This is a genomic window from Streptomyces sp. NPDC001100 (assembly GCF_053598575.1).
On the sequence record NZ_JBSFKO010000005.1, the window covers coordinates 1 to 114,233 of the forward strand.

General features: G+C 70.5%; 105 protein-coding genes and 2 riboswitches (1 of these 107 running past the window's edge). Of the genes, 69 read left to right on the top strand and 36 right to left on the bottom strand.

Annotated elements, in window-relative coordinates:
- The 3 genes from ACWDEW_RS08265 to ACWDEW_RS08275 form a co-directional block, all read left to right on the top strand.
- The coding region (locus ACWDEW_RS08265) for a cbb3-type cytochrome c oxidase subunit I (protein WP_450510764.1) at window positions 1-467 on the top strand (467 nt) is incomplete at its 5' end.
- Complete coding sequence (locus tag ACWDEW_RS08270; protein WP_450510765.1) at window positions 464-862, top strand: cytochrome c oxidase subunit 4; 399 nt, start codon at window positions 464-466, stop codon at window positions 860-862. The genes ACWDEW_RS08265 and ACWDEW_RS08270, both read left to right, overlap by 4 nt.
- A gap of 129 nt (window positions 863-991) precedes the next feature.
- A complete protein-coding gene (locus tag ACWDEW_RS08275) occupies window positions 992-2,257 on the top strand; it encodes an Ig-like domain-containing protein (RefSeq protein WP_450510767.1) in 1,266 nt (421 codons plus the stop codon).
- 116 nt (window positions 2,258-2,373) lie between these two features.
- Here the strand turns inward: ACWDEW_RS08275 and ACWDEW_RS08280 are convergent, their stop codons facing one another.
- Window positions 2,374-2,775: a response regulator transcription factor gene (locus ACWDEW_RS08280; RefSeq protein WP_381241976.1), complete on the bottom strand. Its 402-nt coding sequence runs from the start codon at window positions 2,773-2,775 to the stop codon at window positions 2,374-2,376.
- A 178-nt stretch (window positions 2,776-2,953) separates the two neighbouring features.
- On the opposite strand from ACWDEW_RS08280, the gene ctaE reads away from it, so the two are divergent.
- From ctaE to ACWDEW_RS08315, 7 genes are all read left to right on the top strand, one after another.
- Window positions 2,954-3,574, top strand: coding sequence for an aa3-type cytochrome oxidase subunit III (gene ctaE / locus ACWDEW_RS08285; protein WP_019067823.1), 621 nt, complete (start codon window positions 2,954-2,956; stop codon window positions 3,572-3,574).
- Between the two features lie 80 nt (window positions 3,575-3,654).
- The gene (gene qcrC, locus ACWDEW_RS08290; RefSeq protein WP_450510770.1) at window positions 3,655-4,464 is read left to right on the top strand and encodes a cytochrome bc1 complex diheme cytochrome c subunit; all 810 of its coding nucleotides are present in this window, start codon (window positions 3,655-3,657) and stop codon (window positions 4,462-4,464) included.
- Window positions 4,461-5,516, top strand: a complete 1,056-nt coding sequence (qcrA, locus tag ACWDEW_RS08295; protein ID WP_450510772.1) for a cytochrome bc1 complex Rieske iron-sulfur subunit — start codon at window positions 4,461-4,463, stop codon at window positions 5,514-5,516. Before qcrC ends, qcrA begins: the two co-directional genes overlap by 4 nt.
- Window positions 5,513-7,144, top strand: a complete 1,632-nt coding sequence (gene qcrB / locus ACWDEW_RS08300) for a cytochrome bc1 complex cytochrome b subunit (RefSeq protein WP_450510774.1) — start codon at window positions 5,513-5,515, stop codon at window positions 7,142-7,144. Before qcrA ends, qcrB begins: the two co-directional genes overlap by 4 nt.
- Before the next feature lie 134 nt (window positions 7,145-7,278).
- Window positions 7,279-8,343 (top strand): anthranilate phosphoribosyltransferase, encoded by a 1,065-nt coding sequence (gene trpD / locus ACWDEW_RS08305; protein WP_450510776.1) that lies wholly within the window; start codon window positions 7,279-7,281, stop codon window positions 8,341-8,343.
- Between the two features lie 80 nt (window positions 8,344-8,423).
- Window positions 8,424-8,540: riboswitch (SAM riboswitch) on the top strand.
- A 165-nt stretch (window positions 8,541-8,705) separates the two neighbouring features.
- The gene (locus ACWDEW_RS08310) at window positions 8,706-10,067 is read left to right on the top strand and encodes an aminotransferase class V-fold PLP-dependent enzyme (RefSeq protein WP_450510778.1); all 1,362 of its coding nucleotides are present in this window, start codon (window positions 8,706-8,708) and stop codon (window positions 10,065-10,067) included.
- A 10-nt stretch (window positions 10,068-10,077) separates the two neighbouring features.
- Complete coding sequence (locus tag ACWDEW_RS08315; protein ID WP_450510780.1) at window positions 10,078-10,797, top strand: hypothetical protein; 720 nt, start codon at window positions 10,078-10,080, stop codon at window positions 10,795-10,797.
- Here ACWDEW_RS08315 and ACWDEW_RS08320 read toward each other — a convergent pair.
- A complete protein-coding gene (locus ACWDEW_RS08320; RefSeq protein WP_019062383.1) occupies window positions 10,794-11,075 on the bottom strand; it encodes an Lrp/AsnC family transcriptional regulator in 282 nt (93 codons plus the stop codon). The two genes, ACWDEW_RS08315 and ACWDEW_RS08320, sit on opposite strands and share 4 nt — an antisense overlap.
- Complete coding sequence (locus ACWDEW_RS08325) at window positions 11,072-11,857, bottom strand: rhomboid family intramembrane serine protease (protein WP_450510782.1); 786 nt, start codon at window positions 11,855-11,857, stop codon at window positions 11,072-11,074. The genes ACWDEW_RS08320 and ACWDEW_RS08325 overlap by 4 nt, the downstream gene beginning before the upstream one ends.
- 161 nt (window positions 11,858-12,018) lie before the next feature.
- On the opposite strand from ACWDEW_RS08325, the gene ACWDEW_RS08330 reads away from it, so the two are divergent.
- From ACWDEW_RS08330 to ACWDEW_RS08350, 5 genes are all read left to right on the top strand, one after another.
- Window positions 12,019-12,258, top strand: coding sequence for a hypothetical protein (locus tag ACWDEW_RS08330; RefSeq protein WP_019067815.1), 240 nt, complete (start codon window positions 12,019-12,021; stop codon window positions 12,256-12,258).
- 37 nt (window positions 12,259-12,295) lie between these two features.
- Window positions 12,296-13,639 carry an NYN domain-containing protein gene (locus ACWDEW_RS08335; RefSeq protein WP_450510784.1) on the top strand — a complete coding sequence of 448 codons (1,344 nt, stop codon included), beginning with the start codon at window positions 12,296-12,298 and terminating at the stop codon, window positions 13,637-13,639.
- 210 nt (window positions 13,640-13,849) lie between these two features.
- Complete coding sequence (locus ACWDEW_RS08340) at window positions 13,850-14,884, top strand: NlpC/P60 family protein (RefSeq protein ID WP_450510785.1); 1,035 nt, start codon at window positions 13,850-13,852, stop codon at window positions 14,882-14,884.
- A 220-nt stretch (window positions 14,885-15,104) separates the two neighbouring features.
- On the top strand, window positions 15,105-16,127 hold the full coding sequence (locus ACWDEW_RS08345) for an NlpC/P60 family protein (RefSeq protein ID WP_450510787.1): 1,023 nt from the start codon (window positions 15,105-15,107) through the stop codon (window positions 16,125-16,127).
- 30 nt (window positions 16,128-16,157) lie between these two features.
- Window positions 16,158-17,348, top strand: a complete 1,191-nt coding sequence (locus tag ACWDEW_RS08350; RefSeq protein WP_450510789.1) for a hypothetical protein — start codon at window positions 16,158-16,160, stop codon at window positions 17,346-17,348.
- Here the strand turns inward: ACWDEW_RS08350 and ACWDEW_RS08355 are convergent.
- Window positions 17,336-17,866 (bottom strand): PadR family transcriptional regulator, encoded by a 531-nt coding sequence (locus ACWDEW_RS08355; RefSeq protein ID WP_450510791.1) that lies wholly within the window; start codon window positions 17,864-17,866, stop codon window positions 17,336-17,338. The genes ACWDEW_RS08350 and ACWDEW_RS08355 overlap by 13 nt on opposite strands.
- 89 nt (window positions 17,867-17,955) lie before the next feature.
- On the opposite strand from ACWDEW_RS08355, the gene ACWDEW_RS08360 reads away from it, so the two are divergent.
- Window positions 17,956-19,701 (top strand): MATE family efflux transporter, encoded by a 1,746-nt coding sequence (locus ACWDEW_RS08360; RefSeq protein WP_450510793.1) that lies wholly within the window; start codon window positions 17,956-17,958, stop codon window positions 19,699-19,701.
- 74 nt (window positions 19,702-19,775) lie between these two features.
- Here ACWDEW_RS08360 and ACWDEW_RS08365 read toward each other — a convergent pair whose 3' ends face one another.
- The gene (locus tag ACWDEW_RS08365) at window positions 19,776-21,011 is read right to left on the bottom strand and encodes a glycosyltransferase 87 family protein (protein ID WP_450511371.1); all 1,236 of its coding nucleotides are present in this window, start codon (window positions 21,009-21,011) and stop codon (window positions 19,776-19,778) included.
- Window positions 21,012-21,134: 123 nt separating this feature from the next.
- On the opposite strand from ACWDEW_RS08365, the gene ACWDEW_RS08370 reads away from it, so the two are divergent.
- Both ACWDEW_RS08370 and ACWDEW_RS08375 read left to right on the top strand, forming a co-directional pair.
- A complete protein-coding gene (locus ACWDEW_RS08370) occupies window positions 21,135-22,277 on the top strand; it encodes a glycosyltransferase family 4 protein (RefSeq protein ID WP_450510794.1) in 1,143 nt (380 codons plus the stop codon).
- 89 nt (window positions 22,278-22,366) lie between these two features.
- Window positions 22,367-23,998 (top strand): GMC oxidoreductase, encoded by a 1,632-nt coding sequence (locus ACWDEW_RS08375; RefSeq protein ID WP_450510796.1) that lies wholly within the window; start codon window positions 22,367-22,369, stop codon window positions 23,996-23,998.
- Between the two features lie 13 nt (window positions 23,999-24,011).
- On the opposite strand, the gene ACWDEW_RS08380 is transcribed toward ACWDEW_RS08375, so the two are convergent.
- Window positions 24,012-25,808 (bottom strand): AMP-dependent synthetase/ligase, encoded by a 1,797-nt coding sequence (locus tag ACWDEW_RS08380; RefSeq protein WP_450510798.1) that lies wholly within the window; start codon window positions 25,806-25,808, stop codon window positions 24,012-24,014.
- 338 nt (window positions 25,809-26,146) lie between these two features.
- Here ACWDEW_RS08380 and ACWDEW_RS08385 point away from each other — a divergent pair, with 338 nt between their 5' ends.
- From ACWDEW_RS08385 to ACWDEW_RS08410, 6 genes are all read left to right on the top strand, one after another.
- Window positions 26,147-26,902: a metallophosphoesterase family protein gene (locus ACWDEW_RS08385; RefSeq protein ID WP_450511373.1), complete on the top strand. Its 756-nt coding sequence runs from the start codon at window positions 26,147-26,149 to the stop codon at window positions 26,900-26,902.
- A 136-nt stretch (window positions 26,903-27,038) separates the two neighbouring features.
- Window positions 27,039-27,482, top strand: coding sequence for an SRPBCC family protein (locus ACWDEW_RS08390; protein WP_450510800.1), 444 nt, complete (start codon window positions 27,039-27,041; stop codon window positions 27,480-27,482).
- A gap of 182 nt (window positions 27,483-27,664) precedes the next feature.
- The gene (locus ACWDEW_RS08395) at window positions 27,665-28,834 is read left to right on the top strand and encodes an ArsA family ATPase (RefSeq protein ID WP_450510802.1); all 1,170 of its coding nucleotides are present in this window, start codon (window positions 27,665-27,667) and stop codon (window positions 28,832-28,834) included.
- A gap of 81 nt (window positions 28,835-28,915) precedes the next feature.
- A complete protein-coding gene (locus ACWDEW_RS08400; protein ID WP_450510804.1) occupies window positions 28,916-29,401 on the top strand; it encodes a DUF5304 family protein in 486 nt (161 codons plus the stop codon).
- Between the two features lie 138 nt (window positions 29,402-29,539).
- Window positions 29,540-30,493, top strand: coding sequence for an ROK family glucokinase (locus ACWDEW_RS08405; RefSeq protein ID WP_450510805.1), 954 nt, complete (start codon window positions 29,540-29,542; stop codon window positions 30,491-30,493).
- Window positions 30,494-30,647: 154 nt separating this feature from the next.
- The gene (locus ACWDEW_RS08410; protein ID WP_450510807.1) at window positions 30,648-31,394 is read left to right on the top strand and encodes an endonuclease/exonuclease/phosphatase family protein; all 747 of its coding nucleotides are present in this window, start codon (window positions 30,648-30,650) and stop codon (window positions 31,392-31,394) included.
- A gap of 184 nt (window positions 31,395-31,578) precedes the next feature.
- On the opposite strand, the gene ACWDEW_RS08415 is transcribed toward ACWDEW_RS08410, so the two are convergent.
- Both ACWDEW_RS08415 and ACWDEW_RS08420 read right to left on the bottom strand, forming a co-directional pair.
- Window positions 31,579-32,178, bottom strand: coding sequence for a hypothetical protein (locus ACWDEW_RS08415; RefSeq protein WP_450510809.1), 600 nt, complete (start codon window positions 32,176-32,178; stop codon window positions 31,579-31,581).
- Entirely contained in the window at window positions 32,171-32,983 is an 813-nt protein-coding gene (locus ACWDEW_RS08420; RefSeq protein WP_450511375.1) for an alpha/beta hydrolase, read from the bottom strand. Before ACWDEW_RS08420 ends, ACWDEW_RS08415 begins: the two co-directional genes overlap by 8 nt.
- A 199-nt stretch (window positions 32,984-33,182) precedes the next feature.
- Between ACWDEW_RS08420 and ACWDEW_RS08425 the strand changes: the two genes are divergently transcribed.
- From ACWDEW_RS08425 to ACWDEW_RS08445, 5 genes are all read left to right on the top strand, one after another.
- Complete coding sequence (locus tag ACWDEW_RS08425) at window positions 33,183-33,932, top strand: lysophospholipid acyltransferase family protein (RefSeq protein WP_450511377.1); 750 nt, start codon at window positions 33,183-33,185, stop codon at window positions 33,930-33,932.
- A 31-nt stretch (window positions 33,933-33,963) separates the two neighbouring features.
- Window positions 33,964-35,184, top strand: a complete 1,221-nt coding sequence (macS, locus tag ACWDEW_RS08430; protein WP_450510811.1) for a MacS family sensor histidine kinase — start codon at window positions 33,964-33,966, stop codon at window positions 35,182-35,184.
- Window positions 35,181-35,858 (top strand): response regulator, encoded by a 678-nt coding sequence (locus ACWDEW_RS08435; protein WP_450510813.1) that lies wholly within the window; start codon window positions 35,181-35,183, stop codon window positions 35,856-35,858. Before macS ends, ACWDEW_RS08435 begins: the two co-directional genes overlap by 4 nt.
- Window positions 35,859-35,979: 121 nt before the next feature.
- The gene (locus ACWDEW_RS08440) at window positions 35,980-37,008 is read left to right on the top strand and encodes a 6-phosphofructokinase (RefSeq protein WP_450510815.1); all 1,029 of its coding nucleotides are present in this window, start codon (window positions 35,980-35,982) and stop codon (window positions 37,006-37,008) included.
- A 71-nt stretch (window positions 37,009-37,079) separates the two neighbouring features.
- Window positions 37,080-38,075: a 2-hydroxyacid dehydrogenase gene (locus ACWDEW_RS08445; protein ID WP_450510817.1), complete on the top strand. Its 996-nt coding sequence runs from the start codon at window positions 37,080-37,082 to the stop codon at window positions 38,073-38,075.
- Here the strand turns inward: ACWDEW_RS08445 and ACWDEW_RS08450 are convergent.
- Both ACWDEW_RS08450 and ACWDEW_RS08455 read right to left on the bottom strand, forming a co-directional pair.
- Window positions 38,027-39,907 carry an anthranilate synthase family protein gene (locus ACWDEW_RS08450; RefSeq protein WP_450510819.1) on the bottom strand — a complete coding sequence of 627 codons (1,881 nt, stop codon included), beginning with the start codon at window positions 39,905-39,907 and terminating at the stop codon, window positions 38,027-38,029. The two genes, ACWDEW_RS08445 and ACWDEW_RS08450, sit on opposite strands and share 49 nt — an antisense overlap.
- 93 nt (window positions 39,908-40,000) lie before the next feature.
- A complete protein-coding gene (locus ACWDEW_RS08455) occupies window positions 40,001-40,090 on the bottom strand; it encodes a trp operon leader peptide (RefSeq protein ID WP_450510821.1) in 90 nt (29 codons plus the stop codon).
- A gap of 63 nt (window positions 40,091-40,153) precedes the next feature.
- On the opposite strand from ACWDEW_RS08455, the gene ACWDEW_RS08460 reads away from it, so the two are divergent.
- Window positions 40,154-41,506 carry a class II 3-deoxy-7-phosphoheptulonate synthase gene (locus ACWDEW_RS08460; protein WP_450510822.1) on the top strand — a complete coding sequence of 451 codons (1,353 nt, stop codon included), beginning with the start codon at window positions 40,154-40,156 and terminating at the stop codon, window positions 41,504-41,506.
- A gap of 152 nt (window positions 41,507-41,658) precedes the next feature.
- Entirely contained in the window at window positions 41,659-41,892 is a 234-nt protein-coding gene (locus ACWDEW_RS08465) for a (2Fe-2S)-binding protein (RefSeq protein ID WP_381242025.1), read from the top strand.
- A gap of 6 nt (window positions 41,893-41,898) precedes the next feature.
- On the opposite strand, the gene bfr is transcribed toward ACWDEW_RS08465, so the two are convergent.
- Entirely contained in the window at window positions 41,899-42,375 is a 477-nt protein-coding gene (gene bfr, locus ACWDEW_RS08470) for a bacterioferritin (RefSeq protein ID WP_019067787.1), read from the bottom strand.
- A 157-nt stretch (window positions 42,376-42,532) separates the two neighbouring features.
- On the opposite strand from bfr, the gene ACWDEW_RS08475 reads away from it, so the two are divergent.
- Complete coding sequence (locus ACWDEW_RS08475; protein WP_450510824.1) at window positions 42,533-43,147, top strand: sulfite oxidase-like oxidoreductase; 615 nt, start codon at window positions 42,533-42,535, stop codon at window positions 43,145-43,147.
- Between the two features lie 12 nt (window positions 43,148-43,159).
- Here ACWDEW_RS08475 and ACWDEW_RS08480 read toward each other — a convergent pair whose 3' ends face one another.
- The 5 genes from ACWDEW_RS08480 to thiO all read right to left on the bottom strand — a co-directional run bounded on the left by ACWDEW_RS08480 (window position 43,160) and on the right by thiO (window position 48,420).
- Window positions 43,160-44,044, bottom strand: coding sequence for a deoxyribonuclease IV (locus tag ACWDEW_RS08480; RefSeq protein ID WP_450510826.1), 885 nt, complete (start codon window positions 44,042-44,044; stop codon window positions 43,160-43,162).
- Between the two features lie 34 nt (window positions 44,045-44,078).
- Window positions 44,079-46,013, bottom strand: coding sequence for a Stk1 family PASTA domain-containing Ser/Thr kinase (gene pknB / locus ACWDEW_RS08485; RefSeq protein ID WP_450510828.1), 1,935 nt, complete (start codon window positions 46,011-46,013; stop codon window positions 44,079-44,081).
- A 239-nt stretch (window positions 46,014-46,252) separates the two neighbouring features.
- Window positions 46,253-47,047 carry a thiazole synthase gene (locus ACWDEW_RS08490; protein WP_450510830.1) on the bottom strand — a complete coding sequence of 265 codons (795 nt, stop codon included), beginning with the start codon at window positions 47,045-47,047 and terminating at the stop codon, window positions 46,253-46,255.
- A gap of 3 nt (window positions 47,048-47,050) precedes the next feature.
- Complete coding sequence (gene thiS / locus ACWDEW_RS08495; protein WP_450510832.1) at window positions 47,051-47,251, bottom strand: sulfur carrier protein ThiS; 201 nt, start codon at window positions 47,249-47,251, stop codon at window positions 47,051-47,053.
- The gene (gene thiO, locus ACWDEW_RS08500) at window positions 47,248-48,420 is read right to left on the bottom strand and encodes a glycine oxidase ThiO (protein ID WP_450510834.1); all 1,173 of its coding nucleotides are present in this window, start codon (window positions 48,418-48,420) and stop codon (window positions 47,248-47,250) included. Before thiO ends, thiS begins: the two co-directional genes overlap by 4 nt.
- Window positions 48,418-48,529: riboswitch (TPP riboswitch) on the bottom strand. It overlaps the preceding gene by 3 nt.
- Before the next feature lie 52 nt (window positions 48,530-48,581).
- On the opposite strand from thiO, the gene ACWDEW_RS08505 reads away from it, so the two are divergent.
- From ACWDEW_RS08505 to ACWDEW_RS08530, 6 genes are all read left to right on the top strand, one after another.
- Window positions 48,582-48,935 (top strand): hypothetical protein, encoded by a 354-nt coding sequence (locus ACWDEW_RS08505; RefSeq protein ID WP_450510836.1) that lies wholly within the window; start codon window positions 48,582-48,584, stop codon window positions 48,933-48,935.
- 28 nt (window positions 48,936-48,963) lie between these two features.
- Complete coding sequence (locus ACWDEW_RS08510) at window positions 48,964-50,193, top strand: NAD(P)/FAD-dependent oxidoreductase (RefSeq protein ID WP_450510838.1); 1,230 nt, start codon at window positions 48,964-48,966, stop codon at window positions 50,191-50,193.
- Between the two features lie 64 nt (window positions 50,194-50,257).
- Complete coding sequence (locus ACWDEW_RS08515; RefSeq protein WP_019067778.1) at window positions 50,258-50,629, top strand: Rv2175c family DNA-binding protein; 372 nt, start codon at window positions 50,258-50,260, stop codon at window positions 50,627-50,629.
- A 117-nt stretch (window positions 50,630-50,746) separates the two neighbouring features.
- The gene (gene thiE, locus ACWDEW_RS08520; protein WP_450510840.1) at window positions 50,747-51,403 is read left to right on the top strand and encodes a thiamine phosphate synthase; all 657 of its coding nucleotides are present in this window, start codon (window positions 50,747-50,749) and stop codon (window positions 51,401-51,403) included.
- A gap of 110 nt (window positions 51,404-51,513) precedes the next feature.
- Complete coding sequence (metF, locus tag ACWDEW_RS08525; protein ID WP_362982953.1) at window positions 51,514-52,437, top strand: methylenetetrahydrofolate reductase [NAD(P)H]; 924 nt, start codon at window positions 51,514-51,516, stop codon at window positions 52,435-52,437.
- Between the two features lie 56 nt (window positions 52,438-52,493).
- Window positions 52,494-53,498: an SCO2102 family sporulation regulator gene (locus ACWDEW_RS08530; RefSeq protein WP_450510842.1), complete on the top strand. Its 1,005-nt coding sequence runs from the start codon at window positions 52,494-52,496 to the stop codon at window positions 53,496-53,498.
- Window positions 53,499-53,501: 3 nt separating this feature from the next.
- Here the strand turns inward: ACWDEW_RS08530 and ACWDEW_RS08535 are convergent, their stop codons facing one another.
- From ACWDEW_RS08535 to ACWDEW_RS08555, 5 genes are all read right to left on the bottom strand, one after another.
- Window positions 53,502-55,013 (bottom strand): phytoene desaturase family protein, encoded by a 1,512-nt coding sequence (locus ACWDEW_RS08535; RefSeq protein WP_450510844.1) that lies wholly within the window; start codon window positions 55,011-55,013, stop codon window positions 53,502-53,504.
- A 45-nt stretch (window positions 55,014-55,058) separates the two neighbouring features.
- Window positions 55,059-55,685: a DUF4126 domain-containing protein gene (locus ACWDEW_RS08540; RefSeq protein ID WP_450510846.1), complete on the bottom strand. Its 627-nt coding sequence runs from the start codon at window positions 55,683-55,685 to the stop codon at window positions 55,059-55,061.
- Window positions 55,686-56,052: 367 nt separating this feature from the next.
- Window positions 56,053-56,682, bottom strand: coding sequence for a TetR/AcrR family transcriptional regulator (locus ACWDEW_RS08545; RefSeq protein WP_450510848.1), 630 nt, complete (start codon window positions 56,680-56,682; stop codon window positions 56,053-56,055).
- Window positions 56,683-56,744: 62 nt separating this feature from the next.
- Window positions 56,745-58,829: a YhgE/Pip family protein gene (locus ACWDEW_RS08550; RefSeq protein ID WP_450510850.1), complete on the bottom strand. Its 2,085-nt coding sequence runs from the start codon at window positions 58,827-58,829 to the stop codon at window positions 56,745-56,747.
- Complete coding sequence (locus tag ACWDEW_RS08555; protein ID WP_450510852.1) at window positions 58,801-59,493, bottom strand: ATP-binding cassette domain-containing protein; 693 nt, start codon at window positions 59,491-59,493, stop codon at window positions 58,801-58,803. The genes ACWDEW_RS08550 and ACWDEW_RS08555 overlap by 29 nt, the downstream gene beginning before the upstream one ends.
- Before the next feature lie 169 nt (window positions 59,494-59,662).
- Here ACWDEW_RS08555 and ACWDEW_RS08560 point away from each other — a divergent pair, with 169 nt between their 5' ends.
- The 3 genes from ACWDEW_RS08560 to ACWDEW_RS08570 all read left to right on the top strand — a co-directional run bounded on the left by ACWDEW_RS08560 (window position 59,663) and on the right by ACWDEW_RS08570 (window position 61,807).
- Window positions 59,663-60,202, top strand: a complete 540-nt coding sequence (locus ACWDEW_RS08560; protein WP_450510854.1) for an SAV_6107 family HEPN domain-containing protein — start codon at window positions 59,663-59,665, stop codon at window positions 60,200-60,202.
- Between the two features lie 161 nt (window positions 60,203-60,363).
- The gene (locus tag ACWDEW_RS08565) at window positions 60,364-61,134 is read left to right on the top strand and encodes a methyltransferase (RefSeq protein WP_450510856.1); all 771 of its coding nucleotides are present in this window, start codon (window positions 60,364-60,366) and stop codon (window positions 61,132-61,134) included.
- Between the two features lie 277 nt (window positions 61,135-61,411).
- The gene (locus ACWDEW_RS08570) at window positions 61,412-61,807 is read left to right on the top strand and encodes a DUF3040 domain-containing protein (protein WP_019067767.1); all 396 of its coding nucleotides are present in this window, start codon (window positions 61,412-61,414) and stop codon (window positions 61,805-61,807) included.
- A 126-nt stretch (window positions 61,808-61,933) separates the two neighbouring features.
- Here ACWDEW_RS08570 and ACWDEW_RS08575 read toward each other — a convergent pair whose 3' ends face one another.
- From ACWDEW_RS08575 to ACWDEW_RS08590, 4 genes are all read right to left on the bottom strand, one after another.
- Entirely contained in the window at window positions 61,934-64,315 is a 2,382-nt protein-coding gene (locus tag ACWDEW_RS08575; protein ID WP_450510858.1) for a transglutaminase TgpA family protein, read from the bottom strand.
- A complete protein-coding gene (locus ACWDEW_RS08580; protein ID WP_450510860.1) occupies window positions 64,312-65,676 on the bottom strand; it encodes a DUF58 domain-containing protein in 1,365 nt (454 codons plus the stop codon). Before ACWDEW_RS08580 ends, ACWDEW_RS08575 begins: the two co-directional genes overlap by 4 nt.
- On the bottom strand, window positions 65,676-66,713 hold the full coding sequence (locus ACWDEW_RS08585) for an AAA family ATPase (protein WP_450510862.1): 1,038 nt from the start codon (window positions 66,711-66,713) through the stop codon (window positions 65,676-65,678). The genes ACWDEW_RS08580 and ACWDEW_RS08585 overlap by 1 nt, the downstream gene beginning before the upstream one ends.
- Window positions 66,714-66,949: 236 nt before the next feature.
- The gene (locus ACWDEW_RS08590) at window positions 66,950-67,498 is read right to left on the bottom strand and encodes a beta-class carbonic anhydrase (protein WP_450510864.1); all 549 of its coding nucleotides are present in this window, start codon (window positions 67,496-67,498) and stop codon (window positions 66,950-66,952) included.
- 416 nt (window positions 67,499-67,914) lie between these two features.
- On the opposite strand from ACWDEW_RS08590, the gene rsmH reads away from it, so the two are divergent.
- From rsmH to ACWDEW_RS08670, 16 genes are all read left to right on the top strand, one after another.
- Window positions 67,915-68,871: a 16S rRNA (cytosine(1402)-N(4))-methyltransferase RsmH gene (gene rsmH / locus ACWDEW_RS08595; RefSeq protein ID WP_450510866.1), complete on the top strand. Its 957-nt coding sequence runs from the start codon at window positions 67,915-67,917 to the stop codon at window positions 68,869-68,871.
- A gap of 30 nt (window positions 68,872-68,901) precedes the next feature.
- Entirely contained in the window at window positions 68,902-69,471 is a 570-nt protein-coding gene (locus ACWDEW_RS08600; RefSeq protein WP_450510868.1) for a septum formation initiator family protein, read from the top strand.
- Between the two features lie 5 nt (window positions 69,472-69,476).
- Window positions 69,477-71,447, top strand: coding sequence for a peptidoglycan D,D-transpeptidase FtsI family protein (locus ACWDEW_RS08605; RefSeq protein ID WP_450510870.1), 1,971 nt, complete (start codon window positions 69,477-69,479; stop codon window positions 71,445-71,447).
- Between the two features lie 161 nt (window positions 71,448-71,608).
- On the top strand, window positions 71,609-73,129 hold the full coding sequence (locus ACWDEW_RS08610) for a UDP-N-acetylmuramoyl-L-alanyl-D-glutamate--2,6-diaminopimelate ligase (protein WP_450510872.1): 1,521 nt from the start codon (window positions 71,609-71,611) through the stop codon (window positions 73,127-73,129).
- A 4-nt stretch (window positions 73,130-73,133) separates the two neighbouring features.
- Entirely contained in the window at window positions 73,134-74,540 is a 1,407-nt protein-coding gene (locus ACWDEW_RS08615) for a UDP-N-acetylmuramoyl-tripeptide--D-alanyl-D-alanine ligase (protein ID WP_450510874.1), read from the top strand.
- On the top strand, window positions 74,537-75,610 hold the full coding sequence (gene mraY / locus ACWDEW_RS08620) for a phospho-N-acetylmuramoyl-pentapeptide-transferase (RefSeq protein ID WP_381242069.1): 1,074 nt from the start codon (window positions 74,537-74,539) through the stop codon (window positions 75,608-75,610). The genes ACWDEW_RS08615 and mraY overlap by 4 nt, the downstream gene beginning before the upstream one ends.
- Window positions 75,592-77,025, top strand: a complete 1,434-nt coding sequence (murD, locus tag ACWDEW_RS08625) for a UDP-N-acetylmuramoyl-L-alanine--D-glutamate ligase (protein ID WP_450510876.1) — start codon at window positions 75,592-75,594, stop codon at window positions 77,023-77,025. The genes mraY and murD overlap by 19 nt, the downstream gene beginning before the upstream one ends.
- Before the next feature lie 21 nt (window positions 77,026-77,046).
- Window positions 77,047-78,414 carry a putative lipid II flippase FtsW gene (gene ftsW, locus ACWDEW_RS08630; RefSeq protein ID WP_450510878.1) on the top strand — a complete coding sequence of 456 codons (1,368 nt, stop codon included), beginning with the start codon at window positions 77,047-77,049 and terminating at the stop codon, window positions 78,412-78,414.
- A gap of 6 nt (window positions 78,415-78,420) precedes the next feature.
- A complete protein-coding gene (gene murG, locus ACWDEW_RS08635) occupies window positions 78,421-79,512 on the top strand; it encodes an undecaprenyldiphospho-muramoylpentapeptide beta-N-acetylglucosaminyltransferase (RefSeq protein ID WP_019067754.1) in 1,092 nt (363 codons plus the stop codon).
- 25 nt (window positions 79,513-79,537) lie between these two features.
- On the top strand, window positions 79,538-80,332 hold the full coding sequence (locus ACWDEW_RS08640) for a cell division protein FtsQ/DivIB (protein WP_450510880.1): 795 nt from the start codon (window positions 79,538-79,540) through the stop codon (window positions 80,330-80,332).
- Window positions 80,333-80,608: 276 nt separating this feature from the next.
- Complete coding sequence (gene ftsZ, locus ACWDEW_RS08645) at window positions 80,609-81,799, top strand: cell division protein FtsZ (protein WP_450510882.1); 1,191 nt, start codon at window positions 80,609-80,611, stop codon at window positions 81,797-81,799.
- Window positions 81,796-82,524, top strand: coding sequence for a peptidoglycan editing factor PgeF (gene pgeF / locus ACWDEW_RS08650; protein WP_450510884.1), 729 nt, complete (start codon window positions 81,796-81,798; stop codon window positions 82,522-82,524). Before ftsZ ends, pgeF begins: the two co-directional genes overlap by 4 nt.
- A 6-nt stretch (window positions 82,525-82,530) precedes the next feature.
- Window positions 82,531-83,250 carry a YggS family pyridoxal phosphate-dependent enzyme gene (locus ACWDEW_RS08655; protein WP_362982930.1) on the top strand — a complete coding sequence of 240 codons (720 nt, stop codon included), beginning with the start codon at window positions 82,531-82,533 and terminating at the stop codon, window positions 83,248-83,250.
- Between the two features lie 128 nt (window positions 83,251-83,378).
- A complete protein-coding gene (locus ACWDEW_RS08660) occupies window positions 83,379-84,020 on the top strand; it encodes a cell division protein SepF (protein ID WP_026178397.1) in 642 nt (213 codons plus the stop codon).
- Between the two features lie 50 nt (window positions 84,021-84,070).
- On the top strand, window positions 84,071-84,361 hold the full coding sequence (locus ACWDEW_RS08665; RefSeq protein ID WP_019067748.1) for a YggT family protein: 291 nt from the start codon (window positions 84,071-84,073) through the stop codon (window positions 84,359-84,361).
- A 52-nt stretch (window positions 84,362-84,413) separates the two neighbouring features.
- A complete protein-coding gene (locus ACWDEW_RS08670) occupies window positions 84,414-85,649 on the top strand; it encodes a DivIVA domain-containing protein (RefSeq protein WP_019067747.1) in 1,236 nt (411 codons plus the stop codon).
- Window positions 85,650-85,845: 196 nt separating this feature from the next.
- Here ACWDEW_RS08670 and ileS read toward each other — a convergent pair whose 3' ends face one another.
- Window positions 85,846-88,983 (bottom strand): isoleucine--tRNA ligase, encoded by a 3,138-nt coding sequence (gene ileS, locus ACWDEW_RS08675; protein WP_450510887.1) that lies wholly within the window; start codon window positions 88,981-88,983, stop codon window positions 85,846-85,848.
- A gap of 617 nt (window positions 88,984-89,600) precedes the next feature.
- Here ileS and ACWDEW_RS08680 point away from each other — a divergent pair.
- The 6 genes from ACWDEW_RS08680 to ACWDEW_RS08705 all read left to right on the top strand — a co-directional run bounded on the left by ACWDEW_RS08680 (window position 89,601) and on the right by ACWDEW_RS08705 (window position 95,233).
- Window positions 89,601-90,545, top strand: coding sequence for a TraR/DksA family transcriptional regulator (locus tag ACWDEW_RS08680; RefSeq protein WP_450510889.1), 945 nt, complete (start codon window positions 89,601-89,603; stop codon window positions 90,543-90,545).
- Window positions 90,546-90,659: 114 nt separating this feature from the next.
- Window positions 90,660-91,235 (top strand): signal peptidase II, encoded by a 576-nt coding sequence (gene lspA / locus ACWDEW_RS08685; RefSeq protein ID WP_450510891.1) that lies wholly within the window; start codon window positions 90,660-90,662, stop codon window positions 91,233-91,235.
- 73 nt (window positions 91,236-91,308) lie between these two features.
- Complete coding sequence (locus ACWDEW_RS08690; RefSeq protein WP_450510893.1) at window positions 91,309-92,253, top strand: RluA family pseudouridine synthase; 945 nt, start codon at window positions 91,309-91,311, stop codon at window positions 92,251-92,253.
- A complete protein-coding gene (locus ACWDEW_RS08695) occupies window positions 92,250-92,720 on the top strand; it encodes a GNAT family N-acetyltransferase (protein ID WP_450510895.1) in 471 nt (156 codons plus the stop codon). Before ACWDEW_RS08690 ends, ACWDEW_RS08695 begins: the two co-directional genes overlap by 4 nt.
- Window positions 92,721-92,833: 113 nt before the next feature.
- Complete coding sequence (locus ACWDEW_RS08700) at window positions 92,834-94,420, top strand: Na+/H+ antiporter (RefSeq protein ID WP_450510897.1); 1,587 nt, start codon at window positions 92,834-92,836, stop codon at window positions 94,418-94,420.
- A gap of 72 nt (window positions 94,421-94,492) precedes the next feature.
- Window positions 94,493-95,233 carry an SDR family NAD(P)-dependent oxidoreductase gene (locus tag ACWDEW_RS08705; RefSeq protein ID WP_450510899.1) on the top strand — a complete coding sequence of 247 codons (741 nt, stop codon included), beginning with the start codon at window positions 94,493-94,495 and terminating at the stop codon, window positions 95,231-95,233.
- Window positions 95,234-95,257: 24 nt separating this feature from the next.
- On the opposite strand, the gene ACWDEW_RS08710 is transcribed toward ACWDEW_RS08705, so the two are convergent.
- Entirely contained in the window at window positions 95,258-96,427 is a 1,170-nt protein-coding gene (locus ACWDEW_RS08710) for a mechanosensitive ion channel family protein (protein WP_450510901.1), read from the bottom strand.
- A gap of 29 nt (window positions 96,428-96,456) precedes the next feature.
- Here ACWDEW_RS08710 and ACWDEW_RS08715 point away from each other — a divergent pair, with 29 nt between their 5' ends.
- A complete protein-coding gene (locus ACWDEW_RS08715; RefSeq protein ID WP_450510903.1) occupies window positions 96,457-97,026 on the top strand; it encodes a dienelactone hydrolase family protein in 570 nt (189 codons plus the stop codon).
- Here the strand turns inward: ACWDEW_RS08715 and ACWDEW_RS08720 are convergent, their stop codons facing one another.
- The 4 genes from ACWDEW_RS08720 to ACWDEW_RS08735 all read right to left on the bottom strand — a co-directional run bounded on the left by ACWDEW_RS08720 (window position 97,027) and on the right by ACWDEW_RS08735 (window position 101,768).
- The gene (locus ACWDEW_RS08720; RefSeq protein ID WP_450510905.1) at window positions 97,027-98,688 is read right to left on the bottom strand and encodes an alkaline phosphatase D family protein; all 1,662 of its coding nucleotides are present in this window, start codon (window positions 98,686-98,688) and stop codon (window positions 97,027-97,029) included.
- 80 nt (window positions 98,689-98,768) lie between these two features.
- A complete protein-coding gene (locus tag ACWDEW_RS08725; protein ID WP_450510907.1) occupies window positions 98,769-99,587 on the bottom strand; it encodes a DsbA family protein in 819 nt (272 codons plus the stop codon).
- Between the two features lie 97 nt (window positions 99,588-99,684).
- Window positions 99,685-100,374 carry a hypothetical protein gene (locus ACWDEW_RS08730; RefSeq protein ID WP_450510909.1) on the bottom strand — a complete coding sequence of 230 codons (690 nt, stop codon included), beginning with the start codon at window positions 100,372-100,374 and terminating at the stop codon, window positions 99,685-99,687.
- Between the two features lie 68 nt (window positions 100,375-100,442).
- A complete protein-coding gene (locus ACWDEW_RS08735) occupies window positions 100,443-101,768 on the bottom strand; it encodes a DUF2252 domain-containing protein (protein WP_450510911.1) in 1,326 nt (441 codons plus the stop codon).
- Window positions 101,769-101,955: 187 nt separating this feature from the next.
- Here ACWDEW_RS08735 and dnaE point away from each other — a divergent pair, with 187 nt between their 5' ends.
- The gene (gene dnaE / locus ACWDEW_RS08740; RefSeq protein ID WP_450510912.1) at window positions 101,956-105,495 is read left to right on the top strand and encodes a DNA polymerase III subunit alpha; all 3,540 of its coding nucleotides are present in this window, start codon (window positions 101,956-101,958) and stop codon (window positions 105,493-105,495) included.
- 83 nt (window positions 105,496-105,578) lie between these two features.
- On the opposite strand, the gene ACWDEW_RS08745 is transcribed toward dnaE, so the two are convergent.
- Window positions 105,579-105,746, bottom strand: a complete 168-nt coding sequence (locus tag ACWDEW_RS08745; RefSeq protein ID WP_362979898.1) for a hypothetical protein — start codon at window positions 105,744-105,746, stop codon at window positions 105,579-105,581.
- Between the two features lie 224 nt (window positions 105,747-105,970).
- On the opposite strand from ACWDEW_RS08745, the gene ACWDEW_RS08750 reads away from it, so the two are divergent.
- From ACWDEW_RS08750 to ACWDEW_RS08765, 4 genes are all read left to right on the top strand, one after another.
- Window positions 105,971-107,191, top strand: coding sequence for an NYN domain-containing protein (locus ACWDEW_RS08750; protein ID WP_450510914.1), 1,221 nt, complete (start codon window positions 105,971-105,973; stop codon window positions 107,189-107,191).
- Between the two features lie 123 nt (window positions 107,192-107,314).
- On the top strand, window positions 107,315-108,286 hold the full coding sequence (locus ACWDEW_RS08755; RefSeq protein WP_450511379.1) for an ABC transporter ATP-binding protein: 972 nt from the start codon (window positions 107,315-107,317) through the stop codon (window positions 108,284-108,286).
- Window positions 108,287-108,350: 64 nt separating this feature from the next.
- Window positions 108,351-109,178 carry an ABC transporter permease gene (locus tag ACWDEW_RS08760; RefSeq protein ID WP_450510915.1) on the top strand — a complete coding sequence of 276 codons (828 nt, stop codon included), beginning with the start codon at window positions 108,351-108,353 and terminating at the stop codon, window positions 109,176-109,178.
- A gap of 34 nt (window positions 109,179-109,212) precedes the next feature.
- On the top strand, window positions 109,213-109,920 hold the full coding sequence (locus ACWDEW_RS08765; RefSeq protein WP_450510917.1) for a DUF2567 domain-containing protein: 708 nt from the start codon (window positions 109,213-109,215) through the stop codon (window positions 109,918-109,920).
- Window positions 109,921-110,223: 303 nt separating this feature from the next.
- Here ACWDEW_RS08765 and ybaK read toward each other — a convergent pair whose 3' ends face one another.
- From ybaK to ACWDEW_RS08785, 4 genes are all read right to left on the bottom strand, one after another.
- Window positions 110,224-110,733, bottom strand: a complete 510-nt coding sequence (gene ybaK, locus ACWDEW_RS08770) for a Cys-tRNA(Pro) deacylase (RefSeq protein ID WP_450510919.1) — start codon at window positions 110,731-110,733, stop codon at window positions 110,224-110,226.
- A gap of 7 nt (window positions 110,734-110,740) precedes the next feature.
- Window positions 110,741-111,484 carry an LON peptidase substrate-binding domain-containing protein gene (locus ACWDEW_RS08775; protein ID WP_431249940.1) on the bottom strand — a complete coding sequence of 248 codons (744 nt, stop codon included), beginning with the start codon at window positions 111,482-111,484 and terminating at the stop codon, window positions 110,741-110,743.
- Window positions 111,485-111,495: 11 nt separating this feature from the next.
- Entirely contained in the window at window positions 111,496-112,629 is a 1,134-nt protein-coding gene (locus ACWDEW_RS08780) for a hypothetical protein (protein ID WP_450510922.1), read from the bottom strand.
- Between the two features lie 128 nt (window positions 112,630-112,757).
- Window positions 112,758-114,233: the 3' portion of an oxidoreductase gene (locus ACWDEW_RS08785; RefSeq protein WP_450510924.1), read on the bottom strand. The gene runs 102 nt beyond the window's last position; the window shows 1,476 of its 1,578 coding nt (coding positions 103-1,578); the start codon falls outside the window, past its right edge; it ends in the stop codon at window positions 112,758-112,760.

Consider the following 114,233-nt stretch of genomic DNA (forward strand, 5'->3'; position numbering starts at 1 on the left):
AGATGACCGGCAAGATGCTCGACGAGCGCCTCGGCAAGATCACCTTCTGGACGCTGTTCATCGGCTTCCACGGCACCTTCCTGGTCCAGCACTGGCTGGGTGCCGAGGGCATGCCCCGTCGTTACGCGGACTACCTCGCGGCCGACGGCTTCACCGCCCTGAACACGATCTCGACGATCAGCTCGTTCCTGCTCGGCCTGTCGATCCTGCCGTTCCTCTACAACGTGTGGAAGACGGCCAAGTACGGCAAGAAGGTCGAGGTCGACGACCCGTGGGGCTACGGCCGTTCGCTCGAATGGGCGACGTCCTGCCCGCCGCCGCGGCACAACTTCCTCACCCTGCCCCGGATCCGCAGCGAATCCCCGGCGTTCGACCTGCACCACCCGGAGATCGCCGCTCTCGACCAGCTCGAGAACGCGCACCACGCTGACAAGGCCCTCGCCGGCGGCAAGGAGGCGGGCAAGTGAAGGTCCAGGGCTGGATGTTCATGTGGCTGAGCGTCTTCGTGCTCGCCATGGCGGTCGTGTACGGCCTCTGGTCCAAGGAGGCGGCCGGTACCACGGCCCTCTTCATGGCCTTCGGCCTCTGCGTCATGATCGGCTTCTACCTGGGCTTCACCGCCCGGCGGGTCGACACCCTGGCGCAGGACAACAAGGAGGCCGACGTCGCGGACGAGGCCGGCGAGGTGGGCTTCTTCAGCCCGCACAGCTGGCAGCCCCTCGCCCTCGGCATCGGCGGCGCGCTGGCCTTCCTCGGCGTGGCCATCGGCTGGTGGCTGCTGTACTTCTCGGCGCCGCTCATCATGATCGGTCTGTTCGGCTGGGTCTTCGAGTACTACCGCGGTGAGAACCGCACGCAGTAGCACACGCCGAACGCACACGAGCCCGGACACTCCGTCAGGAGGTCCGGGCTCGTGCTTTTGCCGCACAGCCGGTCCCTCGTCCGAGTGACCCACCGCGCCGCCGCTGACGAACCTTCATAGCCTCGGCTCATGAACCACTCTCCGCGCATCCGCACCGTCGTCAGCTGCACCCTGCTGGTGATCTCCCTCGGCGCGGGCGTCACCGCCTGCGGGTCCGGCGGCGGCAACCCGCTGTCGGACAAGCCGTACGACGCGGCGGGGCAGATCTCCTTCAACGGCCCGTCCGGCAAGGGCAAGAAGGCCGACCCCGACAAGCCCCTGGAGGTCACCGCTTCCGGTGACGACGGGCGGATCACGGACGTCACGGCCACGGACGCCGCGGGTCGCTATGTCACGGGCGAACTCAACGCCGACGGCACCCGCTGGCGCAGCACCTCCCCGCTGGCCGCCAACGCCCACTACACGGTGCGGGTGAGCACGGAGGACGAGGACGGCGCCCCCGGCCGCAAGGTCCTCACCTTCGACACCACCAAGCCGACCACCAAGAAGAGTCTGACCGTGAAGTTCGGTCCGGACGCCGGCACCTACGGCGTCGGCCAGCCGGTCACCGCCCAGCTGAACAAGCCCGTCAAGGACAAGGCGCAGCGGGCCATCGTGGAACGCGCCCTCAGGGTGGACTCCACGCCCGCCGTGGAGGGCGCCTGGCACTGGGTGGACGACAAGGAACTCCACTACCGCCCCAAGGAGTACTGGCCCGCCCACGCCACCATCCAGGTCCACAGCGACCTCGACGGCGTGAAGATCAGCGACCGCCTGTGGGGCGGCAGGTCCAAGGGGCTCAAGCTCACCACCGGCGACAAGATCGTCGCCGTGACGGACGCCGCGTCCCACGAGATGACGGTCTACAAGAACGGCGAGGAGATCAACGAGATCCCCGTCACCACCGGCAAGCCCGGCTTCGAGACCCGGAACGGCGTCAAGGTCGTCCTGGGCAAGGAGTACTTCGTACGGATGCGCGGTACCACCGTCGGCATCTCCGAGGGCTCCTCGGACTCGTACGACCTCCCCGTGTACTACGCCACCCGCGTCACCTGGAGCGGCGAGTACGTCCACGCCGCCCCCTGGTCCGTCGGCTCCCAGGGCTCCGAGAACGTCAGCCACGGCTGCACCGGCATGAGCACCAGCAACGCCGAGTGGTTCTTCGACACCATCCACGAGGGCGACGTCGTCAAGGTCGTCAACTCCAACGGCGACGACATGGAACCCTTCGGCAACGGCTTCGGCGACTGGAACCTGGGCTGGAAGAAGTGGCGGGGCGGCAGCGCACTGGTCGGCGGAACGCCTGATGGCCCGAGGCCCGAGGACGCGGCGAGACTCCGCCCCGAGTCAGTGTGACCCACCCAGGGGCGACCCACCTAGGGGCGCGGGGCTGTGACATTCGCGGCTCCGCCGCGTGGGCGCGACCAGCCACAACGGACCCGCAGTCGCCCATTGCCTCGCGCCCCACCCCACTAGGCGCTCAACGCCCGCTTCTCCCGCAGCAAAGAGGCCAGCGAGGCAGCGAACTCAACAGGGTCCACCGGCAACGTCACAGCGGCGTCCGCACGGCTCCACGTGGCAAGCCACGCATCCTGGGGCCGCCCGATCAGGACAAGCACAGGCGGGCAGTTGAAGATCTCGTCCTTCACCTGACGGCACAGCCCCATGCCACCCATCGGCGCGGACTCCCCGTCGAAGACGCAGACATCGATTCCACCCCGGTCCAGCTCCTTCACGACCGCGGCCTGCGTCGCGCACTCCAGGAACTCGACCAACGGCGCATCCGGAGCAGGCCTGCGCCCCGCCGCCAGCCGGACTTGCTCGCGGGTGTTGGAGTCGTCGCTGTAGACGAGCACCGTGGCAGTCGGCTGCATTGTTCCTCCGCGTCGTTGGTAGGGAACCCCAGGTACCGATGCGGCGGATGCTACTCCCTTGAACACCCCGTCAACACCTGTTGGAACACCCCTGCGATGGGCCATACGGGCAGTACACACGGTGCGAACACTCCGAACGGCACCCCCCGGAGTGAGGGCGGGATAAGCGACCGACATAATGTCGGTCGTGGCGACAGCAACGACAGTAGAAACCGGGCACGCGCACCCGTCGGTCAACCGGCCGAACCTCACCAGCGTCGGAACCATCATCTGGCTGAGTTCCGAGCTGATGTTCTTCGCGGCCCTCTTTGCGATGTACTTCACCCTGCGATCGGTGACCGGTCCGGATCACTGGAAGGAGATGGCGAGCCATCTCAACCTTCCGTTCTCCGCGACCAACACCACGATCCTGGTGCTCTCCTCCCTCACCTGCCAGCTCGGCGTGTTCGCCGCCGAGCGCGGGGACGTGAAGAAGCTCAGGGGCTGGTTCATCATCACGTTCGTGATGGGTGCGATCTTCATCGGCGGTCAGATCTTCGAGTACACGGAGCTGGTGAAGAAGGACGGCCTGTCGCTGTCCTCCGACCCGTACGGCTCGGTGTTCTATCTGACCACCGGCTTCCACGGCATGCACGTGACGGGTGGCCTCATCGCCTTCCTGTTCGTCCTCGGCCGCACCTACGCGGCGAAGAGGTTCACCCACGAACAGGCGACCGCGGCCATCGTCGTGTCCTACTACTGGCACTTCGTCGATGTCGTCTGGATCGGCCTCTTCGCCACGATCTACTTGATCAAGTAGTCGGGCCCGATCCCGCGCGCAGCCAAGAAGCGCACATTCCAGAAGCATCGACGCAGAAGATCCTGACACCGGGGTAATCCGTGAAAAAGCTCTCCACACGACGACGCCATCCGCTGGCGGCGGTCGTCGTACTACTCCTCGCGCTGGCGGCAGCCGGGGGGGCCTTCAGCCTGCTCGCGCCCGCGGGCAAGGCGCAGGCCGACGAGTCGGCTCAGTCCCTCTCCATCGACGAGGGCAAGAAGCTCTTCGCCGTCGGTTGCGCCAGCTGCCACGGCACCGGCGGTCAGGGCTCCTCCGACGGGCCGAGCCTCGTGGGCGTCGGCGCCGCGGCGGTCGACTTCCAGGTGGGCACCGGCCGTATGCCGGCCCAGCAGCCGGGCGCCCAGATCCCGGCCAAGAAGGTCATCTACTCCCAGGCCGAGATCGACCAGCTCGCGGCGTACATCGCCTCGCTGGGCGCCGGCCCGGTCATCCCGACGAAGAACGAGTACGGGCCGGAGGGGTCGGACATCGCCAAGGGCGGCGAGCTGTTCCGCACCAACTGCGCCCAGTGCCACAACTTCACCGGCAAGGGCGGCGCGCTGACGCACGGCAAGTTCGCGCCGAGCCTCGAAGGCGTTGCCCCCAAGCACATCTACGAGGCCATGCAGACCGGCCCGCAGAACATGCCTTCCTTCCCCGACACCACGCTGTCGTCGAAGAACAAGAAGGACATCATCGCGTATCTCAACGCGGTCAACGGCGACAACACCGAGAGCCCCGGCGGTCTTGAGCTGGGTGGTCTCGGTCCGGTCAGTGAGGGTCTCTTCGCCTGGATCTTCGGTCTGGGCGCGCTGATCGCGGTAGCCGTCTGGGTCGCCGCTCGGACCGCAAAGGCCAAGAAGTCATGAGTAGCCAAGACATTCCAGAAGAGAACCTGCCCGCTGAGCAGGACGCGCACGGCGCGGTGTCGGTCGCGGACGAGCAGAACCCGTTCGCCGACCCGGGACTGCCGCCGCACGAGCACCGGGTGCAGGACATCGACGAGCGGGCCGCCAAGCGGTCCGAGCGCGTCGTCGCCTTCCTGTTCACGGTCTCGATGCTCGCCACCGTCGGCTTCATCGCCTCGTACGTGGCGATCCCGCACGACAAGGCGATCTTCGTCTTCCCGATCGGTCACATCAACGCGCTCAACTTCGCGCTGGGTCTGACCCTCGGTACGGCGCTCTTCACCATCGGTGCGGGCGCGGTCCACTGGGCCCGCACCCTGATGTCCGACGTGGAGATCGCCGACGAGCGGCACGCGATCGAGGCGCCCCCCGAGGTCAAGGCCAAGGTTCTGGCCGACTTCAAGCAGGGTGCCAAGGAGTCCGCGCTCGGCCGTCGCAAGCTGATCCGCAACACGATGTTCGGCGCGCTGGCCCTGTTCCCGCTCTCCGGCGTCATGCTGCTGCGCGACCTGGGCCCGCTGCCGGGGACGAAGCTCCGCCACACGCTGTGGTCCAAGGGCAAGCTGCTCGTCAACATGAACACGAACCTGCCGCTGCGTCCCTCGGACGTGGCCGTCGGCTCGCTCACCTTCGCCAAGCCCGAGGGCCTGGAGGAGACCGACGAGGAGTTCCAGACCGAGATCGCCAAGTCTGCGCTGATGATCGTCCGGCTCCAGCCGGAGAACATCAAGGACAAGCGCGAGCTGGAGTGGGCGCACGAGGGCATCGTCGCCTTCTCGAAGATCTGCACCCACGTGGGCTGCCCGATCTCCCTGTACGAGCAGCAGACGCACCACGTGCTGTGCCCGTGCCACCAGTCCACCTTCGACCTCTCCGACGGTGCCCGAGTGATCTTCGGCCCGGCCGGTCACGCCCTGCCGCAGCTGCGCATCGGCGTGAGCGACGAGGGTTACCTCGAAGCGCTCGGCGACTTCGAGGAGCCCGTCGGTCCTGCATTCTGGGAGCGCGGATGAGCACCAACGAGAACAATGAGCGGCGCGACAAAGCACCGGCCGGCGAGCGTGTCGCCGACTGGGCGGACGGACGCCTCGGGATCTACTCCCTGGCCAAGTCCAACATGCGCAAGATCTTCCCCGACCACTGGTCGTTCATGCTGGGCGAGGTCTGCCTCTACAGCTTCATCATCATCATCCTCACGGGTGTGTATCTGACGCTGTTCTTCCACCCGTCGATGAACGAGGTGACGTACCACGGCAGCTATGTCCCCCTCCAGGGGCAGCTGATGTCGGAGGCGTTCAACTCGACGATGCACATCTCCTTCGATGTGCGCGGCGGTCTGCTGATCCGTCAGATCCACCACTGGGCGGCGCTGATCTTCCTCGCCGCCATGTTCGTGCACATGATGCGCGTGTTCTTCACGGGTGCGTTCCGCAAGCCGCGTGAGGTCAACTGGCTGTTCGGCTTCCTGCTGTTCGTCCTGGGTATGTTCACCGGCTTCACCGGTTACTCGCTCCCGGACGACCTGCTCTCCGGCACCGGTGTCCGCTTCATGGAGGGCGCGGTCCTGTCCGTGCCGATCGTGGGCACGTACCTGTCGTTCTTCCTCTTCGGCGGAGAGTTCCCGGGCGGCGACTTCGTCGCGCGGTTCTACTCGATCCACATCCTGCTGCTGCCGGGCATCATGCTCGGCCTGGTGGTCGGCCACCTGATCCTGGTCTTCTACCACAAGCACACGCAGTTCGCGGGTCCCGGAAAGACGAACAACAACGTCGTCGGCATGCCGCTGCTGCCGGTCTACATGGCCAAGGCCGGAGGCTTCTTCTTCCTGGTCTTCGGTGTCATCGCGGCCGTCGCGGCGATCGCCTCGATCAACCCGATCTGGGCCATGGGTCCCTACCGTCCGGACATGGTGTCCACGGGCGCCCAGCCCGACTGGTACATGGGCTTCTCCGAGGGCCTGATCCGTGTCATGCCGGGCTGGGAGATCAACTTCTGGGGCCACACGCTCGTCCTGGGTGTGTTCATCCCGCTGGTGGTCTTCCCGCTGGTCCTGGTCGCGATCGCGGTCTACCCGTTCATCGAGTCCTGGGTCACCGGCGACAAGCGCGAGCACCACATCCTGGACCGCCCGCGCAACGTCCCGACCCGTACGGCCTTCGGTGCCGCGTGGATCTCGTGGTACTTCGTCCTGCTCGTCGGTGGCGGCAACGACATCTGGGCCACGCACTTCCACCTGTCGATCAACTCGATCACCTGGTTCGTGCGCGTCGGCTTCTTCGTCGTGCCGGTCCTGGTCTTCCTCGCCACCAAGCGGGTCTGCCTCGGCCTCCAGCGCCGCGACAAGGACAAGGTGCTGCACGGCCGCGAGTCCGGCATCATCAAGCGCCTGCCGCACGGTGAGTTCGTCGAGATCCACGAGCCGCTCAGCCAGGACGCGCTGCACACGCTCACCGCGCACGAGCAGTACGTGCCGGCCGCGATCGGCGCGACGGTCGACGAGAACGGTGTCGAGCGCAAGGTCAAGGGCACCGAGAAGCTGCGCGCCAAGCTGAGCGAGGCGTACTACGGCGAGGAGTCCCAGATCGCCAAGCCCACCGTCGAGGAGTACAAGGAGATCACGAGCGGCCACGGCCACCACTGATCGCTGAGGCGTCGCCACGCCGCAGTCGAAGGGCCCCGTCCGAACACCGGACGGGGCCCTTCGCCGTGTCCCGCGCTGGATAGGGTGGGGGCACATCGTTGAACCATTTTTCTACGACACCCAGGAGCGGCCGTATGAGCGCTGTGACCCCCGCTGGAGGCGACACCGCGGCGGCCCGTTCCTGGCCCGACGTACTGAGCTCGCTGCTGGCCGGACAGGACCTGGACTCCGCCGACACGGCGTGGGCGATGGACCGCATCATGAGCGGTGAGGCCGCGGACGCGCAGATCGCGGGCTTCCTGGTGGCGCTGCGGGCCAAGGGCGAGACGGTCGAGGAGATCACCGGTCTCGTCGAGACGATGTACGCGCACGCGAAGCCGCTGGACATCCCGGGGCCGGCGGTCGACATCGTCGGTACGGGCGGCGACCGGGCCAAGACGGTCAACATCTCGACGATGTCCGCGATCGTGATCGCCGGTACGGGTGCGAAGGTCGTCAAGCACGGCAACCGGGCCGCGTCCTCGGCGAGCGGCTCCTCCGACGTGCTGGAGAAGCTGGGCATCAATCTGAACCTGCCGACCGAGCAGGTGGCGCGGGTGGCGGCGGAGGCCGGGATCACCTTCTGTTTCGCGGCCAAGTTCCACCCCGCGATGCGGTTCGCCGGCGCGGTCCGCGGAGCCCTGGGGATTCCGACCGCGTTCAACCTGCTGGGCCCGCTCACCAACCCGGCCCGCGTCACCACCTCGGCGGTCGGCTGCTTCGACACCCGCATGGCCGGGCTCATCGCCGGCGTGCTCGCCGAACGCGGTTCGTCCGCGCTGGTGTTCCGCGGCGACGACGGCCTCGACGAGCTGACGACCACCGCCACCTCCCGGGTGTGGATCGTCCGCGAGGGCAAGGTCACCGAGGAGTCCTTCGACCCCCGGGACGTCGGCCTCGAACTGGTCCCCATCGAGGCTCTGCGCGGCGCCGACCCCGACTACAACGCGGGCGTCGCCCGCCGCCTCCTGGACGGCGAGCCGGGACCGGTGCGGGACGCCGTACTCCTGAACTCGGCGGCCGCCCTGGTGGCGCTGGAGCGGGGTGACGGGCCGCTGGCGGACCGGATCAGGGCCGGGATGGAGAAGGCCGCGGAGTCGATCGACTCCGGGGCCGCCAAGCGCACTCTGGAGCGCTGGGCGGCGGCCACCAACGCGTAGCCGTTCGTACGGGGGTCGTCGTCCCGCGATCCGGACACGGGTTGCGGGGCGGCGATCACCTCACGTAAGTTTTCTGACCAGGTCATGAGTGACAGTCATGAGGCCCCGGCCGACTGTCCGGCAACCCTCCGTCCGTGGCGGGGTGCCCCGGGTGAAGACCAGGCCGTGGGCAGCGAGGTCCGCGGCAAGCGCGGGCCCCTCGAAAGACACCAGGGGTCCTGGTCATCGAGGGAGTCCTCTGTGAGCAAGCGAATGCGATAGGGCGCCGAGCCCCGCCTCCGCACACCCCCTTTCACCCCCTCCGTGCTTGAGCCCTGCGCGCTCGCACGGCGGAACCGCCTTGCCTCTCACAGGAGTTCGCCATGTCTGTCGCCACCGCTGCCGCCGCCCAGACCATTTGTGCCCAGCTGCCCGTTCTCGGCCGGGATGTCACCGTCCCGCTCGTCACGGGCGGCGAGGTCACCTACGCGGCGCTCGACTACGCGGCCAGCGCACCCGCCCTGCAGCGCGTCTGGGACGACGTGGCGGCCTACGCCCCGTACTACGGCAGCGTGCACCGCGGCGCCGGCTACCTCTCCCAGCTGTCGACGGACCTCTTCGAGAACGCGCGGAAGACCGTCGCCGAGTTCCTCGACTGCCGCCCCGACGACCAGCTGGTCTTCACCCGCTCGACCACGGACTCCCTCAACCTCCTCGCCGCCGCCCTGCCCGCCGACTGCCAGGTCTTCGTCTTCGAGACCGAGCACCACGCCTCGCTGCTGCCGTGGAAGGACGCCCGGGTCACCTACCTCAACGCCCCGCGCACCCCGCGCCAGGCCGTCGAGACGCTGGAGCAGGCCCTCGCCGACCTCGACCCCCACGGTCCGGCCCTCGTCTGCGTCACCGGCGCCTCGAACGTCACCGGCGAACTGTGGCCGGTCCGCGAACTGGCCGCCGCCGCGCACGCCCACGGCGCCCGGATCGTCCTGGACGCCGCCCAGCTCGCCCCGCACCACCCGGTGTCCGTCCAGGACCTCGACGTCGACTGGATCGCCTTCTCCGGCCACAAGCTCTACGCCCCCTTCGGCTCCGGCGTCCTCGCCGGCCGCGCCGACTGGCTCCGGGCAGCCGATCCCTACCTCGCCGGCGGCGGCGCCAGCCGCAAGGTAACTCGGCGTGAGGACGGGGGAGTTGACGTGGAGTGGCACGACAGCGCGGCCCGGCACGAGGCCGGCTCCCCGAACGTCATCGGCGCCTACTCCATCGCGTCGGCCTGCAGGGCGCTCACCGAGGCCGGCTTCGACACGCTGGTCGCGCGCGAGCAGTACCTGATCGAGAAGGTGCGGGCGGGCCTGGCCGAGGTCCCCGCGGTCCGCGTTCTGTCGCTCTTCGGCGACGACGCCCCGCGCGTCGGCGTCATCTCCTTCGTCGTCGACGGCTGGAACAGCTCGCACTTCGCCGCCGCCCTCTCCGCCGAGTACGGCATCGGCGTCCGCGACGGCCTCTTCTGCGCCCACCCGCTGGTGCGCACCCTGCTCGGCAGCGACCCGGGGACCCAGGGCGAGTGCGGTGCCCCGGAGGCCGCCCCGGGCGAGAAGTCCCTCAACGCGATCCGCGTGAGCTTCGGCGCGGGCACCCCGGACGAGCACGTCGAGCGCTTCGTGACGGCCGTACGGGAGCTCGTGACCGACGGCGCGAAGTGGAACTACCGTACGCAGGACGGCCGTTGCGTGCCTGCCGTGTGACCATCCAGGGGTGGGGATTCCATCCGCGGTGAGTGGAGCGGCGGCGGCCGAGGGGCTGGGCGAGCCACTGGGCGAGGCGGTCGTACGGCGTGCGCCGCGTCTGCTCGGCGGGAAGCGGGTCCATCTGTACGAGGAGGGGCTCGTTCTCGCGCACGGTGCGCGGGTCCGGCGCTGGGCGGACGTGACGCGCTGGCGTTCCACCGTCGACGTGATCGTCACGAGCAACGAGAAGGGCGACAGGGCCTGGTACACCCTGGCCCACCGGCATCTCCTGCGGTTCGGCGACGGGACGGAACAGGGCTTCCTGCTCGACGAGCGGCGGACCGAGCTGGGGCCGATGGTCGTCGAGCCCTTCGAGAACCCGCGGATCCGGTCCGCCGCCGAGCACGTCCGCAAGCGCGTGGCCGAGGCCCAGGCACCGGGACTGCTCGACCGGATCGGGGCGGGCCGGCAGGTCACCTTCGGCCCGCTCACGGCGGACACCCGCGGGCTGTTCCTGCCGGGCGGCCTGCTGGCCCACCGCTGGGCCGAGATGCGGGAGCCGTACTCCGCCGTCGACCTGCCGGACTTTCCCGTGCCGGCGTCCTGGTGGCTGCGGCCCCGGGACGCCCGGCTCGTGCTACTGGGCAAGGACGGACATGGCGAACCGCACCGCACCGAGCTGCCGGCCTGGGAGGTCGTGAACTGGGCCGCGCTGGTCGCCCTGTCGAAGCGGCTGGGCGCCCGCTAGGAGTCCAGCCCGATCGCGAACGCCGCCTCCAGGTCGTGCTGGGAGTACGTCCGGAACGCCACGTGCGTGTCCGTGCCCTCGACGCCCGGAATCTTGCTGATCCGGCCCGGGATGACCTCGGCCAGATCCTCGTGCTGCCGGACCCGCACCATCGCGATCAGGTCGTAGGTACCGGTGACGGAGAAGACCTCGCTCACGGATTCGAGCGCGGCGATCGACTCGGCGATCTCCGGAATCCGGTCCACGCTGGTCTTGATGAGGACGATCGCGGTGATCACGGCTGGTTCTCTCCCTCGGGGACCGTTGCTGGGGCGGCCCTCACTCTAGTCGCCCTGCCGTCGCCCACCACCGCCCTTCCGAGGCCGCCCTTCGGGCCCTTCCTCTTTCCGAATCTGACCCACGCGTAACCGAAGCCCAGCGTGAAGCCGACCAGGTGGGCGAGGTACGCCACCCCCGGCCCCTGCGCGGCCTGGCCCGCCGCCAGCCACTGGAGGGCCGCCCAGAACGGAAGTACGACCCACGCGGGGAAGCGCAGCGGCAGAAAGAAGAGGAAGGGGAGGAGGCTCGTCACGCGGGCCCGGGGGAAGAGGTACAGGAACGCCCCGAGGACCGCCGAGATCGCCCCGGACGCGCCGACCAGGGACTGTGCGGAGCCGGCGTTGGCCAGCGCGTAGCCCAGCAGCGCCAGATAGCCGCAGACCGCGTAGAACAGGATGAACTCGACTCGGCCCAGCCGTTCCTCGGTCATCGCTCCGAAGACGTAGAGGAAGAGCATGTTGCCGAGGAGGTGGATCCAGCTGCCGTGGACGAAGAGGGCCGTGACGGGGGTGAGGGCCTCGCGGGCGGGGTGCGCGAACAGGTCGGCCGGTACCACTCCCCAGCGGTGGAAGTACGCCCGCTGGGCGACGAGCAGCGCGTCCCCGGTGCCGTAGGACGGGACGAAGCCCGAGGCCGGCCCGAGGACGAAGATCAGGCAGCACAGGGCGATCAGGGCGTATGTCATGGGTGCCGTGGTGTTCCGGAGGGCTCTGACGGCCGCTGTTGCCCAGGTGCTGATCATGGATACAGAGCATGGCGTAACGGGACGTACCGGGGCGGGGTGCCTCGCCGCTGTGGACGGCCGAGCGGCGAGTACCCGCCAGGCCGTAGGGTTACGAGCCACACTCGCCGGGGAAACCGGCGATCACGGAAACTGGAACAAGAAGGAAGCGGACAGCCACGATGACGGTACCCCTGCCGACCGCCTCGACGCGGTGGCGCTGCACCCTCTGCGGCAACCTCACGCGCTTCGACGTGACGCGTTCGTCGAAGGTCGTGGAGTACCTCCACCTGGACCTGGCGGGTGAGCCGAAGGTGGAGGAGCGCGAGGTGGTCAGTGAGACCATCGAGTCGGTGCGCTGCCGCTGGTGCAACGCCGTGGATCAGGTGGAACTCGTGGACAGGCCGGGCGCCGGCTCCTGAGAGGGAGCGGCCCCGCACACGTATTGGGGTGTGAGGGATGGTGGAGAACTCAGGCGGGGGGCCGGGCGACGGCGCCGCCGAGGTGCTCGACCGCCCGCTGCCCGACGGCGTGCGGAGAAGGGTCGTGCAGATCGTCTCCGACGGGTTCGGCGGCCTCACCGTCTCCGAACTGCCCGCGCAGCTACGACAGTACGCCCGCTTCGCCCCCAACCGGCGCGCCAAGTTCGCCGGCAACGCCATGGCCGCCGCGCTGGAGACCGATCCGCTGTTCCGGCAGCGTATCGGGGAGAAGCTGAGAGAGGCCCAGCCGGAGCTCACCGGCGCCCTCGACTCCGGCTCGCCGCCCCCGGCCGCGGATCCGCTCGACGTGGCGGCCGCGGCCTATGTTCTGCGCCCCACCGGCTGGGTCAAGCTGGTGACCGCCGCCGGCGAGGAGGCGCTGCGCGCCGACGCCGAGCGCGCCGACGAGGAGAGCCGGGCCGAACTGGAGCGGCTGCGCGAGGAGTTGGCGCAGGCGCGGGACGCCACCCGGGCCGAGACCGAGCGGCTGCGCACCGAGCTGGACGCGGCGAAGAAGGAAGCGGAATCGCTGCACCGCAAGCTGCGTTCCGCGCACAGCGACATCAAGCGCGGCGAGGCCGCCCTGCGCAAGCTGCGGGCCGAGACGGACGCCGCGCGCGCCGAGGGGCAGACCCAGCTGTCCGCCGCGGAGAGCGAGGGCCGGCGCCTCAAGGCGCGGCTCAGTGAGGCCGAGGCGTCACTGGAGGCCACCCGCAAGGCGGCACGCGAGGGGCGCAGCGTCGAGGACATGCGGGTACGGCTGCTGCTCGACACCGTGCTGGAGGCGACCCAGGGGCTGCGCCGTGAGCTGGCGCTGCCGCCCGTCTCCGTACGGCCCGCCGAGACCGTCGACGCGGTCGAACCGGGACGAATGACCCCCAAAGACATCGCGGCACGGGCGCTGTCCGAGAACGACCCCGCGATCCTCGACCAGTTGCTCGCGCTGCCGCAGGCCCATCTGGTCGTCGACGGCTACAACGTCACCAAGACCGGCTATCCCCAAATGCCCCTGGAGAAGCAGCGGTTGAGGCTGCTGGGGCAGCTCTCCCAGCTGGCCGCGCAGACCGGCGCCGAGGTCACCTGTGTCTTCGACGGGGCCGAGCTGGCCGCGCCGGTGCTGCTCGCGCCGCCGCGCGGAGTGCGGGTGCTGTTCTCCAAACCGGGCGTCACTGCCGACGAGTTGATCCGCCAGCTGGTGCGGGCGGAGCCGCCGGGGCGGCCGGTCATCGTGGCGTCGACCGACCGTGAGGTGGCCGACGGCATCGCGAAGGCGGGCGCTCGGCCCGTCGCTTCTGCGGTACTCCTCAAGCGACTGTCGTGAAGGTCAACGTACAGGTTTAATGCCGGAATTGACCGATCGGTCACGCAACGTAGCGTCAATCAGCCATCACTGCATGTTGGTTATGTGCAAAGAATGCTTTGAGTGACGGCATTTTTTAGTGTGAGGATTTGAACTGATCACAGGAACGTCACTAGGGTCATGCCTCGAACCTCCGAACGGGTGATCACTCAATAGAAGGAGCTCGACTCCGTGGCGTCCCATCGTCGACCGAAGCAGCCGAGCCGCACGCGTGTCACCGTGCTGACCACCGCAGCCGCTGCCGCCGTTGCCTTCAGCGCTCAGGCCGCCAATGCCGCGCCGAGCGAGAAGCCCAACAAGGACGAGGTCAAGTCGAAGGTCGACGCCCTCTACGAGCAGGCCGAGCAGGCCACCGAGAAGCTCGACGGGGCCCAGGAGAAGCAGGAGAAGCTCCAGAAGGAGATCTCCACCATCCAGGACAACGTGGCCCGCGGTCAGGAGGAGCTCAACAAGCTCCGGGACGGCCTCGGCACGATGGCCAGCGCCCAGTACCGCACCGGCGGCATCGACCCGTCGATCCAGCTGTTCCTGTCCTCGGACCCGAGCGACTACCTCGACAAGGCGTCCACCATGGACCAGTTGAGCGCTCAGCAGGTCGAGGCGCTCACGAAGATCCAGAGCAAGCAGCGCGAACTCGCCCAGGAGCGCGCGGAGGCGAGCACCAAGCTCAAGGACCTCTCCGCCACCCGCACCGAGCTCAAGAAGAAGAAGGACGAGGTCAAGGCCAAGCTGGCCTCGGCCCAGAAGCTGCTCAACACCCTGACGGCGGCGGAGAAGGAAGCCCTCGCCAAGGAGCAGGCCAACGCCGCCAGCCGTTCCACCTCCCGCGTGAACCTCGGCAACACCGGTTCCGCCTCCGGCCGCGCCGCCTCGGCCTTCGCCGCCGCCCAGTCCGTGATCGGCTCCCCGTACGTGTACGGCGCCTCCGGCCCCTCCTCCTTCGACTGCTCCGGCCTCACCTCCTGGGCCTACGCGCAGGCGGGCGTCTCCATCCCCCGCACCTCCGAGGCGCAGGCCAACGCCGGCACCCGGATCTACAGCGAGAGCGACCTCAAGGTCGGCGACCTGGTCATCTTCTACGGCGACTACCACCACGTCGGCCTCTACGCGGGCAACGGCCAGGTGCTGCACGCCCCGCACACCGGTGCCGTGGTGCGCTACGAGTCGATCTCCAACATGCCCTTCCAGTTCGGCGTCCGGATCTGATCCGGTCCGTATCCGGTCGTTCCGCACCGCCCGAACGGGCGAATTACGACACTCCAGGCTGACCCCGCGCCCCGCCCATGACCTGCGTCATAGGCGGGGCGTCACGTTGTGTGCCCGCGGAGGTCTTTGGCCCGCACCCCTCCACAGAGCTACTGTCTGGCGCGTTTCCCCGCATCGGGGGAGCGGTCCGTGTCCGCCAGCGGAAGGAGTGCGGCTTCCCGTGGGATCCCGTCGTCGCCAAGCACCGTCCGGGTTCGACCGAGGCGCCAGTGCCGCGGTCTGTGTGATGTCCGCCGCCGCCGCGGCGCTCGGAGCCCTTCCGGCCACGTCCGCCGTGGCCGCGCCGCACGACGACGCCCGGGCCGAGGTGGACCGGCTCTACCAGGAGGCCGAGAAGGCGACCCAGGCCTACGACAAGGCCGACGAGCGCGCCGGGCAGCTGCACCGGCAGGTCAGCGACGCCCAGGACCGGATCGCCCGGCAGCAGCAGCGCATCAACACCATGCGGGACGCGCTGGGTTCACTCGCCGGCGCCCAGTACCGCTCCGGCGGCATCGACCCCACCGTCGCGCTGCTGTTCTCCGACGACCCGGCCGACTATCTCGACAAGGCCTCCGTCCTCGACCGCATCACCACCGAGCAGGCGGGCGAGCTCAAGGACCTCCAGGACGCCATGCGCGAACTCGCGCAGGAGCGCAGCGAGGCCACCGGCCACCTCGCCGAACTGGAGCGCAGCCGCAAGGCCGTCGCCGGCCACAAGAAGACCGTCGAGAGCAAGCTCGCCAAGGCCCGGCAGATCCTCAACGGGATGCCGCTCGCCGACCGCGCCGCCTTCGACCGGGCCTCCCGCTCCTCCCGCGTGGACATCCCCGACCTCGGCGCCGGCGTTCCGTCCTCGGGCCGCGCCGCAGCCGCCGTGGCCGCCGCCCAGTCCGCACTCGGCAAGCCCTACGTCTGGGGCGCCACGGGCCCCAGCGGCTTCGACTGCTCCGGCCTGATGCAGTGGTCGTACGCCCGGGCGGGCGTCCACCTCCCGCGCACCTCGCAGGAGCAGCGCTACGCCGGCCACCAGATCCCGCTCTCCCAGGCGCAGCCCGGCGATCTGGTCGTCTACCGCTCCGACGCCAGCCATGTCGCGATGTACGTGGGCAACGGCCAGGTCATCCACGCCCCCTACCCGGGCGCGCCGGTGCGCTACGACCCGGTCGGCATGATGCCCGTCTCGTCGGTCACGAGGGTCTGAACCGGCGCGAAAGGGTCGTACGATCGGGAAGTGACTGGTCGTAGGCGGGCGTCGCGCTCCGGAGTGCTCGCACTGTGTCTGCTGTTCGGCTCGCTGGTGGCGTGCGGCGGGCAGCCGGCGCCGGACAGTGCGAACGCGGCGGTGCAGCGGCTGCTGGACACCCGGGCGGCGGCCGTCCTGCACCACGACGAGACGGCGTACACCCGCACCGGCGCGCGCACCGCCTACGAGAACCTGAGCGCCGTACCGCTGGCGTCCTGGTCCTACCGGCTGACCTCGCTGCACCGCACCGGCGCCACCGCGACCGCCGACGCCGACCTCAGCTACCGCGTCCGGGGCTACGACACCTCACCCGTCACCGTCGGCCGGGCGCTCACGCTCCGCCTGACCGCCGACGGGCAGTGGTACGTCGACTCCGACAAGCCCGCGAAGAAGTCGGGCCAGCAGCTGTGGGACCAGGGCAAGGTGAGCGTCGTCAGGGGCCCGCACAGCCTCGTCATGGGGGTCGGGCAGTCTGCCGCGGGCCTGCGCGAGTACCGCACGCTCGCGGACCACGCCGTACCGGCCGTGTCGGGCGCCTGGGGCACCGACTGGACCCGGCACGTCGTCGTGCTCGTCCCCGACTCCCTGGACGGCATGGCGGGCCTCCTGGGCGCACCCGCCGCGTCCTACCGGGGCATCGCGGCGGTGACGACGGGGGAGGCGGGCGGTTCGGGCGACGCCCCGGCGGACCGGATCATCGTCAACCCGGAGGCGTACGCCATGCTGGGCTCGGTCGGCAAGCAGGTGGTGCTGACCCATGAGACGACCCATGTGGCCACCCGCGCCCACACCACCTCCGCGACCCCGCTCTGGCTGTCGGAGGGCTACGCTGACTGGATCGGCTACCGGGGCACAGGCCGCACCCCGGTCCAGGCCGCACCCGAGCTCTACCGCGCGGTCGAGGACGGCAACCTTCCGATCGCCCTCCCCGCCGACAAGGACTTCGGCTTCAGCGGCGAGGCCGGCGAACTGGCCCAGGCCTACGAGGGCGGCTGGCTGGCCTGCCGGATGATCGAGGACCGGTGGGGAGTGATCCAACTGGGCAAGTTCTACCGGGCAGTTGGCGCCCACAAGAAGCGGGTCGGGGCGGTGGAGGACGCGATGAAGAAGGTTCTCGGAGTGAGCCTGGACGACTTCACCGCGCAGTGGCGGGACTATCTCAAGACTCAACTCGCCTGATCCAGTTGGGCGATGGCCTCGGTGAGCCACTCCCGCTCGGCCGCGCCCGTCGCCCGCGCGACCCGCAACATGCCCTGCCGGAACAGGTCTTGGGCCTCCTCCGCCCGCACCGGCTCACCGTCCCGGTAGAAGAAACTCGCCGGGGTCTCCAGGAACTCCAGCCGACGGCGCAGCACGGCCGCCTGCTCCTCCCGGTCGGGCAGGTGTCGTAGGAAGGCCAGGACCGTGTTGAAGCGGACGTGGTCGGTGATCTCGGTCTGCGTGGGGTGGCGGAGGCGTTCCAGGAGGTCGGCGCGGCCCGTTTCGGTGAGGGACAGGACCCGGCGCGGGGCCGCGCTCGTGCCGTCCTCCGTGTGCTGGTCGAGCTTGCCCGCGGTGACCAGGCGGGCGATCGCCGGGTAGAGCGCGCCGTCGCTGACCGGGCGGACATGGCCGCTGAGCGCCTTGATGCGTTCCTTCAACTCGTAGCCGTGCAGCGGTTGTTCGGCGAGGAAGCCGAGGATCGACAGCTCCAGCATGTTTCTCCTTGCGGACGCGGTGAGCCCATGCTACCTCTTATCGAGCTACCTCGAATAGAGGTAGCTCGTATCGAGGGGGTCCGGTCGCCGTGAACAGTCATCGCAAGCAGCTCATATCGCTCGCCCACCCCGTCTACCTCTCGCTCCTCGCCTCCGTCGCCGCCGGGATCATCAACACCGTCTGGGTCGCCCGGCTCGGCGGCCCGGCCGTCGCCGCGGTGGCCGTCGCGACCGGGACCGAGAACGTGCTGCTGGGCATCGCCCTGGTCTTCGCCTCCGGGACGACCGTGCTGGTCGCCCACGCGAGGGGAGCCCGCGACCCGGCGGCGCTGCGCTCGGCGGTCCGCGGCGGCTGGGCCCTGTGCGCACTGGTCACCCCGGCGGTCGTCACGGCCGGCTTCCTGCTCCGCGCCCCTCTCTCCCGCCTGCTCCTGGGCGGCGCCGGGCCCGAACTCCCGCTCGCCGTCGCCTACTTCACGATCTCCCTGCCGGGCATCGCCGTCTTCTACGCCCAGCAACTCGTCGACGGCATCCTCAAGGGCGCCGGCGACACGAGAACCCCGATGCGCCTGGCCCTCCTGGCCAACGGCCTGATCCTGGTCTGCGACCCCTTCCTCATCCACCTCTACGGCGTCCGGGGCGCCGCCGCCTCGACCGTGCTGTGCCGGGTGCTCGCGCTGGGGGTGGGACTGCGCGCCCTGCGCCGCAACGCCGTGTTGCGAGCGGGGGCCGCCCCCGCCGAGCCCGGCCTCGCCGAGTCCGCTCCCGCCGGACCTGCCTCCGAAGAGCCCACTTCCGGCGAGTCCGCTTCCGCCGAACCGGTTTGCGACGAGTCCGCTGTCGTCGAGTTCGGTTCTGCGGAGGCTGTCTTCTCTCGGCCCGCATCCGCAGAGTGTGCTTCCGCCGATGCGGCTTCCGGTGGGTTCGCTGTGGTCGAGCCCGGTCCTGGGGAGGCTGTCTTCTCTCGGCCCGCATCCGTAGTGTCTGCTTCCGCCGATGCGGCTTCCGGCGAGCTCGGCCCTCCGGAGGCCGGCCTCGCTCGACCCGCACCCGGCGAGTCCGCATCTGCTCAGCCCGTACCCGCTCGGCCCGCCCCCGGAGAGCCGGTGCCCGCCGAACCCCTCTCCGCCGCCCTGCGCCGCACGTTCGCCACCGGTCTGCCCATGTCCGCCGACTTCACCGTGCGGCAGGGCGGTGCGCTGGTGCTGGTCGCGATCGTGGCGCGGATCGGGGTGTCGGCGGTGGCCGCGTACGCCATCGGCTACAAGGTCCTGTACGTCGCGACGATGGCCTTCTACTCCGTGCGGCAGGCCGCCTCCATCCACACCGCGCACCTGCGGGGGATGGGCGAGGACGCGAGGCGGGAGATCGGGCGGCAGGCGATGCTCGTGTCCGGCACGGTCGGCGTGGCGGCGGCCGTCCTGCTCTGCGGCACCGCCCCCTGGATCATGGCCGCCTTCGGCACCGGGCCCCAAGTCGCCCACGAGGGCGCCCTGTTCCTGCGCTGCGTCGGCCCCTACCTGCTGCTGATGGCCTGCTTCATCGCGCTCGGCGGGGTCTTCGAGGGCAGCGGGGGAGCACCGGCGCTGCTCCGGGTCACCGTGCTCGGCACGGCGGTCCAACTCCCGCTTGCGTACGGCCTGTCGGGGCTCGGACTGCCCGGTGTGTGTCTGGCGATGGCGCTCTCGATAGGCGTGCAGTGCACGGCGGTGGCGGTGCTGTTCCGGCGGGGCGGTGCCCGTTCGGCGGACCGGGTTGCCGGGAAGGACGGGCGCCCCCTCGACGCCGACGGGCAGGGGGCGGTGTGTGCGGCTGCACGGCGGGGGAGCACGTGACCTCGGCCCTCGGAGGACGATGCGATGGGGGAGTGCGTGTCGCCCGCCGCGTGACCGGCAGGACGGGCCCTGCGTCAGGAGGAGGCCGAGGTCGTCTTCGAGCGGGTGGCCTGACTCGGGAGCGGGGGTACGTCCGCCCAGGTGACCGACGCCCGCCACAGTTCGCGGGCGGCGGTGAGCGCCGCCGCGATCAGGAGGCCGTTGCGGAGGAGCAGGAGGACGATGCCGAGGTTGTCGCTGGCCACCACGTCGGCGAACCAGACCGGGAACTCCAGGACCGTCACGAAGGCCGCCGCCAGCACCAGACCGACCGGGAGCTTCATGCGGCTGGCCCGGAAGCAGGAGCAGACGGCCGCGAGGCCGATCAGCCAGACGACGTACTGCGGGCTGATCACCCGGCTGGTGACCGTGAACATCAGCACCGCCACGAAGGCCGCGTCCGCGAGGGTGTGCGGGAGGAAGCGGGCCGCCATCAGGCGCCACAGCATCAGCCAGCCGAAGGCGATCGCGGTGAGGCCGAGGGCGGCCGTGCTGACCCAGTTGACGTAGGGGCCGACGAACTCGACCGAGCCGTAGTTCAGGAGCACCTGGCCCTGCCAGCCGAAGTGCCGGGCCACATGGAAGACCAGGGAGCCCAGCGACTCCACCTCCGTGCCCCGCGCGCGCTGGAAGGTCAGGAAGGCGAACGCGCCCGGCATCGACACCGCGAAGACCGAGGCGACCACCACGACCGTCACCGCCGCCGCGCCCCACGCCCGGCGCCTGACCGCGCCCAGCAGGAGCAGCGCCGGCCACACCTTCAGCAGGGCGCCGAAGCCCACCAGGGCGCCCATCACCCGCGGGTGCCGCGCACCGGCGAGCAGCGCGGCCACGGCGACGGCGGTGACCAGCACGTCGTAGCGCGCGTACACGGTCGGGCCGAGGAGCGGGACGCCCGCCACCCACACCCAGGCACCGCGGAGCGTCCGGCCCGGGCGCAGGCCCGTGTACAGGAGCAGGGCCAGGACCGCGAGGTCGGCGAGGCAGGCGAGGACGAAGAACGCCGACGCGTAGTCGAGGAAGCCCAGCAGGGCGGGGGAGAGGATCGGGAGGGCGGCGGCGGGCGGGTACTGCCAGGTGACGTCGTCCAGCGGGAAGCTGCCGTGCCGCAGGGTCTCGTACCAGCCCTGGTAGATCACCGACACATCGCTGGTGACGTCCGGGCCGGGGAACACGAACACCTTGAAGACGAACAGCAGCAGAACGATCCGGGTCAGGCCCCAGGACCCCAGCAGCGCTGCCAGCCGCCGTCTCGCGCCCGCGATCTCCACCTGAGCCCCTGTTCCGTGCCGTGCCTGCCGGGTGAGGGCCACATGTTCTCCCGAGCCGCTGTGCGATGGCCATGAAGCGCGGCCGTGCCGAGCTGTGAACCCACCCCGGGTAAGGTCGGCCGCGTGCGCAAGACCCTGATCGTGACCAATGACTTTCCGCCCCGGCCCGGGGGCATCCAGGCCTTCCTGCACAACATGGCGCTGCGCCTCGATCCCGAGCGGCTCGTCGTCTACGCCTCGACCTGGAAGCGCGGCCGGGAGGGCGCCGAGGCGACCGCCGCCTTCGACGCCGAGCAGCCCTTCACGGTCGTACGGGACAAGACGACCATGCTGCTGCCGACGCCCGCCGCGACCCGCACAGCCGTCGGGCTGCTGCGTGAACACGCGTGTACGGCGGTGTGGTTCGGGGCGGCTGCACCGCTCGGGCTGATGGCGCCGGCGTTGCGGAAGGCCGGTGCCGAGCGGCTGGTGGCCACCACGCACGGGCACGAGGCCGGGTGGGCGCAGCTGCCCGCCGCGCGTCAACTCCTGCACCGCATCGGGGAGTCGACGGACACGATCACCTACCTCGGGGAGTACACGCGCTCGCGGATCGCCGCTGCGCTGAGTCCGGAGGCGGCGGCGCGGATGGTCCAACTGCCGCCGGGGGTCGACGAGAAGGTCTTCCATCCGGGGTCGGGCGGTGCCGAGGTGCGGGCGCGGCTCGGGCTCACCGACCGGCCCGTCGTCGTGTGCGTCTCGCGACTCGTGCCGCGCAAGGGGCAGGACACGCTGATCCTCGCCATGCCGCGCATCCTGGCCCGGCAGCCCGACACCGTGCTGCTGATCGTGGGCGGCGGACCGTACGAGAAGGATCTGCGGCGGCTCGTGCGGGAGACGGGCGTCGGCGACTCCGTGCGTTTCACGGGGGCCGTGCCCTGGGCCGAACTGCCCGCGCACTACGGCGCCGGTGACGTCTTCGCGATGCCCTGCCGGACCCGGCGCGGCGGGCTCGACGTCGAGGGGCTCGGCATCGTCTACCTGGAGGCGTCCGCCACCGGGCTGCCCGTCGTCGCAGGCGACTCCGGCGGAGCGCCCGACGCGGTGCTGGACGGCGAGACCGGATGGGTGGTGCGCGGCGGGTCCCCGGAGGAGGCCGCCGACCGGATCGTGGCACTGCTCGGGGACCCGGAGCTGCGCCGCACCATGGGGGAGCGGGGCCGGAGCTGGGTCGAGGAGAAGTGGCGCTGGGATCTACTCGCGGAGAGGCTCCGGGCACTGCTGTAGCAGCCGTCTGTCAAAAGCTGCGCCAAAGGTCCGATCCATACTGCGCAGTACCTCTAGGCGGAACCGAATAATCCGCACATGCTGCGCGCATGACAGCAAAACTGACGCAGCATCAGCTGACGAGACGTCAAATACTGGGCATGATCGCCCTCCAGACCGCCGCAGCGGCCGGTCTCACCCGAATCGGCCTCCAGTCGGCGCAGGCGGTCGCACCCGCGGCCGTCGAAACCGCCCCCGCGATCGTCGTCGGCTCCGGCTACGGCGGCGCGGTCGCCGCCCTCCGCCTCGGCCAGGCCGGCATCACCACCCTCGTCCTGGAGATGGGCAGGCTCTGGAACACCCCAGGCTCCGACGGCAAGATCTTCTGCAACACCGCCAACCCGGACCAGCGGTCGATGTGGTTCAAGACCCGCACCGAGGCCCCGCTCGCGAGCTTCCTCTGGCTGGACGTCGTCAACAAGGACATCACCCCGTACCCGGGCGTCCTGGACCGTGTGCACTACGACAGCATGTCCGTGTACGTGGGACGCGGTGTCGGCGGGGGCTCGCTGGTCAACGGAGGCATGGCGGTCACCCCGCGCCAGTCGTACTTCACCGAGCAGTTCCCCACCGTGGACGCCACCGCGATGTACAGCACGTACTTCCCGCGCGCCCGCACCATGCTCGGCGTCAACACCGTCGACCCGACCTGGTTCGAGTCGACCGAGTGGTACCAGTTCACCCGCACCTCGCGGAAGGCCGCCACGAACACCGGTCTGACGACCACCTTCGTGCCCAACGTCTACGACTTCGGGTACATGCAGCAGGAAGCGGCCGGCACCGCCACCAAGTCGGCGCTCGCCCAGGAGGTCATCTACGGCAACAACTACGGCAAGAAGAGCCTCGACAAGACCTACCTCGCCTCGGCACTCGGCACCGGCAAGGTCACCATCCACACCATGGAGAAGGTGAAGGCCGTCACGCGGGCCGCTGACGGGTCGTACCTGCTGACCGTCGACCGGATCGACAACACCGGCGCGGTCGTCGAGACCAAGCAGTACAGCTGTACCTATCTGTTCCTCGGCGGCGGCAGTCTCGGCACCACCGAACTCCTCGTCCGCGCCCGGGACACCGGCACGCTGCCCGCGCTGGACGCCACGGTCGGGGCGGGCTGGGGACCCAACGGCAACACCATGGTGGGCCGCGCCAACCACATCTGGGACACCACCGGCGCCAACCAGGCGACCATGCCGGTCATGGGCATCGACGACTGGTCCAACACCGACAACCCGGTCTTCGCGGAGATCGCGCCGCTGCCGATCGGGTTCGAGACCTGGGTGAGCCTCTATCTGGCGATCACCAAGAACCCCCAACGGGCCTCGTTCACCTACGACTCGGCGAGCGGCACGGTGAAGCTGGGCTGGACCGCGGCCCAGAGCGCGGTCTCGGTCGCCATGGCGAAGAAGCTGTTCGACCGGATCAACTCGGCCAACGCGACGGTCTACCGCTCCGACCTGTTCGGCACGCCCAGCAAGACCTTCGCGGACGACTTCTGCTACCACCCGCTGGGCGGCTGCGTGTTGGGCAAGGCGACCGACAACTACGGCCGGGTGAAGGGGTATTCGAAGCTGTACATCACGGACGGTTCGCTGGTGCCCGGCAACATCGGCGTGAACCCGTTCGTCACGATCACCGCGCTCGCCGAGCGCACGATGGAACGGGTCCTCGCCGAGGACACCTGACCCAACTGGCCCTCTACTTCTGGTAGATGGCCTCGATCTCGTCCGCGTAGTCCCTCGCCACCACATTCCGCTTGAGCTTCAGGGACGGCGTCAGGTGGCCCGACTCCTCCGTGAACTGGGAGGACAGAATGCGGAACTTCCGCACCGATTCCGCCTTCGACACCGCGGCGTTGCCGTCGTCGACGGCGTCCTGGATCGCCTGCAACAGATCCGGGTCGTCGCGCAGCGACGCCGCGGTGGAACCCACCGGCTTGCCGTGCTCGGCCGCCCAGCGGCCCAGGAACTCGTCGTCGATGGTGACCAGCGCGCCCACGAAGGGCCGCCCGTCCCCGACGACCATGCACTCCGCGACCAGCGCGTGCGCGCGGATGCGGTCCTCGATCACGGCCGGGGCGACGTTCTTGCCGCCCGCGGTGACGATGATCTCCTTCTTGCGGCCGGTGATCCTGAGGTAGCCGTCCTCGTCGAGGGTGCCGATGTCCCCGGTGTGGAACCAGCCGTCCGCGAGCGCCTCGGCCGTGGCGGCCTCGTTGTTCCAGTACCCCTTGAACAGGTGCTCGCCGTGCAGCAGCACCTCGCCGTCGTCCGCGATGCGCACGACGGAGCCGGGCAGCGGCTGCCCGACGGTACCGATCTTCGTACGGTCCCACGGGTTGAAGGCCGTGGCGGCACAGGACTCGGTCAGCCCGTACCCCTCAAGAACGGTGAAGCCGATCCCGCGGAAGAAGTGCCCGAGTCGCTCACCCAGCGGAGCGCCCCCGGAGATCGCGTACTCGCCCCGCCCGCCGAGCACCGCGCGCAGCTTGCTGTAGACGAGCTTGTCGAAGGTCCTGTACTTGATCTTCAGACCGAGGGACGGCCCCGACGGCGTGTCCAGCGCGCGGCTGTACGCGATCGCGGTGTCGGCCGCCTTGTCGAAGATCTTGCCCTTGCCGTCCGCCTGCGCCTTGGCGCGCGCCGAGTTGTAGACCTTCTCGAAGACGCGCGGCACACCGAGGATCAACGTCGGCCGGAACGAGGCGAGTTCGTCGGTGAGGTTCTTGATGTCCGGGACCAGGCCCAGCTTGATCGGCGCCATCATGGGCGCGATCTGCACCAGCCGTCCGAAGACGTGCGCGAGCGGCAGGAACAGCAGCACCGAGCACTCTCCGGTGCGGAACAGCGGGCGCAGCCGCTCCACGATGTTGCCGCACTCGGCGAAGAAGCTGCGGTGGGTGAGCACACAGCCCTTGGGGCGACCCGTAGTACCCGAGGTGTACACGATGGTCGCCGGGTCGTCGGCCTTCGCCTGCGAGCTGCGCTCCTCGACGGTCGCGTCCGAGACGCCCTTGCCCGCCCGGCCCAGCTCGTCGACGGCGCCGGCGTCGATCTGCCAGACGTGCTTGAGCGCGGGCAGCTGCGCCCGCACCGACTCGACGGCGGCGGCGTGCCCGTCCTGCTCCACGATCACGGCGGTGGCGCCCGAGTCGGAGAGGATCCACTGCACCTGCTCCGGCGAGCTGGTCTCGTACACCGGCACGGTGATCCCGCCCGCACACCAGATCGCGAAGTCGAGCAGCGTCCACTCGTAGCGGGTGCGGGACATCAGCCCGACCCGGTCGCCGGGCTGGACGCCGGAGGCGATGAGCCCCTTGGCGGCGGCGTGCACCTCGGCGAGGAAGACCGTGGCGGTCACGTCCTGCCAGCCGCCGTTCGCCTTGCGGGCGATGACGGCGACATCTGGGTGCTGCGCGGCGTTTCTGCGGACGATGTCGGTCAGGTTGCCGTCCGCAGGGACCTCGTACAAAGCCGGAAGGCTGAACTCGCGCAAGACTGCTGCTCCTCATAGGGCGCCGGCGCCACGACGTTGTGTGATGCGACGGTCAGGTCCAAGGCTCGGGCAGGTGCGTCAGGACCGGATGATTGAAATCCTGAGCACGACTGGACTGCCCGGACGTTACCCGCCGGTATGGCTCCTACGACAGGGGGGTCCGGCGAGATGTTCGCTGCGTCACACAGATGGGTGTTTCCTCGCGCACAGTAGTCCACCCCTTTCTTGACTGGCCAGTAACGGCAAGCGAGGCCGCCACTGTTCACGTTTGCCGCACACGCCTACGCTTGATCGTCATGGCACCCACACCATCCGGTAACTCCCGGACGCGCGTACATGTGGTCAGCGACGTGCACGGCAACGCCCGTGACCTGGCCGAAGCCGGCGAGGGTGCCGACGCCCTGATCTGCCTGGGCGACCTGGTCCTCTTCCTCGACTACGCCGACCACGCGCGCGGGATCTTCCCCGAACTGTTCGGCGAGGCGAACGCCGACCGCCTGGTCGAGCTGCGCACCGCCCGCCGCTTCGAGGAGGCCCGCGAACTCGGCGCCCGCCTCTGGAGCACGGTCGGCGGCGACCGCGCGGCCCTCATCGAGAAGGCGGTCCGCAAGCAGTACGCGGAGATGTTCGCCGCGTTCCCCATCCCGACGTACGCCACCTACGGCAACGTCGACATGCCGACCCTGTGGCCCGAGTACGCCGAACCCGGAACCACCGTGCTCGACGGCGAACGCGTGGAGATCGGCGGCTGGACGTTCGGCTTCGTCGGCGGCGGCCTGCGCACCCCCATGCGCACCCCGTACGAGATCAGCGACGAGGAGTACGCCGCCAAGATCGAGGCCGTCGGCGAGGTCGACATCCTGTGCACCCACATCCCGCCCGAGGTCCCCGAGTTGGTCTACGACACCGTCGCGCGCCGTTTCGAGCGCGGCAGCCGGGCTCTCCTGGACGCCATCCGCCGCACCAGACCCCGCTATTCACTGTTCGGCCACGTCCATCAGCCGCTGGTGCGCAGGATGCGGATCGGGGCGACCGAGTGCGTGAACGTCGGCCACTTCGCGGGGAGCGGCAAGCCCTGGGCGCTGGAATGGTGACTCCCTTGCCGACCGCCCCTGAAGTCCGCAGGTAGGGGGTGCGGTAAGGGGGTTGGCGGGGAGGTAGCCTTCACGCTGCACGCACAAGCGCACGACGACGACGCCCTGCCGGTCCGCATCTGGAGGAGCCACAGCGATGGCGGAACACACCAGTTCGAGCATCACGATCGAGGCGGCACCGGCCGACGTCATGGAGGTGATCGCCGACTTCGCCCGCTACCCGGACTGGACCGGCGAGGTGAAGGAGGCGGACGTCCTCAAGACCGACGAGCGGGGCCGCGCCGAACAGGTCCGGCTCGTCATGGACGCCGGCGCGATCAAGGACGACCAGGTCCTCGCCTACACCTGGACCGGCGACAACGAGGTCTCCTGGACCCTCGTCAAGTCCCAGATGCTGCGCTCACTGGACGGTTCGTACATCCTCAAGCCCAAGGGCGCGGGAGCCACCGAGGTCACGTACCTGCTGACCGTGGACGTCAAGATCCCCATGCTGGGCATGATCAAGCGCAAGGCCGAGAAGGTCATCATCGACCGGGCGCTGGCGGGGCTGAAGAAGCGGGTGGAGTCGGGGGAGAAGTAGGGGGCTTCCCTTCGCAGTGCGGGTCGGCGTCATCCAGCCCGTCCGGCGCCTTTTCGACACAGGCCGCCGATACCGGCCCGTCCGGCTTTTGAGGACGAGGCCCCTTCAGGGCCGACGGGGGTCCCGGGGCGGAGCCCCCGGCAACGGCGCCCACCCCCACCGACCGACTACCGTTCACAAACATGCGCACCCTCCTGATCACCGGCCCAGGCGGCAGCGGCCGCAGCACCATCGCCGCCGCCACCGCACAAGCCGCCGCAGGCGCCCGCACCCGGACACTGCTCCTGGGGGCAGACCGGGCCGACACCCTCGGCGCGGCCCTGGGCGTGCCGACAGGAGCGGCCCCCGTACACGTCAGCGAACACCTCACCGCCTGGCGCCCCGACGCCACGGAGTCGTTCCGCACGGACCTCACCGCCTTCCAGACCCGGGCCTCCTCCGCCCTCGAACTCCTGGGCGCGGCACGGCTGGACCCGGAGGAACTCACCCCCCTCCCCGGCGCCGAGGAACTGGCCCTGCTCCGCGCCCTGCGCGACGCGGCCCTGTCGGAGGCCTACGACCTGCTCGTGGTCGACCTCCCGCCCACCCCCCAGGCCCTCGCCCTCCTCGCCCTCCCCGAGGAACTCCGCCGCTACCTCCGCCGCCTCCTCCCCGCGGAGCGCCAGGCGGCCCGCGCCCTGCGCCCGGTCCTCGGCCGCCTCGCCGGCGTCCCGATGCCCTCGGAGTGGCTCTACGACACGGCGGGCCGCTGGGACGTGGAACTGGCCGCGGTCGAGGCGGTCCTCGCCGACCGCGACACCTCCGTACGCCTGGTCGCCGAACCCGGCCCGGCCGGCGCCGACGCCGTCCGCGCGGCCGGTCTCGCCCTCGCCCTGCGCGGCCTGCGCCCGGACGCGCTGGTCGCCAACCGGGTGCTGCCCGAGTCCGTCGAGGACACCTGGCTCGCCGCCCTGGGCGTCCAGCAGCGCAAGACCCTGGACGAGTGGCAGGGCACGTACGACTGCTGTCCCGTCCGCCACCTCGGCCACGACCCGCGCGGCACCGACGACCTCGCCGCCCTCGCCGTGCCCGGTGTCAACCAGACAGGCTCCACGGTCGGGTGGCCCGTGACCGACGAGCTCGCCGAGGACGGCGTCCTGGTCTGGCACATCCCGCTGCCCGGCGCGATACGGGACGAGCTGGACCTCGTCCGCCGCGGCGACGAACTGGTCGTCACCGTCGGGCAGTTCCGCCGTATCGTCCCCCTGCCCTCGGCCCTGCGCCGCTGCACCGTGGCCGGCGCGGCACTCCGCGAGGGCGAGCTGCGTATCCGCTTCACGCCCGACCCGGGTCTGTGGCCGCAGGGAAGGTGAGCATTGGTGCGTGCGGAGACGTGAAGCACGTACGCCCATTCGGGTAACGTCGTAGAGACGAACCGTAGTCAGGAGTCCGTCATGAGCGAAGAGCTCCCCCCGTACGACGCCGGCAAGGAAGAGGCGCTCGACGAGGTGCGGGCGACCGACGCCGACGCCTGGGCGACGGCGGCCGCCGAAGACCTCGCGGCGGAGAAGGCCCGCCGCCGCACCCAGTACGGCCCGCCCCCGGGCTCGGCCGCCGAGGAACTGCGCAAGCTCGTCGACACCGTCGCGGACAAGCTGTCCGGCCTCCAGTCCCCGCTGCTCGGCCAGGTCGCGGGACCGGCCGCCCAGCAGGTGGTGAAGCAGGTCGTCCAGCAGGCCAAGGCCGCCGTCGAGCCCGTCATCGAACGCAACCCGGACGTCTTCGACCACCTCGCGGCGGCCGGCGGCGAACTCCTCGCCGCCTACCGCTCCGCCGTCCAGGCCCAGGAACAGCGCTGGACGGCCCGCGACAGCGAACTGAAGAAACTGCGCGACCCCGGCGACGACTCCGGCCCCGGGGAGCGCATCGACCTCGACTAGCCAGTCCCGAGGGTCCGCCGCCGCCGTCCCGTCCGCACGGTGGTGACGGTCCCGTCCTCAGGACCGACGTCGCGAATCCGACGTCGGCCCCTCGGGTACGGTGGGCCGTAGCGGGGCTCGACCGAAACTGAGGGATTCATGGGACTCACCATCGGCGTCGACATCGGCGGCACCAAGATCGCGGCCGGCGTGGTCGATGAGGAAGGCAACATCCTGTCGACCCACCAGGTGCCCACCCCGGGCACGCCCGAGGGCATCGTCGACGCCATCGCCGCCGCCGTCGACGGAGCGCGCGCCGGGCACGAGATCGTGGGCGTGGGCATCGGCGCGGCAGGGTACGTCAACCGCCAGCGCTCCACGGTCTACTTCGCGCCGAACATCGACTGGCGCCAGGAGCCGCTGAAGGACAAGGTCGAGGCCCGCGTGGGCCTCCCCGTCGTCGTGGAGAACGACGCGAACGCCGCGGCCTGGGGCGAGTACAAGTTCGGCGCCGGCAAGGGCCACCGCAACGTCATCTGCATCACCCTCGGCACCGGCCTCGGCGGCGGCATCATCATCGGCAACAAGCTGCGCCGCGGACACTTCGGGGTGGCCGCCGAGTTCGGCCACATCCGCATGGTCCCGGACGGCCTGCTGTGCGGGTGCGGCTCGCAGGGCTGCTGGGAGCAGTACGCCTCCGGCCGCGCCCTCGTCCGCTACGCCAAGCAGCGCGCCAACGCCACCCCCGAGGCCGCCGAGGTGCTGCTCGGCCTCGGCGACGGCACCCCGGAGGGCATCGAGGGCAAGCACATCTCCATGGCCGCCCGGCAGGGCGACCCGGTCGCCGTCGACTCCTACCGCGAACTGGCCCGCTGGGCCGGCGCCGGTCTCGCCGACCTGGCCTCCCTCTTCGATCCCTCCGCGTTCATCGTCGGCGGCGGCCTCTCGGACGAGGGCGAACTCGTCCTCGACCCGATCCGCAAGTCCTACAAGCGCTGGCTGGTGGGCGGCAACTGGCGCCCGGTGGCCGACGTGATCGCCGCCCAGCTGGGCAACAAGGCGGGCATGGTCGGCGCCGCGGACCTGGCGAGGGAGCCGGACCCGATCATGTGAGGCGCGCTGCTCTCAGGGGCGCGCGGCGGTAGCCGATGTGCGGCTACCGCCGCGTGCGCGCGACCAGCCACATCCGACCGGCAGTCGCCCACGAACCTCACGTCGCCGGACATTGGGCGCGCGGTCCTCTCCATCCCCGCGTAAATTGATCCACATGGCGCCGCTCCCCAACTCCCGCACCGAATCCGACGGTTCCGCGATCGTCCGCGTCCTGAGCTACAACATCCGCTCGATGCGCGACGACACCGCCGCCCTGGCCCGGGTGATCAGGGCCTGCGCCCCGGACCTCGTCCTGATCCAGGAAGCCCCCCGCTTCTTCCGCTGGCGCAAGAAGCTCGCCCGCCTGGCCTCCGCGTCCGACCTGGTCGTCCTCTCCGGCGGAGGCACCGCCGCGGGCCCGGCCCTGCTCTGTTCCCTCCGCGCCACGGTCGAACGCACCGAGGACGTACTCCTCCCGCTCACCCCCGGCGAACACCGCCGCGGCTTCGCAACCGCGATCGTCCGCTTCGGCGCCGCCCGGCTCGGCGTCCTCAGCTGTCACCTGAGCCTCCGTGACGACGAGCGCTACGACCAGGGCGGCATGCTGCTCGACCGGCTGGCCGGTCTGGGCGTGGACCACGCGATCGCGGGCGGCGACCTCAACGACCGACCAGGCGGCCGGACGTTCACCCGGCTGGCCAAGGACCTCCAGGACTGCTGGGCCACCTCACCCTGGGGCAAGGAGTACACCTGGACCCCCGGCAACCCCTTCCAGCGTATCGACGCGATCTTCGCGACACCGGGCGTCGAGGTACTGGGCTGCGGGGTGCCGCTGGGGCTGCCGGGGGTGGAGGAGGCCGACATCAGGAGGGCGACGGATCACTTCCCCGTGCTGGCCGCGGTGCGCGTGCCCGCGCCCTGAACCACAGCCGCCGGGCGGAGTCCGGCGCAGCCGCCCGAAGCCCCTGAGGCCCACCGGGCCGAGCAGTGCGGGGGCGTTGAGAGGCACTGCCTGAGGGCGGCCACGGACCACTTCCCGGTCCTGGCCTGCCGCAGAATCCCCGCACACGTGCCCGCGAGCCGGCCGCCCGCGGAATCCCCGCGCGTCAGACGACGGCCCCGCGCCCGGGGTCGTCCCCCTCCTCGTCGTCCGTCCGCATCCGCATCACCAGCGTGCCGAAGCCGCCCAGGAAGCCGCCGATGCCGACGGTCGCGAGCCACCAGGTCATGTCCCAGCCGAGCAGCACCGCGAGCAGCAGCAGGATCGGGCCGCCGATCACCCCGAGCCAGGCGAACTTGGCCGTCGTGTCGGCGGCCGGCAGCGGAGGCGGCTCCGGCGGCACGAAGTGGCCCTCGTCGTCCTCGTCGAAGTCCTCCTCGGAGGCGTCCGGCGCGCTGTAGTCACGGGGACCTCCGACACCGGGCGCGAAGGAGACGGAGCTGCCCAGCGGCTTGGCGGGCGGCGGCTCCTCCGTGCCTTCGTCCTTGCCGTTGGGGGACTGCTCCTTGGCCCTGGGCTGCTCGTCGTTCTTCTCGGGGTCGAGCAGCGCCAGGTCCTCGATCGACTTGAACGGCTTGGCGCCCGGCGGATCCTTGGGCTCGTCGCCGTATCCGGCGACGATCGCGGCCCACGCGGCCTCCTCGTCGAACGGGACGCCCTGCTCGTCCGGTTCGAGGCCCTCGCGGTCGGAGTCGTGCTCAGCCACCTGTGGCCGTCCCTTCCTGCTCGCTCACCCGGCCCGTGTCGGACGCCTGCTTGCCGACACTGGGTGCGAGCCGGCCGATGAACGTGAAGCTCTCCTCGAAAATCCGGTCCGCGTCGTGGTCCAACGTCGCGACGTGGTAGCTCTGTTCCAGCAGGATTTCCGTCACGTCGGCCGAGGAAACGCGACTGAGGACACGGGCCGAGTCGGCCGGCGGCACCACATGGTCCTGGGGGCTGTGCAACAGCAGGAGCGGCTGGGTGACCTGCGGGAGCTCGCGGTCGACCAGCCGGAAGAAATTGCGCAGCGAGTGCGCGGAGTGCAGCGGCACCTTGTCGTAGCCGACCTCCTCGCTGCCCTCCTTCGCGATGTCGCTGGCGATACCCGGCGCCGTACGCACCAGGTGGCGGGCGACCGGAAGGGCGTACGCGGCGAGGCCGTGCACCTTGATACCGGGGTTGACGACCACGACGCCGCTGATCGCGTCGCCGTGCTTGGCGGCCAGCCGCAGGGCCAGCGCGCCGCCCATGGACAGGCCCGCGACGAAGACCTGCGAGCAGCTCTCGCGCAGGGCGCGCAGCTCGCGGTCCACCTCCGCGTACCAGTCCTGCCAGCCGGTGAGCTGCATGTCCTCCCAGCGGGTGCCGTGCCCGGGCAGCAGCGGCAGCGACACGGTGAGGCCGCGCTCGGCCAGATACTCCGCCCAGGGGCGCAGCGACTGCGGGGAACCGGTGAAGCCGTGGCAGAGGAGAACTCCGACCTCCCCGCCCTCGTGGCGGTACGGCTCGGCTCCGGGGAGGACCGGCACCTTCGGTCTCCTGTTCATGAGAGGGGCGTGTTCATGTTCATGAAGAAGGGTGTGCGTCAGTGAGGCGTGAACGAGTCCAGGTGCGGTTAACCGTACGCGACCGCACTGACACCGACCAGGGCCGTCGGGTCCTTTGACAGCGCTCCGGGTTAAGGTCTGATCGACGAGCACAGGAGGCACTCGGTTGTTGTACGGCACGATGAAGGTCGCCATCGGTGGGCCGCTGAAGGTCGCCTTCCGGCCGTGGGTGGAGGGCCTGGAGAACATTCCGGCGGAGGGTGCCGCCATCCTGGCGAGCAATCACCTCTCGTTCTCGGACTCGTTCTTCCTGCCCGCGGTCCTCGACCGCAAGGTGACCTTCATCGCGAAGGCCGAGTACTTCACGACGCCCGGGGTGAAGGGCAAGCTGACGGCCGCGTTCTTCAAGGGCGCCGGCCAGCTTCCGGTGGACCGCTCGGGTGCGCGCGGGGCGGGCGAGGCCGCGATCAAGGCCGGGCTCGACGTTCTGGAGCGCGGTGAACTGTTCGGTATCTATCCGGAGGGCACGCGCTCCCCGGACGGCCGTCTGTACCGAGGCAAGCCCGGTGGCCTCGCGCGCGTGGCGCTCGCCAGCGGCGCCCCGGTGATCCCGGTCGCGATGATCGACACGGAGAAGATCCAGCCGCCCGGCAAGGTCGTGCCGAAGCTGATGCGCCCGGGCATCCGGATCGGCAGGCCGCTCGACTTCAGCCGGTACAACGGCATGGAGCACGACCGTTTCGTGCTGCGCGCCGTGACCGACGAGGTCATGTACGAAATCATGAAGCTCTCCGGCCAGGAGTACGTCGACATCTACGCGACCGCCGCCAAGCGGCAGATCGCGGAGGCGGCGAAGGCCGAGAAGGAAGCGGACAAGGCCACCAAGGCCGCGCTCGCACAAGCGGAGAAGGAACAGACCGGGTCCTCGTAGCGGGGGCAGTCTGTTGTCGGGGGTGGGGGAGTTGGCCAAGCGCGAGCGTGTCATCAGGATGTCCGTCGAGCAGCCGCTGTGGCGTGCCCTGAGCGGTTACCGGGTGCTGACCATGCTGTACGCGGTCGGACTGTTCGCCTCCGAGTACGACCAGTTCGACCGTCCGGGCATCGCCATCGCCTTCTACGTCGTCCTGTTCGTCTGGACGCTCGCCACCCTGCCCCGCGTGCAGAGCGCGGTCGCCTGCACCAAGCGCTTCCTCGCCGTCGACCTCGCGATCGCGCTGACCGGCATCGTCCTCACCCCGCTCGCGGCCGACGCGCACCACATCGACAGCGGCGGGCCCACGCTGCCGTCGATATGGACCGCGGGCTCGGTCCTCGCGTACGCCATCAAGGGCGGCTGGCGCTGGGCCGCGTTCGCCTCCACCCCGGTCGCCGTCGCCAACCTGATCGAGCGCGGCTCCCCGGCCCGCGACACGGTCCACAACGTGGTCCTCGTCTGGGTCGCCTCCATCGCGATCGGCTACGTCGTGGAGGTCGCCCGCGCCTCCGAGCGCACCCTCGCCCGCGCCCTGGAGATCGAGGCCACCACCCGGGAGCGGGAGCGGCTGGCCCGGGACATCCACGACGGTGTCCTCCAGGTGCTGGCCATGGTGCAGCGGCGCGGCGCCGTGCTCGGCGGCGAGGCCGGCGAACTGGGCCGGATGGCGGGCGAGCAGGAGATCGCGCTGCGCACCCTGGTCTCCGGCGGCCTGGTGCCCGTCTCCCGGGTGTCGCTGGACGCGGCGGAGGGTGCGGTCGTGAGAGCCGTGGAGGAAGAACCCGATGAGGTCGACGACGGGCCGGTGGATCTGCGGTCGCTGCTCGCTCCGTACGCCGCCGCGAAGGTGAGTTTCGCCGAGCCCGGTGCCCCGGTGCCGCTGCCCGCGCCCGCGGCGAAGGAGCTGGCCGCGGCTGTCGGTGCCGCCCTGGACAATGTGCGCAGGCATGCCGGTGCGGACGCCCGTGCCTGGATCCTGGTCGAGGACGAGCCAGGAGAGGTCGTGGTGACCGTGCGGGACGACGGGCCCGGTATCCCCGAGGGGCGGCTCGCGCAGGCCGAGGGGGAGGGGCGGCTCGGGGTCGCCCTGTCGATCCGGGGGCGGCTGCGGGACCTCGGCGGCAGCGCCGAGCTGGTCTCGATTCCCGGGCAGGGCACGGAAGTTGAACTGAAAGTACCGAAGGCGCGGGGGAAGGCGGGGACACGATGAGTGAGCAGCGGGGCCCGATCAGGGTCATGGTGGTCGACGACCACCCGATGTGGCGCGACGCGGTCGCCCGCGACCTGGCCGAGTCTGGCTTCGACGTGGTCGCCACCGCCGGGGACGGCGAACAGGCCGTACGCCGGGCACGGGCCGCCGCCCCGGACGTCCTGGTCCTCGACCTGAACCTGCCGGTGCTGCCCGGCGTCCAGGTCTGCAAGGAACTGGTGGGCGCCAACCCGGCGTTGCGCGTCCTGGTCCTCTCCGCGAGCGGTGAGCACGCCGACGTGCTGGAGGCGGTGAAGTCGGGTGCGACCGGCTATCTGCTCAAGTCGGCTTCCACGGAAGAGCTGTTGGACGCGGTGCGCCGGACGGCGGTCGGCGACCCGGTGTTCACTCCCGGGCTCGCCGGACTGGTCCTCGGCGAGTACCGCCGCCTCGCCTCCGACCCGGCACCGGCCGCCGACAGCGACGAGCCGAAGGCGCCCCAACTCACCGACCGCGAGACCGAGGTGCTCCGCCTGGTCGCCAAGGGCCTGAGCTACAAGCAGATCGCCGAGCGCCTGGTCATCTCGCACCGCACGGTCCAGAACCACGTCCAGAACACCCTGGGCAAGCTCCAGTTGCACAACCGGGTGGAGCTGGTGCGGTACGCGATAGAGCGCGGCCTCGACGACGCGTAGCCGGACCGGCTAGATCAACTACCCCACAATTCAGGTGAATTGACCTTCCCGCCCATCCCTCTGTGACCTGGATCACCATTAGCGTGGCTGTCACAGGAAACTGCGGCGAAGGGAATCTTCCATGCGCGTCGGAGTACTGACCGGAGGCGGCGACTGCCCCGGACTCAACGCCGTCATCCGGGGCATCGTCCGCAAGGGCGTCCAGGAGTTCGGCTACGACTTCGTCGGCTACCGGGACGGCTGGCGAGGTCCGCTCGAAGGCGACACCGTCCGTCTCGACATCCCCGCCGTGCGCGGCATCCTGCCCCGCGGCGGCACCATCCTCGGCTCCTCCCGCACCAACCCGCTGAAGCTGGAGAACGGCATCGCCCGGATCAAGGCCAACCTCGCCGCGCAGGAGGTCGACGCGCTCATCGTGATCGGCGGCGAGGACACCCTGGGCGTGGCCGCGCGGCTCTCGGACGAGTACGGCGTCCCGTGCGTCGGCGTACCGAAGACCATCGACAACGACCTGTCCGCCACCGACTACACCTTCGGCTTCGACACCGCCGTGGGCATCGCCACCGAGGCCATCGACCGGCTGCACACCACCGCCGAGTCGCACATGCGGGTCCTGGTCTGCGAGGTCATGGGCCGCCACGCCGGCTGGATAGCGATCCACTCCGGCCTGGCCGGCGGTGCCAACGTCATCCTCATCCCCGAGCAGCGCTTCGACGTCGAGCAGGTGTGCGGCTGGATCACCTCCCGCTTCAAGGCCTCGTACGCCCCGATCGTGGTCGTCGCGGAGGGGGCCATGCCCAAGGACGGCGATGTCGTCCTGAAGGACGGCACCCTCGACTCCTTCGGGCATGTCCGGCTGTCCGGGGTCGGCGAGTGGCTGGCCAAGGAGATCGAGAAGCGGACCGGCAAGGAGGCCCGCACCACCGTCCTCGGCCACATCCAGCGCGGCGGCACCCCCAGCGCCTTCGACCGCTGGCTCGCCACCCGCTTCGGCCTGCACGCCATCGAGGCCGTCCGCGACGGCGACTTCGGCAAGATGGTCGCCCTGCGCGGCACGGACATCGTCCGCGTACCGATCGCGGAGGCCACGGCCCGGCTGAAGACGGTGGACCCGAAGCTGTACGAGGAGGTCGGGGTGTTCTTCGGCTGAAGCGGCCGAACCGGCGCTGGTGGGTTGTCGGCCGTATATTCGGCCCATAACCCACCAGAACGGGAGCGGTCGTGGAGATCCTTGCCTTCGGTGTCCAGGCCGACGAGCGGCCGCTGATCGAGAGCGCGTTCGCGGGACACCACGAGGTCCGCTGTCTGAGCGTCTTCCTCGACGAGGACACCGCCCCCATCGCGGCCGGCCACGAGGCGATCTCCACCAGCGTCAACGCGGACCTGAACCCCCACGTCCTGCGGACCCTAGCGGCCGGCGGCACCCGACTGATCGCCCAGCGCTCGACCGGCTTCAACAACATCGACCTGGACGTGGCCGAGCGTCTCGGCCTCACGGTCGCCCGCGTCTCGTCCTACTCGCCGTACTCCGTCGCCGAGTTCGCCTGGACCCTCGCGATGGCCGTGAACCGTCGGATCGTCCGCGCCGCGACCCGCACCCGCGACTTCGACTTCCGGCTCGACGGGCTGATGGGCCGCGACCTGCGCGGCCGTACCGTCGGAGTGCTCGGCACCGGAAAGATCGGCGAGGCGTTCACCCGGATCGCCCACGGCTTCGGGATGCGGTTGCTGGGCTGGGACGTCGCCGAGAACCCGGCGTGCGTCGAGCTCGGCATGGTCTACGTCCCCAAGGAACAGCTCCTCGCCGAGTCCGACCTGGTCACCCTGCACGTCCCGCTGCTCCCGGACACCCAGCGGCTCATCGACGCCGACGCGCTGAAGGCGATGAAGGACGACGCGATCCTCGTCAACTCCAGCCGCGGCGGCCTGATCGACACCGCGGCCCTCGTCGCCGAACTGCGCGAGGGCCGCTTCACGGGCGTGGGCCTGGACGTCTACGAGGCGGAGGCGGGCCTGTTCTTCCTCGACAAGTCGCTGGAAGCCGTCGACGACGACACCCTGGCCCGCCTCGTCACCTTCCCGAACGTCCTGGTCACCTCCCACCAGGCGTACTACACAGAGGACGCCGTCGGCCAGATCATCGACGCCACGGTGCGCAACGTCCTCGACTACACAGCCGGCCGCCGCTCCGAGAACGTGCTCGTGCCCCGCAGCTGACCCATCAACTCCCGCACGACAGCAGCCCCGTTGAGCGTCAGCACCGACTCCGGGTGGAACTGCACACCGGCGAACCCCGGCCCCCGCAGGGCGTGCACCTCACCCCTCGCGCCACGGCTGACCTCCACCCCGTGGGCGCCCAGCTCGGCGGCGGCCTCGTCGTCGCACCGCGCCACGAAGCTGTTGTAGAAGCCGACGGTCTCCTGCCGCCCGAACAGGTCGACCGCCGTCTGCGCCCCCTGGTACGGAACCTCCTTGCGTACGATCTCCAACCCCAGCTCCGCCGCGATGAGTTCGTGCCCGAGGCACACGCCGAGGACACCGTGCCGGTTCTCGCGGAGGGCCTCGGCGGTCAGTGCCCGCAGGAACCGCATCTTCGGGTCGGCCGTGTCGGAGGGGTCACCGGGGCCGGGCCCCAGCACCACCGGCCCCTCGTGCGCGAGCACCGCCTCCCGCAGCCCCTCCTCGTCGTACCGGCGCACGGTCACCTCCAGGCCGCTCGACCGCAGCACGTGCGCGAGCATCGCCGTGAAGGTGTCCTCGCCGTCGACGACCAGCGCGTGCCCGGTCAGTTCCTCGGACCGTTCCTGCATCCGCAGCCAGAAGGGGGCCAGGGAGGTGCGGCGACCATCGAGGGCGGCGCGCACCCGGGGGTCGTCGGCGAGCCGGGGGCGCGTGCTCTCCTCGCGCGGCCGGGACGGTCGTACGCCGAGAGCGGCCAGGACGCCCGCCGCCTTCGCCTGGGTCTCCGCGACCTCGCCCGCCGGGTCGGAGCCGCGGACCAGGGTGGCGCCGACCGGGACCCGCAGGCGGCCGGCCGGGTCGATGTCGGCGGTGCGGATGAGGATGGGGGAGTCGAGGGTCTGGGCGCCGCCGGAGTCGTGGCCGAGCAGGGCCAGCGCGGCGCCGTAGTAGCCGCGCCCGCCGGTCTCGTGCCGTTCGATGACCCGGCAGGCGTTCTGCACCGGCGACCCGGTGACGGTCGCCGCGAACATGGTCTCCTTCAGGACCTCCCGCACATCCAGCGAGGACCGGCCGCGCAACTCGTACTCGGTGTGCGCGAGATGGGCCATCTCCTTCAGTCGCGGCCCGACCACGACCCCGCCCATGTCGCCGACCGTGCACATCATCTTCAGTTCCTCGTCGACGACCATCGACAGCTCCTCGATCTCCTTGCCGTCGGCCAGGAAATCCAGCAGGTGCTCGGGCGTCGGCCCCTCCGCCGGATAGCGGTACGTCCCGCTGATCGGGTTCATGACGACCGTGCCGCCGGACATCCGGACGTGTACCTCGGGACTGGCCCCGACCAGCGTCCGCTCCCCGGTGTGCACGACGAACGTCCAGTACGCGCCCCGCTCACCCACCAGCAGCCGCCGGAACAACGCCAGCGCGTCCGCCCTGCCGTACCCCGGGATCTCGCCCTCGTACGTCCGCCGAATGACGAAGTTGGCGCCCTCGCCCCGCCCGATCTCCTCCCGCAGCACCCGCCCGACGATCTCCCCGTACTGCTCGTCGCCGACGTCGAAGCCGCCGCCCTCGACCCGGACGTCGTGCGCGGGCAGCTGGTCCAGGGCGTCCGAGAGCGGGATGCCGTACGACTCCTCGGGGGTGAGGAAGACCAGGGGAGCGCCGTCGTCGCGGACGTCGAAGCCGCGCTCGCGGATCTGGCGGTAGGGGATCAGTGCCAGGCCCTCGGCGGGGAGGTCCGCGAGGCGGTCGTGGGTGGAGACCGGGCCGAGGAAGACCTCCACCGTGTTCTCGTCGTGGCCCGGCGTGCGGCGGCGCAGCAGGGCGAACGGTCGGTCGTCGGTCAGCAGCTGTGTCAGGTCCATGGTTCCTCTGTCGTCGATGGAGGAGGAACGACCCCGGAAACGCCGAAGGCCGCCCCTCGGGCGGCCTTCGCGAAGTACTGGGAGTACGCGCAGTCAGTGGGCCGCCGGATGAGCGGTCCACCACCAGTTCTGGGTCGAATGCGCGAACATGGCACGCACCCTACCCCACGCGCAGGTGAGCATTGGGGCGTCTCACCTGTCGAGCCGTGCGAAAACGACTCGACACGACCCCGTAATGTTGAGGACGTGACCGTGAACGCTAAGACCAGCGCCAGCGCTGGCAACACCTGGCGAGACCTGCCCGCGGCGCAGCAGCCCGAGTACCCCGACACCGAGGCTCTGCGCGCAGTGATCGCGGACCTCGCGTCGTATCCGCCGCTCGTCTTCGCGGGCGAGTGCGACCAGCTGCGTGCCCGGTTGGCGGCCGTCGCCAAGGGAGAGGCGTTCCTCCTCCAGGGCGGCGACTGCGCCGAGGCCTTCGACGCGGTGTCCGCCGACCAGATCCGCAACAAGCTCAAGACCCTGCTCCAGATGGGCGCCGTGCTGACGTACGCCGCCTCGGTGCCGGTCGTGAAGGTCGGCCGGATCGCCGGCCAGTACTCCAAGCCGCGCTCCAAGCCCACCGAGACCCGCGACGGCGTGACCCTGCCGACCTACCGCGGCGACTCCGTCAACGGCTTCGCCTTCACCGAAGAGGCCCGTATCCCGGACCCCGAGCGCCTGAAGCGGATGTACAACGCGTCCGCCTCCACGCTCAACCTGGTGCGTGCCTTCACCACCGGCGGCTACGCCGACCTGCGCCAGGTGCACGCCTGGAACCAGGACTTCGTGAAGTCGTCCCCCTCGGGCCAGCGCTACGAGCAGCTCGCGCGGGAGATCGACAACGCGCTGAACTTCATGCGGGCCTGCGGCACGGACCCGGAGGAGTTCAAGACCGTCGAGTTCTACTCCTCGCACGAGGCGCTGCTGCTGGACTACGAGTCGGCCCTGACCCGGGTCGACTCCCGCACCGGCCGGCTCTACGACGTCTCCGGGCACATGGTGTGGATCGGCGAGCGCACGCGGCAACTGGACGGCGCGCACATCGAGTTCGCCTCCCAGATCCGCAACCCGATCGGCATCAAGCTCGGCCCGACGACGACCGCCGAGGACGCGCTGCAGTACATCGAGCGCCTCGACCCGGACCGCGAGCCGGGCCGGCTCACCTTCATCGTGCGGATGGGCGCGGACAAGGTCCGCGACAAGCTGCCCGAGCTGGTCGAGAAGGTCACCGCGTCCGGCGCGACCGTCGCCTGGATCACCGACCCGATGCACGGCAACACGTACGAGGCGGCCTCCGGTCACAAGACCCGCCGCTTCGACGACGTGCTCGACGAGGTGAAGGGCTTCTTCGAGGTCCACAAGGGCCTCGGCACCCACCCGGGCGGCATCCACGTCGAGCTCACCGGTGACGATGTCACCGAGTGCGTGGGCGGCGGCGACGAGATCTTCGTCGACGACCTGCACCAGCGCTACGAGACGGCCTGCGACCCTCGCCTGAACCGCAGCCAGTCCCTCGACCTGGCCTTCCTCGTCGCCGAGATGTACAGGGACCAGTAACCGTTTCACCTGTTACAGCAGAGTGCCGTGGGGCGGGGATCACATACGATCCCCGCCCCACGGCACTTTTGCGGGACCTGCGCGGCGGGTAAGGTTAGGTTAGCCTCACCGATTGTCGGGATGGCGCGACTGATTTCGAACCCGCCCGGGAGGTGACCCGCGTGTACGTCTGCAACTGCTTCGGTGTGACCGAGGCGCAGGTCGCGAAGCACGCGGAGGGCGGTGCCTGCACCCCCCGGCAGATAGCGTCGGCCTGCAAGGCGGGCACCGACTGCGGGTCGTGCGTACGCCGTATCCAGGCACTGCTGGGCCGGGGCGCCTGCCCCCGCCGTGAGCTGGCCGACCAGGGCGAGCCGGTCCTCGCCGAGCTGGAGGAAGCCGCGTAGCGGACCCTAGCTGGGCTGCTCGATCTGCTGCGCGATGTAGAGCGCCTCGCCGAGCTGCTCGATCAGCTGGAGCTGTGTGTCGAGGTAGTCGATGTGGTGCTCCTCGTCCTCAAGGATGTCCTCGAAGATGTTCGCGGACGTGACGTCGCCCTTCGCGCGCATCACCTCGATACCCCGCTTGAGGCGGTCGATCGCCTCGACCTCGACCTGCCGGTCCGCCTGGAACATCTCGGTGACCGTCTGACCGACCCGGACGTGGAACAGCCGCTGGTAGTTGGGCAGGCCGTCGAGCATCAGGATGCGCTCGGTGATCCTGTCCGCGTGCTTCATCTCGTCGATGGATTCTTCACGCGTGTACTTGGCGAGCTTGGTCCAGCCATTGTTGTCCTGGATGCGGTAGTGCAGCCAGTACTGGTTGATCGCGGTCAGCTCACCGGTGAGCTGCTCGTTCAGGAATTCAAGGACCTCGGGGTCGCCCTGCATTGCAGAGGCTCCTTCCAAAACGGGGGGACTGGCGGGTTGCGCCGCATGATTGCACCGGCGCGAAGACGTCGTCCAGTAAGTGCATGCTTAGTAGGAGTTGCCCGAATCCGCCCAGAGCCGGTCATGTGCACCGCCCCCCGTCTGTCAGGATGGAGCCATGGGTCAGAGAGGGGTCGAACAGTCCGAGCTGCCGCCCGGCCAGCGACTTCAGCGCGGCTGGCCGGTCACCCACTACGGCCCGGTGCCCAAGTTCCGCCCCGAGCGCTGGGAGTTCAGCGTCTTCGGCGCCACCGCCGACGGCGAGAAGCACTGCTGGAACCACGAGGAGTTCACGGCGCTGCCCTACGACTCGGTCGTGGCCGATCTGCACTGCGTCACGAAGTTCAGCATGCTGGGCGCCGAATGGGGCGGCATCCCCGCCCGCACCATCCTGGAGACCGCCCCGCCGTCACCGGCCGTCACCCATGTCATGGTCTGGGCCGAGTACGGCTTCAGCGCCAACCTCCGGCTCGCCGACTTCGCCGCCGACGGCACCATCTTCGCCACCCACAAGGACGGCGAACTCCTCACCGCGGAACACGGCTTCCCGCTCCGCCTGGTCGTCCCGCACCTGTACGCCTGGAAGGGCCCCAAGTGGGTCCGGGGCGTCGAGTACATGACGGCCGACCGGCGCGGCTTCTGGGAGGAACGCGGGTACCACAACGTCGGGGACCCGTGGAAGGAACAGCGGTACTCGTACCAGGAGGGACCCGGCGAGGGCCCGGAGCTGTAAGCCCCTTCGCGGCTACGAGTCCCTGAGCTTCTTCAGCCGCTCCACGTCCGCCGCGTGCCCTTCCCTGCCGCCGGGCGTCTCGATGATCAGCGGTACGCCCTCGGTCGCCGGGTGGGTCATCAGCGCGCGGAACGGATCCTCGCCGATGTGCCCGGAACCGATGTTCTCGTGGCGGTCCTTGTGAGCGCCGACGACGTCCTTGGAGTCGTTGGCATGGATCAGTTTCAGCCGTCCCTCGCCGACCGTGTCCACCAGCAGGTCGAGCGTCTGGTGCATCCCGCTCGGACCGGTCAGATCGTGCCCGGCGGCGAAGATGTGGCAGGTGTCCAGGCACACGCCCAGCTTCGGATGGGCGTCCAGCGCCTCGAAGTACGGCCCGAAGTCCCAGGTCCGGGAGCAGAGGGAGGAACCCTGGCCGGCCGTGGACTCCAGCAGCAGGAACGGGTCGTCGTCGTGGGTCAACTCGTCGAGCAGCGGCAGCAGATGCTCCCGCACCTGGGCCAGCGCCACCGCCCGCTCCCGCCCGCCTGTCGCACTCCCGGTGTGCACGACCACACCGAGCGCGCCGATCTCCCGGCCCCGCCGCAGCGAGTGCCGCAGCGACTCGACGGACTTCTCCACGGTGGCCTCGGTGTGCGAGCCGAAGTTGATCAGGTACGGGGCATGCACGTACGCCGGGATGGACTCGGCCTCGCAGACCGCGCGGAACTCCTCGTCCTGGCGCGGGTTCCCGGCCGGTGTCGCCCAGCCGCGCGGGTTGGCGACGAAGACCTGCACGGTCTCGGCAGCCAGCTCACGGGCGTAGGACAGCCCCACGGAGTGGAGACCGCCGGCCACCGGGACATGGCCGCCGACGGGGTTGCGGGAAGGGATGCGGGAGGGGGACGCGCTGCTCACCCGTCCAGGGTGTCACGCGCGCGTGCCGCCCCGGTCACCGGATGGTGATCGTGATCGTCGACCCCTTGGGAGCCTGCTCGCCCGCGTCCACGGACTGGCTCTTGACGGTGTCGCCGAACAGGCCGAGCAGTCCGCGGTCCTCCTTGACCTCGAAGCCGGACTCCTCCAGGAGCTTGGTCGCGGCGTCCACGCTCGCGCCGACCACGTTCGGGACCTCGACCATCTCCGGGCCCTTGGACAGGGTCAGCGTCACCGTGTCGCCCGCGGCGGCCTGGCTGTCGCCGGCCGGGGTCTGCCGGGCGACCTGGCCCGCGTCGTACTCCGAGGTGACCTCGGTGTCCGACACCTTCACCGTGAGACCGGCCTCCTGGAGGTCCGACTTCGCCTGGTCCAGGTCCTCACCGGTGACGTCCGGCACGTCGACCGCGCTGCCCTTGCTGACGGTCAGCGCTATCGCGGAGCCCGCGTGGCGCTCGGTGCCCGCCTCGGGATCCGTGCTGATCACGAAGCCCTTGGGGACATCGTCGCTGAACTCCCTGGTGACCATGCCGGCCGCCAGCCCGTCCGTCTTGAGCAGGGCCCGCGCCCTGGCCAGGGCGTAGCCCGTCAGATCGGGCACCTTCACGGTCTCGGGTCCGTCCGAGATGGTCAGGGCCACCGAGTCGTTGTCCCGGATACGGGCGCCGGCCACCGGGTCGGTGCTGATGACCGTGCCGCGCTTCACGGTGTCGCTGTAGGCGTGCTTGACCGACTTGACGTCGAGACCGGCCTCCTGGAGCCGCTCCTTCGCCTGCGCCTCGGTCTTCGCGAGGAGCGGCGGGACCTTGGTGAACTGGCCGGAGTTGATGTACCAGACGCCCGTCCCGACCCCGATGATCAGCAGCACGGCGGCGATGATCGCCAGCAGCCCGCGCCGGGGCCGCCGCGCGTCGCGCCGCCGGGGCGGCAGCGGCGGCCCGCTCTCGAACCGGCTGGTCCGGTTGAACGGGTCACCGCGCTCGTCGTCCTCGTTGACCGGCAGCGGACGCGGCACGGTCAGCGAGCGCGGGATCACACTCGTACGGTTCTCGGAGTCGGGATGCTCCGAGGTCAGCGCCTGCGGTGGCACCGCGTCCAACTGCTCGTCGCTCAGCCCCGCCCGCGCCTCGCGGACCAGACCGAACAGCGAGACCGCGTCGTACGGCCGGATGTCCGGCGTGCGCGCGGTGGCCGTGGCGACCAGCTCGTCCAGCTCGTACGCCAGCCCCGGCACGAGGGCCGAGGGCGGCGGGACGTCCTCGTGCAGATGCTTGTAGAGCACGATCGCGGGGGAGTCCCCGTCGTGCGGCTTCTGGCCGGTGAGCATCTCGTACAGGACGACACCGCACGCGTACACGTCGACCCGGGGGGACGCCGTGCCGCCCTCGATCTGCTCCGGCGCGAGATACGAGACCGTGCCGAGCACGTTCTCCGTGGTGCTGGTGACCGTGTCCACGGACCGGACCAGCCCGAAGTCGGCGACCTTGACCCGGCCGTCGTCCCCTATGAGCACGTTCTCCGGCTTCATGTCCCGGTGCACGAACCCGGCCCGGTGCGCGGCACCCAGCGCGGCCAGCACCGGCTCCAGGATGTCCAGCGCGGCCCGCGGCTGCAGCGCCCCGCGCTCGCGCAGCACGTCCCGCAGGGTGCAGCCGGCGACGTACTCCATCGCCAGATAGACGTACGCCCCCTGGGCGCCCTGGTCGAAGACCTGCACCACGTTCGGATGCGCCAGCCGCGCCACCGACTTGGCCTCGCGGATGAAACGGTCCACGAAGGAGGCGTCGGCCGCCAGCGTCGGGTGCATCACCTTGAGTGCGAGAACCCGGTCCAGGCGGGTGTCCACGGCCCGGTAGACCGTGGCCATCCCGCCGACGGCGATCCGCGCGTCGACGCGATAGCGGCCGTCGAGCAACTGCCCGACGAGAGGGTCATGAAGGGTCGTATCCACGCAGGTGAGTGTACGAGCCGAGGCAGACAGCGCCCCCTTTTCGGCCAGGATCGGGGCTTTACTGCAGCGGACCTGTGACGGATCGCACGCACGGGCGGCAGCCGGCGGCGAGGCACCTTCACAGGTGAGGTCCGCTTTTCGACGGATCGCACGCACGGACGGCCGCCGACGGCGAGGCACCCCCGCAGGAGGTGTCCACTTTTCAGCCGACCGCAGACGGGCGGTGCGCGGGTGGGAGATCAAAAGGCCGGGCGCTCCGGGTCCAGCCGCGCCAGCCCCTCCGCAGGAGAAGACGCCTCGGCGAAGTGCCTGCGGGGGATACGCCCCGCCCGGAACGCCAACCGCCCCGCCTCCACCGCACTCCGCATGCCGGAGGCCATCAGCACCGGCTCCTGCGCCCGCGTCACCGCCGAGGCGAGCATCACCCCCGCGCACCCCAGCTCCATCGCGAACGCCGCGTCGGACGCCGTACCGGCCCCCGCGTCCAGAATCACCGGTACGCGCGCGTGCTCGGTGATCAGCTGGAAGTTGTGCGGATTGCGGATCCCGAGCCCGGAACCGATCGGCGATCCCAGCGGCATGATCGCCGCGCACCCGACGTCCTCCAGCTTCCGCGCCAGCACGGGATCGTCGTTCGTGTACGGCAGCACCGTGAAGCCGTCGTCGACCAGGGTCTCGGCCGCGTCGAGCAGTTCGATCGGATCAGGGAGCAACGTGCGCTCGTCCGCGATCACCTCAAGTTTGACCAGTGCCGTCCCGAGCGCCTCCCGCGCCAGCCGGGCCGTCAGCACCGCCTCGCCCGCCGTGAAGCAGCCCGCGGTGTTGGGCAGCACCCGGATGCCGAGCCGCTCCAGGACGGACAGCACCGAACCGTGCACCGAAGGGTTCACGCGTCGCATCGCGACGGTCGTGAGTTCCGTCCCGGAGGCCACCAGCGCGCGCTCCAGGACGTCGAGGCTGGGCGCGCCCCCGGTGCCCATGATCAGCCGGGACGTGAAGGACGTACCACCGAGGACGAAGGGGTCGTCGGCCATGGGTCAGCCTCCTTGGACGGCGGTGAGGACCTCGACGCGGTCCCCCTCGGAGAGGGAGGTCGAGGGCCACTCCGCGCGCGGGACGACGGTTTCGTTGAGGGCGGCGGCCACCCCGGAGGGCGACGGGGCCAGGGTGCGCACCAGGGCGTCGAGAGCCGTGCCGAGTGGGATCACCCGGGGCTCCCCGTTGACGGAGACGTTCATGCGGGCTGCTCCACAAGTGCCGTGTGTTCTGTGCGGGCGAACCGCTTCGGGGTGAACGGGCTTGCCTCGTCCGGGAGTTCACCGGTGGCCAGCGCGTGTGCGAGGGCGTCACCGGTGACCGGCGTGAGCAGTACGCCGTTGCGGTAGTGCCCGGTGGCCAGCAGCAGCCCAGGGAGTGCGGTCGGGCCGAGCAGGGGCGCGTTGTCGGGGGAGCCGGGGCGCAGGCCCGCCCGGGTCTCGGTGAGCGGCAGTTCGGTGATCCCGGGGACCAACTCGTGGGCGTCGCGCAGCAGTTCGTAGACACCGCCGGCGGTCACCGTGGTGTCCCAGCCCAGTTCCTCGCTGGTCGCGCCGACGACCAGTTCGCCGTTCTCGCGCGGCACCAGATAGACCTGGCTGCCGCGCACCACGGCCCGCACCGTCCGGCTCAGGAACGGCGCGTACCGCTCCGGCACGGTCAGCCGCAGCACCTGTCCCTTCACGGGCCGTACGGGCGGCAGGACGTCGTCGGGGACCCCGGCCAGCCGTCCGCTGAGGCTGCCGCCGGCGAGCACCACCTGGTCCGCGCCCAGCACGTCCCCCTCGCGCGTGACGACCCCCGTGGCGCGGTCCTGACCCACCGTGAGCCGCTCGGCCCACGTCCGGTGGAGGGCCACCCCGGCACGCTCGCACGCGGCCACCAGCGCCCGCGTCAGCCGCCGCGGGTCGACCTGGTGGTCCCCGTCGACCCGGAGCCCCCCGCGCACCCCCGGCGCGAGCATCGGCTCCAGGCGCCGGCACTCGCGCCCCGACAGCCACTCGGAGTCCAGCCCCGACTGCCGCTGCAGGGCGTGCAGTTCACGGAGGTGGGCGCGGTCGTCGGCGTCCAGCGCGACGGCGAGGGTGCCGCAGCGCCGGTAGCCGAGGTCGAGGCCGGTGAGGTCGGTCAGCTCGGCCGCGAAGTCCGGATAGCGCTGCGCCGAGGCCAGGTTGAGGGCGAGCAGGGTCTGTTCGCCGTAGTGCAGTTCCGTGACGGCGGCCAGCATCCCGGCGGCCACCTGCGCGGCCCCGCCGCCCGGCTCGGGGTCCACGACGGCGGTGGCGAACCCGCGTTGCGCGGCCCGCCAGGCCGTGACCAGGCCGATGATCCCGCCCCCGACGACGAGGACGTCTGACGTACGTGTAGGCATGGGCGTCCAGCCCCTCCCTTCGCCGGCATGACCCGGATCAGGTTCGTACGGTCGGAGGCCGCCAGCCTCCCTCTCAGCCCGGTGCGTCCGGACTCCCGCGAGTGCTTGTACGTTGGCCACCCTAGCCCGTACCCCATGTCCCAGTAAGGGAGCCTCCGTCCATGGCCCGCTCGCTCGACGGTCTCGTCCTCGCCCCGGTCGCGGACCAGGCACCCGGTCAGGTCGGCACCCGCACCCGGTTCGCCTACCACGAGAAGGACGGCGAGATCTGGGCCGAGTACACGGGCGGCGACGTCGTCCGCGGACATCTCGTCGGCACGCGCGCGGGGGACCGCCTCGACTTCCGGTACGTACAGCTGAAGACGGACGGGACGACGTCCTCCGGGCACTGTGTGTCCGAAGTGGTCGAGTTGTCCGACGGTCGTGTCCGCCTCGACGAGACCTGGGAGTGGGAGTCGCAGCCGGGCAGCGGGACGAGTGTTGTGGAACAGGTCACTGAACGACCCCCTGCCTGACGATTTGTCAGGTGTCTATGGTGATCGGATGAGCGAGCAGACACCGGAACAGGTCGTGGGGACGGGACGGCGCGTGGTCGTCGTCGGCGCGGGCATGGCCGGGGTGCAGACCGCGGTCGCCCTGCGCGAACAGGGCTTCACCGGCACCGTCACCCTTCTCGGCGCCGAACCCCATCAGCCCTACGACCGGCCCCCGCTGTCCAAGGCCGTGCTGCTCGGCAAGGCCGAGGGCTCCGCCTTCGACGTCGACTTCGAGGCACTCGGCATCGAACTCCGGCTCGGCCGCGAAGTGGTGGGCCTGCGCCCCGGAGACCATGAACTGGACACCGCCGAGGGCCCGGTGCCCTACGACGTCCTCGTCCTCGCCACCGGCGCCGAGCCGATCCAACTCCCGGGCGCCGACGCCATCCCCGGGGTGCACCTGCTGCGCACCCTGGACGACGCCGAGCGGCTGCGGCCGGTGCTCGCGCGGCAGCACGACATCGTGGTCGTCGGCGCGGGCTGGATCGGCGCCGAGTTCGCCACCGCCGCGCGCGAGGCGGGCTGCGCCGTGACCGTCGTGGAAGCCGCCGACCGGCCGCTCGCCGGCGCCCTGCCCGCCGAGGTGGCCACGCCGATGGCCGCCTGGTACGCGGACGCGGGAGCCGTACTGCGCACCCACACGCGCGTGGAGCGCGTCGAACCCGGCGCCGTGGTCCTCGACGACGGCACCCGGCTGCCCGCCGGAGCCGTCGTGGTCGGCATCGGCGCCCGCCCCGCCACCGGCTGGCTCGCGGACTCCGGCATCGAGCTGGGCGCCCACCGCGAGGTCGTGGCCGACGACCGGCTGCGCACCTCGGTGCCGGACGTGTACGCGGTCGGCGACTGCGCCTCCTTCCCTTCGGGAAGGTACGGCGAGCGACTTCTCGTCCACCACTGGGACAACGCCCTCCAGGGCCCGCGCACGGTCGCCGCGAACATCGTCGGCCAGACCCCGGCGGTCTACGACCCGGTGCCGTACTTCTGGTCCGAGCAGTTCGGCCGCTTCGTCCAGTACGTCGGCCACCACGCGTCCGCCGACACGATCCTGTGGCGCGGTGACCCGGCCACCCCGGCCTGGACCGTCTGCTGGCTGCGCGGGGACCGTCTGGTGGCCCTTCTCGCGGTCGGCCGCCCCCGTGACCTGGCCCAGGGCCGCCGCCTGATCGAGTCGGGCACCCCGATGAATACCGGGCCGCTGGCCGACCCGTCTCTCCCGATGAAGGCGGCTATCGCCTAGTTCGTGACCCCGAGTCGGACCGGCCCGGCTTCCGACTGTCAGTCCGGGATGGCACGCTGTTTACGTGACCGAGATTGACGCAAAGATCGATGCTCTCGTCCCCGCCTGGCTCACGCTGCCCGACATCGCAGAGATGCTCGATGTCGAGGTGACACGCGTGCGGCAGCTGGTCAAGGAGGGCCAAGTCATCGCCGTACGGCGTGGTGAGAACCGCGCGCTGCACGTCCCCGCCGCCTTCATCGACGGGGCCGAGCAGAAGGTCGTCAAGGGCCTCACCGGGACCCTGACGCTCCTGAGGGACGACGGCTTCTCCGACGAAGAGATGCTGGAATGGCTCTTCACCCCCGACCCCAGCCTGCCCGGCACCCCCGCGCAGGCCCTGAGCGAGAATCGCGGCACGGAGGTGAAGCGCCGCGCCCAGGCGCTCGCCGTCTGACCCGGACGACCGGCTGACCCGGACGACCGACCGGTGTACGGGCCGCGGCGCGCCCGCCCGCGGCCCGTACACGGCACCACCGCGCACCGACGACGAACGACAACGGGGGACACCGCCATGCCCGACACCGCAGCCGCCGTACGCGCGGAACTCGCCGACGCCCGGGTCTACCTCTGCACGGACGCCCGCAGACACCAGGGCGACCTCGCCGAGTTCCTGGACGCGGTCCTGGCGGGCGGGGTCGACATCGTGCAGCTGCGCGACAAGGGCATGGAGGCCGCCGAGGAGCTGGAGCACCTCCAGGTGTTCGCCGACGCCTGCGCCCGGCACGGCCGGCTGCTCGCGGTCAACGACCGCGCGGACGTCGCCCACGCCGCCGGCGCCGACGTACTGCACCTGGGCCAGGGCGACCTCCCGGTCCCCGCGGCCCGCGCGATCCTCGGCGACGCCGTCCTGATCGGCCGCTCCACGCACGCGGAGGCGGAGGCCGCCGCGGCCGCCGTCCAGGAGGGCGTGGACTACTTCTGCACCGGCCCGTGCTGGCCGACCCCCACCAAGCCCGGCCGCCACGCCCCCGGCCTCGACCTGGTCCGGTACACGGCCGCCCTGGGCACCGACCGCCCCTGGTTCGCCATCGGCGGCATCGACCTCGGCAACCTCGACGAGGTGCTCGAAGCGGGCGCCCGCCGGGTCGTCGTCGTACGGGCGATCACCGAGGCCGACGACCCGGGCGCGGCGGCGGCCGAGTTCGCGAAGCGGCTGCGGCAGCTCTGAGAGCCGTCCGGGTGTCGCGCTGTTGTCCGGTGGGTGGACAAGAGGACGACAAATCAGGCAAATTTCCGGTTCCGGTTGGGTGACCGCCGTCCCCTGACTAACCTGCGGGTATGGCCTTCGGAATCGCATCCACCAGGACTGATCGCGCACGGAAGGTGCGCGACATGCTCGCGACCGGCAAGAACACGTACTCGTTCGAGTTCTCCGCGCCGAAGACCCCCAAGGGTGAGCGAAGCCTGTGGAGCGCGCTGCGGAGGGTCGAGGCGGTCGCCCCCGACTTCGTCTCCGTGACCTACGGCGCCGGCGGTTCGACCCGCGCGGGCACCGTCAAGGAGACCGAGCAGATCGTCGCCGACACCACGCTCACCCCGGTCGCCCACCTCACCGCGGTCGACCACTCCGTCGCCGAACTGCGCAACATCATCGGCCAGTACGCCGACGCCGGGATCCGCAACATCCTCGCCGTGCGCGGTGACCCGCCCGGCGACCCCATGGCCGACTGGGTGGCGCACCCGCAGGGCCTGACGTACGCGGCCGAACTGGTCCGGCTCATCAAGGAGTCGGGCGATTTCTGCGTCGGCGTCGCCGCCTTCCCGGAGCTGCACCCGCGCTCCCCGGACTGGGACACGGACGTCCGGCACTTCGTCGACAAGTGCCGGGCCGGCGCCGACTACGCGATCACCCAGATGTTCTTCCGCCCGGAGTCCTACCTTCGCCTGCGCGACCGCGTCGAGGCGGCAGGCTGTGCCACACCGGTCATCCCCGAGGTCATGCCGGTGACCAGCGTGCGGATGCTGGAACGGTTGCCGCAGCTCAGCAACGCCGTCATCCCGGACGCTCTGAAAGAGCGAATCCTCACAGCCAAAGACGATCCGGCGGCTGTACGCTCGATCGGAATCGACTTCGCCACGGAGTTCTGCGCCCGGCTGCTGGCCGAGGGAGTGCCCGGACTGCACTTCATCACGCTCAACAACTCCACGGCGACGCTGGAAATCTACGAGAACCTGGGCCTGCACCACCCACCGCAGGCCTAGACCGGCCGCCCGGACATACGACACACTGCGTAGCGGCCACTGGGAGAGGGGCGTACATGGGCTGGACGGTCCTCTACATCGCGTTCGGCATCGTCGCACTGTGGTTGCTCGGCGAGGTGCTGCTGCAGTACAAGGCGCGACTGCGCTGGCGACTGCTCGCCTTCGTCGGCTTCCTGGGCGTCGTGCTCGGCGTCCTCATGCCCTCCGTAGTCGTGATCGGACTGGGCGCGGTGGCCTTCGCCATCGGCCAGACCTACGTCACCCTTTCGTTCCGCCGCGGCTTCGAAGCCGGCTGGGCGGTCTCCGGTCGACCGGGCGTCGGCGGCTTCATGCGCCGCGGCGGCGAACCGGACGAGCAGGACCCGGGCCTCGACGCCTCCGGTCTCGACTCGACCGGCTCTCAGCCCGCCTTCCAGGAGTACGGCCAGAACAAGTCCGACTTCGGCGCGGACGACGACTACGACCGCGACGACGTCTTCACCCCGAGCCGCCCGCTCGACCCCACGGCCGCCGAGACCACCTCGGTCTACGAGCCACAGCCCCTGCCGGACGACACCGGCTCCTACGGCGTCTACAGCGCCACCGCCTACGCGAACGCCGCCGACCCCAACTACGCGGGCACGGACCAGGCCTACGCGGCAGCGGCGGCCGGCCAGACCCAGGACCAGGCCTACTCGGCGGCCGACCAGCAGCAGTACGGCTACGACACCTACACGGGCTACGACCAGCAGCAGTACGGCTACGACACGACCGGCCAGCAGCAGTACGCGGCCTACTCCGACCCGTACATCGGCACCCAGACCTACGGCGGCGCCACGTACGACACGGGCTACGACGGCCAGCAGCAGTATCCCCAACAGGGCTACACGCAGGACCAGTACGGCAACGGCGGCTATGTCGGCGAGACCCCGGCCGACGGTGTGTGGGTCCCGCAGCAGCGCAACGACGAGACCTACGGCGGCGAACTCCCGGCGGACCAGCAGTACTACCAGGGCGACGGCCAGCAGCAACAGCAGCAGCCGCAGTCGGGCCCCGGCTACGACGAGCAGTACCGTTTCTGAAGACTACTGAGACCCTCTGAACTGCGGTCCCTCCACGATCAGTCCGGCCACCAGCGCCCCCGACATACCGGCGTGCGGGAGCCCGCCACCGGGGTGGGCCCAGCCGCCGACGCGGTAGAGACCGGGCAGACGTGTGGTGTTCGAGGGGTGCAGGAAACGACCCCGGCCGGCGGCGAGCGACGGGGCGGGCACAGCACCGAAGTGGGCGCCCGTCTCGTCCTCCGTGTGATCGGGGGTGCGCACCTCGTGCCAGAGCAGGCGCTCCCGCAGACCCGGTACGGCGGACTCGGCGGCCTTGAGGAGGAAGTCGGTGTACCGCCGGACCGTGCCCTCCTCCCCCCAGCCGGCCTCGCCCGACAGCACCGCGGACACCACCGCCGACTCGTGCTCACCGTCCGGCCGCAGCGCGGGGTCGTCGGGGCGCAGCACCGTCACCGTGGGGCAACGGGGTTCGTCGCCGCCCGGGGAGGCCAGGAAGTCCAACTCCGCCTCGCGGTCCGGGGCGTGGACCACCGTCCGATGGACGGCTCCGGCCTCGCGCGGGCCGCGCAGGGCCAGCAGCAGCGTCAGGCGTGCGGGCCTGGGCGAGACCCGGTCGGCGCGTACGTCACCGTCCTCGTCCAGCGGATGTTCCGTCAGGGCCCACAGGCGCACCGGGTCCACGTCGGCGACGACATGGTCCGCGTCGACCACGGTCCCGTCGGCCAGCTCAGCTCCCGCCGCCCGCCCGTCCTTCTCCAGGACCCGGGTGACCTCGGCCCCGAAGACGAACTCGACCTTCCGCGCCAGACACCGCTCGTACACCGCGCGCGCCAACTCCCGTATGCCGCCCCGCACATACCAGGTACCGAAGGCGTGCTCCATGTACGGCAGCACAGCCGCGCTCGCCGGAGTGGAGCGGGGTTCGAGGCCGTACGCGAGGGCGTGGCTCTCCAGGAGGGCCGTCAGGCGGTCGTCGCGCAGCTCCCAGGTGCCGATCTCGGCGAGGGTGCTCGCCCGGCGGGTGCGCAGCAGCTTCTTGTGCGGGACCGCCGGATAGGGCTCCTGGTCCGCCAGCACCGACCAGTTGGGCCACAGGGGCTCCTCCAGGAGGGGCCTGCGGGTGCGGTCCCAGGCCTCGCGGGCCCGGATCAGGAAGTCGCCCCAGCGCTGCCCCGCGCCGCCGCCCAACGCCTCGTCCAGGGCCGCGACGACGCCCGCGCGGGAGGCGTTCGGCAGCGACACCTCCGTGCCGTCCGCGAAGACGTGCCGCGAGGACGGGTCCACCTGGACCAGCTCGACCAGGTCCTCCAGCGGCTCCTTGCCGGTCTTGACGAACAGGTCGCGGTAGACCGCGGGCACGGGCAGCAGCCCGGGGCCGGTGTCGAAGGAGAAGCCGTCCCGCTCGAAGCGGCGCACCGCACCGCCGTACGTCTCCGTACGCTCGTACACCGCCACCCGGTGGCCCGCGACGGCCAGCCGGGCAGCGGCCGCCATCGCGCCCATGCCGGCGCCGATCACCGCAATCCGTGCCATGCCTGCGACTTTATCGGCCGCCACCGACAGTCCGGTCACGGGCCGTCACCACGGCGGCCGGTCCGGCGGCCCTCCCACCTGCGCGGCCAGCCGTTTCTCCTCCCTGCGCTGGGCCCGGCGGCGCAGGAAGCGGCGGATCCGCGAGACCAGGAAGAACAGGACCGTCAGCCCGGCCGCCAGCAGTACGGCCGCGATGATCGCCGCCGCCTGCGGATGGAACATCGCGAACGCGACGATCCCGCCGACCCCGAGGTCCTCCGCGAGACTCATGATCACGTTGCTGAACGGCTCCGGCGAGGTGTTGATCGCCATCCGCGTCCCGGCCTTGACCGTGTGGCTGGCGAGCGCCGTGGAGCCGCCGATCAGTCCCGCCGCCACATCGTTCAACGATCCGCTGTGTCCGGCGAGCACCGCGCCGACCCATGCCCCGGCGGCCGGCCGGATCAGGGTGTGCACGGAGTCCCACATCGAGTCGACGTAGGGGATCTTGTCGGCGACCGCCTCGCACAGGAACAGCACGGCCGCTGTGACGAGGACCTCAGGGCGTTGCAGCGACTCGGGGACGGCGTCGCTCACCCCGGTCGCGCCGAAGACACCGAGCAGCAGCACCACCGCGTAGGCGTTGATGCCGCTGGCCCAGCCGCTGGTGAAGACCAGGGGGAGTACGGACACGGGGGCGATAGTAACCACTCGGCAACAGGGCGTCCTGGGCCTGAGTGCGCACGGCTGAGTATGCGTACCTAGGGAGTGAGATGAGTACGCGCGCGGATGGGCCGCGACCTGCGCGAACGAGAGAGTTGGAGACACGGAAAGGGGCGCGGCTCCGGTACCGCCGACACGGGGCGGCGGAACGGGGCCCGCGCCCTTGGCCGCTCCTTCCGCCGGAACATCGGCGGAAGCGAGGCACGGGGGAACCCAGGGGGACTGACTGACGGGGGTTCCAACAGGGGGAACGTACGGGGGAAGCACAAGGGAGCGCCGGTTCGGGGCGGCCCGCGGGGGACGCGGCCACAACGGACCGGCGCTTCTGTGTGTGCCCTCAGCGGCCCCCGCTGACCCGCCCCTGGAGCAGCCGGGACAGCGCCGAGTGGACGTCGTCCAGGGAGCGCTCCGGCTGGAAGGACTGCCAGTCCAGAGCGGCCACCAGGACCATCCCGACCAGCGCCGCCGCGGTCAGCCGGACATCGATCTCAGGGCTGAACTCGCCGTTCGCCACGCCCGCGTGCAGCACGTCCTCGATGGCCGCGTTCACCTGCTGGCGCACCACCATGAGCGTGGACTGCCAGGCGCGGTTGGTGCGGTAGAGCTCGGCCACGTAGAGCTGTGTGAAGGACGGGTAGCGGGCGATGAAGCCGAGGCCCGCGCGGATCATCGCGTCCAGGGCGTCCACCTTGCTGCCGCCGTCCCGCGCGGTCTGCTCGGCGGCCTCCCTCAGGGATGCGGTGAGAAGGCCCACTCCGTGTCGCAGCAGCTCCTCGAAGAGGACGGACTTGCTCGCGAAGTTGTAGTAGACGGTGCCCTTCGCGACCCCGGCACGCTCGGCGATCTCGTCCACCGTGGTGGCCGAGAAGCCCTGTTCGGCGATGAGCGTGACGGCTGCCTCGTAGAGCTTCTGCCGGGTGGCCTCGCGGCGCGTGCTGCCGCCCGACGGGGTGCTGCTGCTTTCCATGGGCTTGATTGTCACAGGCCCGGCTCCTGCGGTGGGCACGGGTGTCGAGGTCCTGGACGAGGTCACAGGCTCAGCTCCGGATGCAGCCGGTCCAGTGTCCACATCTGGCGGCGGCGCGCCGACAATGCGGTCAGCGCGAGTGCCCCCGCGGTGAAGGCGACGAGCACCACGCACGCGTGCCACACGGGTTCCAGGCCGCCGCCCGTGATGAGCCTCCGTAGGGCCTCGACGACGTAGCTCATCGGCAGGAAGGGGTGGATCGCGTTGAAGAAACCCGGGCTGGTCTGCACCGGGTAGGTGCCGCCCGCCGACGTCAACTGGAGCATCAGCAGGGCGAGTACGAGGATCCGGCCCGCCGCCCCGAAGCGCGCGTTCAGCCACTGCACGAGTGCCGCGAAGCACGCCGTCACCAGGAACAGGAAGCCGACCGTGCCGGCCGCGTGCGTCATCTGCAGACCGATCGCCCAGTGCAGTACGGCCATCAGGGCCGCCGTCTGGAGCACCCCGACCGCCACCACCGGAAGCCAGCCCGCGAGCGCGATCCGGCGGGCCGGGGCACCGGCGGCGAGCGCGCGCCGGTTCATGGGCGCGATCAGCATGTACGCGACCATCGCGCCCACCCACAGGGACAGCGGGATGAAGTACGGGGCGAATCCAGTGCCGTAGTTGGGCGCCTTGTGCAGGTCCTGGGAGGCCAGTTGGACCGGGTCGGCCATGACCCCGGTGCGCTGGTCGCGGTCCTGCTTGTCGTAGTCGGGGATCTGGGCCGCGCCGTCGTGCAGTCCGCCGGCGAGCTTCCCGGAGCCGTCGACGAGCTTGTACAGGCCGCCGCTGAGGTCCACGGCGCCCGTCTTCAGCTTGCCGACCCCGGTGTCCAGGGCGGTCGCGCCGGTCTTGGCCGTGCCGAGCCCGGTGTGCAGCGTCTTGGCGCCCGCGGCGACCTTCCCCGCACCCGCGTTCAGCTTGTTGATCCTGGCCACCGCGTCGTCGAGGTCCTCGGAGAGGTGCGGTGCGCGGTCGGCGAGAGCCTGGGCCTGCGTCTGGAGGGTGCGCAGGTTCGTGTCGAGCTTCTTCAGGTCGCCGTTCTGGTCGGCCACCAGGCTGTTGACGTCGTCGGCGACCTTCGCCACGTCCGAGGCTGCCTGGGCGGCCTTCTTCAGGTCGGGGCAGGCCGCGTCGTCGAGGACGGCGGTTTCGCAGCGCGCCCTGTAGACGTCGTCCAGGGTGTCCGAGGCCGCGTGCGCGCCCTTGGCGGCGACCGGGGCCGCCTTCACCAGGGTGCCCAGGTTGGCGCGGATCGTCCTGGCCGAGTCGGCGACCAACTGGGCCGTGTCCCCGATGGTCTTCTCGTTGTCCTTCAGGAAGGGCCCCACCTTGTCGGCGACCCCGTTGACCGTGTTCGCGAGGGTCTGCGTCCCTGCCGCCACCTGCTGCGAACCGTCCTCCAGGTCGCCCGCGCCCGTGTCGAGCTTCTTCAGGCCCGTGGAGAGCTTCCCGCTGCCCTTCTTGGCGTCCTTCAGGCCGTCCGCGAGATCCTTGGAGCCCGCCTCGGCCGTACCGATCCCGCCCTTGAGCCTGTCGGCGCCGTCGGCCGCCTTCACGGTCTGGCCGTGGATGTCGGAGAACGACACGAAGATCCGGTCCAGGAAGGTCCGCGAGGCCTTGGTGGACGCGGCCGAGCGCACCTCGCTGAACACCGTCCGGGAGATCTGCCCGACGATGTAGTTGTTCGCGTCGTTCGTGCGCACCTGGAGCGCGCCCGTCTCGGGGGAGTCGCCCGCACTGGAGGCGATGCGCCGGCTGAAGTCGGCCGGCATGGTCAACGACAAGTAGTACGTGCCGTCCTCGACGCCCTTCCGCGCGGTGGCCGCACTCACCTCGTGCCACTCGAACGTCCTGCTGTCGAGCAGCCCTTGGGTGATGGTGTCGCCGGCGGCGAGCTTCTTCCCGTCGGCGGTGACGCCCTTGTCGTCGTTGACGAGCGCCACGGGGATACGGTCCAGACGGCCGTAGGGGTCCCAGAAGGACCACAGGTACAGCGCGCCGTACAGCAGCGGCAGCAGCAGGAGGGCGACGAGCGCGGCGCGCGGCAGCTTGCCCCGGCCGAAACGCCGTAGCTCAAGCGCGGCCAGTCGTGGCGCGTGCATCGGCCTTCTCCGTTCCTTCGGCGGACACTGCCACGACAGTCGTTCCGGAATCCGCGAGGGACCTCAACAGGTCCCAGATCTCGGCCCGTTCGTCGTCCGAGAGCTTGAGATCGACGTCGTCCACGGCGAGCAGGGCCGGCCGCCCGATGAGCGCCAGCGCGATGGACAGCCGCAACTCCTGCGGCCGTTCCAGATCCCGTACGGCGGTCCGGGCACCCTTGGGCAGCGCCTCGGGGTCGAAGCCGGCGGCGGTGACGGCGTCCTCGATCCGCAGTCCCGTCTCGACCGCCCGCTCGGACCGGGGCCGCAGCAGCTCGCGCACGGAGTCCCCGAACCGCAGTTGCAGCACGGCCCGTTCACGCAGATGCTCCCCGACGGTCAGTGCCGGATCGAGGTCGGTGACCCCGGCGACATTGGCCAGCGCGCCGACCCGCCGTACGGCGGCCGACTGCTTCGGCAGCGTCAACGCGCCCACGCGGGCGGTCCCTTCGGACGCCTTCATGCGCCCGGTGAGCGCGAGCAGCAGGCTCGTACGCCCGGACCCCGACGGCCCCTCGACGGCGATCAGCGACCCGGGCCCGGCGTCCAGGGAGATCCCCCGGAACGCCCAGCCGCGCGGCCCCTTGACCCCGAAGTCCTCGGCCGTGACTCCGACCCCACCCACGGTTCCCCATCCCTTGTTGCCGAACTATTTGAACTGACTGGTCAGTGCAAAAACTAACCCGAACCTTCGATCGAAGCAAAAGCGCAGGTCAGAACGGATTGTCAGTGCCATACCTCACGATGGGCACATACGGCACCAGTGCCGTCACACAGACGACAGGAGGTTCGTCATGGCCAACTCGTCCGCAGCCGCCGCCCGTCGGCGCCGCGCCCCCGGCCCTGCCCCCTCACTGACCGGCCCGGCGAGCGACGTACACCCCGTGCTCCGCCGGGCCACGGCCCCGCCCGCCGCCCTCGACCTGCTCGCCCAGGCCCGCGCCGGACTGGACGAGGCGGCCGTCCTCGAAACGCCGAACGAGCGTTACGCGACGGCCCACCTCGCCGCCCTGCGCACCGCCGCCGCGGTACTCGCCGCGCGCGTCCAGCCGGAACCCACGGCCCGGCGCCGCGCCCGCATCCGCAGCGCCTGGGAAGTACTTCCCGAGATAGCACCCGAACTCGCCGAGTGGAGCGCCCTGTTCGCCTCCGGTGCCCGGCGCCGCGCCCGGGCCGAGGCGGGCATCCAGGGCGCGGCGACCCGCCGGGACGCCGACGACCTCATACGCGACGTGGCGATGTTCCTCCGCCTGGTGGAGCGGATGCTCGTCCTCCAGCCGGTCCTGCCCCAGCCGCGCCAGGACCCGGAGCAGCCCGGGGGCCGCGCCGGGTGAGCCGGCGGTGTTCCGCCGCGCGAGACACATCACCGGGTACGGCACCGGAGGCAATAGGGTGGAGGGCGCCTGAAGCCCTCCCTCCGCCCGCCTCCGGGCCGGGGAGGCAGCCCGTTCGCTCCGCCGTGCACAGGCGGTGCCGCGCCGAGGAGTCAACTGCCGTGTCGGACCCGAGCCGCCCCCGCGCCTCCCTCCGTACCGCCGTGGTCTGGGACGTCCTTCAGGACGCCCTCGACCGCCGGGTCAAGGCCACGGGTCGGGACGCGCTGGACGTCCTCGACACCGGAGGCGGCAGCGGCAACTTCGCGGTGCCCGTCGCCCGCCTCGGCCACCGCGTCACGGTCGTCGACCCCAGCCCGAACGCGCTGTTCGCGCTGGAGCGCCGCGCCGCCGAGGCCGGTGTCGCCGACCGTGTGAAGGGCGTCCAGGGCGACGCGCACGGCCTCTTCGACGTGGTCGAGCGCGGCGGCTACGACGCGGTGCTGTGCCACGGCGTCCTGGAGTACCTCGAGGACCCCGCCGAGGGTGTCCGCACGGTGGTGGCCGCGCTGCGCCCCGAGGGCGTCCTCAGCCTGCTCGCCGCCGGACTCGGCGGTGCCGTCCTCGCGCGCGCCCTCGCCGGTCACTTCACGGAGGCCCGCCAGGCCCTCGCCGACCCGAACGGCCGCTGGGGCGCCGCCGACCCCGTCCCGCACCGCTTCACCGCCGAGCAGCTCACGGCGTTCGTCGAGGGCGCGGGCCTGGACGTCGGCGCGGTGCACGGGGTGCGGGTCTTCGCCGACCTTGTCCCCGGTGTGCTCGTGGACACCGAGCCCGGTGCCCTGGACGCGCTGCTGAAGCTGGAGGCCGCGGCTGCCGAGCTCCCGGCGTACCACTCTGTGGCCACGCAGCTTCATGTGCTCGGCGAGACGCGGGGTGCCGGCGAGGCGTGAGTGGCCTCCCGTGACGGAGCCCTGATCAGGGGCTCGGCCGCACATGGAGTACGCCACAGGCCCCCCGATCGCGGGCCCGGCGCCGTATGATCGAGGGAGACCGCCCGGCATGACGGGACGGCCGCTGGGGAATGGAAGCTTCAGCGAGCCGGAACGGCCATGGCGGATTCCGGTTGGTCAATTGGCGTAGAGGGGCGGGTTTCACGGGGGCGATTCCCTGCCTATCCTGAAGGGACCCCCCGGGTCGCCCCGGCGACTGCACGATGAGGAGGACTCCGTGCCGCTCTCGGAGCACGAGCAGCGAATGCTCGAGCAGATGGAGCGAGCGCTGTACGCCGAAGATCCCAAGTTCGCGACAGCGCTTGAGGGAAGCGGGCTGCGCACGTACACCCGGCGACGGGTCTACCAGGCGGTGGCCGGCTTCCTCGTAGGTATTGCGCTCCTCATGGCAGGAATGGTCGCAAAGCAGATTTGGGTCAGCGTGGTGGGATTCCTCGTCATGCTGGGCTGTGCGGTACTCGCCGTGACCGGCTGGCGCAAGGCTCCGAAGCCTGGCGAACAGCCCGCCGCGGGCGCTCCGCACGCCCGACGCCAAGGACGGCAGCGGCGCTCGGTCATGGACCGTATCGAGCAGCGCTGGCAGCGCCGCCGCGACGAGCAGCAGGGCCAGTAACGGCGGCCCGGCTCCGCACGAAGCGGGACGCCCCAGAACACGAGTGAGGGGGTGACCACCGAACCGGTGGTCACCCCCTCCCGTATGCCCGGGCCCCTCCGCCGCTTCCGCGGAGGGGCCCGGGCATCAGCCCTGCTGTCCCGACGGCTTGCGCAGGGGCAGCCGGATCGCCGCCGCCCGCGCCGTCACGGACGCCCACCAGGCCGACAGTGCCCACGTCACCCGGACGGTCGAGCGCGGGGCGACCACCGCGCGCAGTCGCGTGGAGCGGCCCGCCGTGTCCCGGAAACCGACGACCACCTGGCGCACGTCCTGCGCGAGCCCCGCCGCCGGTTGCGGTCTGGGGGCGTAGAGGACCTGCTCCACCGCATCGGCCACCCGGTGCACGGAGGCGGCGGTCCGCGGATCGAGATGCCCGAGCCGCACGATCCGGGCGGCGGCCTTGCGCGGGGTCAGTGAATCGTCCGGCGAGATCCCGAAGTCCCAGGCCGTATCGGTCAGTTCCTCCCAGACCGCCAGCGTGTGCAGGGCCGCGTCCGCCGCCGTACGGCCGTGCGCGCCCAGCCGTACCGAGCGCGTCCGGTTCCGCCAGAGCATCGGCGAGAACGGGATCGTCAGCAGCAGCAGTGCGCCCAGGCCGAGCAGCGACATCCGCAGGTACCACCACGGGCCCTCGCCGTCATCGCCCGCGGCGAGCGCCGGGGCCTGGCTCGCGCAGCCCTCCAGCCTCTTCAGCTGGGCGGTGCAGCTTCCGCTCGCCGAGGGGGCGGCCGAGGGCGCCGAGCTCGTCGCGGCCGAGGAGTTGGCCGGGTCCGGGACGTCGCTGCCGGGGGTGGTCGACTGGGTGTACGAGGGCACCGAGCCCCGGTTGGGGGTCGGTTCGAAGCGGGTCCAGCCGATACCCTCGAAGTACAGCTCGGGCCAGGCGTGCGCGTCCTTCAGGCCGACCGACACGGTCTGGTTCGCCTCCGGGGTGCCGGGTGCGAAGCCCACCGCGACCCGGGCCGGAATGCCCAGGGTGCGGGCCATCGCCGCCATCGCGAAGGAGAAGTGGACGCAGAAACCCTGCTTGTCCTTGAGGAACTTCGCTATCGCGTTGCGGCCGGTACCGACGTCCACCTGGGTGTCGTACTGGAAACCGCCCGTCACCGCGAAGTAGTCCTGGAGCTTGACCGCCTGCTCGTACGCGTTGGCCGCGCCCGCAGTGACCCGGCGGGCGGTCTGGGCCACCACCGCCGGCAGTGAGTCCGGCACCTTCGTGTACTGGGTCTCCAGAGCCTTCGACGGGGCCGGCGCGGTGGCCAGCTGCTCCGCGGTCGGCTCCACGTCCAGGCTGGTGACCGTGTAGGTCACCCCACGGGTGTTCTGGCCGTGGTCGCCCACGACCGTCATGCCCACGGGTTCGTAGCGCCAGCTGCCGTCGATGCTCACATGGCTGGGCGGGTACGGCATCGGCAGCCAGTCCTGGGCGTACCAGTCCGCCGCCGAGATCCGGGTCTTGATCTCCGTGCGCCTGACGTCGGCGCCGAGGCCGGTCGGGGTGGGGAACGTGTTCGGCACACCTTCGATGTGCCGCTGGGACGGCTTCCACGTGACGCCGTCGAAGTCGTCCAGGGACACGATCCGCAGATACATGTCCGAGAGGTCGGTCGTGGTGGTTTGCAGGGACAGGACCTGGCGGTTCTCGTCCACGTTCAGGCTGTCGCGCAGCGAGACCAGCGGGTTGACCGCGGAGATCGTGCCGCCGCCCCCGGTGCCCGCGCCCACACCGGTCCCGGCGGCGTCCAGCAGACCGCCCGAGATCGTGGGCAGCGGCAGCAGGGCGACGGCCAGTGCGACCGCGCCGATCCGCCGCCCGGTACGCACCGGGGCGAGCGGTCCGGAGGAGTCCGAACCCGGGGCGGTACGTGGCGCCCCGCCGAAGACCCGGCCCCACTGGGCGAGCCGGTCGCGGCCCTCGGACAGCAGCAGCATCAGATAGCCCGCCGCCGCGAACAGGAACCACAGCCAGTCGTAGCCGCTGTTCGACAGCCCGGCGGCGACCGAGTACAGGGCGAGCAGCGGCAGTCCGGCCGGGGCCGCGCTGCGGAAGGTGACCGCGAGCGTGTCCACCGCGAGGCCGATCACCAGCACACCGCCGATGATCATCAGCCGGATGCCGTCGTGCAGCGGTGCCGGGATCGCGTACCGGGACACGTCGTCGGAGCCCTGCTGCAGCAGATCGGCGAAGTGCTGGAAGGCCTCCGGGCCCGGGACGATCCCGGCGAAGGCCTGCGCCCGCGCGAAGACCAGGGTCAGCATCAGCAGCGTGACCAGGACCTGTGCCGCGACGGTCAGCGGCCGGGCCAGCGGCACCCGCCGGGTCGCCGCGCCCACCCCGGCCTGTATCGCCAACATGAAGCCGGCCTGGAAGATCCAGATCGCCGGGGAGACCAGGGGGATCAGCGCGGTGGACGCCAGCATCGTCGCCGCCCAGGCGCAGAGCGCCAGTCGTGCCCGCCCGCTCATCCCCATCCCTCCCCGAGACCGGCCGCGGTGATGCCGTTGCGCTCCCGGTCGGCCTGCTGCCACAGTTCGTTCAGCGACGCGCCGCGCGGCACGCCCAGGGCGGTCCAGCCCGCGTCACGCAGCATCCGCAGCCGGTCCTCCTGCTCGTTCCCCGGTCCGGGTACGTCGGTCGGCTCGCGCACCCAGCCGCCGCTGTCCAGCACGAAGGCGAGGGCGCCACCGCTGCGCTGCCGCATCCGGGCGACGATCGCCGCCTGTTCCTCGTCGAGGTCGCCGAAGAAGGCCACCAGCAACCCTTCGTTTCCGCCGCGCAGCAGGTCGTAGGCCCGGGACAGGCCGGCGCCGTCCGAGTGGTCGATCACCGCGAGGGTGTCCATCATCAGCCCGGCCGCGTCCGCCGACTCCTGGCTCGCGCCCGCGAACCCGTCGGCGCCCTCACCCGGAACCGAGTTGCCGGTGTCGGTCAACAGCCGTACGGAGAAGCCCCGTTCCAGCATGTGCACCAGGACGGAGGCGGCGCCCGACACGGCCCACTCGAAGGCCGAGTCCGGGCCCTGGCCCGCGAAGGCGATGCCCCGGGTGTCGAGGAGCACCGTGCAGCGGGCGCGCTGGGGCTGCTCCTCGCGGCGCACCATCAGCTCGCCGTAGCGGGCGGTGGAGCGCCAGTGCACGCGGCGCAGGTCGTCGCCGTAGCGGTAGCCGCGCGGGATCACGTCGTCCTCGCCGGCCAGGGCCAGCGAGCGGTTGCGTCCGTCGCCGTACCCCTTGGCCTCGCCGCTGAGGCGGACCGGGGGCAGGGCTTCCACGCGCGGGATCACCGTCAGGGTGTCGAACGTCGAGAAGGAGCGCGTCAGTTCGCACATCCCGAAGGGGTCCGTCAGGCGGAGCTGGAGCGGGCCCAGGGGGTAGCGGCCGCGCAAGTCGGAGCGGACCCGGTAGGACACCTCGCGCCGGCCGCCTGCCTCCACCCGGTCCAGGACGAACCGGGGACGCGGACCGAGCACGTACGGCACGCGGTCCTGGAGCATCAGCAGGCCCGTGGGCAGCCGCGAGACGTTGTCCATCCGCAGATGGACGCGGGCCTCGGAGCCGGCGGGCACGCGCGCGGGGGAGAGCCGGCGGCTGCCGGCGACCCGGTAGCGGGTGCGGTAGAGCACGGTCGCGCAGACCAGGGGCAGCACGGCCAGCAGCAGTCCGACCCGGAGCAGATCGCCCTGCCCCAGGACGTACGCGCAGACGGCCGCCGCGATACCGGCGGCCAGGAACGAGCGGCCGCGGGTGGTCAGCCCCGCCAGGGCCGTACGGACACCGCCCTTCTCGTCCCGCTCGGGTTCCGGGACGCCCGGCCCGCCGGCGGCCATCACAGCCTCCGGGGCGGCTGCTCGCCGTAGGGCGCGGTGCCGCGGCCCATGCCGAAGCTGCTCTGCTGCGGGGGTGCCGCGGGCACGGGAGTGCGCTGCAGGATCTCCTGGACGACCTGCTCCGCCGTCCGGCGGTTCAGCTGGGCCTGAGCGGTGGGCAGCAGGCGGTGGGCGAGGACCGCGACCGCGAGCGCCTGGATGTCGTCCGGCAACGCGTACTCACGGCCGCTCAGGGCGGCGGACGCCTTCGCCGCGCGCAGCAGGTGCAGTGTCGCGCGCGGGGAGGCGCCGAGTCTGAGGTCGGGGTGGGTGCGCGTGGCGGAGACCAGGTCCACCGCGTACCTGCGCACCGCGTCGGCGACATGGACGCCGCGGACCGCCTCGACCAGCTTGACGATGTCGTGCGCGTGGGCCACGGGCTGGAGGTCGTCCAGCGGGTTCACCCCGCCGTGGATGTCCAGCATCTGGAGCTCGGCCTCCGCGCTGGGGTAGCCGATGGAGACCCGGGCCATGAAGCGGTCGCGCTGGGCCTCGGGCAGCGGATAGGTGCCCTCCATCTCGACCGGGTTCTGCGTGGCGACCACCATGAAGGGGCTGGGCAGCTCGTAGGTCTGGCCGTCGATGGTGACCTGGCGCTCCTCCATGGACTCCAGGAGCGCGGACTGCGTCTTCGGCGAGGCGCGGTTGATCTCGTCGCCGATCACGATCTGCGCGAAGATGGCGCCCGGTTTGAACTCGAAGTCCCGCTGCTGCTGGTCCCAGATGGACACACCGGTGATGTCCGAGGGCAGCAGGTCTGGCGTGAACTGGATTCGCCGCACCGAACAGTCGATCGACCGCGCCAGCGCCTTGGCCAGCATTGTCTTGCCCACACCCGGAACGTCCTCGATCAGAAGATGTCCCTCGGCGAGCAGCACGGTCAGCGAAAGCCGTACGACCTCGGGCTTGCCCTCGATCACTCCTTCCACCGAACTGCGGACTCGCTCCACAGTGGCGGTCAGATCCGTAAGGCTCGCTCGATCGTCATAGGTCGTCACCCGGCCCTCCTCGGCCCGTTCTTTCCATGGGCCGGCGCACGCACTGCGGACCGGCCCACCCCGAAACACGGACGGCACGCGGGAATAGTTCCGCGTGACGCCACACCCGCATTCTTGTTGCCGTTACCGGTTCGTGTCACTCGCCTGTGGACAACTGCCTTCGCTTTGTCGGGTCTTACGACCTTTTGGGCGGGACGACGGGCGAACTTTTCGAAGTTTCGGGGCGGGCGGGTGCGTCAGGCGGGGTCGATCTCGCGCAGCAGGCCCGACTTCACGTCGAACACGAAGCCGCGCACATCATCAGTGTGCAGCAGGAACGGTGAGGTGCGCACACGCTGCATGGACTGGCGTACGTCCTGCTCCACGTCCCGGAAGGCCTCCACCGCCCAGGCGGGGCGCTGGCCGACCTCCATCTCCAGGTCGTGCCGGAACTCCTCGGTGAGGGACTCCAGGCCGCAGCCGGTGTGGTGGATGAGCACGACGCTGCGGGTGCCGAGCGCCCGCTGGCTGATGGTGAGGGAGCGGATGACGTCGTCGGTGACGACGCCGCCCGCGTTGCGGATGGTGTGGCAGTCGCCGAGCTGGAGGCCGAGTGCCGCGTGCAGGTCGAGACGGGCGTCCATACAGGCCACGACCGCGACCTGGAGGACGGGACGGGCGTCCATCCCGGGATCGGTGAACGCGGCGGCGTACTGCTCATTGGCCTCGACAAGGCGGTCCGTCACGGTCCCGCCGTGAGCTATGGCGCCTTCGGACTCTGTGGGTACGGATGCGGAGGTCGTCATACCTATGACGGTACTGGTCACCGGCGGTGCGGTCTTGGCGCGGGATGGGAAAAAGAACGTCATTGCGTCCTCTTGTGAGGTAACCCACACGGGTGGCGGGGGTGCACCCGCGTGGGTGATTCTTCCCGTTTTGAGGCTTCGCGCGCGCCCCGGCCCGCGACGCGCAGGCCGGTTGATTGACCGTGAGACAGCGTGGACTAAAGTTGCGCGAAGCGGGAGGCGAGGCCTCCCTGCTGGACTTTTCCCGGAGACCCCGGCGACCTTCCGGATTCTCCCCACGTGCGCGGCGCGTACGTACGGCTCGGCCTCCTCCCGCTCCCGGTCGGCTGACGCTTCCGGCGCCGGCAGGCCCTCCCCTTCCTGAGCGGGCGGGGACCCGGCGGTGCGTACGGGCCCGCCGGACCTGAGAGGGCCCCTTGAGCAACAGTCGACACGTCCCGGTGATGCTCCAGCGGTGCCTGGACCTGTTGGCACCCGCCCTGGAGCGGCCGGGAGCGGTGGTCGTCGACTGCACCCTCGGCCTCGGCGGCCACAGCGAGGCACTGCTCGTCCGCTTCCCCGAGGCCCGCCTCGTCGCCCTCGACCGCGACAAGGAGGCCCTGCGCCTCTCCGGCGAACGGCTCGCCCCCTTCGGGGAGCGCGCCACCCTCGTGCACGCCGTCTACGACGAACTGCCCGAGGTGCTGGAGCGGCTCGGCATCCCGCGCGTGGAGGGCGTCCTGTTCGACCTCGGCGTCTCCTCCATGCAACTGGACGAGGCCGACCGCGGCTTCGCCTACGCCCAGGACGCCCCCCTCGACATGCGCATGGACCAGACGACCGGCATCAGCGCCGCCGAGGTCCTCAACACCTACCCGGCGGGCGAACTCGTCCGCATCCTCCGGGCGTACGGCGAGGAGAAGCAGGCCAAGCGGATCGTGTCCGCGGTCGTACGGGAACGCGACAAGGAGCCGTTCAGCAACAGCGCGCGGCTCGTCGAGCTGATCCGCGACTCGCTGCCCCAGGCGGCCAAGCGCACCGGCGGCAACCCGGCCAAGCGCACCTTCCAGGCGCTGCGCATCGAGGTCAACGGCGAACTGTCCGTCCTGGAGCGGGCGATTCCCGCCGCCGTGAAGTCCCTTGCCGTGGGCGGCCGGATCGCAGTCCTGTCGTACCACTCGCTCGAAGACCGCCTGGTGAAGCAGGTGTTCGCGGCCGGCGCCGCCAATACCGCGCCTCCTGGACTGCCGGTGGTGCCCGAGCAGTACCAGCCCCGGCTCAAGCTCCTGACGCGCGGTGCCGAACTTCCCACCGAGGAAGAGGTCGCCGAGAACCGGCGGGCGGCACCCGCGCGGCTGCGGGGGGCCGAGCGCATCAGGGAGGACATCGGGTGAGTACGTACCAAGTGAGTGCGGGGTGCGTGAGTGAGTAGGAAACCCGAACTGAGGGGCAGGGCCGCCCGGCTCGCGCGGCTCTTCCCGACCGGCCCCGGACAGGCGGCCCGTACCCCGTTCGTCCTCCTTGTCGTGCTCCTCCTCGGGGGCGGCCTGATCGGACTGCTGGTGCTGAACTCCGCGCTCAGCGAAGGGCAGTTCAAGCTGGACGACCTCCAGAAGCAGACCAAGAGCCTCACCGACGAGGAACAGGCCCTCCAGCGGGACGTCGACGCCTACTCCGCCCCCGACGCCCTCCAGCGCCGCGCGCACGAGCTGGGCATGGTGCCCGGGGGAGACCCCGCCTTCCTCGACCCGAACGGCACCGTGAAGGGTGTCCCGGAGCAGGCCGCCGCCGAGAAGACCTCGCCGGACACACCGGTGGTCCTCGCCCCGGAGGCGCTCATCAGCAGGCCGAGCACGAGCCCGAGCCCGACCCCCGCGCCCGGCGCGGCACCCGTGGCCACGCCCGCCCCGGCCCGGTCCGTACAGCCGGCCCAGCCCTCCACAGCGCAGTCCTCGACCGTTCAGTCCTCCACCCCGACTACACCCGGCAGGTGACGGAAGTGTCCGACAGGGAACCGCCGCGCCGCCGAGTGCCCGGACCGGCCAGGCCCGAACGGCCCGATGCCCGCCGCCGCCCAGGGCCCGGCGCCCGCCCGGCCCGCCGCCCGGCATCTGCCCCGCCCGCCGCCCGCCCGGGGGGCCCGCGCTCCCTCCGGCTCGGCAGCCCCCGCCCCCGGCTGCGGATGATCAGCCTCGCGCTGACCCTCGTCCTGATCGCGTTCGTCGTACGACTGCTCCAGGTACAGGCCGTCGACGCGAGCGCGTACGCCGCCAAGGCCGCGCAGAACCGGTACGTCGACTACGTCCTGGCCGCCGAGCGCGGCGAGATCACCGACCGCTCCGGGGTGGCGCTCGCGACCAGCGTGGACGCGTACACGATCACCGCCGACCCGACGCTGTTCACGCGCAAGCAGCTCAAGATCGACGACGGGCCCGAGCAGGCCGCCGCCCTCCTCGCCCCGATCCTCGGCGTGGACCAGGCCTCGATCGTCAAGAAGCTCAGGCCGGCGAACAAGAACCTGCGCTACGTGGTGCTCGCCAACCGGCAGACCCCGCAGGTCTGGAAGCAGATCAAGGACCTGAAGAGCGCGCTCACCACCAAGTCCGGAACCGATCCCACCACGGTCAACGTCCTTGCCGGTGTCCTCGCCGTCCCCACCACCAAGCGCGTGTACCCGAACGGTGATCTGGCCGCCGGGATACTGGGCTGGGTCAACGCCGACGGCAAGGGCGGCGGCGGGGTCGAGCAGCAGCTGAACAAGGACCTGACCGGCAAGGACGGCAAGGTCCGCTACGCCCAGTCCGGCGGCCTCCAGGTGCCCACCGCGGGCTCCACGGAGACGCCGGCGGTGCCCGGTTCCGACGTCGAGCTGACCATCGACCGCGACATCCAGTGGGCCGCGCAGAACGCCATCACGGAGCAGGTGAAGAAGTCCAAGGCGGACCGCGGGTACGTGATAGTGCAGGACACCCGCACCGGAGAGATCCTCGCCATGGCCAACGCACCCGGCTTCGACCCGAACGACCTCGCGCAGGCCAACGCGGCCTCCCTGGGCAACGCGGCCCTCCAGGACGCCTACGAGCCCGGTTCCACCGCCAAGGTCATGACGATGGCCGCCGTACTCCAGGAGAACGTGGCCACCCCGCTGACGCATGTCGTCGTGCCGAACCGGCTGCACCGCGGCGACCGCCTCTTCCAGGACGACGTCGACCACGCGACCTGGAACCTGACGCTCAACGGCGTCCTCGCCAAGTCCAGCAACATCGGCACCATCGAGGCGGCCGGCCAGCTCGGCAAGACGCAGGCGCAGGCCAACGAGGTCCTGTACTCGTATCTGCACAAGTTCGGCATCGGCACCTACAGCGGGCTCGACTTCCCGGGCGAGACCAAGGGCATCCTCGCGACCCCGGACAAATGGTCGACCTCGCAGCAGTACACGATTCCTTTCGGCCAGGGCATGTCCCTCAACGCGCTCCAGGCGGCCTCCGTCTACTCGACGGTCGCCAACGGCGGAGTCCGGATCGAACCCACCCTGGTGCGCGGCACGAAGGGGCCCGACGGCCGCTTCACACCTGCGGCGACGCCCAAGAAGACCAGGGTCATCAGTGCGAAGACGGCGAAGACCCTCGCCCAGATGCTGGAGTCCGTGGTGGACGACGAGCAGGGCACGGGTGGTAAGGCCGCGATTCCGGGGTACCGGGTCGCGGGCAAGACCGGCACCGCCAACCGCGTGGATCCGGCCACCGGCAAGTACAAGGGCTACACCTCGTCGTTCGCCGGGTTCGCGCCCGCCGACAACCCCCGCATCACCGTCTACTGCGCGATCCAGAACGCCACCAGCGGAAGCTACTTCGGCGGTCAGATCTGCGGACCGATCTACAAGCAGGTGATGGAGTTCGCCCTCAAGACCCTCCAGGTCCCGCCCACCGGGGCGAAGGCCGCGAATCTGCCCGTGACCTTCACTCCCTGATCAGCGCAACAGCCAGGAACCGATCCGTGACCATGATCACCTCCCAGTCCGGGAACCAGGGCGACCCCCGCCCCTCGCTTCGCTCGGAGGCGGGTGCGCCCGGTACGCTCACCGCCGTGCCACCCGCCGATCAGTCCCAAACCCCCCAGAAGGGCGCATCCGTGACATACCCGGGGCCGCCCAGGCCGGTGCAGCTCTCCGCCACACCCCTCGCGGAACTCGCCGACCAACTGGGCGCCGCCGAGCCGGAGTCGACCGCCGAGGTCACGGGCATCACCCATGACTCGCGCGCCGTCCGCCCCGGCGACCTGTACGCCGCGCTGCCCGGCGCCCGAGTGCACGGCGCCGACTTCGTGGCCCAGGCGGCCGGCCTCGGTGCCGTCGCCGTCCTGACGGACCCCGCCGGCGCCGACCGCGCGACCGCGACCGGCCTGCCGGTACTGGTCGTGGCCGATCCGCGCGGGCAGATGGGCGAGCTGGCGGCCACCATCTACGGCCACCCCGGCCGCGATCTGCTCCAGATCGGCATCACCGGTACCTCGGGGAAGACGACCACCGCCTACCTCGTGGAGGGCGGGCTGAAAACGGTCCGGTCCACCGGTCTGATCGGCACGGTCGAGACCCGCATCGGCGACGAGCGCATGAAGTCGGAGCGCACCACCCCCGAAGCCACCGATCTCCAGGCCCTGTTCGCGGTCATGCGCGAGCGCGGGGTCGACGCGGTCGCCATGGAGGTCTCCAGCCACGCGCTGGTCCTCGGCCGGGTCGACGCCTGCATCTTCGACATCGCGGTCTTCACCAACCTCAGCCCGGAGCACATGGAGTTCCACTCCGGCATGGAGGACTACTTCCAGGCCAAGGCGCAGCTGTTCACACCGCTGCGCAGCCGCCAGGCAGTGGTCAACCTCGACGACGAGTACGGCCGCAGGCTCGCGCGCGAGGCCACGGTCCCCGTGACCACCTACTCCGCCGAGGGCCACCCGGACGCCGACTGGCGCGCCGAGGACGTCGAGATCGGCCCCATGGACTCGACGTTCACCGCAGTCGGCCCCAAGGGCGAGCTGATCACCGCGAGGTCGCCGCTGGCCGGCTCCTTCAACGTGGCCAACACCCTCGCCGCGATCGCCGCCCTGGCCACCGCGGGCCTCGACCCGCAGCTCGCCGCCGACGGCATCGCCGCCGTGCCGGGCGTGCCGGGGCGTCTGGAGCGCGTGGACGCCGGGCAGCCGTATCTCGCGGTCGTCGACTACGCCCACAAGACGGACGCCGTCGAATCGGTCCTGCGCGCGCTGCGCAAGGTCACCGAGGGCAAGGTGCACGTCGTGCTCGGCTGCGGTGGGGACCGGGACAGGACGAAGCGTGAGCCGATGGGCGCGGCCGTGGCCCGGCTCGCCGACACCGCCGTACTGACGTCGGACAACCCCCGCTCCGAGGATCCCCTCGCGATCCTCGCGACCATGCTCCAGGGGGCGGCCTCCGTGCCCGCGCACGAGCGCGGCGAGGTCCAGGTCTTCGAGGACCGGGCCGCCGCCATCGCCGCCGCCGTCGCCCGCGCACAGCCGGGGGACACCGTGCTGGTCGCGGGCAAGGGCCATGAGCAGGGCCAGGACATCGCCGGAGTGGTCCGTCCCTTCGACGACCGCCAGGTGCTTCGCGAAGCTATCCAGAAGACCCAGGGATGAACTTGTGATCGCCCTCTCCCTCGCCGAGATCGCAGAAGTCGTCGGCGGGCAGACGCACGACATACCGGATCCGTCCGTCCAGGTCACCGGCCCGGTGGTCCGCGACTCCAGGGAAGTGCAACCAGGCAGCCTCTTCGTCGCCTTCGTCGGCGAGCGCGTCGACGGCCACGACTTCGCGCAGGCGGTCGTCGAGGCGGGCGCGGTGGCCCTCCTGGCGTCCCGCCCGGTCGGCGTTCCCGCGATCGTCGTGGACGACGTCCAGAGCGCCCTGGGCGCCCTCGCCCGCCATGTCGTACGACGGCTCGGCGCGACCCTCGTCGCCCTCACCGGCTCGGCGGGCAAGACCAGCACCAAGGACCTCATCGCCCAGGTGCTCTCGCGCAAGGCGCCCACGGTGTTCACACCGGGATCGTTCAACAATGAGATCGGGCTGCCGCTGACCGCGCTGAGCGCCACCGACGAGACGAGGTTCCTCGTCCTGGAGATGGGCGCCCGCGGAATCGGTCACATCCGCTACCTCACGGATCTGACGCCACCGCAGATCGGTCTCGTCCTCAACGTCGGCACCGCCCACATCGGGGAGTTCGGCGGCCGGGAGCAGATCGCGCAGGCAAAGGGCGAACTCGTAGAGGCACTGCCGGAAAACGGGGCGGCGATCCTCAACGCCGACGATCCGCTCGTACGGGCCATGGCATCCCGTACGAAGGCGAAGGTGATCCTTTTCGGAGAGTCCGGCGAAGCGGACGTACGGGCCGAGAACGTGAGACTCACGGACAGCGGACAGCCCGCCTTCAGCCTTCACACACCCTCCGGGTGCAGCGAAGTGACCATGCGCCTGTACGGTGAGCACCACGTGTCGAACGCGCTCGCCGCGGCCGCCGTCGCCCATGAGCTGGGCATGTCCGCAGACGAGATCGCCACCGCGCTCTCCGAGGCGGGCTCCCTCTCCCGCTGGCGGATGGAGGTCACCGAGCGACCGGACGGCGTGACCATCGTCAACGACGCCTACAACGCGAACCCCGAGTCCATGCGAGCCGCCTTGCGCGCGCTCGCGGCCATGGGCAAGGGACGGCGGACCTGGGCGGTGCTCGGCAAGATGGCCGAGCTCGGGGACGAGGCGCTCGCCGAGCACGACGCGGTCGGACGGCTCGCCGTCCGGCTCAATGTCGGCAAGCTCGTCGCGGTCGGGGGCAGGGAAGCGTCCTGGCTGCAACTGGGCGCATATAACGAGGGTTCGTGGGGTGAGGAGTCGGTGCACGTGTCCGACGCACAGGCGGCGGTCGACCTGTTGCGCAGCGAGTTGCGCCCGGGAGACGTCGTTCTCGTGAAGGCGTCCCGGTCGGTCGGTCTGGAGAGCGTGGCGCAGGCGCTCGTCGAGGCCGGTACCGAGGGTGAGGTTGCCGTCCGATGATGAAGCAGATCCTGTTCTCAGGAGTCATCGGTCTGTTCCTGACCCTGGTGGGCACCCCGCTGCTGATCAAGCTGCTGGCCCGCAAGGGCTACGGCCAGTACATCCGCGACGACGGCCCGCGCGAGCACGCCAGCAAGCGCGGTACGCCGACGATGGGCGGTATCGCCTTCATCTTCGCGACGGTCGCCGCGTACTTCCTGTCCAAGGTCATCACCGGCTACGCGCCGACCTATTCGGGTCTGCTGGTGCTCGGTCTGATGGTCGGGATGGGCCTGGTCGGCTTCCTCGACGACTACATCAAGATCGTCAAGCGGCGTTCGCTGGGCCTGCGGGCCAAGGCGAAGATGGCCGGCCAGCTGATCGTCGGCATCAGCTTCGCGGTGCTCGCCCTGCAGTTCCAGGACGCCCGCGGCAACACCCCGGCGTCCACGAAGCTGTCGTTCATCACGGACTTCGGCTGGAAGATCGGCCCGATCCTGTTCGTGATCTGGGCGCTGTTCATGATTCTCGCGATGTCGAACGGCGTGAACCTGACGGACGGTCTGGACGGCCTCGCCACCGGCGCCTCGGTGCTGGTCTTCGGCGCCTACACCTTCATCGGTGTCTGGCAGTTCCAGGAGTCCTGCGCCAACGCGACGACCCTGACCAACCCGAACGCCTGCTACGAAGTGCGCGATCCGCTGGACCTCGCGGTCATCGCCTCCGCGCTGATGGGTGCCTGCCTGGGCTTCCTGTGGTGGAACACCTCACCGGCCAAGATCTTCATGGGTGACACGGGCTCACTCGCCCTCGGCGGTGTCCTCACCGGTCTGGCGATCCTCTCCCGCACCGAGCTGCTGGTCGCCATCATGGGTGGCCTCTTCGTCCTCATCACCATGTCGGTGGTCATCCAGGTCGGCTCCTTCAAGCTGACCGGCAAGCGGGTCTTCCGCATGGCCCCGCTCCAGCACCACTTCGAACTCAAGGGCTGGTCCGAAGTGCTCGTGGTGGTCCGTTTCTGGATCATCCAGGGCATCTGCGTGATCGTCGGCCTGGGCCTCTTCTACGCGGGATGGGCAGCGGAAAAGTGACCGATGGGCAGGGGCTCTCCTTCGAGGGCAAGCACGTCACCGTCGCCGGACTCGGTGTCTCCGGGATCCCGGCGGCCAAGGTCCTGCACGGCCTCGGCGCGCTCGTCACGGTCGTCAACGACGGCGACGACGAGCGCTCCCGGGCCCAGGCGGCCGACCTGGAGGCGCTCGGCATCACCGTGCGCCTCGGCGACGGGGCGACCCTGCCCGACGGCACCGAACTGATCGTCACCACCCCCGGCTGGCAGCCCGACAAGCCCCTGTTCACGGCGGCCCGTGAGGCGGGCGTACCGGTGTGGGGCGACGTGGAGCTGGCCTGGCGCCTGCGCGGCCCCGACGCGGCCCCCTGGCTGGCCGTCACCGGCACCAACGGCAAGACCACCACCGTCCAGATGCTCGCCTCCATCCTGAAGGCGGGCGGCCTGCGCACGGCGGCCGTCGGCAACATCGGCGTCTCGGTCCTGGACGCCGTACTCGGGGACGAGGAGTACGACGTCCTCGCCGTCGAACTGTCGAGCTATCAGTTGCACTGGGCGCCCTCGGTGCGCGCCCACTCCGCCGCGGTTCTCAACCTGGCTCCCGATCACCTCGACTGGCACGGCTCGATGGAGGCGTACGCCGCCGACAAGGGCCGTATCTACGAAGGCAATCGGGTCGCTTGCGTCTACAACGTCGCCGACAAGGCCACCGAGGACCTGGTCCGCGAGGCCGACGTCGAGGAGGGGTGCCGGGCGATCGGGTTCACGCTGGGCAGCCCTGGCCCGTCCCAACTCGGCGTCGTGGACGGCATCCTGGTCGACCGCGCCTTCGTCGAGGACCGGCAGCGCAACGCGCAGGAGCTGGCGGAGATCTCCGACGTCAATCCGCCCGCCCCGCACAACATCGCCAACGCCCTTGCCGCCGCTGCCCTCGCGCGCGCCTTCGGGGTGCCCGCCAAGGCCGTACGGGACGGGCTGCGGGCCTTCACGCCCGACGCGCACCGCATCGCCCACGTGGCCGATGTGGACGGTGTCGCGTACATCGACGACTCCAAGGCCACCAACACCCATGCGGCGGAAGCCTCGTTGGCGGCCTACGAGTCGATCGTGTGGATCGCGGGCGGACTCGCCAAGGGCGCCACCTTCGACGAACTCGTCGCCAAGTCGGCAAACCGACTTCGGGGTGTGGTGCTGATCGGCGCCGATCGTGCGCTCATCCGGGAAGCCCTGGCGCGACACGCCCCGGAAGTACCCGTCGTCGACCTCGCCCGGACCGACACTGGGGCGATGCTCGCGGCTGTCCAGGAGGCACAGCGGCTCGCCGCCGCCGGCGACACGGTGCTGCTCGCCCCGGCCTGCGCCTCCATGGACATGTTCGCCAACTACAACAAGCGCGGTGACGCGTTCGCCCAGGCGGTTCGCGAACTCGGCGCCTGACCGACGTGAGCGGAGGCGCTGATGCCCAGTAGCCGTACCGGCCGGCCGCCCGTGCAGCAGCGGACCCCCAGACGTCCCGCCGCCGCACGGACCGTACGGGACAACCCCGTACGCCGGCTGTACACCAACGCCCGCCGGGCCTGGGACCGGCCGCTGACCGCCTACTACCTGATCGCCGGCGGCAGCGTGCTGATCACCGTACTCGGCCTGGTGATGGTCTACTCGGCCTCCCAGATCACGGCGCTCCAACTGTCGCTGCCCGGCTCGTACTTCTTCCGCAAACAGTTCCTCGCCGCCTGTATCGGCGGGGTGCTGGCGCTGGCCGCCTCGCGGATGCCGGTCAAGTTGCACCGGGCGCTGGCCTATCCGATCCTCGCGGGCGCCGTCTTCATGATGGCGCTGGTGCAGCTGCCGGGGATAGGGATGTCGGTCAACGGCAACCGCAACTGGATCTCGCTGGGCGGCTCGTTCCAGATCCAGCCCAGCGAGTTCGGCAAGCTGGCCCTCGTCCTGTGGGGCGCCGACCTGCTCGCCCGCAAGCAGGACAAGGCGATGCTCTCCCAGTGGAAGCACATGCTGGTGCCGCTGGTGCCGGTCGCGTTCATGCTGCTCGGGTTGATCATGCTCGGCGGCGACATGGGTACGGCGATCATCCTCACCGCGATCCTGTTCGGCCTGCTGTGGCTGGCCGGAGCGCCGACCCGGCTCTTCGCCGGAGTGCTGTCGATCGCGGGCGTGATCGGTGTGATCCTCATCAAGACCAGCCCCAACCGGATGGCCCGGCTCGCCTGCATCGGCGCCACCGAGCCCAAGACCGGGGTCGCCGACTGCTGGCAGGCCGTGCACGGGATCTACGCGCTCGCATCGGGCGGGATCTTCGGCTCCGGGCTCGGTGCGAGTGTGGAGAAATGGGGTCAACTCCCCGAAGCCCACACCGACTTCATCTTCGCCGTCACCGGTGAGGAACTGGGCCTGGCGGGCACGCTGTCGGTCCTCGCCCTCTTCGCGGCTCTAGGCTATGCGGGTATCCGCGTGGCCGGACGCACGGAGGACCCCTTCGTGAGGTATGCCGCGGGAGGCGTGACCACCTGGATCACCGCTCAGGCGGTGATCAACATCGGTGCGGTGCTCGGCCTGCTGCCGATCGCCGGCGTCCCGCTCCCGCTGTTCTCCTACGGGGGTTCCGCCCTGCTGCCGACCATGTTCGCCATCGGGTTGCTGATCGCCTTCGCGCGCGACGACCCCGCTGCGCGGGCGGCGCTTGCGATGCGGCAACCCCGCTTTGGTAGAAAACGGGGGGCCAGGGGACCCGGTTCCGGCCGGAGTCCCCGCAGATGGAACACGATGCGACGGCGTGCCTCGGCGGCGCGTTCGTCCGGAGAGCGGTGAATTTCGGTGCATGTCGTACTCGCCGGTGGGGGGACCGCCGGCCACATCGAGCCCGCGCTCGCCCTCGCGGACGCCCTGCGCAGGCAGGACCCCACCGTGGGGATCACGGCGCTGGGCACGGAACGCGGCCTTGAGACCCGCCTCGTACCCGAGCGGGGCTACGAACTCGCGCTGATCCCCGCCGTACCGCTGCCCCGCAAGCCCACCCCGGAACTGATCACCGTGCCGGGCCGGCTGCGCGGCACGATCAAGGCCGCCGAGCAGATCCTGGAGCGCACCAAGGCGGACGCGGTCGTCGGCTTCGGCGGCTATGTGGCACTGCCCGGCTACCTCGCCGCCAAGCGCCTCGGCGTGCCGATCGTGATCCACGAGGCCAACGCCAGGCCCGGGTTGGCCAACAAGATCGGCTCGCGCTACGCGGCCCAGGTCGCCGTCTCCACCCCGGACAGCAAGCTGCGGGGCGCCCGTTACATCGGCATCCCGCTGCGCCGCTCCATCGCCCTCCTGGACCGCGCGGCCGTACGGCCCCAGGCCCGGGCCGCGTTCGGGCTCGACCCGAACCTGCCGACGCTGCTGGTCTCCGGCGGCTCGCAGGGCGCCCGGCACCTCAACGAGGTGGTCGAGCGGGTCGCGCCGTACCTCCAACAGGCCGGAATCCAGATCCTGCACGCGGTCGGCCCGAAGAACGAACTGCCGCAGGTGCACCAGATGCCGGGGATGCCCCCCTATATCCCGGTACCGTACGTGGACCGGATGGACCTCGCGTACGCCGCGGCCGACATGATGCTCTGCCGCGCGGGCGCGATGACCGTCGCCGAACTCTCCGCCGTCGGACTCCCGGCCGCCTACGTCCCGCTGCCCATCGGCAACGGCGAACAGCGGCTGAACGCCCAGCCGGTGGTCAAGGCCGGCGGCGGACTCCTGGTCGACGACGCGGAACTGACGCCCGAGTGGGTCCAGGGCAACGTCCTGCCTGTGCTCGCCGACCCGCACCGGCTGTACGAGATGTCGCGCGCGGCAAGCGAGTTCGGCCGCCGGGACGCCGACGACCTCCTCGTCGGCATGGTGTACGAGGCGATCGCCTCGCGGCACCGCTAGCCCTATGTGAGAGAGGCAGGGGATCGTGGCCGGACCGACGACCGCCGAGCGCGGTGAACGCCAACAGGAGTCGTCCGGCCCGCCCCTTGTCCGGCGCCTGGGGCCGCGACGCCTTCGTCTGATTGTCGTACTCGCCCTCGCCGCAGTCCTGTTGGGCGCCGCCACGGTCTGGCTGCTCTACGGCTCGCAGTGGCTGCGGGTCGAGAAAGTGTCGGTCTCCGGGACCGAAGTCCTGACGCCGGAGCAGGTGCGCGAAGCCGCCGGAGTTCCGGTCGGCGGACCGCTCATTTCCGTCGACACCGATGCGATCGAAGCCCGACTCCGCAGTAAATTGCCCCGAATTGACACCGTTGACGTAGTCCGTTCCTGGCCTCACGGAATCGGGCTGAAAGTGACCGAACGCAGCCCGGTCCTGGTGGTGAAAAAGGGCGGAAACTTCATCGAAGTGGACGACGAGGGCGTGCGATTCGCCACCGTTTCCACGCCACCCAAGTCCGTTCCCACCCTCGAATTGACGCTCTCCCGAACAGCTTCGTCCGCCGTCGGCCTGCGCCGTTTCGGCGAGGACCGGCTCGTCCGCGAGGCGGTGCGCGTCGCGGGTGACATTCCGGCCGCCGTCGCACGCGACACACAGGTCGTCAAGGTCCGTTCCTACGACGACATCTCACTGGAGTTGAGTGGCGGCCGGACCGTCTCATGGGGAAGCGGCGACAAGGGCGCGGCGAAGGCGCGTACGCTCACCGCTCTCATGAAAGCAGCTTCCGGAGCCCGGCACTTCGACGTAAGTGTGCCCACCGCCCCTGCGTCAGCCGGGAGTTGACGCACATTCGCGCAGGCCAGCACCCTGGTTGGGCAGCGCTACGGCTGATCACATAGGGTGAAAAGAAAAACGGGAGGTTCGGCGTGTTCGTTGAACGTGCGCCACTTGTCGACTTAGTGTCCTGTTCAGAAGACTTCAAGGAACAGACACACTGGTAACCCTAAACTTCAACGTTAGGGTTCGGGTCGGCGCTACGGACCGTCCCATTCGGCATCTGCCGTCCCGCGCGGAACCGCACGGTGACGGCGACGTAATTCGAGGCGAGAGGCCTTCGACGTGGCAGCACCGCAGAACTACCTCGCAGTCATCAAGGTCATCGGTGTCGGCGGCGGTGGTGTCAATGCCATCAACCGGATGATCGAGGTCGGTCTCAAGGGCGTCGAGTTCATCGCCATCAACACCGACGCGCAGGCGCTGTTGATGAGCGACGCCGACGTCAAACTCGACGTCGGCCGCGAACTCACCCGCGGACTCGGCGCCGGCGCCAACCCGGCCGTCGGCCGCAAGGCCGCCGAGGATCACCGCGAGGAGATCGAGGAGGTCCTCAAGGGGGCCGACATGGTCTTCGTGACGGCCGGAGAGGGTGGCGGCACCGGTACCGGCGGCGCGCCCGTCGTGGCCAACATCGCCCGCTCCCTCGGCGCCCTCACCATCGGCGTGGTCACCCGCCCGTTCACCTTCGAGGGACGGCGCCGGGCGAACCAGGCGGAGGACGGCATCGCCGAACTCCGCGAAGAGGTCGACACCCTCATCGTCATCCCGAACGACCGGCTGCTGTCCATCTCGGACCGCCAGGTCTCGGTCCTCGACGCCTTCAAGTCGGCGGACCAGGTCCTGCTCTCCGGCGTCCAGGGCATCACCGACCTGATCACCACCCCCGGTCTCATCAACCTCGACTTCGCCGACGTCAAGTCCGTGATGTCCGAGGCCGGTTCGGCCCTCATGGGCATCGGCTCGGCCCGCGGCGACGACCGCGCGGTGGCGGCGGCCGAGATGGCGATCTCCTCGCCGCTCCTCGAAGCCTCCATCGACGGCGCCCGCGGCGTCCTGCTCTCCATCTCCGGCGGCTCCGACCTCGGCCTGTTCGAGATCAACGAAGCGGCCCAACTGGTCAGCGAGGCGGCCCACCCCGAGGCCAACATCATCTTCGGCGCCGTCATCGACGACGCCCTCGGCGACGAGGTGCGGGTCACGGTCATCGCGGCCGGCTTCGACGGCGGTCAGCCGCCGACCCGCCGCGAGTCCACCATGGGCTCGTCCTCGGCCCGCCGCGACGAGCCGACTCCGGCACGGCAGACCGAGAGCCGTCCGTCCTTCGGCTCGCTCGGCAGCGTCAAGCCCAAGGAGGAGCCGGAGGCCGCTCCGGAGCCGGTCGCCGACCTCCCGGTCGCTCCGCCGGTCCCGCCGTCGCGGACCTACTCTGACAGCGCCGCCGAGGAGCTGGACGTACCGGACTTCCTGAAGTGATAGGACAGCTCGACACCGTGAGCGGCGCGCACTTCGCCTTCACCGACAGGTGGGGCGGGGTGAGCGCCGTTCCGTACGAGGAGCTCAACCTCGGCGGCGCGGTCGGCGACGAGCCCGAACCGGTCCGTACCAACCGCGAACTGGCCGCCAAGTCACTGGGGTTGGACCCGGCCCTGGTGGTCTGGATGAACCAGGTGCACGGCGCGGACGTGGCCGTCGTCGACGGGCCCTGGGGGTCCTCGGACATCCCCTCCGTCGACGCGCTCGTCACCGCCCGGCGCGGACTCGCCCTCGCGGTCCTGACCGCCGACTGCACCCCGGTCCTGCTCGCCGACCCGGTCGCCGGGATCGCGGGCGCGGCCCACGCCGGACGCCCGGGCATGGTGGCGGGGGTCGTACCCGCCGTCGTACGGGCCATGACGGAACTCGGCGCCGATCCCGCCCGGATCGTCGCCCGCACCGGACCCGCCGTCTGCGGCCGGTGCTACGAAGTGCCCGCGGACATGCGCGCCGATGTCGCCGCCGTGGAACCCGCTGCGTACGCCGAGACGAGCTGGGGCACTCCCGCGGTCGACGTGACCGCCGGGGCGCACGCGCAGCTCGACCGGCTCGGGGTGCGCGACCGGGAGCGGTCGCCGGTGTGCACCCGTGAATCGGGCGATCACTTCTCGTACCGCCGTGACCGCACCACCGGGCGGCTCGCGAGCTATGTGTGGCTGGACTGATGGTGCATGACGGACCGTAGGGACGAACTCGCCGCGAATCTGGCGAAAGTCGACGAACGCATCGCCGCCGCCTGTGCCGCGGCCGGGCGGAAGCGCGAAGAGGTGACCCTGATCGTGGTCACCAAGACCTACCCGGCGAGCGACGTACGGACGTTGGCCGAACTCGGTGTGCGTCATGTCGCCGAGAACCGGGACCAGGACGCCGCCCCGAAGGCGGCCGAATGCGCGGATCTGCCGCTGAGTTGGCACTTCGTCGGCCAGTTGCAGACCAACAAGGTGCGATCCGTGGTCGGTTACGCCGATGTCGTGCAGTCGGTCGACCGGGCCCGGCTCGTGACCGCGCTGTCCAAGGAGGCCGAGCGGTCCGGGCGCGAACTGGGCTGTCTCATCCAGGTCGCGCTGGACGCGGGAGTGAGCGGGCGGGGCGAGCGCGGTGGCGTGGGACCGGGCGGCGTCGGGGAGTTGGCCGACCTGGTGGCCGCCTCCCCGGGGCTGCGGCTCGATGGTCTGATGACCGTCGCTCCGCTCACCGGGGAGTACGCGGGACGCCAACTGGAGGCGTTCGGGCGGTTGATGGATTTGTCGACTGACCTGCGCCGAGCCCATCCGGCTGCGAACATGGTGTCGGCAGGGATGAGTGCGGACCTCGAACAGGCCGTGGCAGCCGGAGCGACACATGTACGCGTCGGCACTGCGGTACTCGGCGTGCGCCCCAGGCTCGGGTAACGTCGCCAGGAAGTCGGACCACAGCAGAAAATATGGTCATTGCCGCCGAAGGCGGGCACAACGACCTCGTGGATCGCGGGCACTTGGCAGTCGTCAGCCGATCCACCACAGAGCGGAGGACTCAGAGAATGGCCGGCGCGATGCGCAAGATGGCGGTCTACCTCGGCCTCGTGGAGGACGATGGGTACGACGGCCGGGGTTTCGACCCCGATGACGACTTCGAACCCGAACTGGACCCTGAGCCCGAGCGGGACCGGCGGCGGCACGAGCCGTCGCACCAGGCGCACAGTTCACATCAGTCCCAAAGGGACGAACCGGTACGAGTGGTGCAGCCTCCGGCCCCTCGCGACCCGGTGTCCCATTCCGCTTCACTGGGTGCGGAATCAGGGCGTCCGGCGCGCATCGCGCCCGTGGCATCCATCACACAAGAACGCCAGTCCCTGGAGAAGAACGCACCGGTGATCATGCCCAAGGTCGTGTCGGAACGAGAGCCTTACCGGATCACCACACTTCACCCCCGGACCTACAACGAGGCCCGTACCATCGGGGAACACTTCCGTGAAGGCACCCCGGTGATCATGAATCTGACTGAGATGGATGACACAGACGCCAAGCGACTTGTCGACTTTGCGGCCGGTTTGGTGTTTGGTCTTCACGGCAGCATCGAGCGGGTGACGCAGAAGGTGTTCCTGTTGTCGCCTGCTAACGTCGATGTCACGGCGGAGGACAAGGCCCGCATCGCAGAGGGCGGGTTCTTCAATCAGAGCTGAGACAGACAGCCGCTAGGAAGCACGGAACAGGGGAGAGGGAAAGACAGACCATGAGCGTGTTCGCGCAGGTGATCTACATCGCGCTGATGGTGTTCCTCATCGTGCTCATCTTCCGGTTGGTCATGGACTACGTCTTCCAGTTCGCCCGCTCATGGCAACCCGGCAAGGCGATGGTGGTCGTTCTGGAGGCCGCCTACACTGTCACCGATCCACCGTTGAAGCTTCTACGGCGGTTCATTCCGCCGTTGCGTCTCGGGGGCGTGGCGCTCGACCTGTCCTTCTTCGTCCTGATGATCATCGTCTACATCTTGATCTCTATCGTGGGCAATCTCGCGGGGTGACAGTGGACGATACGGTCTTGCCGACTGCCGATGACTACGTTGAGGTGAAGAGATGCCGTTGACCCCCGAGGACGTGCGGAACAAGCAGTTCACGACCGTCCGCCTCCGAGAAGGCTATGACGAGGACGAGGTTGATGCCTTCCTCGACGAGGTCGAAGCCGAACTGACGCGCTTGCTCCGCGAGAACGAGGACCTGCGCGCCAAACTGGCAGCGGCCACGCGTGCCGCTGCCCAGAACCAGCAGAACATGCGCAAGCCCCCGGATCAGGACCAGCAGCAGGGCGGCATGCAGCAACAGGGGATGCCCCAGCAGGGCATGCCCCCGCAAGGCATGCCGCAGCAGGGCATGCGCGGTCCGGGCGCCCCGGTGCCCGCCGGCATATCGGGCCCGCCGCAGCAGCAGATGGGCGGCCCCATGGGCGGCCCGCCCCAGCTGCCGAGCGGCGCCCCGCAGCTGCCGCCCGGCCCCGGCGGTCAGGGTGGCCCGCAGGGCCAGGGTCCGATGGGACAGGGCCCCATGGGCCAGGGTCCGATGCAGGGCCAGATGGGCCAGGGCCCCATGCAGGGCCAGATGCAGCAGATGGGCCAGGGCCCGATGCAGGGTCAGATGGGCCAGCCCCCCATGCAGCAGCAGATGGGCATGGGCGGACCCATGGGCGGCGGCATGCCGCAGCAGGGCCCCGGTGGCGACAGCGCCGCCCGTGTCCTCTCGCTGGCCCAGCAGACCGCCGACCAGGCGATCGCCGAGGCCCGTTCCGAGGCCAACAAGATCGTCGGCGAGGCCCGTTCGCGCGCCGAGGGTCTGGAGCGCGACGCCCGTGCCAAGGCCGACGCCCTGGAGCGGGACGCGCAGGAGAAGCACCGCGTCGCGATGGGCTCCCTGGAGTCCGCCCGCGCCACGCTGGAGCGCAAGGTCGAGGACCTGCGCGGCTTCGAGCGCGAGTACCGCACGCGTCTGAAGTCCTACCTGGAGTCCCAGCTGCGCCAGTTGGAGACCCAGGCCGACGACTCGCTCGCTCCGCCGCGGGCTCCGGCCGCCGCGTCGCTTCCGCCGTCCCCGGCGCCCTCGATGGCTCCGGCCGGCGCGAGCGCCCCGTCGTACGGTGGCCCGCAGGGCATGGGTGGCATGGGAGGCCCGGCTCCGGCCGGACCGTCCTACGGCGGCCAGCAGCAGATGTCCCCGGCGATGACCCAGCCGATGGCTCCGGTCCGCCCGCAGGGTCCGTCCCCGATGGGCCAGGCGCCCTCGCCGATGCGTGGCTTCCTGATCGACGAGGACGACAACTGACCGGCCTGTAGTACGCCTCGGGCGTCGGCAGCGTTCAAAGGGCGGGGCCCCCGGATCTTCCGGGGGCCCCGCCCTTTTGTGTGCGGGTTCCTTCAGGGGCGCAGGAACCGCGCACGCCTGCTGCTCCTACTTGAAGGCATGAGAAAGGGCCCAGCCTCCTCCACGGAGACCGGGCCCTTTCTCACACCAGTGGTGCTTACGCCTTACGCAGGCGGAACACCAGCGACAACCCCTCGTCCGTGAACGGGACGCCGTACGTGTCGTCCGCCTCGCCCTGGGAGAAGTCCGTCGCCAGCACCTCGTCGGCGATCAGCCCCGCGTGCTCGGCCAGCGCCGAGATGACCTCCGGGTCGGTCGACGTCCAGCGCAGCGCGATGCGGTCGGCCACGTCCAGGCCGCTGTTCTTGCGGGCCTCCTGGATCAGCCGGATCGCGTCACGGGCCAGGCCGGCCTGCCGCAGCTCCTCCGTGATCTCCAGGTCGAGCGCGACCGTCGCACCCGAGTCGGAGGCCACGGACCAGCCCTCACGCGGAGTCTCTGTGATGATCACCTCATCCGGAGCCAGCGTGATGGTCTCGCCGTCCACCTCGACGGTCGCCGTGCCCTCGCGCAGGGCGAGGGACAGGGCAGCCGCGTCGGCGTTCGCGACGGCCTTCGCCACGTCCTGGACACGCTTGCCGAACCGCTTGCCCAGGGCGCGGAAGTTGGCCTTCGCCGTGGTGTCGACCAGCGAGCCGCCGACCTCGCTCAGCGAGGCGAGGCCCTCGACGTTCAGCTCCTCCGTGATCTGCGCGTGCAGTTCGCGGTCCAGGGCGGCGAAGCCCGTCGCCGCGATCAGCGCGCGGGACAGCGGCTGGCGCGTCTTGACGCCCGACTCCGCGCGCGTGGCCCGGCCCAGCTCCACCAGGCGCCGTACGAGGACCATCTGCTGGGACAGCTCCGGGTCGATGACGGACAGGTCCGCCTCCGGCCACGAGGACAGGTGGACCGACTCCGGGGCGCCCGGGGTCACCGGGACGATCAGGTCCTGCCAGACCCGCTCGGTGATGAACGGGGTCAGTGGGGCCATCAGCCTGGTGACCGTCTCGACGACCTCGTGCAGGGTGCGCAGCGCGGCCTTGTCGCCCTGCCAGAAGCGGCGACGGGAGCGGCGGACGTACCAGTTGGACAGGTCGTCGACGAACGCCGACAGGAGCTTGCCGGCGCGCTGGGTGTCGTAGGACTCCAGAGCCTGCGTCACCTGGTCGGTGAGCGCGTGGAGTTCGGACAGCAGCCAGCGGTCCAGGACCGGGCGGTCGGCCGGGGCCGGGTCCGCCGCGCTCGGTGCCCAGTCGGACGTGCGCGCGTACAGGGCCTGGAAGGCGACCGTGTTCCAGTACGTGAGGAGCGTCTTGCGGACGACCTCCTGGATCGTGCCGTGGCCCACCCGGCGGGCCGCCCACGGAGAACCGCCCGCCGCCATGAACCACCGCACCGCGTCCGCCCCGTGCTGGTCCATCAGCGGGATCGGCTGCAGGATGTTGCCCAGGTGCTTGGACATCTTGCGGCCGTCCTCGGCGAGGATGTGGCCGAGGCACACGACGTTCTCGTACGACGACTTGTCGAAGACCAGGGTGCCGACGGCCATCAGCGTGTAGAACCAGCCGCGGGTCTGGTCGATCGCCTCGGAGATGAACTGCGCCGGGTAGCGCGACTCGAACATCTCCTTGTTCTTGTACGGGTAGCCCCACTGCGCGAACGGCATGGAACCCGAGTCGTACCAGGCGTCGATGACCTCGGGTACGCGCGTGGCCGTCTCGCCGCACTGCGGGCAGGCGAAGGTGACCGCGTCGATGAACGGGCGGTGCGGGTCCAGGCCCGACTGGTCGGTGCCGGTCAGCTCGGTGAGCTCCGCGCGGGAACCGACGACCGTGAGGTGGTCGTCCGCGCAGCGCCAGATCGGCAGCGGGGTGCCCCAGTAGCGGCTGCGGGACAGCGCCCAGTCGATGTTGTTGTTCAGCCAGTCGCCGTACCGGCCGTGCTTGACGGTGTCCGGGAACCAGTTGGTGTTCTCGTTCTCCTGGAGGAGGCGGTCCTTGACCGCGGTGGTGCGGATGTACCAGGAGGGCTGCGCGTAGTACAGGAGCGCGGTGTGGCAGCGCCAGCAGTGCGGGTAACTGTGCTCGTACGGCACGTGCTTGAAGAGCAGACCGCGGTCCTTCAGGTCCTCGGTGAGCTTTTCGTCGGCCTTCTTGAAGAAGACACCGCCCACCAGCGGGACGTCCTCGGCGAAGGTGCCGTTGGGGCGGACGGGATTCACGACCGGCAGGCCGTACGCGCGGCAGACCTTGAGGTCGTCCTCACCGAAGGCGGGGGACTGGTGGACCAGACCCGTACCGTCCTCGGTCGTCACGTACTCCGCGTTCACCACGTAGTGGGCCGGCTCCGGGAACTCAACCAGCTCGAACGGACGTTGATACGTCCAGCGCTCCATCTCGGCACCGGTGAAGGTCTCACCGGTGGTCTCCCAGCCCTCGCCGAGGGCCTTGGCGAGCAGCGGCTCGGCGACGACGAACTGCTCCTCGCCGTTCGTCGCGACGACGTAGGTGACCTCCGGGTGAGCGGCGACGGCGGTGTTGGACACCAGCGTCCAGGGCGTCGTCGTCCAGACCAGGAGCGCGGCACGACCGGCCAGCGGACCGGAGGTGAGCGGGAAACGGACGTACACGGAGGGGTCGACGACGGTCTCGTAGCCCTGCGCCAGCTCGTGGTCCGACAGGCCCGTCTCGTCGCGCGGGCACCACGGGGCGACGCGGTAGTCCTGGACCAGCAGGCCCTTGTTGAAGATCTCCTTGAGGGACCACCAGACCGACTCGATGTACTCGGGATCCATCGTGCGGTAGGCGTCGTCGAGGTCGACCCAGTAACCCATGCGGGTCGTCAGCTCGGTGAAGGCGTCGGTGTGCCGGGTCACGGACGCGCGGCACTTGTCGTTGAACTCGGCGATGCCGTACGCCTCGATGTCCTGCTTGCCGGTGAAGCCCAGCTCCTTCTCGACCGCCAGCTCCACCGGGAGGCCGTGGCAGTCCCAGCCGGCCTTGCGGCCCACGTGGTAGCCGCGCATGGTGCGGAAGCGGGGGAACACGTCCTTGAAGACCCGCGCCTCGATGTGGTGGGCGCCCGGCATGCCGTTGGCCGTGGGCGGGCCCTCGTAGAACACCCACTCGGGGCGCCCCTCGGACTGGTCCAGGGTCTTGGCGAAGATCTTCTGCTCGCGCCAGAAGTCGAGCACGGCGTGCTCCAGCGCGGGCAGGTCGACCTGGGCGGGCACCTGGCGGTACGTCGGCGTTGTCATCAGCGAGCTTCCTCCGGCGGACTTTCTGCCTTCCGTCCGGAGGGACGAGAGCTACGACTTTCCGTACGCCGTGTGCGGCGCGCTCCCGCGGTACCACCCTCCTTGGCTCCCCGGTGCACCCTGCGCACCAATGAGCCCCCTCATTGGGGTCGCGATACCGGGTCTACTCGCCTCGGCCGGTCGGCTGCGGCTTTCTTCCGGCGGCTCCGGGGTGATCTTCGCGTCGCGCTCGCCCCCGGGCTTCCACCGTCCCCGGGTCGCTCTGGGCTGCGTACGCCGCTACTCGTCCCCATCCACGCTTCTCGCTCCGCCCAGTGTACGGGCCCGCGCCGACAGCGGCCGACCGGTTTTGCGGGGGCCACGGCGGGGGGCTTCGCGCGGGGGCTTCCCGGCCCGTCGTATGACTCGAATGGCGCTGAACGCGCGTTCGAGGTCCGGGGCGGCGGGCTCGGCGGATTACCCGGCGGGGAGCTGGGCACAACGCATGAAGGCTCGCCGCGCGGGACCGGAGGGGTGGACGAATCGGGCGGCGTGCCCCGTTGCCGCGGGACTCAAGTCGATTTATCGTCCCAGCACGATTCGCGTGCGTGATCACAAAATGTGAAGGGGCCGCGGCCATGGTGGCGAAGAAGACCGCAACGAAGAAGACCGCGGCGAAGAAGGCGGTCGCTACGAGGGCGGCTTCTTCGGAGAAGGCGAGCGGTGCGAAGAGGACGAGTGGCTCGGACAAAGCGACCGGTTCCGAGAAGGTGACCGGCTCGAAGAAGACGACTGTGAAGAGAACGGCCGCCAAGACGACGGCCGTGAACGCGAAGAAGACGGCTGTGAAGAAAGCGGCTGCGAAGAAGACGGCGACCCCGAAGGCGGCCGTCGCCCTGAACGAGTCCCCGAAGGGCACCGCCACGAGGACGGCCACGAAATCGACCGCGAAGAAGGCGACGGCGAAGAAGCCGGCCGCGAGGTCGACGGCCGGGTCGACGGCGACCGCCAAGACGACGAACAGCGCGAAGCGCACGAAGAGTGCGGCCAAGAAGGCAACGGCGGGCGCGGCGCGGGCCGCGGAGCAGACGGGAGCCACGACGGTGGTTGCGAAGAAGACTTCTGGCACGGCCACGGCGGCGAAGACACCGGTTCCGAAGGCGCGGCTCGCCGCGGCGGCCGGGCCGGGCGAGCTGGCGGTCCGCCCGGGCGAGGACCCCTGGACGCCTCAGGAGGTCGAGGAGGCCCGCACCGAGCTGAAGGCCGACGCCGAGCGGCTGAGCGAGGAGATCACGTCCACCGAGCGGGCCCTGGCCGGTCTGATGCGGGACTCCGGGGACGGCGCGGGCGACGACCAGGCCGACACGGGCACCAAGAACATCACGCGCGAGAGCGAGATGGCGCTGGCCGCCAACGCGCGCGAGATGCTGATCCAGACCGAGCGCGCCCTCGGGAAGCTGGACGCGGGCACCTACGGCCTGTGCGAGAACTGCGGCAACCCGATCGGCAAGGCGCGCATGCAGGCCTTCCCGCGGGCCACCCTGTGCGTCGAGTGCAAGCAGAAGCAGGAACGCCGTTACTGAGCGCCGTTACTGAATGCCAGTACTGAACGCCGGTACTGAACGCCGGTACAGAGGGTGCCGAGAGGTGTGCCGTACCCTCTTCCTCAGTCAGGTACCTAGGTTCGAGGGACTCACGTGGCAGAGGCGGAGCGCATCATCGGTACGCCGGATACCCCAGAGGCGGCGGGGGCCGAGCCGGAGCAGGGCCAGAGCGCTCCTCCCCGGGGCAGGCGCCGGATCGCCGTGCTGTTCGCGGTGGCCGCGTTCGCGTACACCCTCGACCTGGTGAGCAAGCTGCTCGTGGTGGCCAAGCTGGAGCACCACGCGCCGATCGAGGTCTTCGGGGACTGGCTGGAGTTCCACGCGATCCGCAACCCCGGCGCGGCCTTCGGGTTCGGCGCGGCCTTCACGGTCATCTTCACGATGATCGCCGCCGCCGTGATCGTGGTGATCGCCCGGCTGGCCCGCAAGCTCTACAGCCTGCCCTGGGCGATCGCGCTCGGACTGCTCCTGGGCGGCGCGCTCGGCAACCTCACCGACCGGATCTTCCGCTCGCCCGGCATCTTCCAGGGCGAGGTCGTCGACTTCATCGCGCCCAAGGGCTTCGCCGTCTTCAACCTCGCCGACTCGGCGATCGTCTGCGGCGGCATCCTGATCGTGCTGCTCTCCTTCCGCGGCCTGGACCCGGACGGCACGGTCCACAAGGACTGAGCACAGGCCCGCGGGGCCCGCGCGCACGGGCTCAGGTAAGGCGGTGTCGGACCCGTCCGGCATACTCGACCGGGTGAGCACAGTTCCCGAGATCCGAAACCTGCCCGTGCCCGACGGCCTGGAGGGCGAGCGTGTCGACGCCGCCATCTCCCGCATGTTCGGCTTCTCCCGTACGAAGGCCGCCGAGCTGGCCACGGCGGGGAAGGTCACGGTCGACGGCTCGGTGGTCGGGAAGTCCGAGCGCGTGCACGGCGGGGCCTGGCTGGAGGTCGAGATGCCGCAGGCGCCCGCGCCCGTGCAGATCGTCGCCGAGCCGGTCGAGGGCATGGAGATCGTCTACGACGACGACGACGTGATCGTGATCGTCAAGCCGGTCGGCGTCGCCGCCCACCCCAGCCCCGGCTGGACCGGCACGACCGTCATCGGCGGCCTGGCCGCCGCCGGGTACCGCATCTCCACCTCCGGTGCCGCCGAGCGCCAGGGCATCGTGCACCGCCTCGACGTCGGCACCTCCGGCCTGATGGTGGTCGCGAAGTCGGAGCGCGCGTACACCTCGCTGAAGCGCCAGTTCAAGGAACGCACGGTCGACAAGCGCTACCACACGCTGGTCCAGGGCCACCCCGACCCGACCAGCGGCACCATCGACGCCCCCATCGGCCGCCACCCGAACCACGACTACAAGTGGGCGGTCACCGCCGAGGGCAAGCCGTCGGTCACGCACTACGACCTCATCGAGGCGTTCCGCGCGGCCTCCCTGCTCGACGTGAAGCTGGAGACCGGCCGCACCCACCAGATCCGCGTCCACATGGCCGCCCACCGGCACCCGTGCGTGGGCGACCTGACGTACGGCGCCGACCCGACGCTCGCCAAGCGGCTGCGCCTGACCCGCCAGTGGCTGCACGCCGTACGGCTCGGCTTCGAGCACCCCGCCGACGGCCAGTGGGTCGAGTTCGAGAGCGGCTACCCGGACGACCTCCAGCAGGCCCTGGACCTGGTGCGCGAGGAGACCTACGCATGAGTCCGACGCCGTACGCGGTGCGCGTCGCCGAGGATCCGGCCGACCGCGAGGCCTGCTTCGCGGTGCGCAAGGAGGTCTTCGTCGTCGAGCAGGGCGTGCCCCAGGAGATCGAGTACGACGAGTACGACGCCACGGCGACGCATGTGCTCGCCGTACGCGAGGACGGGACGCCGCTCGGTACCGGGCGGCTGCTGTACGGCGAGGCGGCCGCCGCGAAGACCGACGGCGATCTCACCGTGGGGTCCCTGGGGCGGCTGGCCGTCACCAAGGAGGCGCGCGGGCTCGGGGTCGGGGTCGCGCTGGTGCGGGCCATCGAGGACGCGGCACGCGCGCGTGGACTGGCCGCGGTGGACCTGCACGCACAGACGCACGCGCTGGGGTTCTACGAACGGCTCGGTTACGAGGCGTACGGCCCGGAGTTCGCGGACGCCGGCATTCCGCACCTGGCGATGCGGCGCGCCCTGTAGGCGGCGCGGCGCGCACTGTATCCGGGCGGCGTCGAAAGAGCTGGTGAGCCGGGCGGCATGGCAGGCTGGAGCGACCGCTGTGTGAACGTCGACATCCCGCCGGAGCCCTGACCGTGGATCAATTGGCCCTGCTTTTCGTCCTGTTGCTCGGGGCCGTGGTGAGCGTCCCGCTGGGGGACCGGCTCGGTCTGCCGTCGCCGGTGCTCATGACCCTCCTCGGGATGGCCCTCGCGGTCGCCGACTTCGTGCCGAACGTGAACGTCCCGCCCGACCTGATCCTGCCCCTGCTGCTGCCACCGCTGCTGTACGCGGCCGTACGGCGCACCTCCTGGCGGCAGTTCACGGCCAACATCCGGCCCATCTTCCTGCTGGCCGTCGCCCTGGTCTTCGTCACCACCCTCGCCGTGGCCGCCGTCGCGAGCGCGATCGTGCCCGGGCTGCCGATCGCCGCCGCCGTGGCGCTCGGCGCGCTCGTGGCGCCGCCCGACCCGGTCGCCGCGACCGCGGTCGCGGGCCAACTCGGGCTCCCGCGCCGCCTGGTGTCGATCCTGGAGGGCGAGGGCCTCTTCAACGACGTCACGGCCATCGTGCTCTACCACGTGGCGATCGCCGCCGCGGTCAGCGGGAGCTTCCACTTCTGGCGCGCCGGGCTCGACTTCGTACTGTCCGCCGTCGTGGCCGTGGCGGTCGGACTGGCCCTGGGCTGGGCCGCGAACAAGCTGATGTCGGCGCTCGACGACGCCACCCTGCAGATCGGGCTCACGCTCCTGGTGCCGTACGCCTCGTACGTCCTGGCCGACGAACTGCACGGCTCCGGGGTGCTCGCCGTGCTCACCACCGCGCTGTTCCTGGCCGAGTACGCCCTCGGCGCCGACGACGTCCTGACCCGGCTCGCCGGGGCGACCGTGTGGGACGTGGTGGACACGCTGGTCACCGGGGTCGCGTTCGGGCTCATCGGGCTCGAACTACACAACGCGATCCGTACGGCGTCCGGGCGCTGGGGCGAGATGCTCGGCTGGGCCGGCGCGATCGTCGGCGTGGTCGTGGTCGTACGGCTTGCGTGGCTGATGCCGGCGACCTGGCTGACCAAACGGCTGCACGCCAAGCGGGACTACGACGAGGAGATCCCGACCTCCTGGCGGGAGACCGTGATCATGTGGTGGGCGGGTATGCGCGGGGTGGCGTCGGTCGCGTTGGCGCTGGCGATTCCGCTGACCATGGACGACGGGTCGCCATTCCCCGACCGGGACGAGATCGTGTTCATCGCCTTCGGGGTGATCATGGCGACGCTGGTCATCCAAGGGCTCACGCTGCCGTGGCTGGTGAAGAGGCTCGGGGTGCGGGCCGACACCGACAGCGAGAAGGCGTTCGAGAAGGAGCTCGCGGTGCGGGCGGCGAAGGCCGCGAAGCGGCGGCTGCGGGAGATCGAGGACGTGGAGGAGCTGCCGGAAGAGGTGTCCGAGCAACTGCTGCGGCGGGCGTTCGACATCGGGGTGCGGATCTCTCCCGAGGTGGGGGACGGGGAGCGGCGGGAGGCTTACGAGAAGCGGGTCAGGCGGGTGAAGCGGATGCGGCGGATCCAGGGGGAGATGATGAGCGCGGCCCGGCACGAGGTGCTGGCGGCGCGGAGCGAGCCGGGAGCGGATCCGGAGATCGTGGACCGGGTGCTGCGGCATCTGGACGTCCGTAGCCTGAGGTGAGCCGCGTCTGCGCGCATGGCAGTCGTGCAAATGCGGGAGAGGACTTCCCGGTTGCCTTTGTAGGCTCGCCCCATGACTCGCAACGTCGTGATCAGTGGTGGTGGTACGGGAATCGGGCTCGCCGCGGCGCATGCCTTCGCGGCCGGCGGGGATCAGGTGTTGCTGCTGGGGCGGCGCCGTGAGGTGCTGGAGAAGGCCGCGGTGCCCGGGGCGCTGACGTACGCCGGGGATCTGAGCGAGCCCGAAGTGGCACGGGGCGTCGCGCGGTTCGTCGCCGAGGAGTTCGGCACGGTGGACGTGCTGGTGCACAGCGCGGGTGGCAACGGGACTCTGGAGCCGGGAAGTGACGGTGGCGACGCGCTGGACGCCGTCGCACACAACTGGACCGTCAATTTCCGCAGCAACACCCTGAGCGCCGCGCTGCTCACCGAGGCCGTGAAGCCGCGGCTCGCGTCCCCCGGCGGGCGGGTGCTGTTCGTCAGTTCCATCGCCGCGTACCGGGGGTCGGGGAGCGGGGCGTACGGTGCTGCCAAGGCGGCCCTGCACCCCTACGCCCATGATCTGGCCCGGGAGCTGGGGCCGCGCGGCGTCACCGTGAACGTGGTCGCGCCCGGGTACACCGAGGACACCGAGTTCTTCGGCCCGCGGATGGACGACGCCCGGCGTGAGCAGAGGATCCGCGAGGCCCTGACCGGGCGGGCCGCTACCCCGGGGGACATCGCCGCGACCCTGCACTGGCTCGCCTCCCCGGCCGCCGGGCACATCACCTCGCAGGTGATCCAGGTCAACGGCGGTGCCGAGCGCGGCCATTGAGACGGCCGGAGCAGCCGGGGCCGTTCAGCCGTGGTTCGGGCCCGGGGTCTCATGGGCGGGGCGGGAGCCTCCGCGGCTCGGGCCGGACGGTTCCCGGGCGGGGGCCGACGCCTCCTGCGAGGGGTGCGCGCCGCTGCCGTTCGGTGATGTTTCGTGGCCCGGTACCGGCGCCGCGTCCGCCGTGTTGACGCGGGGGAGGGCGTACGGGTGCTCCGCGTACAGCCAGCGGATCATCTGCTCGCGGACCGTGACCCGTACCGTCCAGATGTCGTCGGCGTCCTTGGCCGTGACCAGGGCCCGGACCTCCATGGTGTTCGGGGTGGTGTCGGTGACGACCAGGCCGTAGCTGCGGCCGTCCCAGGCGGGGCAGGAGCGGAGGATCTCGCGGAGCTGCTCGCGCATCGCGTCGACGGGGGCCGAGTGGTCGACCTGGAAGTAGACGATGCCGGTCATCTGCGGGGTGCCGCGCGACCAGTTCTCGAACGGCTTGGACGTGAAGTACGACACCGGCATGGTGATCCGGCGCTCGTCCCAGGTCCGTACCGTCAGGAAGGTCAGGGTGATCTCCTCGATCGTGCCCCACTCGCCGTCCACCACCACGGTGTCGCCGATGCGGACCATGTCGCCGAAGGCGATCTGCAGTCCCGCGAAGAGGTTGGCGAGCGTGGACTGCGCGGCGACACCGGCGACGATGCCGAGGACGCCCGCCGAGGCCAGCAGCGAGGCACCGGCCGCGCGCATCGCGGGGAAGGTGAGCAGCATCGCGGCCACCGCCACCACCCCGACGATCGCCGCCACCACCCGTGTGATCAGCGTCACCTGGGTCCGGACCCGGCGGACCCGGGCCGCGTCGCGGGAGGCGCGGGCGTAGCGCGCGTACGAGGACTCCACGATCGCCGCCGCGACCCGGATCATCAGCCAGGCGGTGGCGCCGATCAGCACCAGGGTCAGGGTCTGGCCGATGCCGACCCGGTGTTCCTCCAGCAGTTGCGCCTGGTCGTAGGAACCTCTCAACAGGGCCGCGCAGATCACGAGTTGGTAGGGCACACGGCCGCGGCGCAGCAGACCCCACAGCGTGGTGTCGTCGTGCCGGGCGTCCGCCTTGCGCAGCAGCAGGTCGGTGACCCAGCCGATGAGCAGCGTGAGGACGACGGAGCCGCCGATGACGATCAGCGGGCGCAGTACGTTCTCCATGTGTCCGACCGTACTGGCACGATGGCTTCATGAACATCATGCTCTTCCACTCGACGTACGGACTCCGCCCGGCGGTGCGCGAGGCCGCCGACCGGCTGCGCGCCGCGGGCCACGAGGTGTGGACGCCGGACCTCTTCGAGGGGCATACGTTCGAGACGGTCGAGGAGGGCATGGCCTTCAACGAGGGGATCGGCAAGGACGAGCTGCTGAAGCGGGCCGTACTGGCCGCCGCCCCCTATTCGGAGCGCGGGCTCGTCTACGCCGGGTTCTCGCTCGGCGCCTCCATCGGCCAGACCCTCGCCCTCGGCGACGAGAAGGCCCGCGGGCTGCTGCTTCTGCACGGCACCTCGGACATCGCGGTCACCGCCTCCGTCGACGACCTCCCGGTCCAGCTGCATGTCGCCGAGCCGGACCAGTTCGAGACGGACGACTGGCTCAGCTCCTGGTATCTGCAGATGGGCAGGGCGGGTGCGGATGTGGAGATCTACCGGTACGCCGGAGCCGGTCACCTGTACACCGACCCCGGCCTGCCCGACTACGACGAGGAGGCCGCCGAGGCCACCTGGCGGGTGGCGCTCGGCTTCCTCGAAACGCTGTAGCTACACCGGGTCGTACGTCCGCTCGACCTTCTGCGTGCCGCTGCGCGTGCGGTACGACCGTTCCCAGGACGAGGTCGCGATGGGCGAGGTGCGGTCGGACAGGACGTAGTAGTCCATCTGCGCGCGGTCGGCCGTGATGTCGAGGACGCCGTAGCCGTGGCGGTCCGTGTCGACCCAGTGGACGTGCCGGTTGGCGAGCTGTATGAGCGGGGCGGCGAGCGCGGAGACCGTGCCCTCGGGCACCTTCACCAGGTCGTCGAGGTTGTCGGAGGTCACCGAGGTGATCACGAACTCCGTTGCGGCGGACGGCGAGAGCGGGTACGTGCCGGCGTCCACCGGTACGTCGTTGGCCCAGGACATGTGGATGTCGCCGGTGAGGAACACCGTGTTGCCGATCGCGTTCGAGCGCAGATGGGCGAGGAGTTCACGGCGGTCGTCGGTGTAGCCGTCCCACTGGTCGGTGTTGACGCCGATGCCGTCCTGCGGCAGGTCCAGCAGCTTGGCGAGCGGTTTGAGCAGGTCGGCGGTGAGCGAGCCGATGACGAACGGCGCGATCATCACCGAGTTGCCGACCAGTCGCCACTTGGTGTCCGAGGCCTTCAACCCGGCCTTCAGCCAGTCGAGTTGGGCGCGTCCCGTGATCGTACGGTCCGGGTCGTCGACCGAACCGCTGCCCGAACTCGCCTGCTGCGAACGGAAGGAGCGCAGGTCGAGGAGGGAGAGGTCCGCCAGTCTGCCGAAGCGCAGGCGGCGGTAGGTGGTGCCGGCGATGGCCGGGCGGACCGGCATCCACTCGAAGTACGCCTGTTTCGCGGCTGCTTGGCGTGCCGTCCAGGTGCCCTCGGCGCCCTCGGTGTGGTTGACCGCGCCGCCCGACCAGGCGTTGTCGGCGAACTCGTGATCGTCCCAGATCGCGATGACCGGCGCCTTGCCGTGCAGCGCCTGGAGGTCGGGGTCGGTCTTGTACCTGCCGTGCCGGGTGCGGTAGTCGGCGAGCGTGATGATCTCGTTCAGCGGCGCGTGCGGCCGTACGACCGTGCCGCGCGTCCCGTACTCGCCGGACTTGTACTCGTAGATGTAGTCACCCAGGTGCAGCCAGGCGTCGAGGTCGTTGCGGTTCGCGAGGTGGCGGTACGAGGAGAAGTAGCCCGCCTCCCAGTTGGCGCAGGTGACGACGCCGAGGCGCAGGCCGGTCACGTCGGCGTCCGCCGCCGGCGCGGTGCGGGTGCGCGCCGCCGGGGAGTCGGTGCCGCCGGCCGAGAAGCGGAACCAGTAGTCGGTGGCCGGGGCCAGGCCGCGGATGTCGGCCTTCACGGTGTGGTCGGAGGCTGCGGTCGCGGTGAGCGAGCCCCTGGAGACGATGGTGGTGAACGCCTTGTCGGTGGCGACGGTCCAGCTCACCTCGGTGTCCGGGCCGAGCCCCGAACCCGGGACCGCCTCGGCGGTGGGCGTCACCCGCGTCCACAGCAGGACGCCGTCCGGGAGCGGGTCCCCGGAGGCGACCCCGTGGAGGAAGGCGGGGGTCTCGGTGGCGGCCCCGGCGGGCAGCGCGGCGATCAGCGGGCCGGCCAGGACGGCGGTGGCGGCCGCGGCCTTGACGACCGTACGGCGGCGCGGGGAGGGCGAGTTGACGCTCTCGGGAGCTCTGTATCGACTGGTCACGAGCGACCAGGTTACTGACCGGTATTAACGAGAGCGGGCGAACTCGCAAAAGTTCGCCCGCTCTTCCGCCGGCCGTTGGTTCAGCCCTTCAGGGCCGCGTCCACCACCCGGTTGAAGTCGGCCACCGACATGGGCGGATTGCCCGAGGTGTCGGCGGTGAGCTTCTTGCCGTTCATGACGAAGCTCGGGGTGCCCGTTACGCCGTCCTTGTTGTTGTCGAAGGTCTTCGACATGGCCATCGCCCAGGCGTCGTAGGTGCCCTTCTTGACGGCGGTCTGGAACTTCGTGTTGTTCTTCAGCGCGGAGACGGTGTTGGCGACCTTGATGAGGTAGCTGTCGTCCTTGAACTTGTCGGTCGTCTCGTCCGGGTGGTACTTCGTCGAGTACAGCGCGGACTTGTACTCCAGGAACGCGGTGGGGCTGACGTTCAGCGCGGCGCCCAGGGCGCTCAGCGCGTTCTTGGAGCCCACGCCGTTGTCCTTGTTGTCGATGAACGTGCCACCGATGTACTGGATCTTGTACTTGCCGTCGTCGATGTCCTTGACGACGGTCGAACCCACGGTCTGCTCGAACTGGGCGCAGACGGGGCAGCGCGGGTCCTCGTACTCCTTGAGCGTCTTCTTGGCGGTCGACTTGCCGATGACGACCGTCGTGCCCTTGGTGCCCGAGGTGTTGGCCGGGGCCGTGACCTTGGCGTCCTTCAGGCCCTCCCAGTAGCTGGGCTTGTTGCCCTGCACGACCGCGTAGCCGATGCCGCCGGCTATCGCGAGGACGCCGACGACCGAACCGGCCACGATGATCTGCCGCTTGACCTTGGCGCGCTTGGCCTGGCGCTCGCGCTCGGCGCGCAGCCGCTCACGGGCCGCCGTCTTCGCCGCCGCGCTGTTCCGCTTGCTCATGGTGGTGATCTCCATCAGGGACGCGCACAGGGTGTGCGCGGAATACGTATGGGGGGACTACACAGGGGTGCTCGTGGTGCTGGTGCGCGGCCCTGTTTCAGACCGCGAGAAGGAACGAGCACGGCGGTCCACGCCGTCCCAGGGAGTGCACCAGCAGCCGCTCACGGGCGGTGGTCGTGCGGTGCGTGGTGCGCGGCAGCCGGAGTACTGCCGAGGTGCGCCTGCCCGTCACGGCGGCGACGGCGAGCAGCAGCGGCCGGAAGCCGACCGCCGTCGCCGCGCGCAGCAGTTCGGTCAGCGCGCGCTCGCCGCGGCGCAGATACGCGGCGGCCAGCAGCCCGACGCCGATGTGCGCGCCGAGCAGCAGCCAGGCGGCGGTGGCGTCGGTGTGCGCGAGCAGCGCCGCCGCCTGCTGGGGATCGTCGGTCATCCGGGCCAGCGGCGTGCCCACGCTGCCGCCGCTGCACAGCACGTCCAGGCCGACCGCGCGCAGCGGTCCGGCGACCGGGCCGCCCGCCCTGCCGTAGCAGGCCTGCTGGCCGGTGGTGAACACCGTGTCGGCGGCCAGTTCCAGCGGGATGAGGAGTGCGGCGATGCGTCCGAAGCCGCGTTCGCGGCCCGCCAGCGCGTACGCGAGGACGAACACGGTGGCCGCGATGGCGGCCACCGTGCCGAACGGAAGGGGGACCCGGGACAGCAGCACGTGCGACGCGGTGCTGAGCGTCACGACCAGTGCCGTGAACAGCGCCGCGCGTACGGCCCTGAGCTGGATCCCGGATATGTCCATAGCGGAGGTGAGTCTGTCATGTGCTCCGGTAAGGGACCCCTAAAGGGTTCCTGTGAGCGTACGGATGGTTACAGACCCGGAATCCGGCCGTTGCGGAACAGGTCGACGAAGATCTGGTGGTCACCGCGCGCGCGGGCGCCGTAGTCGTGCGCGAAGTCGACCAGCACGCCCGCGAAGCCGTCCTCGTCGGCCGCGATCGCCGCGTCGATGGCGCGCTCCGTGGAGAACGGCACCAGGGACTCGCCGGACTGGTCGTCGGCCGCCGCGTGCATGGTGGCCGTGGCCCGCCCGAGGTCGGCGACGACGGCGGCGATCTCCTCCGGGTCGTCGATGTCGCTCCAGTCCAGGTCCACCGCGTACGGCGACACCTCGGCGACCAGCTGCCCCGAGCCGTCCAGCTCGGTCCAGCCCAGCCACGGGTCCGCGTGCGCTTGGAGGGCCCGCTGCGAGATCACCGTGCGGTGGCCCTCGTGCTGGAAGTAGTCCCGGATCGCCGGATCAGTGATGTGCCGGGAGACGGCCGGTGTCTGGGCCTGCTTGATGTAGATCACCACATCGTTCTCCAGGGCGTCGCTGTTGCCCTCCAGGAGGATGTTGTACGACGGCAGCCCGGCCGAGCCGATGCCGATTCCGCGGCGGCCCACGACGTCCTTCACGCGGTACGAGTCGGGGCGGTCCAGGGAGGACTCCGGGAGCGTCTCCAGGTAGCCGTCGAAGGCCGCGAGGACCTTGTACCGGGTCGCCGCGTCCAGCTCGATGGAGCCGCCGCCCGACGCGAAGCGGCGCTCGAAGTCGCGGATCTCCGTCATCGAGTCCAGCAGCTCAAAGCGGGTCAGCGAGCGGGCCGTGCGCAGCGCCCCCAGCAGCGGGCCGTCGGCGGTGTCCAGGGTGAACGGCGGCACCTCGTCGCTCTTCGCGCCGGTCGCCAGCGCGTGCACCCGCTCGCGGTACGCGCCCGCGTAGATCTTCACCAGCTCGGTGATCTGCTCGTCACTGAGCGCCTTCGCGTACCCCAGGAGCGCGACGGAGCCGGCGAAGCGCTTCAGGTCCCACGTGAACGGGCCGACGTAGGCCTCGTCGAAGTCGTTGACGTTGAAGACCAGGCGGCCGTTCGAGTCCATGTACGTGCCGAAGTTCTCGGCGTGCAGGTCGCCGTGGATCCACACGCGCGAGGTGCGGTCGTCCAGGTACGGGCCGCCCCGCTTCTCCGCGTCGAGGTCGTGGTAGAAGAGGGCCGCCGTGCCTCGGTAGAAGGCGAAGGCGGAGGCCGCCATCTTCCGGAACTTCACGCGGAACGCGGCCGGGTCGGCGGCCAGGAGCTCGCCGAAGGCGGTGTCGAAGACAGCGAGGATCTCCTCGCCGCGGTGCTCGTCGTTGAGCTGCGGAACCGACATCGCTCTGTGCCTCCTGGTACGGGTGGTACGTGACATGTGACGGGTCTGTCGTCACTTTCCAACGCTTGAAGGTACGCGGGAGTGCCCGCCTTGTGTCAGTGGTCAGGCATAGGATTCGGTCTTGTCCCCCCAGACCGTCCGCTGCTCGTCGTCGATCGTTTTCCCTGCCGTCCCTGGAGGCCAAGCCGTGTCAAAGCCGCCGTTCACGCACCTGCACGTCCACACCCAGTACTCGCTGCTGGACGGTGCCGCGCGGCTGAAGGACATGTTCAACGCGTGCAACGAGATGGGCATGACCCACATCGCGATGTCCGACCACGGCAACCTCCACGGGGCCTACGACTTCTTCCACACGGCCAAGAAGGCGGGCGTCACGCCGATCATCGGCATCGAGGCCTACGTCGCCCCCGAGTCCCGGCGCAACAAGCGCAAGATCCAGTGGGGCCAGCCGCACCAGAAGCGCGACGACGTGTCCGGTTCCGGTGGTTACACCCACAAGACGATCTGGGCGGCGAACAAGACGGGCCTGCACAACCTCTTCAAGCTCTCCTCGGACGCGTACGCCGAGGGCTGGCTCCAGAAGTGGCCGCGCATGGACAAGGAGACCATCTCCCAGTGGTCCGAGGGGCTCATCGCCTCCACCGGCTGCCCCTCGGGCGAGCTCCAGACCCGGCTGCGCCTCGGGCAGGAGGAAGAGGCCCTGAAGGCGGCGGCCGAGTACCAGGACATCTTCGGCAAGGACCGCTACTTCCTGGAGCTGATGGACCACGGCATCGAGATCGAACGCCGGGTCCGTGACGGCCTCCTCGACATCGGCCGCAAGCTCGGCATCCCGCCCCTGGTGACGAACGACTCGCACTACACGTACGCGCACGAGGCGACCGCCCACGACGCCCTGCTCTGCATCCAGACCGGCAAGAACCTCTCCGACCCGGACCGCTTCCGCTTCGACGGCACCGGCTACTACCTGAAGTCGACGGACGAGATGTACGCCGTGGACTCCTCGGACGCCTGGCAGGAGGGCTGCCGCAACACCCTCCTGGTGGCCGAACAGATCGACACCACCGGCATGTTCGAGGCCAAGAACCTCATGCCGAAGTTCGACATCCCCGACGGCTACACCGAGATCACCTGGTTCAAGGAGGAGGTCCGCCGCGGCATGGAGCGCCGCTTCCCGGGCGGCGTCCCCGAGGACCGCCAGAAGCAGGTCGAGTACGAGCTGGACGTCATCATCCAGATGGGGTTCCCGGGGTACTTCCTCGTGGTCGCCGACTTCATCATGTGGGCGAAGAACAACGGCATCGCGGTGGGCCCCGGCCGTGGTTCCGCGGCCGGTTCGATCGTCGCGTACGCCCTGGGCATCACCGACCTCGACCCGATCCCGCACGGCCTGATCTTCGAGCGGTTCCTCAACCCCGAGCGCGTCTCCATGCCTGATGTCGACATCGACTTCGACGAGCGCCGGCGCGTCGAGGTGATCAGGTACGTGACGGAGAAGTACGGCGCCGACAAGGTCGCCATGATCGGCACCTACGGCAAGATCAAGGCCAAGAACGCCATCAAGGACTCCGCGCGCGTGCTGGGCTACCCGTACGCGATGGGCGACCGCCTCACCAAGGCGATGCCCGCCGACGTCCTCGGCAAGGGCATCGACCTCGACGGCATCACCAACCCCTCGCACCCCCGCTACGGCGAGGCGGGCGAGATCCGCGGGATGTACGAGAACGAGGCGGACGTCAAGAAGGTCATCGACACCGCCAAGGGCGTCGAGGGCCTGGTCCGGCAGATGGGCGTGCACGCGGCCGGCGTCATCATGTCCAGCGAGCCCATCGTCGACCACGCCCCGATCTGGGTGCGGCACACGGACGGCGTGACCATCACACAGTGGGACTACCCGCAGTGCGAGTCGCTCGGCCTGATCAAGATGGACTTCCTGGGGCTGCGCAACCTCACCATCATGGACGACGCCGTGAAGATGGTGGAGAGCAACAAGGGCGTCAAGCTCCAGCTCCTCGACGTCGCGCTGGACGACCCCAAGACCTATGAACTGCTGTGCCGCGGCGACACGTTGGGCGTGTTCCAGTTCGACGGCGGCCCGATGCGTTCGCTGCTGCGCCAGATGCAGCCCGACAACTTCGAGGACATCTCCGCCGTCTCGGCCCTGTACCGGCCCGGCCCGATGGGCATGAACTCGCACATCAACTACGCCGAGCGCAAGAACGGCCGGCAGGAGATCACGCCGATCCACAAGGAGCTGGAGGAGCCGCTCCAGGAGGTCCTGGCGGTGACCTACGGCCTGATCGTGTACCAGGAGCAGGTGCAGAAGGCCGCCCAGATCGTCGCCGGCTACTCGCTCGGCGAGGCCGACATCCTGCGCCGCGTGATGGGCAAGAAGAAGCCCGACGAGCTGGCGAAGAACTTCACCATCTTCCAGGAGGGCGCCCGGAAGAACGGCTACAGCGACGAGGCGATCCAGGGCCTGTGGGACGTCCTGGTCCCCTTCGCCGGCTACGCGTTCAACAAGGCGCACTCCGCCGCGTACGGCCTGGTCTCGTACTGGACCGCCTACCTCAAGGCCAACTACCCGGCCGAGTACATGGCGGCGCTGCTCACCTCGGTCAAGGACGACAAGGACAAGTCCGCGATCTACCTGAACGAGTGTCGGCGCATGAAGATCAAGGTGCTCCCGCCGAACGTCAACGAGTCGGTGCACAACTTCGCCGCCCAGGGCGACGACGTGATCCTCTTCGGCCTGGAGGCCGTGCGCAACGTCGGCACGAACGTGGTCGACTCGATCATCAGGTCCCGCAAGGCGAAGGGCAAGTACGCCTCCTTCCCGGACTACCTGGACAAGGTCGAGGCCGCCGCCTGCAACAAGCGCACCACCGAATCCCTCATCAAGGCAGGCGCGTTCGACACCCTCGGGCACACCCGCAAGGGCCTCACCGCGCACTTCGAGCCGATGATCGACAACGTGGTGGCGGTCAAGCGCAAGGAGGCCGAGGGGCAGTTCGACCTCTTCGGCGGCATGGGCGACGAGGACACCAGCGAGCCCGGCTTCGGACTCGACGTGGAGTTCACCACCGACGAGTGGGAGAAGACCTATCTCCTCGCCCAGGAGCGGGAGATGCTCGGTCTCTACGTCTCCGACCACCCGCTGTTCGGCCTGGAGCACGTGCTGACCGACAAGGCCGACGCGGGCATCGCCCAGCTCACCGGAGGTGAGCACGCGGACGGCGCGGTCGTCACCATCGGCGGCATCATCTCGGGCCTCCAGCGCAAGATGACCAAGCAGGGCAACGCCTGGGCGATCGCCACCGTCGAGGACCTCGCGGGCTCCATCGAGTGCATGTTCTTCCCGGCGACCTACCAGCTGATCTCGACCCAACTCGTCGAGGACACCATCGTGTTCGTCAAGGGCCGCCTCGACAAGCGCGAGGACGTGCCCCGTCTGGTCGCGATGGAGATGCAGGTCCCGGACCTGTCGAACGCGGGCACCAACGCGCCCGTGATCCTCACCATCCCGGCGACCCGGGTCACCCCGCCGATGGTGAGCAGGCTCGGTGAGATCCTCAGCCACCACCGGGGCGACAGCGAGGTCCGCATCAGGCTCCAGGGCCCGACCAAGACCACCGTGCTGCGCCTGGACCGGCACCGGGTGAAGCCCGACCCGGCCCTGTTCGGCGACCTGAAGGTGCTGCTCGGCCCGGCCTGCCTGGCCGGCTGAGCAAGGGACTCGCAGAAGTGACTGAGGGGCGCATCCGCCAACGGACGCGCCCCTCAGTCGTTCAACAACCCTTGAAGCGGGCCCTAGTTGTGGCCGAAGCGCTTCTGTTTGCCCTTGCGGGCCATATCGCTCGGCGTCGCCTGGGATATGCGCTGTTCGGCCTGTGCCTCCATCGAGGACGACGTGGCCTGCTCCTGGGCGCGCTCCGACTGCGACGACTGCTTACGGTCACGGTTCTTGTTCTTGGCCATGGTGATCTGCCTCCTGAGGGGGATCTAGGGGCCAGGGCCGCGACCAGATTCACATAGGCTGACGAAGAACGCATTTCGGATAATTACCGTGTGTGACATGGTTGATGCGAGAGAGAAGCCCCGAAACGCCACGCCGAAGATCGAGTTCGGGCCGTTAACCCCTGTGCGGTCGGGCAGACTCGAAGCAAGCCCGAAGTGAACCGACCGGGAAGAGGGTGAGTCGCGTGGACCGCTGCATCGTCCTGGTGGACGCCGGGTACCTGCTGGGGGCGGCGGCCAGTCTCCTCGCCGGAGAGCCCTCGCGTTCCAGGATCACCGTCGATCACGCCGCCCTCATCCAGGGCCTGCGCGAGCGCGCCGAGTCCGACACGGAGCGGCCCCTGCTCCGCATCTACTGGTTCGACGGCGCCCCCGACCGCGTCCCGCAGCCCGAGCACCGCAGGCTGCGCGTGATGCCCCGCGTGACCGTCCGACTCGGCGCTCTGACCCGCAGCGACGGCCGCTGGGCGCAGAAGGGCGTCGACGCCGCCATGCACGCCGAGCTGACCGAACTGGCCCGCAACCGCGCCTGCTCCGACGTCGTCCTCGTGACCGGAGACGGCGACCTGCTGCCGGGCATGATGGCCGCCAAGGAGCACGGCGTCGCCGTACACCTGTGGGCCGTGCAGGCCGCCGACGGGGACTACAACCAGTCCGAGGACCTGGTCGCCGAGGCCGACGAGCGGCGGGTGCTCGACCGGACGTGGATCACCAAGGCCGTACGGGCGAAGGACCTCGGCGGGGTGTGCGCTCCGCAGCCCGTGCCCAGGCCGGAGATCGCGGCGATCCTGTCCGCGCCGCTGCCCGAGTCGGCGCCCACGGCGCGCGAGGTGGTCGAGGAGGGCGAGCACTCGGCGGCGGAGGCCGGCTCCGAGAACGGCACGCAGGAGCGGGTGCCCGCGCCCAAGGGCGTGCCCACCCCGAAGGACCTGGCGAGCCTGAAGGCTCCGGGGGCCGCCGCGCCCGCGCAGCATCCCGCGAGCGCGACCCTGCGCTGGTCCTCCGACAAAGGGTGGGTCGACCGGCCGGGCGGGGCCGCCGAACCGCCCGAGGTCGCCTCGATGCCGACGCTGGCGCAGCTGACCACCGCCGAGCAGCGCTGGGCCGACCGCGAGGAGGACATCACCACGGTCGGCGGCGACCCCTTCGAGGTGGGCCAGGTGTTCGCCCGCCGCTGGATGGGCCGCCTCGGCGACCAGGGCGCCCACCTGCAGAAACTCTCCGGAATGTACCCCCGCGTCCCGCACCGCATCGACGGGGAACTGCTGCGCTACGCGGCCCGCTTCGGACTCCTCGCCCACAAGGACGACCAGATCGACGAGCACGACCGGTACGCGATCCGCGCCGGGTTCTGGCGCGAGATCGACGTCCGCACGGCGGCCGAGCACGCCCCCGCGGGGGATTGACGCTCTTTACCGGGGTATTTGCGGTTCTCGACCGACCCGCGAGCGGGCGGGGGCCGCGGACCCCGTAGTCTCGTCCACGTGAGCACGCGCGCGGGACAGGCACTTCGACACGGTGGGGATGTCGTGTGCGCGGTGCGCGGACTCAGCAAGACCTATCCGGCGGTCCGCGGCCGGCGCGGTGCGCCCGGCACCCCCGAGGTGCGGGCCACCGACGCGGTGACCCTCGACATCCGCCGGGGCGAGATCTTCGGACTGCTCGGACCGAACGGCGCCGGCAAGTCCACCCTCGTGCGCCAGCTCACCGGGCTCATGCGGCCCGACGCGGGCAGCGTCGAGATCCTCGGGCACGACATCGTGCGCCACCCGGAGCGGGCCGCGCGGATCCTCGCCTACCTCGGCCAGGAGTCCTCCGCGCTCGACGAACTGACCGTGTCGCTCGCCGCCGAGACCACCGGCCGGCTGCGCGGCCTGGACCTGCGTGACGCGCGGGCCGAACGGGACGCCGTACTGGACGAGTTGGGGCTTACGGCCATTGCCGGACGGCCGCTCAAGAAGCTGTCCGGCGGGCAGCGGCGGCTGGCGTGCGTGGCCGCCGCGCTGGTCGGGGAGCGCCCGCTGCTGGTGCTCGACGAGCCGACCACCGGGATGGATCCGGTGGCGCGGCGGGCCGTGTGGTCCGCCGTCGACCGGCGCCGGGCCGAGCGCGGGACCACCGTGCTGCTCGTCACCCACAACGTCATCGAGGCCGAGACCGTCCTCGACCGGGTCGCCGTCCTCGACCAGGGCCGGGTCATCGCCTGCGACAGCCCCGCCGGGCTCAAGGAACAGGTCGCCGGAGAGGTGCGGGTCGAGCTGGTGTGGCGGGAGAAACCGCCGCTGGACGTCCCGGAGGTCGCCGCGCTGCGGGACCGGGCCGTCGAGTCCGGCCGCCGCTGGACGCTCAGGCTGGCCCCCGAGGAGGCCCGGGTGGCCGTCGCCACGGTGACCGGAGGGGCCGCCTTCGCCGCCCTGGACGACTTCACCCTGGCCACGCCCAGCCTGGAGGACGTGTATCTGACGCTGGGCGGAAACGGACAGGGGCTGGTGAAGGCATGAGTGCACGGGCCGTCGTATCCGTATGGGACAGCGCGACTGCCGGCGTCGAGAGGAGCAGCGCGACGTGAGTGTCGTATCCGCCGATGTTCTGCCGAGTGGCCCGCTGGCCGTGCCGGAGGCCGCCGGGGCAGGCGCTGCCGAGCTCGGGCCGAAGGCGCGGCTGTGGCCCTCCCTGGCCGCCGTGTACCGGGCACAGCTGTCCCGGGCGCGGGTCGCGCGGATCCCGCTGCTGTTCGTGGCGACCTTCCAGTCGGTCGGCATCCTGGTCATGATGCGCGGGGTCGTCGACGGCGGGAGCCACGACGCCCGGTTCGTCGTCGCGGGCTCGTCCGTGCTGGTCGTCGCCTACGTCGGACTGAACCTGCTCGCGCAGTACTTCGGCCAGCTGCGCGGCAGCGGCGGGCTCGACCACTACGCCACCCTGCCGGTGCCGCCCGCGGCCGTGGTGCTGGGCGCGGCGGGAGCGTACGCCTCCTTCACCGTGCCGGGAACCGCTCTCACCGCCGTCTTCGGGTGTGTGCTGTTCGGGCTGCCGATGGGGAACATCTGGATCCTGGCTGCGGTGATCCCGCTCGCCGGGGCCGCGCTCGCCGGGCTCGGCGCGGCTCTGGGGCTGCTCGCGCCGCGCCCCGAACTCGCCACGCTGCTCGGGCAGTTGGGTATGTCCGCGGCTTTGCTGCTGGGTGTGCTGCCCGCTGATCGGATGCCGGAAGCGGTGCGGTTCCTGCGGGATCTGGTGCCCTCGACCTACGGCGTCGAGGCCTTCGCGCAGACCTTCGCGGCCCATCCCGACTGGGCGCTCGTCCTCGGTGACCTCGCCGTATGCGCCGCGGTCGGCGTCGTTTCGCTGGCCGTCGCGGCCTGGGCCTACCGTCGGGCTGCCGTCCGGTGACGCGCCGCACAGCCGGGCCTGGCACGATGGCGTTGTGACCGCACCGCTGACTCCGCCTCCGCCGCCGCGTGACCAGTCCTCGCACGATCCGTGGCAGCCGCCGGGCGACCAGGGCCCCCAGGGTGACCCCGGTGCCCCGAGCGCCGGGTATCCCGTGTACGCCCCGCAGGACGCGTCCTACGGCGCGGACGGGCCCGGAATGAAGACCGAACTGATCGAGGCCGTGATCGCCACGGTCGTCGTGGCGCTCGGCGGGGTGCTGCTCGGGCTGCTGTGGTGGTGGCTGGCGCCGCATGTGCCGCTGGTCGGGGACGTGGTCGACAAGAGCTGGGTCGTCTACCTCAAGGACTCCGAGGGGGAGCAGGCGGTGGGGGTGGACGGAACGTTCACTCTGCTCGCGGTCGGTTTTGGCGTGCTGAGTGCGCTCGCCGCGTTCCTGTTGCGGCGGCGTGGGGGAGTGCCGCTGGTGGTCGCGCTGACCGTGGGTGGGCTGCTGGCCTCGCTGCTCGCGTGGCGGCTGGGGATGTGGCTGGGCCCGACGAAGGACGTCCTCGCGCACGCCAAGTCCGTGGGCAAGGGGGTCACGTTCTCCGCGCCGCTGAAGCTGGGGGCGAAGGGGGCGTTGCTGGCCTGGTCCATTGCCGCGCTGGTTGTCCATCTGGGGCTGACCGCGTTGTTCGGGCCGCGGGATCCTGAGCCGCAAGGTGTTGCGACCGACGTCTACGGGGCGCCGCTGTCGTAGGGGCGGGGGGTTTCTTCGCCCCCGCCGCCCCTACCCGTCCCGTCCCTGGGGGCTGCCGCCCCCAGACCCCTGCTTCGGCCTGAACGGCCTCGTCCTCAAACGCCGGACGGGCTGATGGTGCCGGCCTGTGGTGGGAAGGCGCCGGACGGGCTGGATGATGACCGGCGTTCAGAAGTGACCGCAGAACCTACGCCGGCCGGTGTCCATGGTTCGAGCGGCGCTTCTTGATGCGCCACTTTCGTTTCCTGGTTTTCTTCGACATGCCCCTTGTGCTTAACCGAGGACGGGGCCGGCGTCGAGGGGTCACGCACGTCCGATGGGGGCCAGCACGGCTGCCGTGAGGGTCGCCAGGTCGTCGGGGGAGAGTTCGACCTCCAGGCCGCGGCGGCCCGCCGAGACGCAGATGGTGGGGTGGGCGGCGGCCGAGTCGTCGAGGACGGTGCGGAGTTTTTTGCGCTGGCCGAGGGGGGAGATGCCGCCGCGGACGTAGCCCGTGGTGCGTTCGGCGAGGGTCGGGTCGGCCATCGCGGCCCGCTTGCCGCCCACCGCCGCCGCCAAGGCCTTCAGGTCCAGCTGGCCCGCCACGGGGACCACCGCCACCGTCAGCGCGCCGTCGACGTCCGCGACCAGGGTTTTGAAGACGCGGTCGGGGGAGACGCCCATCGCCTCGGCAGCCTCCTCGCCGTAGGACGGGTGGGCGGGGTCGTGGTCGTAGGCGTGCACCTCGTACGGCACTCCGGCGGCCGTCAGGGCCACGGTCGCCGGGGTGCCGCCGGACTGGGGCTGTTGTTGCTTCCTGGACTTCTTCGCCATCGGGGTCTCAGTTCAGGCTCGTCGGGTTGCGCGTCAGGTCGGACGCGGGCAGGGACGGCAGGTTGCGGATGATGGCCGTCTCGGAGCGCAGGAGCTTCAGCTCGTCGCGCAGCCGGGAGGCGGTGTCGGGGGCCTGGAGGAGGCGTTGTTTTGTCGCCGTGTCGAGCATCATCGCGGCGGCGACCAGGTACGACACCACCGCCGGTTCGTCGGGGAGTTCCGCGTCGCCGGTCGACAGGGAGCGCTCGCGGGCGCCCGCCAGGCGCTTCTGGTACTGACGGAACGCGCGTAGCACGCCCTGCGCCAGCGCGCCGGCCTCGTCGCCCTTCTCCTCGGGCAGCTCCTCCAGCTCGGCCGTCAGGAAGGGGCCCGAGGCGTCCACGGAGAGCAGCCGCATCCGGGTGGTGCCCGTCGCCAGCACCTCGAAGGTGCCGTCGGCGCGCTCCCGGATGGTGGCCGCGTCGGCGACGCAGCCCACCGAGTGGAAGGCCTTGAGCGGGTCGGGGCCGAAGCCGGCCGTGGGTCCGCGCTCGGGCACGGCGGTCTGGTCCGGCATGCCCTGGGCGGTCGGGGCCACCTCGTGGCCGTCACGGATGGCGACGACGGCGAATCGGCGCGGTTCCTCCTCGGGGGTCTTGAGCAGTTCGCGCATCATGGCGCGATAGCGCTCCTCGAAAATGTTCAGAGGAAGCACGAGCCCCGGGAACAGAACCGAGTTCAGGGGGAAGAGCGGCAGCCGGACGGTGGTCACGGCGCAAAAGCCTAGTGGTCGCCGGAGCGGGCGCGACCGTCGTGCTCACTCCGTGGATACGGCGGCGCGTCCTCGAAGCCCCACGGCTGCCGCGGAACCGCCGAGAGACCGGGCGGAACCGGCCCGCCCAGGGGCAGTTGCGAGGCCACCGCGATCCGCACCCCGTCACGCACCTCCAGGAACTGGCCGAGCGGGTCGTCCGAGATCCGGTCCCAGGGGAAGGACGTGGCGTACGGGCCGATCAGGCGCAGCTGGTCGAGGGCGTCCGGCCAGCGTTCGAGACGGACGAGGACGTAGGCCAGCAGATTGCGGACCTCGGCGGGCCAGGGGTCGGCCGTGGGGTAGCCCGCCGAGAGGATGATCGCGAGGTCGGCCGCCGCGTCCAGCCGGGCGCGCGGCACCGTGGTGCCGCAGCCGTCGGTCAGACAGGCGAAGGCGGCCCGCACGGGCAGCGCCTGGACGAGCGAGCCGGGCAGCGCGTCCTGGGCGGCCCGCTCGGCGAAGTCGAAGCACTCGCGGTGGGAGGGCCGCGCGGTGCGGGGCGTGCCGTCCCACTGGGCGCGGCAGGCGGCCGAGAGGTACTGGAGGGCGGCCACATGACAGCCGTAGTGGTGCGGGGAGCGGCGCACCGCCTCGCCCCACAGCCGTTCGAACGCGGCATGCCCGGCGTGGGTGCCCCGCGCGTGGTCCAGGGCTATGCGCCAGGGCACCGGGTCGCGCGGTTCGGCCTCGGCCGCCGCCGTGATCAACGGGCCGAGTTCGCCGAGCAGTTCGGCGCGGGCCGGCGACTCCCAGCAGCGGTCCACCGCCAGCTGGGCGCCGACCAGCAGCGCGTCGGGGTTCTGCGGGTCGGCGGCGCGCCAGTCGGCCAGCCACTCGGGACGGGAGCGGGCGAAGGCTGCGAGCATGCGGGTGCAGCGGTCGCGGTCCTCCCACTCGGCGGAGGCGCGGATGGTGGCCAGCAGCTCGGCGGCCGGCCCGTACTCGCCGCGGCCGGCCGCGACCAGCGCGGGGCCGAGCCGGTCGTCGGGCGCGTCGAGGAGGACCTCGTCGTCGGCCGGCAGTCCGGCGGCGAGCCGCGAGGTGTTCCTTGCCATCCGGGCGGTACGGATGAAAGCGCGCAGCAGAGCCATGGTGCCGACCATTGAAGGACCGGGATCCGGAGTGCGCCAGACCGTTTGAGCACCCCGTGGAAAGTTGTACGCGTCTCGGTCAAGCCCAGGTAAAAGGTGACTTTTGCTCACCTGTTCGAGTTCTGTGTGTCAGACGCCCGCTAGCCCCGCCTGAGGAGCCGGGTCGCCCCCGCCGCCACCGTCGTCGCCAGGATCCAGCCCAGCAGGATCAGCGCCACCGACAGCCACTGCCAGCCCCCGTGCAGCTGCCACTGGCCCACCTGCCCCAGGTCGATCACCGGCAGCAGCAGATCCAGCGCGAACAGGGCGGGGCTCCACGGCGGATGCCCGCTCGGGTTCACCGGCACATGGTCGGCGTGCGCGAAGGCCAGCGAGCCGGCCGCCCACAGCACCGCCATCCATACGGCGGCCCGGCCCGGCCGGTACCCGTAGGCGACCGTCCAGTCCTGCGCGAACCCCCACAGCTTGGCCGCGACGGGCAGGCTCTCCCGGCGCCGCCGCTGCTTGGCGAGCAGCACCTCGCGCGCGTCCTCGTCCTCACCGGCGTTCCGCAGCACGGTCGCGAGCCGCTCGTACGGCTCCGGGTTGTACTCGGCGGTCGCGGCGGCCACCCAGTCGAGCCGGGCCTCCAGCGGGAACGGGCCCTGCGGTACGAGGTTCTCGTACACGAAGCCGCCCATGTGGAGGTTGCCCGGACCCGGCCAACTGTCCTTGCCGTCGATGAGGTTGGCGACCCGCGCCCCCGACAGCACCACCTTGCCGCGCTGCGGTCTCTCCCCGAGGAAGCGCAGCTCGGGCGCCTGGATCCGCAGCAGTGACAGCTCCTGGTCGTCCGTGAAGGTGAACCGGGCCCGCTCAAGGTCCACCGCGTCCCCGAACCGCCCGTCGTCCAGGCGCACCCCGCCCTGGCAGGCGAAGCGCTGGATGCGGGTCCCGCGCGCGGGAGTGGTGCCGCTGAGCCAGGGGCCGCCGACGCCCGCCGGGGTGAGATACAGGGTGCGGCCGACGGTCAACTGGGGTGCGTTCAGGGCGAGCCGCGAGTACGGGTTGGCCAGCCGGGCGCCGCGCAGACTCAGCGAGACCCCGACCTTCGCGCTGCGCAGGCTCAACTCACCGTGCGATTCGAGGAGTTCGGCCTGCAGATCCTGCCCCACGGTCATGCCGTCGGCGGCGATCGAGCGGCCCGTGCGGTCCCGGTACACGATCGCCTGGTTGAGCAGCAGATCGGTACCGATGTGCGCGTCGGTCAGCCGTACCCCGTTGTGGAAACGGCAGCGCGGCAGATGCAGGTCACCCTCCGTGTGCACGCGGGCCGCCTCCAGCCGCGGCACCGAGCAGTTCACCAGCCGTACGGTCTGGAAGTGGGCCTCCGGGAGCAGCACCTCCCGCTCGAAGCGGCAGCCCTTCAGCTCGACGAAGGGTGTGATCGTGCCGCCCGCCAGGTCCAGGGTGCCGCTGATCTGCACTCCGGTGAGTTTCAGCGAGGCCACCCGGCCCGACAGCGCGGGCGGGCCGTCCAGGAGGAGCCAGCACACGAACCGTGCCCGCACGGTCCGCCCGGGGCCCCACGGATGTCCGCCGTGCGGATCGTCGACGACGGTGTCGCCGCTGCTCAG

Excerpts from the sequence above, each read along its gene's own strand:
- thiO (WP_450510834.1), bottom strand. The coding sequence starts at position 48,420 with ATGCCTACACGTACGTCAGACGTCCTCGTCGTCGGGGGCGGGATCATC.
- ACWDEW_RS08735 (WP_450510911.1), bottom strand. The coding sequence starts at position 101,768 with ATGTCGGTTCCGCAGCTCAACGACGAGCACCGCGGCGAGGAGATCCTC.
- ileS (WP_450510887.1), bottom strand. The coding sequence starts at position 88,983 with ATGACAACGCCGACGTACCGCCAGGTGCCCGCCCAGGTCGACCTGCCC.
- ACWDEW_RS08780 (WP_450510922.1), bottom strand. The coding sequence starts at position 112,629 with ATGGTCGGCACCATGGCTCTGCTGCGCGCTTTCATCCGTACCGCCCGG.
- ACWDEW_RS08560 (WP_450510854.1), top strand. The coding sequence starts at position 59,663 with ATGGCCAACTCGTCCGCAGCCGCCGCCCGTCGGCGCCGCGCCCCCGGC.
- ACWDEW_RS08275 (WP_450510767.1), top strand. The coding sequence starts at position 992 with ATGAACCACTCTCCGCGCATCCGCACCGTCGTCAGCTGCACCCTGCTG.
- ACWDEW_RS08280 (WP_381241976.1), bottom strand. The coding sequence starts at position 2,775 with ATGCAGCCGACTGCCACGGTGCTCGTCTACAGCGACGACTCCAACACC.
- thiE (WP_450510840.1), top strand. The coding sequence starts at position 50,747 with ATGCCCGACACCGCAGCCGCCGTACGCGCGGAACTCGCCGACGCCCGG.
- ctaE (WP_019067823.1), top strand. The coding sequence starts at position 2,954 with ATGTCGGTCGTGGCGACAGCAACGACAGTAGAAACCGGGCACGCGCAC.
- qcrA (WP_450510772.1), top strand. The coding sequence starts at position 4,461 with ATGAGTAGCCAAGACATTCCAGAAGAGAACCTGCCCGCTGAGCAGGAC.
- ACWDEW_RS08590 (WP_450510864.1), bottom strand. The coding sequence starts at position 67,498 with ATGACGACCTCCGCATCCGTACCCACAGAGTCCGAAGGCGCCATAGCT.
- murD (WP_450510876.1), top strand. The coding sequence starts at position 75,592 with ATGGGCAGCGGAAAAGTGACCGATGGGCAGGGGCTCTCCTTCGAGGGC.
- ACWDEW_RS08310 (WP_450510778.1), top strand. The coding sequence starts at position 8,706 with ATGTCTGTCGCCACCGCTGCCGCCGCCCAGACCATTTGTGCCCAGCTG.
- bfr (WP_019067787.1), bottom strand. The coding sequence starts at position 42,375 with ATGCAGGGCGACCCCGAGGTCCTTGAATTCCTGAACGAGCAGCTCACC.
- ACWDEW_RS08725 (WP_450510907.1), bottom strand. The coding sequence starts at position 99,587 with ATGAGCAAGCGGAACAGCGCGGCGGCGAAGACGGCGGCCCGTGAGCGG.
- ACWDEW_RS08655 (WP_362982930.1), top strand. The coding sequence starts at position 82,531 with ATGACGGACCGTAGGGACGAACTCGCCGCGAATCTGGCGAAAGTCGAC.
- ACWDEW_RS08695 (WP_450510895.1), top strand. The coding sequence starts at position 92,250 with ATGAGTCCGACGCCGTACGCGGTGCGCGTCGCCGAGGATCCGGCCGAC.
- ACWDEW_RS08450 (WP_450510819.1), bottom strand. The coding sequence starts at position 39,907 with ATGGACCTGACACAGCTGCTGACCGACGACCGACCGTTCGCCCTGCTG.
- ACWDEW_RS08440 (WP_450510815.1), top strand. The coding sequence starts at position 35,980 with ATGCGCGTCGGAGTACTGACCGGAGGCGGCGACTGCCCCGGACTCAAC.
- ACWDEW_RS08550 (WP_450510850.1), bottom strand. The coding sequence starts at position 58,829 with ATGCACGCGCCACGACTGGCCGCGCTTGAGCTACGGCGTTTCGGCCGG.
- ACWDEW_RS08490 (WP_450510830.1), bottom strand. The coding sequence starts at position 47,047 with ATGGCCGACGACCCCTTCGTCCTCGGTGGTACGTCCTTCACGTCCCGG.
- ACWDEW_RS08710 (WP_450510901.1), bottom strand. The coding sequence starts at position 96,427 with ATGGAGAACGTACTGCGCCCGCTGATCGTCATCGGCGGCTCCGTCGTC.
- ACWDEW_RS08545 (WP_450510848.1), bottom strand. The coding sequence starts at position 56,682 with ATGGAAAGCAGCAGCACCCCGTCGGGCGGCAGCACGCGCCGCGAGGCC.
- ACWDEW_RS08425 (WP_450511377.1), top strand. The coding sequence starts at position 33,183 with ATGAAGGTCGCCATCGGTGGGCCGCTGAAGGTCGCCTTCCGGCCGTGG.
- ACWDEW_RS08410 (WP_450510807.1), top strand. The coding sequence starts at position 30,648 with ATGGCGCCGCTCCCCAACTCCCGCACCGAATCCGACGGTTCCGCGATC.
- ACWDEW_RS08330 (WP_019067815.1), top strand. The coding sequence starts at position 12,019 with ATGACGGTACCCCTGCCGACCGCCTCGACGCGGTGGCGCTGCACCCTC.
- ACWDEW_RS08325 (WP_450510782.1), bottom strand. The coding sequence starts at position 11,857 with ATGATCAGCACCTGGGCAACAGCGGCCGTCAGAGCCCTCCGGAACACC.
- ACWDEW_RS08680 (WP_450510889.1), top strand. The coding sequence starts at position 89,601 with ATGGTGGCGAAGAAGACCGCAACGAAGAAGACCGCGGCGAAGAAGGCG.
- mraY (WP_381242069.1), top strand. The coding sequence starts at position 74,537 with ATGATGAAGCAGATCCTGTTCTCAGGAGTCATCGGTCTGTTCCTGACC.
- ACWDEW_RS08405 (WP_450510805.1), top strand. The coding sequence starts at position 29,540 with ATGGGACTCACCATCGGCGTCGACATCGGCGGCACCAAGATCGCGGCC.
- ACWDEW_RS08475 (WP_450510824.1), top strand. The coding sequence starts at position 42,533 with ATGGGTCAGAGAGGGGTCGAACAGTCCGAGCTGCCGCCCGGCCAGCGA.
- thiS (WP_450510832.1), bottom strand. The coding sequence starts at position 47,251 with ATGAACGTCTCCGTCAACGGGGAGCCCCGGGTGATCCCACTCGGCACG.
- ACWDEW_RS08390 (WP_450510800.1), top strand. The coding sequence starts at position 27,039 with ATGGCGGAACACACCAGTTCGAGCATCACGATCGAGGCGGCACCGGCC.
- ACWDEW_RS08530 (WP_450510842.1), top strand. The coding sequence starts at position 52,494 with ATGGGCTGGACGGTCCTCTACATCGCGTTCGGCATCGTCGCACTGTGG.
- ACWDEW_RS08375 (WP_450510796.1), top strand. The coding sequence starts at position 22,367 with ATGACAGCAAAACTGACGCAGCATCAGCTGACGAGACGTCAAATACTG.
- ACWDEW_RS08435 (WP_450510813.1), top strand. The coding sequence starts at position 35,181 with ATGAGTGAGCAGCGGGGCCCGATCAGGGTCATGGTGGTCGACGACCAC.
- ACWDEW_RS08510 (WP_450510838.1), top strand. The coding sequence starts at position 48,964 with ATGAGCGAGCAGACACCGGAACAGGTCGTGGGGACGGGACGGCGCGTG.
- ACWDEW_RS08670 (WP_019067747.1), top strand. The coding sequence starts at position 84,414 with ATGCCGTTGACCCCCGAGGACGTGCGGAACAAGCAGTTCACGACCGTC.
- ACWDEW_RS08455 (WP_450510821.1), bottom strand. The coding sequence starts at position 40,090 with ATGCTCACCTGCGCGTGGGGTAGGGTGCGTGCCATGTTCGCGCATTCG.
- qcrB (WP_450510774.1), top strand. The coding sequence starts at position 5,513 with ATGAGCACCAACGAGAACAATGAGCGGCGCGACAAAGCACCGGCCGGC.
- trpD (WP_450510776.1), top strand. The coding sequence starts at position 7,279 with ATGAGCGCTGTGACCCCCGCTGGAGGCGACACCGCGGCGGCCCGTTCC.
- ACWDEW_RS08535 (WP_450510844.1), bottom strand. The coding sequence starts at position 55,013 with ATGGCACGGATTGCGGTGATCGGCGCCGGCATGGGCGCGATGGCGGCC.
- ACWDEW_RS08355 (WP_450510791.1), bottom strand. The coding sequence starts at position 17,866 with ATGCTGGAGCTGTCGATCCTCGGCTTCCTCGCCGAACAACCGCTGCAC.
- ACWDEW_RS08575 (WP_450510858.1), bottom strand. The coding sequence starts at position 64,315 with ATGAGCGGGCGGGCACGACTGGCGCTCTGCGCCTGGGCGGCGACGATG.
- ftsW (WP_450510878.1), top strand. The coding sequence starts at position 77,047 with ATGCCCAGTAGCCGTACCGGCCGGCCGCCCGTGCAGCAGCGGACCCCC.
- ACWDEW_RS08400 (WP_450510804.1), top strand. The coding sequence starts at position 28,916 with ATGAGCGAAGAGCTCCCCCCGTACGACGCCGGCAAGGAAGAGGCGCTC.
- ybaK (WP_450510919.1), bottom strand. The coding sequence starts at position 110,733 with ATGGCGAAGAAGTCCAGGAAGCAACAACAGCCCCAGTCCGGCGGCACC.
- ACWDEW_RS08505 (WP_450510836.1), top strand. The coding sequence starts at position 48,582 with ATGGCCCGCTCGCTCGACGGTCTCGTCCTCGCCCCGGTCGCGGACCAG.
- ACWDEW_RS08705 (WP_450510899.1), top strand. The coding sequence starts at position 94,493 with ATGACTCGCAACGTCGTGATCAGTGGTGGTGGTACGGGAATCGGGCTC.
- ACWDEW_RS08715 (WP_450510903.1), top strand. The coding sequence starts at position 96,457 with ATGAACATCATGCTCTTCCACTCGACGTACGGACTCCGCCCGGCGGTG.
- ACWDEW_RS08580 (WP_450510860.1), bottom strand. The coding sequence starts at position 65,676 with ATGGCCGCCGGCGGGCCGGGCGTCCCGGAACCCGAGCGGGACGAGAAG.
- ACWDEW_RS08335 (WP_450510784.1), top strand. The coding sequence starts at position 12,296 with ATGGTGGAGAACTCAGGCGGGGGGCCGGGCGACGGCGCCGCCGAGGTG.
- ACWDEW_RS08395 (WP_450510802.1), top strand. The coding sequence starts at position 27,665 with ATGCGCACCCTCCTGATCACCGGCCCAGGCGGCAGCGGCCGCAGCACC.
- metF (WP_362982953.1), top strand. The coding sequence starts at position 51,514 with ATGGCCTTCGGAATCGCATCCACCAGGACTGATCGCGCACGGAAGGTG.
- ACWDEW_RS08660 (WP_026178397.1), top strand. The coding sequence starts at position 83,379 with ATGGCCGGCGCGATGCGCAAGATGGCGGTCTACCTCGGCCTCGTGGAG.
- ACWDEW_RS08665 (WP_019067748.1), top strand. The coding sequence starts at position 84,071 with ATGAGCGTGTTCGCGCAGGTGATCTACATCGCGCTGATGGTGTTCCTC.
- ACWDEW_RS08730 (WP_450510909.1), bottom strand. The coding sequence starts at position 100,374 with ATGGACATATCCGGGATCCAGCTCAGGGCCGTACGCGCGGCGCTGTTC.
- ACWDEW_RS08745 (WP_362979898.1), bottom strand. The coding sequence starts at position 105,746 with ATGGCCAAGAACAAGAACCGTGACCGTAAGCAGTCGTCGCAGTCGGAG.